Source organism: Amycolatopsis sp. NPDC059235 (assembly GCF_042754125.1).
In the GTDB taxonomy this organism is placed as follows: Bacteria; Actinomycetota; Actinomycetes; order Mycobacteriales; family Pseudonocardiaceae; genus Amycolatopsis; species Amycolatopsis albidoflava.
In genome coordinates, this window is record NZ_JBHZAG010000031.1 from 1 (window position 1) to 91,939 (window position 91,939).

General features: G+C 69.2%; 64 protein-coding genes and 1 pseudogene. 38 read left to right on the plus strand and 27 right to left on the minus strand.

The window, feature by feature from the left end; translation table 11 throughout:
• Window positions 1-117: 117 nt before the first annotated feature.
• Entirely contained in the window at window positions 118-828 is a 711-nt protein-coding gene (locus tag ACFXI3_RS21215; RefSeq protein WP_378401494.1) for a TetR/AcrR family transcriptional regulator, read from the minus strand.
• Window positions 829-898: 70 nt separating this feature from the next.
• Between ACFXI3_RS21215 and ACFXI3_RS21220 the strand changes: the two genes are divergently transcribed.
• From ACFXI3_RS21220 to ACFXI3_RS21275, 12 genes and pseudogenes are all read left to right on the plus strand, one after another.
• Window positions 899-1,318, plus strand: coding sequence for a hypothetical protein (locus ACFXI3_RS21220; protein WP_344272106.1), 420 nt, complete (start codon window positions 899-901; stop codon window positions 1,316-1,318).
• A 99-nt stretch (window positions 1,319-1,417) separates the two neighbouring features.
• The gene (locus tag ACFXI3_RS21225; protein WP_378401496.1) at window positions 1,418-1,648 is read left to right on the plus strand and encodes a hypothetical protein; all 231 of its coding nucleotides are present in this window, start codon (window positions 1,418-1,420) and stop codon (window positions 1,646-1,648) included.
• Complete coding sequence (locus tag ACFXI3_RS21230; RefSeq protein WP_354745006.1) at window positions 1,645-2,412, plus strand: ABC transporter ATP-binding protein; 768 nt, start codon at window positions 1,645-1,647, stop codon at window positions 2,410-2,412. The genes ACFXI3_RS21225 and ACFXI3_RS21230 overlap by 4 nt, the downstream gene beginning before the upstream one ends.
• Window positions 2,409-4,964 (plus strand): ABC transporter permease, encoded by a 2,556-nt coding sequence (locus ACFXI3_RS21235; RefSeq protein ID WP_378401498.1) that lies wholly within the window; start codon window positions 2,409-2,411, stop codon window positions 4,962-4,964. The genes ACFXI3_RS21230 and ACFXI3_RS21235 overlap by 4 nt, the downstream gene beginning before the upstream one ends.
• A gap of 99 nt (window positions 4,965-5,063) precedes the next feature.
• Window positions 5,064-5,936 carry a nucleotide disphospho-sugar-binding domain-containing protein gene (locus tag ACFXI3_RS21240; protein ID WP_378401500.1) on the plus strand — a complete coding sequence of 291 codons (873 nt, stop codon included), beginning with the start codon at window positions 5,064-5,066 and terminating at the stop codon, window positions 5,934-5,936.
• 125 nt (window positions 5,937-6,061) lie between these two features.
• Window positions 6,062-11,167 (plus strand): annotated as a pseudogene (locus ACFXI3_RS21245) (SDR family NAD(P)-dependent oxidoreductase); the annotation flags it as partial.
• 41 nt (window positions 11,168-11,208) lie between these two features.
• Window positions 11,209-15,897, plus strand: coding sequence for a type I polyketide synthase (locus ACFXI3_RS21250; RefSeq protein ID WP_378401574.1), 4,689 nt, complete (start codon window positions 11,209-11,211; stop codon window positions 15,895-15,897).
• A gap of 138 nt (window positions 15,898-16,035) precedes the next feature.
• On the plus strand, window positions 16,036-26,367 hold the full coding sequence (locus ACFXI3_RS21255) for an SDR family NAD(P)-dependent oxidoreductase (RefSeq protein WP_378401576.1): 10,332 nt from the start codon (window positions 16,036-16,038) through the stop codon (window positions 26,365-26,367).
• Between the two features lie 104 nt (window positions 26,368-26,471).
• Window positions 26,472-27,395 (plus strand): ATP-binding cassette domain-containing protein, encoded by a 924-nt coding sequence (locus ACFXI3_RS21260; RefSeq protein WP_378401502.1) that lies wholly within the window; start codon window positions 26,472-26,474, stop codon window positions 27,393-27,395.
• A complete protein-coding gene (locus tag ACFXI3_RS21265) occupies window positions 27,395-28,222 on the plus strand; it encodes an ABC transporter permease (protein WP_378401504.1) in 828 nt (275 codons plus the stop codon). The genes ACFXI3_RS21260 and ACFXI3_RS21265 overlap by 1 nt, the downstream gene beginning before the upstream one ends.
• Before the next feature lie 149 nt (window positions 28,223-28,371).
• On the plus strand, window positions 28,372-28,944 hold the full coding sequence (locus tag ACFXI3_RS21270) for a hypothetical protein (RefSeq protein WP_344272136.1): 573 nt from the start codon (window positions 28,372-28,374) through the stop codon (window positions 28,942-28,944).
• Window positions 28,945-29,045: 101 nt separating this feature from the next.
• Window positions 29,046-29,663 (plus strand): hypothetical protein, encoded by a 618-nt coding sequence (locus ACFXI3_RS21275; protein ID WP_378401506.1) that lies wholly within the window; start codon window positions 29,046-29,048, stop codon window positions 29,661-29,663.
• 113 nt (window positions 29,664-29,776) lie between these two features.
• Here the strand turns inward: ACFXI3_RS21275 and ACFXI3_RS21280 are convergent, their stop codons facing one another.
• Window positions 29,777-30,544, minus strand: coding sequence for an AfsR/SARP family transcriptional regulator (locus ACFXI3_RS21280; protein WP_344272141.1), 768 nt, complete (start codon window positions 30,542-30,544; stop codon window positions 29,777-29,779).
• A gap of 274 nt (window positions 30,545-30,818) precedes the next feature.
• Between ACFXI3_RS21280 and ACFXI3_RS21285 the strand changes: the two genes are divergently transcribed.
• A complete protein-coding gene (locus tag ACFXI3_RS21285) occupies window positions 30,819-31,433 on the plus strand; it encodes a ScbR family autoregulator-binding transcription factor (protein WP_344272143.1) in 615 nt (204 codons plus the stop codon).
• 494 nt (window positions 31,434-31,927) lie between these two features.
• Here the strand turns inward: ACFXI3_RS21285 and ACFXI3_RS21290 are convergent, their stop codons facing one another.
• Complete coding sequence (locus tag ACFXI3_RS21290) at window positions 31,928-32,551, minus strand: ScbR family autoregulator-binding transcription factor (protein WP_344272145.1); 624 nt, start codon at window positions 32,549-32,551, stop codon at window positions 31,928-31,930.
• A 180-nt stretch (window positions 32,552-32,731) separates the two neighbouring features.
• Here ACFXI3_RS21290 and ACFXI3_RS21295 point away from each other — a divergent pair, with 180 nt between their 5' ends.
• The 4 genes from ACFXI3_RS21295 to ACFXI3_RS21310 all read left to right on the plus strand — a co-directional run bounded on the left by ACFXI3_RS21295 (window position 32,732) and on the right by ACFXI3_RS21310 (window position 36,645).
• Window positions 32,732-33,700, plus strand: a complete 969-nt coding sequence (locus ACFXI3_RS21295; protein WP_378401509.1) for a ScbA/BarX family gamma-butyrolactone biosynthesis protein — start codon at window positions 32,732-32,734, stop codon at window positions 33,698-33,700.
• Window positions 33,697-34,662, plus strand: a complete 966-nt coding sequence (locus tag ACFXI3_RS21300; RefSeq protein WP_378401511.1) for an NAD-dependent epimerase/dehydratase family protein — start codon at window positions 33,697-33,699, stop codon at window positions 34,660-34,662. Before ACFXI3_RS21295 ends, ACFXI3_RS21300 begins: the two co-directional genes overlap by 4 nt.
• 154 nt (window positions 34,663-34,816) lie before the next feature.
• Complete coding sequence (locus ACFXI3_RS21305) at window positions 34,817-35,725, plus strand: ribonuclease Z (protein ID WP_378401512.1); 909 nt, start codon at window positions 34,817-34,819, stop codon at window positions 35,723-35,725.
• Between the two features lie 80 nt (window positions 35,726-35,805).
• Window positions 35,806-36,645: a phosphotransferase family protein gene (locus ACFXI3_RS21310; RefSeq protein WP_378401513.1), complete on the plus strand. Its 840-nt coding sequence runs from the start codon at window positions 35,806-35,808 to the stop codon at window positions 36,643-36,645.
• Window positions 36,646-36,826: 181 nt separating this feature from the next.
• Here the strand turns inward: ACFXI3_RS21310 and ACFXI3_RS21315 are convergent, their stop codons facing one another.
• The gene (locus ACFXI3_RS21315) at window positions 36,827-37,366 is read right to left on the minus strand and encodes a GNAT family N-acetyltransferase (RefSeq protein ID WP_378401515.1); all 540 of its coding nucleotides are present in this window, start codon (window positions 37,364-37,366) and stop codon (window positions 36,827-36,829) included.
• A 309-nt stretch (window positions 37,367-37,675) separates the two neighbouring features.
• Here ACFXI3_RS21315 and ACFXI3_RS21320 point away from each other — a divergent pair, with 309 nt between their 5' ends.
• The 5 genes from ACFXI3_RS21320 (at window position 37,676) to ACFXI3_RS21340 (ending at window position 46,446) form a co-directional block, all read left to right on the plus strand.
• On the plus strand, window positions 37,676-38,635 hold the full coding sequence (locus ACFXI3_RS21320; protein WP_378401578.1) for an alpha/beta hydrolase: 960 nt from the start codon (window positions 37,676-37,678) through the stop codon (window positions 38,633-38,635).
• Between the two features lie 484 nt (window positions 38,636-39,119).
• Window positions 39,120-42,470: a TM0106 family RecB-like putative nuclease gene (locus tag ACFXI3_RS21325; protein ID WP_378401517.1), complete on the plus strand. Its 3,351-nt coding sequence runs from the start codon at window positions 39,120-39,122 to the stop codon at window positions 42,468-42,470.
• A gap of 1,671 nt (window positions 42,471-44,141) precedes the next feature.
• Window positions 44,142-45,257, plus strand: coding sequence for an FAD-dependent oxidoreductase (locus tag ACFXI3_RS21330; protein ID WP_378401519.1), 1,116 nt, complete (start codon window positions 44,142-44,144; stop codon window positions 45,255-45,257).
• Between the two features lie 121 nt (window positions 45,258-45,378).
• Window positions 45,379-45,621, plus strand: a complete 243-nt coding sequence (locus ACFXI3_RS21335; protein WP_378401521.1) for a PLD nuclease N-terminal domain-containing protein — start codon at window positions 45,379-45,381, stop codon at window positions 45,619-45,621.
• A 36-nt stretch (window positions 45,622-45,657) separates the two neighbouring features.
• Window positions 45,658-46,446, plus strand: coding sequence for a nuclear transport factor 2 family protein (locus ACFXI3_RS21340; RefSeq protein WP_378401523.1), 789 nt, complete (start codon window positions 45,658-45,660; stop codon window positions 46,444-46,446).
• A gap of 54 nt (window positions 46,447-46,500) precedes the next feature.
• Here ACFXI3_RS21340 and ACFXI3_RS21345 read toward each other — a convergent pair whose 3' ends face one another.
• Complete coding sequence (locus tag ACFXI3_RS21345) at window positions 46,501-47,016, minus strand: lytic polysaccharide monooxygenase auxiliary activity family 9 protein (protein WP_344272179.1); 516 nt, start codon at window positions 47,014-47,016, stop codon at window positions 46,501-46,503.
• Window positions 47,017-47,253: 237 nt separating this feature from the next.
• On the opposite strand from ACFXI3_RS21345, the gene ACFXI3_RS21350 reads away from it, so the two are divergent.
• Window positions 47,254-48,609, plus strand: coding sequence for an NAD-dependent succinate-semialdehyde dehydrogenase (locus tag ACFXI3_RS21350; protein ID WP_378401525.1), 1,356 nt, complete (start codon window positions 47,254-47,256; stop codon window positions 48,607-48,609).
• A 39-nt stretch (window positions 48,610-48,648) separates the two neighbouring features.
• On the opposite strand, the gene ACFXI3_RS21355 is transcribed toward ACFXI3_RS21350, so the two are convergent.
• Window positions 48,649-48,840: an AMED_5909 family protein gene (locus ACFXI3_RS21355; RefSeq protein WP_378401580.1), complete on the minus strand. Its 192-nt coding sequence runs from the start codon at window positions 48,838-48,840 to the stop codon at window positions 48,649-48,651.
• 94 nt (window positions 48,841-48,934) lie between these two features.
• On the opposite strand from ACFXI3_RS21355, the gene ACFXI3_RS21360 reads away from it, so the two are divergent.
• Window positions 48,935-49,600 carry a YdcF family protein gene (locus ACFXI3_RS21360; RefSeq protein ID WP_378401527.1) on the plus strand — a complete coding sequence of 222 codons (666 nt, stop codon included), beginning with the start codon at window positions 48,935-48,937 and terminating at the stop codon, window positions 49,598-49,600.
• Here ACFXI3_RS21360 and ACFXI3_RS21365 read toward each other — a convergent pair.
• The 3 genes from ACFXI3_RS21365 to ACFXI3_RS21375 all read right to left on the minus strand — a co-directional run bounded on the left by ACFXI3_RS21365 (window position 49,593) and on the right by ACFXI3_RS21375 (window position 51,497).
• Window positions 49,593-50,186, minus strand: a complete 594-nt coding sequence (locus ACFXI3_RS21365) for a TetR/AcrR family transcriptional regulator (RefSeq protein WP_344272188.1) — start codon at window positions 50,184-50,186, stop codon at window positions 49,593-49,595. The genes ACFXI3_RS21360 and ACFXI3_RS21365 overlap by 8 nt on opposite strands.
• Window positions 50,187-50,190: 4 nt before the next feature.
• On the minus strand, window positions 50,191-51,057 hold the full coding sequence (locus ACFXI3_RS21370; protein ID WP_378401529.1) for an alpha/beta fold hydrolase: 867 nt from the start codon (window positions 51,055-51,057) through the stop codon (window positions 50,191-50,193).
• A 77-nt stretch (window positions 51,058-51,134) separates the two neighbouring features.
• Window positions 51,135-51,497 carry a helix-turn-helix domain-containing protein gene (locus ACFXI3_RS21375; protein ID WP_344272194.1) on the minus strand — a complete coding sequence of 121 codons (363 nt, stop codon included), beginning with the start codon at window positions 51,495-51,497 and terminating at the stop codon, window positions 51,135-51,137.
• Window positions 51,498-51,579: 82 nt separating this feature from the next.
• Here ACFXI3_RS21375 and ACFXI3_RS21380 point away from each other — a divergent pair, with 82 nt between their 5' ends.
• Window positions 51,580-52,419 (plus strand): NAD(P)H-binding protein, encoded by an 840-nt coding sequence (locus ACFXI3_RS21380; protein WP_378401531.1) that lies wholly within the window; start codon window positions 51,580-51,582, stop codon window positions 52,417-52,419.
• A 3-nt stretch (window positions 52,420-52,422) separates the two neighbouring features.
• Here ACFXI3_RS21380 and ACFXI3_RS21385 read toward each other — a convergent pair whose 3' ends face one another.
• Complete coding sequence (locus tag ACFXI3_RS21385; RefSeq protein ID WP_378401533.1) at window positions 52,423-52,821, minus strand: Fur family transcriptional regulator; 399 nt, start codon at window positions 52,819-52,821, stop codon at window positions 52,423-52,425.
• 118 nt (window positions 52,822-52,939) lie between these two features.
• On the opposite strand from ACFXI3_RS21385, the gene ACFXI3_RS21390 reads away from it, so the two are divergent.
• Window positions 52,940-53,362, plus strand: a complete 423-nt coding sequence (locus tag ACFXI3_RS21390; RefSeq protein WP_344272203.1) for a Fur family transcriptional regulator — start codon at window positions 52,940-52,942, stop codon at window positions 53,360-53,362.
• A 49-nt stretch (window positions 53,363-53,411) separates the two neighbouring features.
• Here ACFXI3_RS21390 and ACFXI3_RS21395 read toward each other — a convergent pair whose 3' ends face one another.
• The 3 genes from ACFXI3_RS21395 to ACFXI3_RS21405 all read right to left on the minus strand — a co-directional run bounded on the left by ACFXI3_RS21395 (window position 53,412) and on the right by ACFXI3_RS21405 (window position 57,774).
• On the minus strand, window positions 53,412-55,013 hold the full coding sequence (locus tag ACFXI3_RS21395; protein WP_378401535.1) for a DUF885 domain-containing protein: 1,602 nt from the start codon (window positions 55,011-55,013) through the stop codon (window positions 53,412-53,414).
• A 115-nt stretch (window positions 55,014-55,128) separates the two neighbouring features.
• On the minus strand, window positions 55,129-56,577 hold the full coding sequence (gene argG, locus ACFXI3_RS21400) for an argininosuccinate synthase (RefSeq protein ID WP_344272209.1): 1,449 nt from the start codon (window positions 56,575-56,577) through the stop codon (window positions 55,129-55,131).
• Window positions 56,578-56,685: 108 nt separating this feature from the next.
• Entirely contained in the window at window positions 56,686-57,774 is a 1,089-nt protein-coding gene (locus tag ACFXI3_RS21405; RefSeq protein WP_378401537.1) for a glycosyltransferase, read from the minus strand.
• Between the two features lie 104 nt (window positions 57,775-57,878).
• On the opposite strand from ACFXI3_RS21405, the gene ACFXI3_RS21410 reads away from it, so the two are divergent.
• From ACFXI3_RS21410 to ACFXI3_RS21430, 5 genes are read left to right on the plus strand one after another with little or no spacing between them, the layout of a single operon-like run.
• Window positions 57,879-58,157 carry a hypothetical protein gene (locus tag ACFXI3_RS21410; protein ID WP_378401539.1) on the plus strand — a complete coding sequence of 93 codons (279 nt, stop codon included), beginning with the start codon at window positions 57,879-57,881 and terminating at the stop codon, window positions 58,155-58,157.
• Complete coding sequence (locus tag ACFXI3_RS21415) at window positions 58,154-59,080, plus strand: FAD:protein FMN transferase (RefSeq protein WP_378401541.1); 927 nt, start codon at window positions 58,154-58,156, stop codon at window positions 59,078-59,080. The genes ACFXI3_RS21410 and ACFXI3_RS21415 overlap by 4 nt, the downstream gene beginning before the upstream one ends.
• A complete protein-coding gene (locus ACFXI3_RS21420) occupies window positions 59,077-59,640 on the plus strand; it encodes a ferric reductase-like transmembrane domain-containing protein (protein ID WP_378401543.1) in 564 nt (187 codons plus the stop codon). The genes ACFXI3_RS21415 and ACFXI3_RS21420 overlap by 4 nt, the downstream gene beginning before the upstream one ends.
• A complete protein-coding gene (locus ACFXI3_RS21425) occupies window positions 59,637-60,755 on the plus strand; it encodes an NADH-ubiquinone oxidoreductase-F iron-sulfur binding region domain-containing protein (protein ID WP_378401545.1) in 1,119 nt (372 codons plus the stop codon). The genes ACFXI3_RS21420 and ACFXI3_RS21425 overlap by 4 nt, the downstream gene beginning before the upstream one ends.
• The gene (locus ACFXI3_RS21430) at window positions 60,752-60,949 is read left to right on the plus strand and encodes a ferredoxin (protein ID WP_378401547.1); all 198 of its coding nucleotides are present in this window, start codon (window positions 60,752-60,754) and stop codon (window positions 60,947-60,949) included. Before ACFXI3_RS21425 ends, ACFXI3_RS21430 begins: the two co-directional genes overlap by 4 nt.
• Before the next feature lie 314 nt (window positions 60,950-61,263).
• Here the strand turns inward: ACFXI3_RS21430 and ACFXI3_RS21435 are convergent, their stop codons facing one another.
• Entirely contained in the window at window positions 61,264-64,236 is a 2,973-nt protein-coding gene (locus ACFXI3_RS21435; RefSeq protein ID WP_378401549.1) for a tetratricopeptide repeat protein, read from the minus strand.
• Between the two features lie 193 nt (window positions 64,237-64,429).
• Here ACFXI3_RS21435 and ACFXI3_RS21440 point away from each other — a divergent pair, with 193 nt between their 5' ends.
• Window positions 64,430-65,644, plus strand: coding sequence for a hypothetical protein (locus ACFXI3_RS21440; protein ID WP_378401551.1), 1,215 nt, complete (start codon window positions 64,430-64,432; stop codon window positions 65,642-65,644).
• A gap of 221 nt (window positions 65,645-65,865) precedes the next feature.
• Here ACFXI3_RS21440 and ACFXI3_RS21445 read toward each other — a convergent pair whose 3' ends face one another.
• The 12 genes from ACFXI3_RS21445 to ACFXI3_RS21500 form a co-directional block, all read right to left on the minus strand.
• Window positions 65,866-67,809, minus strand: a complete 1,944-nt coding sequence (locus ACFXI3_RS21445) for an NB-ARC domain-containing protein (protein ID WP_378401553.1) — start codon at window positions 67,807-67,809, stop codon at window positions 65,866-65,868.
• A gap of 111 nt (window positions 67,810-67,920) precedes the next feature.
• Window positions 67,921-68,295, minus strand: a complete 375-nt coding sequence (locus ACFXI3_RS21450; RefSeq protein WP_378401555.1) for a helix-turn-helix domain-containing protein — start codon at window positions 68,293-68,295, stop codon at window positions 67,921-67,923.
• Window positions 68,296-68,533: 238 nt separating this feature from the next.
• Entirely contained in the window at window positions 68,534-69,802 is a 1,269-nt protein-coding gene (locus ACFXI3_RS21455) for an ATP-binding protein (protein ID WP_344272237.1), read from the minus strand.
• A 63-nt stretch (window positions 69,803-69,865) separates the two neighbouring features.
• Window positions 69,866-70,768, minus strand: a complete 903-nt coding sequence (locus tag ACFXI3_RS21460; protein ID WP_378401582.1) for a methyltransferase — start codon at window positions 70,766-70,768, stop codon at window positions 69,866-69,868.
• Between the two features lie 371 nt (window positions 70,769-71,139).
• Window positions 71,140-72,273: a hypothetical protein gene (locus ACFXI3_RS21465; protein WP_378401557.1), complete on the minus strand. Its 1,134-nt coding sequence runs from the start codon at window positions 72,271-72,273 to the stop codon at window positions 71,140-71,142.
• 25 nt (window positions 72,274-72,298) lie between these two features.
• Window positions 72,299-73,465 (minus strand): SPFH domain-containing protein, encoded by a 1,167-nt coding sequence (locus ACFXI3_RS21470; RefSeq protein ID WP_344272244.1) that lies wholly within the window; start codon window positions 73,463-73,465, stop codon window positions 72,299-72,301.
• A gap of 63 nt (window positions 73,466-73,528) precedes the next feature.
• Window positions 73,529-74,656, minus strand: coding sequence for a serine hydrolase domain-containing protein (locus tag ACFXI3_RS21475; protein ID WP_378401559.1), 1,128 nt, complete (start codon window positions 74,654-74,656; stop codon window positions 73,529-73,531).
• Window positions 74,657-74,731: 75 nt separating this feature from the next.
• Complete coding sequence (locus ACFXI3_RS21480; RefSeq protein WP_378401561.1) at window positions 74,732-76,348, minus strand: ABC-F family ATP-binding cassette domain-containing protein; 1,617 nt, start codon at window positions 76,346-76,348, stop codon at window positions 74,732-74,734.
• Window positions 76,345-77,967: a ribosomal protection-like ABC-F family protein gene (abc-f, locus tag ACFXI3_RS21485; protein ID WP_378401563.1), complete on the minus strand. Its 1,623-nt coding sequence runs from the start codon at window positions 77,965-77,967 to the stop codon at window positions 76,345-76,347. Before abc-f ends, ACFXI3_RS21480 begins: the two co-directional genes overlap by 4 nt.
• A gap of 382 nt (window positions 77,968-78,349) precedes the next feature.
• On the minus strand, window positions 78,350-81,409 hold the full coding sequence (locus tag ACFXI3_RS21490; RefSeq protein ID WP_378401584.1) for an NACHT domain-containing protein: 3,060 nt from the start codon (window positions 81,407-81,409) through the stop codon (window positions 78,350-78,352).
• 111 nt (window positions 81,410-81,520) lie between these two features.
• Complete coding sequence (locus ACFXI3_RS21495) at window positions 81,521-81,949, minus strand: MarR family transcriptional regulator (protein ID WP_344272256.1); 429 nt, start codon at window positions 81,947-81,949, stop codon at window positions 81,521-81,523.
• A gap of 9 nt (window positions 81,950-81,958) precedes the next feature.
• Window positions 81,959-83,410 carry an FAD-dependent oxidoreductase gene (locus ACFXI3_RS21500; RefSeq protein WP_378401565.1) on the minus strand — a complete coding sequence of 484 codons (1,452 nt, stop codon included), beginning with the start codon at window positions 83,408-83,410 and terminating at the stop codon, window positions 81,959-81,961.
• A gap of 85 nt (window positions 83,411-83,495) precedes the next feature.
• On the opposite strand from ACFXI3_RS21500, the gene ACFXI3_RS21505 reads away from it, so the two are divergent.
• Window positions 83,496-84,539 carry a TetR/AcrR family transcriptional regulator C-terminal ligand-binding domain-containing protein gene (locus ACFXI3_RS21505; RefSeq protein ID WP_378401567.1) on the plus strand — a complete coding sequence of 348 codons (1,044 nt, stop codon included), beginning with the start codon at window positions 83,496-83,498 and terminating at the stop codon, window positions 84,537-84,539.
• 417 nt (window positions 84,540-84,956) lie between these two features.
• On the opposite strand, the gene ACFXI3_RS21510 is transcribed toward ACFXI3_RS21505, so the two are convergent.
• Window positions 84,957-85,550, minus strand: coding sequence for a YdcF family protein (locus tag ACFXI3_RS21510; RefSeq protein WP_378401569.1), 594 nt, complete (start codon window positions 85,548-85,550; stop codon window positions 84,957-84,959).
• 128 nt (window positions 85,551-85,678) lie between these two features.
• On the opposite strand from ACFXI3_RS21510, the gene ACFXI3_RS21515 reads away from it, so the two are divergent.
• The 5 genes from ACFXI3_RS21515 to ACFXI3_RS21535 all read left to right on the plus strand — a co-directional run bounded on the left by ACFXI3_RS21515 (window position 85,679) and on the right by ACFXI3_RS21535 (window position 91,905).
• Entirely contained in the window at window positions 85,679-87,325 is a 1,647-nt protein-coding gene (locus tag ACFXI3_RS21515; protein WP_344272270.1) for a helix-turn-helix domain-containing protein, read from the plus strand.
• Between the two features lie 63 nt (window positions 87,326-87,388).
• On the plus strand, window positions 87,389-88,888 hold the full coding sequence (locus tag ACFXI3_RS21520; protein WP_378401570.1) for an aldehyde dehydrogenase family protein: 1,500 nt from the start codon (window positions 87,389-87,391) through the stop codon (window positions 88,886-88,888).
• A gap of 28 nt (window positions 88,889-88,916) precedes the next feature.
• Entirely contained in the window at window positions 88,917-90,038 is a 1,122-nt protein-coding gene (locus ACFXI3_RS21525; RefSeq protein WP_037810481.1) for an NDMA-dependent alcohol dehydrogenase, read from the plus strand.
• Window positions 90,035-90,973: an AAA family ATPase gene (locus ACFXI3_RS21530; protein ID WP_378401572.1), complete on the plus strand. Its 939-nt coding sequence runs from the start codon at window positions 90,035-90,037 to the stop codon at window positions 90,971-90,973. The genes ACFXI3_RS21525 and ACFXI3_RS21530 overlap by 4 nt, the downstream gene beginning before the upstream one ends.
• Window positions 90,974-91,227: 254 nt before the next feature.
• A complete protein-coding gene (locus ACFXI3_RS21535; RefSeq protein WP_378401586.1) occupies window positions 91,228-91,905 on the plus strand; it encodes a VWA domain-containing protein in 678 nt (225 codons plus the stop codon).
• Window positions 91,906-91,939: the final 34 nt, after the last annotated feature.

The following is a 91,939-nucleotide window of genomic DNA, read 5'->3' on the forward strand; positions in this document are numbered from 1 at the left end:
TTAGTTGGTCTCGTGGTCTGGGTTTTGTGTATAAGAGACAGCCTTCGCGGACCGGCGATGGTCGTGAGGGGAACCCTGAGGGACTCTGAGTCCCTCAGGGTTCCCCTCACGGACTCGTTATGGGAGCAGGGCGGCGATTCCATCCAAGATTCGTTCCAGGGCGAAGTCTTCGGGGGCGGCGGCTGGGAATTCTTGGGACTCCGTTAGTTCGGCCAGGTGCGGGTAATCGCCTTCGGTCAGGCGGGGGTGCAGGAAGGCCCGCACTTCGGCTGCGTACTCGGTGGATTCCGGGGAGTCCGGGTCGGCGATCGTGCGGCGGCGGTCTGCGGTGGCTCGGACTACCGCCGAGACTAGTTCTGCGCAGGACAGTGCGTCCACTGTGGACAGGCCGGCTTCAACAAAGATCGCCAGAAGTTGCTCGGTCCAGCGCAGGCGGTGTGGAGTCAGGCCCTCGCGGACGTCCAGCAGCCACGGGCGCGTCGCGTATCGCTTGGTTGCGGCGTCGGCCCAGGTGCGGACGGCGGAGCGCCAGTCCAGGCCGACGGGGGCGGGCGGAGGTGGGCCGAAGCCGGCTTCGGCCAGGAGGATCAGCAGCTCGTCTTTCGAGCTCACGTAACGGTACAGCGCGTTGGTCGTCAGGCCCAGTGCGGACGCGATGTTCGGCAGCGACGCGGCTGCCAGGCCTTCGGTGTCGGCCAGTTCTACCGCCGCGGCTACCACCGCCGCTACGGTGTGCGACGGCTTCGGTCCTCGGCGGGGACGGGGGGCGCCCAGCCAGGCTGGGGTCAGGCCCGGCGGCAGGGCTCGGGGATCGGGCTCGATCGGCATCTTTCGCTCCGGTACGTCTTTCAGTAAACTGTGCAAGTCTTACACTGATCTGGTCTGGGGGCGAGCCAACGTGAGCGAGACCAACCGGTTCGGATTCGGGAAGGTCACCGAACTGGATCGGAAGCTGGCGGCTACCGAGGTCGAGCACGCCCGTTCGGAGGGCGTCTGCGACGGGCAGGAAGCGGCTCGCAGGCTGGCCCGGATCCGGCTCGCGGAGTCGCACGCGGCGTTGCGGGCCGCGGTCGAAGGGCGGGCGTCCGGGTCGCCGCCGCCGCTGCTGGAGGCCGCGCCGAAGCTCGCGTTCGGGCTGTGGGTGGTGGTCGTGGCGGTCAACACGCTGATCTGGTTCGGCATCGGGGTGATCGGCGGGCAGTGGGATCCGCTGTGGCTGCTCTGGGTCTATCTGGGCGGCGGAGTGCTGGTCGCGGGCGTGTGGAGCGTCCGGGACTTCGACCGGCGGGCGCGGGCCACGGCGGGCCGGGCGTCCTGAGCGAAACCCCTGGGGTTCCCCCGTCCGCGGGAGTCCGCTAAACTGTTCAAGCCTTACACAATTAATCCCGACTCCGTCGAAGCCGTATTGGGGGGCCTCATGTCGGAGAGCACCGAGAAGACCCGCTCCGGGAGCGGACTCGCTCGCCGAATCGTCACGATCGCCTGGGCCGCCATCACGGGGGTCCAGTTCGTGATCTGGCTGCTGATGAGCCTCATCAGCATGTCCTTCAAGTCGCCCTTCTGGCTCTGGACGCTGGGCGGGGGCGCGCTCGTGCTCGCGGTCTGGTGGTCGCTCGAGCGCCGCGGTTCCGGGAACGGATCGGAGTGAACGACGTGCCCACCACTACTTCCGTGGCGACACCCGTCCAGCTGGACGCGGTGCACAAGACCTACGGCCGCGGCGAGAGCGCCGTCGAAGCGCTCGCCGGCGTGTCCGTCGCCTTCCCGGCAGGCACCTTCACCGCGGTGATGGGCCCGTCCGGGTCCGGCAAGAGCACCCTGCTGCACTGCGCGGCGGGGCTGGACACGCCGACCTCGGGGCAGGTCACCCTCGTGGGGACCGACCTCAAGGGCAAGAACGAAACCCAGCTCACCGAGCTGCGCCGCGAGCACGTGGCGTTCATTTTCCAGTCGTTCAACCTGATGCCGGCGCTGAACGTGGAGCAGAACGTCACGCTGCCCACGCTCCTGGCCGGCCGCACGCCGGACAAGGCGTGGGTGGACCAGGTGATCGCGCGCGTCGGGCTGTCCCAGCGCGTGAAGCACCGGCCCGGCGAGCTGTCCGGCGGACAGCAGCAGCGCGTCGCGATCGCTCGCGCGCTCGCCGCCCGCCCGGCCGTGGTGTTCGCCGACGAGCCGACCGGCGCGCTCGACACCACCACCGCGCTCGAGGTGCTCGGCCTGATGCGCGAGCTGGTCAGCGCGGGCCAGACCATCGTGATGGTCACCCACGACCCGGTCGCGGCGTCCCACGCGGACAACGTGCTGTTCCTGGTCGACGGCCGGATCGTCACGCAGATGACCACGCCCAGCGTCGACGCGGTCGCGAGCACCCTGGCGCACCTCGGCGAGCAAGCGAGGAGGCAGCGGTGAGTTCGCGGCGAGTGGTGCTCGCGCTCGCGCTGTCGAGCCTCCGGTACCGCGCGGCGGCGTCGCTCGCGTCGTTCGTCGCCATCCTCATCGGCTGCGGTCTGCTGATCGCGTGCGCCGGGCTGTTCGAGACGGCGATCGTGCTTAAGGCCGCGCCGGAACGGCTGTCCGCGGCACCGCTCGTGGTCGGCGGGTCCGCCGGGTTCAAGCTGCCGGACGAGGAATCCCAGGTCGTCCCGTACGCCGAGCGTGCGGTGCTGCCGGAGGACCAGGTCGCGAAGATCTCCGCGGTGCAGGGCGTCAGGCAGGCGGTGCCGGACGTGTCGTTCGCGACCGTGCTGCTGCACGACGGCGCGCCCGCCGAATCGGGTGAGTCTGTCCTTTCCGGACACGGCTGGGATTCGGCTTCGCTGGGCGGATACAAGCTCACCGAAGGCGCGGCGCCGAACACTCCGGGGCAAGTGGTCATTGACGCGACCACCGCGTCCGCGGCTGGGCTGCACGCGGGTTCGGCCGTTGATCTGGCGGTGAACGGGCAGCGGCAGTCGTTCCAGATTTCCGGTGTCGCACAGCCTTCGCAGACCGTGAAGGCGCCCGCGTTCTTCTTCTCGGTCACCGACGCCCAGCGGTTCAACCCGCATCCCGGAACGGTCGGCCTCGTCGGCGTTTTCCCGGCAGACGGTGTCGACGCGGCGGACCTGGCGGGCAAGATTTCCGCGCAGGTTCCCTCGCTCACCGTGCTGACCGGCGACGACCGCGGTTCGGCCGAATTCCTCGGCGTAAGCGGAAGCCAGCTGCCGCTGATCCTGCTCGCGGCGGTGTTCGGCGGAATGGTGCTGGTCGTGATGGCACTGGTCGTCTCGGCGACGATCAGCCTCACCGTCCGGCAGCGGCAGCAGGAGCTAGCGCTGCTGCGGGCGACCGGGGCGACGCCGAAACAGGTGCACCGCATGGTCGTCATGGAGACGATGGCGGTCGGCGCGATCGCCGCGGTGTGCGGGGCGTTCCTGGGCAGCCTGCTCGGAAACTGGATCTTCAGCACCAGCGGCTCGCTCGGCATCGTGCCGGACGAACTCGCCTTCACCCAGGACATCATCGCGTTCGCGGCCGGGGTCATCGCCACGCTCGCGATCACCTTCGGGGCCGCGTGGTTCGCCGCGCTCGCCGCCGCGCGGGCCCGGCCCATCCAGGCGCTGGCCGAAGCGGCGATTCCGGGCGTCAAGGTGAACGCGATGCGCCGCATGGGCGCGCTGATCTGCGGTGCGGCGACGGTTTTGCTCGCCGCGACCACGATCTTCATGCCCGCCGACACCGCGGCGGCGATCGGCGGACCGGCGGTGCTCACCGGCGCGATCGGCGTCGCGCTGCTCGGTCCGGAGATCATCGCCTGGGTGGTGGACCGGTTCGGTCCGTTCGTGCGCCGGGTCGCCGGCCGCGACGCCACGCTCGCGGTCATCAACACCCGGGCACGGGCGGTCGCGTTCGCTGCGGTGCTCACGCCGATCACGCTCGCCAGCGCGGTCGCGCTCGGCAACGTGTATTCCGAGACCACCGCCCAAAAAGCGCAGATCGCCGCGTACGCCGGTCAGTTGAAGGCAGACGCGGTGGTTACCTCGACCGCGGGCGGGTTCTCGCCGGACGAGCTCGCGCAGATCCGCAGTACGCCAGGGGTTGCGACCTCATCGCCGCTCGTCACCAGCTCCGGCTGGGTCGAGGAGCCCTACGACGGCAACGGAAGCGACCCGCTGCGGCTGCTCGGCGTCGCCGCGCAGGACCAGGGCGGCACGGTGCTCGCCACCGAGGTCACCGAAGGCTCGCTGACGCAGCTGCGCGGGAATTCCGTGGCGCTGCCCGCGTCGGTCGCTGAAAAGCTGGAAGTCAAGGTCGGCTCGAACATCAAGATGCGGCTCGGCGACGGGGCGCAGGTCCCGGTGACCGTGGTCGCGCTGCTGGACAGCCCGTCCAGCTACGCGAGCATGATTCTGCCCGCGGACCTCCTGGCCGCGCACACGACCAGCGGCCTGGCGTCGCAGGTGCTCGTGCGGGGCGGGGACGCCAGTGCGATCGTGTCGGCGCTGTCCGATCGGGCGAAGGACTGGCCCGGGGTCACGGTCGGCGACGACAGCGCGCTCGCCGCGAGCTTCCAGGCGAGTGCCGACGTCGAGGCGCTGATCAACTATCTGCTGGCCGTGCTGGCCATCGCGTACGCCGCGATCGCCGCGGTGAACACGCTCGCGGTGGCCGTGCTGGCCCGACGGCGGGAGTTCGGCGCGCAGCGGCTCGCCGGCGCGGATCGCGGGCAGATCCGGCGGATGCTGTTCGTGGAAGGCGGGATCGTGGCGGTGACCGGGCTCGTGCTCGGCATCGTGATCTCGCTCTTCACCGTGGTGCCGATGGCGCTCACCACCGGCGAGATCATCCCGTCCGGGCCGATCTGGGTGTTCCTCGGCGTGGTCCTCGCGATCTTCCTGATCGTGTGGCCGGCGACCGCGCTCTCGGCGCGGCTGGCGATGCGCCGCAACGCCATCGAAGCGGTGAAAATGCCTGGCCAGTAACGGCTTCTAGGGGTACGCCGGGCCGGTCCGGGGTGGATAGTCTCGTCACGACTGTCCGCACCGGGCCGGCCCGGTTTTGTCGTATCTGGAGTGATCCCCATGCGTGTACTCCTGGCCGCGCCGTCGTCAACGGCCCGTCTGCACACCCTGGTTCCGCTGGCCTGGGCGCTGCGAACTGCCGGGCACGACGTGAAAATCGCCGGGCGGCCCGCGTTCGTCGAGGACATCCTGCGCACCGGCTGCGTCGCGGTCGAGCTCGAGGACGGCGACGCGGAGCTCGCCGAATCCGCTGCGCTGACCAAGTTCGCGCAATTGTGGCGGCCCGCGGCGGTCGTGTCGAACGCTCCTGCCGGAATCGCCGCCGCGCGCGCGGCTGACGCTAAGGCGGTTCGCGTGCTGGGTCCGGACGATGAACCTGACGCAGCTGCGGACCTCACGCTCGACGTCGTCCCGCCTTCATTGCGGGACTCTCCCGGACAACCGCTGCGGCACGTGCCGTACTTCGGCCCCGTCGAGGTGCCGACTTGGTTGCGCCGCAAGGCACGCCGGGCACGCATTCTCCTGTCGCTGAACGATCCGTCGTGGTACGAGCCGGTCTTCCGGGCAATGTCCGATGTGGACGCTGAAATTGTCTGTGCGGCAGAGCTGCCCGCTGGTCTCGAATTGCCGCAGAAACTGAAGCTCGTCGACGCCGCGCCGCCGGCTGCCGTATTGCCGACCTGTGCGGCGGTGGTGCACGACGGTGACGAGACCTTGGCGCTTGCCGCGGTGGCGTACGGACTGCCGCAGCTGTCGTTGACCGAATCCGCTTTCGGCGCTCGCGTGACAGCTGCGGGGGCGGGTATTTCCGGTGCGGCAGAAGGGATTTCCCGGCTGACGGGAGAAACGCTTCGTGCCGGTGCGAGCGCTTTGCGTGCGGAGGTGGCGGCGCTGCCGGCCCCTCGCGTGGTCGCCGCCGCGCTGGCCAGCTGAATGTGGGGCCGCTAGGGGTGGGGGCCCGCCAGCGCCGTCGGTAGCGTTCCCGACGTGGCACTTTCCACCCTTTTTCGCGGTTAGGCGGGGCGATTGGCGTGAGTAGCGACTTCCAGTCCGGCGGCGAGAACGAGCGCAAACTGCTCGCCTACCTCAAACGCGCGACGACTGATCTTCGCGAAGCGAAGCGGGCACTGCAGGAAACGCGCGAGCGCGACGGCGAGCCGATCGCGATCGTCGGCATGGCCTGCCGGTACCCGGGCGGCGTCACGTCGCCCGAGGACCTGTGGAACCTCGTCGCCACCGGAACCGACGCGATCGGTGGCTTCCCGGAGGACCGCGGCTGGCCGCTGGACACGCTGTACGACCCCAGCGGCGAGCGGCCCGGAACCACGAACACTCGTGAGGCCGGATTCCTTTACGACGCGGCGGAATTCGACCCGGAGTTCTTCGGCATCTCGCCGCGCGAGGCGCTCGCGATGGACGCACAGCAGCGGATCCTGCTGGAGACCTCGTGGACCGCGCTGGAACGGGCCGGGATCGTGCCGGAGACGTTGCGCGGCAGCGAAACCGGCGTGTTCACCGGCGTCATGTACCACGATTACGCCGGGCACGCGGCCGCTGGCAGCGTCGTGTCCGGCCGGGTCGCTTACGCGCTCGGGCTCGAAGGGCCGGCGGTGAGCGTGGACACCGCGTGCTCGTCGTCGCTCGTCGCGCTTCACTGGGCCGCGCAGGCACTCCGCCGCGGTGACTGTTCGCTGGCGCTGGTCGGCGGCGTCACGGTGATGGCCACGCCCGAAACTTTCGTGTATTTCTCCGAGCAGCGCGGGCTTTCCGACGACGGCCGGTGCAAGGCGTTCGCCGCCGCGGCCGACGGAACCGGCTGGGGCGAGGGCGCGGGTGTCCTCGTCGTCGAGCGGCTTTCCGAAGCTCGTCGCAACGGTCACCCGGTGCTCGCCGTGATCCGCGGCTCCGCGGTGAACTCCGATGGCGCGTCGAGCGGTCTGACTGTCCCTAATGGACCCGCGCAGCAGCGAGTCATCCGCCAGGCGCTGGAATCGGCCGGGCTGAGCACGGCGGACGTCGACCTCGTCGAGGGCCACGGCACCGGCACGAAGCTCGGCGACCCGATCGAGGCGCAGGCGCTGCTCGCGACTTATGGCCAGGACCGCACTGAACCGCTGTGGCTGGGCTCGCTCAAGTCGAACATCGGACACACCCAGGCTGCGGCCGGCGTCGGCGGCGTGATCAAGGTCGTGGAGGCGATCCGGCACGGCGTGCTGCCGAAGACTCTGCACGTCGACGCGCCCTCGCCGCACGTGGACTGGTCGGCCGGCGAGGTCGAGCTGCTCACCGAGGCCCGCCCGTGGCCGGAGACCGGACGTGCCCGTCGTGCCGCGGTGTCGTCGTTCGGGATCAGCGGCACCAACGCGCATGTGATTGTCGAACAAGCCGAGCCGGTCGAGGACGCCGCTGCGCCAGCCGAGGTGCCGGTGCTGGCTTGGCCGGTGTCCGCGGACACGGCGGACACGCTCGATGCTCAGGTCAACCAGCTCACCGGCCTTGAAGGATCGCCGACCGATGTCGGTTTCTCCCTGGCCACCACCCGGTCCATGCTCGACCACCGCGCCGTGCTTGTCGGTGCGACGCGAGACGGCCTGAGCGAAGTACGGGACCGCCGCACCAACGGCCGTACGGCGTTCCTCTTCACCGGCCAGGGCGCACAGCGGGCCGGGATGGGCAAGGAACTCGCCGCGAAGTACCCGGCCTTCGCCGAAGCCTTCGACGCCGTGTGCGCCGAACTCGACCCGCACCTGGACCGTCCACTGAAGACAGTCCTTGACGATGCCGCCGAGCTGGAGCGCACCGGGTTCACTCAACCCGCGTTGTTCGCGGTCGAGGTGGCGCTGTTCCGGTTGCTGGCGTCGTGGGGGATCAAGCCGGACTTCCTGCTTGGCCACTCGATCGGGGAACTGGCCGCCGCGCACGTCGCCGGGATTCTCTCGCTCCCGGACGCGGCGGCCTTGGTCGGCGCGCGGGCGCGGCTGATGCAGGCTTTGCCGTCCGGCGGGTCGATGGTGGCTCTGCAGGCGACCGAGGACGAGGTCACGCCGCATCTGACCGACCAGGTGAGTATTGCCGCGATCAACGGCCCGGACTCAGTCGTGCTTTCTGGCACCGAAGACGCCGTCGCCGCCGTGGTGGCCGCGTTTGACGGGCGGAAGTCCTCGAAACTCAAGGTGTCGCACGCGTTCCACTCGCCACTGATGGAACCGATGCTCGCCGAATTCGCCGTCGCGGCCGAGAAGCTCACCTACGCGAAGCCGCAGATCCCGATCGTCTCCACTGTCGGTGCCGGCGAGGATCTGTCCACTCCGGACTACTGGGTACGTCAGGTCCGCGCCGCGGTCCGGTTCCACGCCGGGGTCGAGAAGCTGGCGGACGAAGGCGTCCGGACGTTTGTCGAGATTGGACCGTCCGCAGTCCTCACCGCCGCTGCCCAGAACGCGTTTGACGACGACACCCTCGCCTTCATTCCGGCCCAGCGCAAGGACCGCGGCGAAGCGATCACCGCCGTCACCGCGCTCGCGACCCTGCACGCGCGCGGCGTCCCGGTGGACTGGACTGCGTTCTACCCGGGCGCGCGCCGCGTCGAGCTGCCGACCTACGCCTTCCGCCGCACCCGCTACTGGCTCCCCGCCGACACGGCCAGCGGCGACGCGACCGAGCACGGCCAGCGGCCCGCCGAACACCCGATGCTGAGCTCCGTCGTCCACCTGCCGGAGACCGATTCGGTGGTGCTGACCGGCCGGCTGTCCACCACCAGCGTCGGCTGGGTCGCCGACCACGTCGTGCTCGGCACGGTTCTGGTTCCCGGGACGGCGTTTGTCGAGCTAGTGCACCGCGCCGCTGCCGAGGTCGGCTGCGCGCACATCGAGGAACTCACCCTCGAAGCGCCGCTCACCCTCACCGAAAGCGCGGCGATCCAGGTCTCCGTCGAGGCACCGGATGACAACGGCCGCCGCACGGTAACCGTCCACTCGCGACAGGACAGCGCCGAATCCTGGGCCCGGCACGCCAGCGGTTTCGTTGCCCCGACTGCGGAAGCACCCTCCTTCGACTTCGCCGAGTGGCCGCCCGCCGGTGCGACGAAGGTCGAGCTGGACGACCCGTACACGACTCTCGCTGCCTTGGGCTACGACTACGGCCCGGCTTTCCAGGGCCTGCAAGCGATGTGGCAAGACGGCGACGTCATTTACGCGGAGGTCACGCTTCCCGACGGTGCCGAGGCTCGCGACTACGGCGTCCACCCCGCCCTGCTCGACGCCGCCATGCACGCGCAGCTCCTCGGCCCGGCCCCCGAGGGCGGTGCCGAGCCGATGCTGCCGTTCTCCTTCAGCGGCACGACCGTGCACTCGCCGGGCGCGTCGACGCTGCGGGTCCGAGTCGCCCCGGCGGGCACCGACGCGATCACTCTGCAGATCGCCGACGCCACCGGCGGCCCGGTCCTGACCGTCGAGGCACTCGCCGCGCGGGCGCTCAAGCTGGCTCCGGCGAAAGACTCGCTGTACCGGGTTAATTGGGAGCCCGTCGAGAATATCGGCGAACAGCACGACTTCCGGATTCTCGAAGTGTCCACTTCGGAGCGTCGAGTGCCGGAAGCAGCACGCGCGGTCGCGGCGAAGGTGCTCGCCGCCATCCAGGAAACTCTCGACGGCGATGGTCGCCTCGCGGTCGTCACGCGCGGAGCGGTGTCCGTCAACGGTGAGGATGTTGATCCGGCGCTCGCCCCGGCCTGGGGACTGGTCCGCGCGGCTGCGGCGGAGAACCCCGGCCGGTTCGCGCTGGTCGATGGCGACCCGGAGACCGCGTTGGCTACCGGCGAGCCGGAGACCGCGGTCCGCGACGGCCAGGTCTTCGCCCCGCGATTCACCACCGTCACTGCGGAACCGACCGAACTGAACTGGGACAAAGTACTGGTCACCGGCGGTACCGGCGGTCTCGGCGCAGTCGTCGCCCGGCACCTTGTGACCAAGCACGGCGTGCGGAACCTCGTCCTGACCAGCCGTCGGGGAGCGAACGCCCCCGGTGCGGCCGAGCTACGCGACGAGCTGACTTCCCGAGGTGCGACAGTCGCGGTCGAAGCGTGCGACGTCACCGACGCGGAGTCCGTGCGGAACCTCCTCGAAACCGTCGGCCCGCTGTCCGCCGTCATCCACGCGGCAGGCGTGCCGTCGGCCGGACGCGTCGAGACCCTCACCGAGGAAGAAACCGCCCGCGTCTTCGCGCCGAAGGTCGACGGCGCCTGGAACCTGCACGAGCTGACGAGCAACTTGGACGCGTTCGTCCTGTTCTCCTCCGCCGCAAGCACGGTCCTCGCGGCCGGGCAGGCGGGATACGCCGCGGCCAACGCCTTCCTCGACGAACTGGCCGAACACCGTCGCGCCCAAGGACTTCCGGCGACGTCGCTGTGCTGGGGCGCGTGGTCCGAGGACGGCGGCATGGCGGGCGAACTGTCCGAAGCGGACTTCCGCCGTCTCCGCCGTCTGGGCACACCGCCGATGGCGACCGCTGAAGCACTCGCCCTGCTGGACGCCAGCCTCGCGTCGGCCGAACCCGTGCTCGCGCCGGTCCGCCTGGACCAGGCGGCGCTGCGCGCCCGGACCGACGACCTGCCGCCGGTCCTCCGGAGCATGGTTCGCCGGCCAGCCAAAAAGGCTCCGGCAGCGACAAGGTTGGCGACCGTGCCCGAGGCCGAGCGCGAGGAGTACCTGCTGAGCCTGGTGTCCGGGCAGGTCGCGGCGATCCTCGGCTTCGCGAACGCCGCCGCGGTCGAGCCGGACCGTGCGTTCCAGGAGATGGGCTTCGACTCGCTCACCTCCGTCGAACTGCGCAACCAGCTCGGCGCGCGGACCGGGCTGAAGCTGACCGCGACCATCGTGTTCGACCACCCGACCCCGGCCGCGCTGGCCCGGCGGCTGCACGAGCTGCTCGGCGTGGGCCGCGGCCCGGCCGAACCGCTGCTGACCGAGATCGACCGGCTGGAAACGCTCCTCGGGGGCGCGGCCGGAACGCTGAACGGGTCGACCGCGAAGGTCGCCGCGCGGCTGGACGCCTTGGTGCGCAAGTGGGCCGACGCGCACGCGGGAGCCGAAACCGAAGCCGATCTGGACGAGGCCACCGACGACGAGCTGTTTGCCGTCCTGGACGACGAATTGGGCATCTCATGAACGGGCAGACCATGAGCAACGAGGACAAGCTCCGCGACTACCTGAAGCGTGCGACGGCCGATCTCAAGCAGGCCCGCCGCCGGCTGCACGAGCTGGAGGCGCGCGACACCGAGCCGATCGCCATCATCGGCATGAGCTGCCGCTACCCCGGGGGTGTGCGGACGCCGGACGACCTGTGGGACCTCGTCGACGAGGGCCGCGACGCGATCGGGGAGTTCCCGGCCGACCGCGGCTGGGACATCGAGGGCGTCTACGACCCGACGCCCGAGCGGCCCGGCAAGACCTACACCCGGCACGGCGGTTTCCTTTATAACGCAGCGGATTTCGACGCCGAGTTCTTCGGCATCAGCCCGCGCGACGCCCGCCGCGCCGACCCGCAGCAGCGGATCCTGCTCGAAGCGTCCTGGGAGGCGTTCGAGCGCGCGGGGCTCGACCCGCACGGGCTCAAGGGCAGCTCGACCGGCGTCTACGCCGGCGTGATGTACCACGACTACAGCGGCGGCAGCCCGGACGGCAGCCTGGTGTCCGGCCAGGTTTCCTACACACTCGGCCTCGAAGGACCGTCGGTGTCGGTGGACACCGCGTGCTCGTCTTCGCTGGTCGCGCTGCACATGGCCGCGCAAGGGCTGCGTCGCGGAGACTGCTCGCTCGCGCTGGCGAGCGGCGTCGCGGTGATGGGGACGCCGGAGATGTTCGTGGACTTCTGCAGCCGTCGCGGTCTCGCGGCGGACGGCCGGAGCAAGTCGTTCTCCGACGACGCCGATGGCACTTCGTGGGCGGAAGGCGTCGGGGTGCTGGTCCTGGAGCGGCTTTCCGACGCACAGCGCAACGGGCACCGCGTGCTCGCGCTGCTGCGCGGTTCGGCGGTGAACCAGGACGGGGCCAGCAACGGTTTCTCCGCGCCAAACGGTCCTTCGCAGGTCCGGGTGATCGAGGCCGCGCTCGTCGACGCTGGGCTCTCGGTGTCCGATGTGGACGCTGTCGAGGCGCACGGCACCGGAACCGCTTTGGGCGACCCGATCGAAGCTCAGTCGCTGCTGGAAACCTACGGTCAGCGCAGCAGCGGTGCGCCGTTGCTGCTCGGCTCGATCAAGTCGAACATGGGCCACCCGCAGGCCGCCGCTGGCGTCGCGGGCGTGATCAAGATGGTGCAGGCGCTGCAACACGCTCGGCTGCCGAAGACGCTGCACGTCGGGACGCCGTCGAAGCACGTGGATTGGACGTCCGGCGCAGTCGAGCTGCTCACCGAACCGCAGGCGTGGCCCGAGGTGAACCGGCCGCGGCGGGCGGCGGTGTCGTCGTTCGGCGTGAGTGGGACGAATGCGCACGTGATCCTCGAGCAGGCTCCGGTCGCCGAGGAAGCGACTGCTGTTTCGTCTCCCGTCTACCCGCTGGCCTTGTCGGCGAAGACTCCGGCCGCGCTGGCGGAGTCCGCCGGGCAGCTGGCTCAAGTGGACAGTGGCCTCGCCGACGTCGTGCGCACGCTCGTCGCTGGTCGTGCACCGCTGGACCACCGTGCGGTGGTCGTCGCGCAGGACCGCAAGCAGGCTGAGGAAGCGTTGCGCGCCTTGGCGTCTGGCGCTTCGAGGCCGGACGTGATCACTGGTGCCGCGGATGTGCGTGGGCGCACTGTCTTCGTGTTTCCTGGCCAGGGTTCACAGTGGACGGGCATGGCTCTCGACCTCATCGAGCAGTCCCCGGCCTTCGCCGCGCGAATGTCCGAATGCGACACCGCGCTGCGGAAGTTCACCGAATGGTCGGTCATCTCTGTTCTCAAGAGCGAACCGGGCACCCCGCCGGCCGACCGGGTCGACGTCGTGCAGCCGATGCTCTGGGCGGTCATGGTTTCGCTGGCTGCGCTGTGGCGTGCGCACGGCGTCGAGCCGGACATGGTCATCGGCCACTCGCAGGGCGAAATCGCCGCCGCGACTGTCTCAGGTGCACTGTCGCTTGAGGATGGTGCGCTGGTGGTCGCGCTGCGGAGCAAAGCGATCGGCGACATTCTCGGCGGACGCGGAGGCGGCATGCTCGCGGCGGGCCTCCCGGCGACCGAACTGGAAGAGCGGCTTGGCGCGTGGGACGGCCGGATCTCGGTCGCCGCCGACAACGGCGCGACCTCCGCGGTGCTGTCCGGCGATACCGAAGCGCTCGAAGAGTTGCGCGATCAACTGGTGGCTGAAGGCTTCCGCGCGAAGCTGGTCCCGGTGGACTACGCGTCGCATTCGGCGCACGTCGAACACCTCTCGGACCGGCTGCTCGCGGACCTCGGCCCGATCCAGCCGAGGCGCGGCGACGTCGCGATGACCTCCACGGTCACTCTCGACGCGGTCGAAGAGTCTACTGTGGACGCCCCGTACTGGTTCGCCAACCTGCGCCGCACGGTCCGGTTCGCCCCGGTCGTCGCGCAGCTCGCCGAGGCGGGCTACACGCGGTTCATCGAGATCAGCCCGCACCCGGTGCTGGCCATGAGCATCCAGGAGACGCTGGACGAAACCGGCCACACCGGTTCGGTCGTCGGCACCCTGCGCCGCGACGAGGGCGACCTGACCCGGTTCGCGACCTCGATGGCGGAGTACTCGGTCCGCGGCGGTTCGGTCGACTGGCTCTCGCTGGTCCCCGGCGGGCAGATCGTCGACCTGCCGACCTATCCGTTCCAGCACAAGCGTTTCTGGCACGAAGAAGAAGCCGTCGCAGCGGAAACGGCGACCCCGGTGGCCGACCAGGAGTTCTGGCAGGACGTGACCGGCGGCGACGTCGACGCGCTTGCCACGAGGCTCGGCGTCGGGACCGGCCCGCTCGCCGAGGTCGTCCCGGCACTGGCCGCCTGGCACAGCCGCCGCACCGAACTGTCCACGGTGGACTCCTGGCGGTACCGCGTCTCCTGGGCCCCGCTGTCCGGCGTGACCAGCGGGCTCACCGGCAGCTGGCTGATCGTCGTCCCGGCCGGGGACAAGCAGGCAACCGACCTGGCGGACGCGCTGGCCGAACAGGGCGACGTCGTCCGCTTGGTCGCCGCCGACTACACCCGCACCGCGTTGGCCGAACTGCTCGGCGAGGCCACCGCGGTCCGCCCGTTCGACGGCGTCCTCTCGCTGCTCGCCTTCGCCGAGAACCCGACGCTCACCACCATCTCGCTCCTGCAAGCCCTGCGGGACAACGAGATCGACGCTCCGGCCTGGGTCGTCACCCGAGGTGCAGTCGCAGTCGACGCATTCTCCGACGCCGACCCCGAAGCCGCCTCGGTCTGGGGCCTCGGCACCGTGGTCGCCCTGGACCAGCCGGGCAGCTGGGGCGGTCTGGTCGACGTCACGGACGCATCTGACGCTGCGAAGCTCGCCGCTGTCGTCTCCGGCATCAACGACGAGGACCAGGTCGCGATCCGGCCGTCCGGAGTGTTCGCCAAGCGGATGGTGCACGCGCCGCTCGGCCCGGACGTCGCCGAGCCGTGGCAGCCGCGCGGCACCGTGCTCATCACCGGCGGCACCGGTGCGGTCGGCGGCCACGTCGCGCGCTGGCTCGCCGGACGAGGCGCGGAGCACCTGGTGCTGACCAGCCGTCGCGGCCTCGAAGCCGAGGGCGCGCGTGAGCTGGTGGAAGAGCTGTCCGGCACCCGCGTCACCGTCGTGGCCTGCGACGTTGCCGACGAGACAGCGCTGTCCAAGCTGCTCGCCGAGCACCCGCCGACCGCCGTGGTGCACGCCGCCGGAGTGCTCACCCGCGAGCCCGCGCTGGCCGACGTCACGCTGGAGGAGTTCACCGCCGCGATCCGTGCGAAGGTCACCGGGGCCGAGCTGCTCGACCGGCTGCTCGGCGACACCGAACTCGACGCGTTCGTCCTGATGTCCTCCGGCGCCGCGGTGTGGGGCACCTCCGGCCAGCCCGCCTACGGCGCCAGCAACGCCTACCTCGACGCGCTGGCCCGGCGCCGTCGTGCGGCCGGTCGTACCGCGACCGCGGTGGCCTGGGGGTCCTGGGGCGGTGGCGGCATGGTCGACGCGGACGCGAGCGATCTGTTGCGCCGCATGGGATTGGCCGAGATGGACCCGCGGCTGGCCGTCGAAGCCCTCGGCCAAGCGCTCGACCATGACGAGTCCCAGCTGGTCGTCGCGGATATCGATTGGGCCGCGTTCGCGCCGGTCTACCAGCTCGCCCGGTCCCGCCCGCTGCTGCGCGGCATCCCCGAGGCGGCAGCCGACCAGACCGACGCCGAACCGGTGGGCGCGGGCGACCTCGCCACCCGGCTGGCGGCGCTGAGCCCGGCTGAACAGCGCCGGACCGTGCTGGACCTGGTGCGCGGCGAGGTCGCCGCTGTCGCCGGGTACGACGACGGGGGTGCGGTCGAACCCGCGCGGGCCTTCAAGGAACTCGGCTTCGACTCGGTGACCGCGGTCGACCTGCGTAACCGGCTCGGCGCCGGCACCGGCCTGAAGCTGCCCGCCACGGTCGCGTTCGACCACGTCAACCCGCAGGCGCTGGCCGAGCACCTGTGGAGCCAGCTGTGCGCGGGCGAGACGGAGGTCCCGCTCGAGGCCGGGCTCGACCGGCTCGAAGCGGCGGCCGCCGCGCTCGACGCCGCGGAGATCGACCGGTCCCGCATCCTGCCCCGGCTGCAGGCGGTCGTCGCCGCGCTGCACCAGACGCTGTCCGGCGGCCAATCCGGCTCCGAAGCGCTCGAAGCGGCCACCACCGACGAACTGTTCGCCCTCATCGACGACGAGCTCGGCGCCTGACCCCCGTTGTCCGTGAAGGGCTCCTTCCGGGAATCAGATTCCCTCAAGGAGCCCTTCACGGACAGCCCGAAACCGCGACAAGAGGTTCTCCAGATGTCTGACGAAGCCAGGACCGACGAAACCAAGCTGGTCGACTACCTGAAGCGGGTCACCGCCAACCTGCAGGAGACGCGGGCGCGGCTGCGCGCGGTCGAGGCCGCCGAATCCGAGCCGATCGCGATCGTCGCGATGGGCTGCCGCTACCCGGGCGGAGTCCGGTCCGCCGACGACCTGTGGGAGCTGGTCGCCAACGGCCGAGACGCGATCGGGGAGTTCCCGTCCGACCGCGGCTGGGCGCTGGACCGGTTGTTCGACGCCGACCCGGACAGCCCCGGCACGAGCTACGTCTCCGAAGGCGGGTTCGTCCACGACGCGGGCCAGTTCGACGCGCCGTTCTTCGGCATCTCGCCGCGCGAGGCGCTGGCGATGGATCCGCAGCAGCGGATCGTGCTGGAGCTGGCGTGGGAAACCTTCGAGCGGGCCGGCATCGCCCCGCACTCGCTGGCAAAACAGCAGGTCGGCGTGTTCGTCGGCAGCGGCGGGCAGGACTACTACGACGAGCTGCCGCCGTCCGTGCTCGCGGGCGAGGTCGAGGACTACCTGAGCACCGGCAACGCCGGTTCGGTCATCTCCGGCCGGATCGCCTACGCGCTCGGGCTGGAAGGCCCGGCCGTCACGATCGACTCCGCTTGCTCGTCTTCGCTGGTCGCGCTGCACTTGGCGGTCCAGTCGCTGCGCCAGCGGGACTGCTCGCTCGCGCTGGCGGGCGGCGTGATGATCATGTCGCGCCCCGGACCGTTCCTCGCGTTCAGCCGTCAGCGCGGCCTTGCGGCGGACGGTCGGTGCAAGGCGTTCTCCGACAGCGCGGACGGCACCGGTTGGGCCGAGGGCGCGGGAACCCTGTTGCTGGAACGGCTTTCCGACGCCCAGCGCAACGGACACCCGGTGCTCGCGGTCGTCCGAGGTTCGGCGGTGAACTCCGACGGCGCGTCCAACGGCCTCACCGCGCCGAACGGTCCTTCGCAGCAGCGGGTGATCCGGCAGGCGCTCGCCAACGCCCGGCTGTCGGCGTCCGATGTGGACGCTGTCGAGGGCCACGGCACCGGCACCACGCTGGGCGATCCCATTGAGGCGCAAGCCTTGCTGGCTACTTACGGCCAGGACCGTACCGAGCCGCTGTGGCTCGGGTCGATCAAGTCGAACATCGGTCACGCACAGGCGGCGGCGGGTGTCAGCGGCGTGATCAAGATGGTGCAGGCGATGCGGCACGGTCTGCTGCCTCGCACGCTGCACGTCACTGAACCGTCCACAGAGGTCGATTGGACCTCCGGCGCGGTCGAGCTGCTGCGCACCGAGCGTCCGTGGGCGACTGGGGAACGCCCACGTCGCGCGGGTGTTTCGTCGTTCGGCGTGAGCGGTACGAACGCGCACATCATCCTGGAGGAAGCGCCTGCGGTGGAGGCCGCCGCGCCGGTTGCGCCGAGCTGGCCGGAGGGCGTCGCGGTTCCGCTGCCGCTGGCTGGCCACGGGAGTGCGGCGCTGCGGGCTCAGGCCGCGCAGTTGGCGTCGTTCGAGGTGACCCCGCTTGACCTGGGCTTTTCGCTCGCCACGTCGCGGTCGCCGCTGTCGCACCGCGCGGTCGTGCTGGCCGAGAATCCGAAGCAGGCCATCGCCGCGCTCGCGGACGGCGTCACCACTCCGGAGGTCGTCACCGGCACGCAGGTGGAAGGACTGACCGCGTTCCTGTTCTCCGGCCAAGGTGCGCAGCGGACCGGGATGGGGGCCGCGCTGGCCGCTGCGTTCCCGGTCTTCAGCGCGGCGCTGGACGAGGTCTGCGCCGAACTGGACCAGCACCTCGACCGTCCACTCAAGACAGTCCTGTTCGAGAAACCGCGACTGATCAATCAAACCGGCTACACCCAGCCCGCGCTGTTCGCGATCGAGGTGGCGCTGTTCCGGTTGCTCGCGTCGTGGGGGATCAAGCCGGACTTCCTGCTCGGCCACTCGATCGGCGAACTCGCCGCCGCGCACGTCGCCGGAGTCTTCTCGCTGGCCGACGCCGCCACTCTGGTCGCCGCGCGGGCTCGGTTGATGCAGGCCCTCCCGTCCGGCGGTTCGATGGTGGCTCTGCAGGCGACCGAGGACGAGGTCACGCCGCATCTGACTGACGAGGTCAGCATCGCCGCGATCAACGGCCCGGACTCCGTCGTGCTTTCCGGCACCGAGGACGCCGTCGCAGCCGTGGTGGCTATGTTCGACGGGCGGAAGTCTTCGAAGCTCAAGGTGTCGCACGCGTTCCACTCGCCGCTGATGGAACCGATGCTCGCGGAGTTCGCCACCGTGGCCCGTGGCCTGACCTATCACCAGCCGGAAATCCCGCTGGTCTCCACGGTCGGCCCCGATGTCGACATGTCCACTCCGGACTACTGGGTGCGTCAGGTCCGCGCCGCGGTCCGGTTCCACGACGGCGTCGGAACCCTTGCCGCACAAGGTGTCGGACGCTTCGTCGAGGTCGGTCCGGACGGCGTGCTGTCCGCGCTGGTCCGCCAGACGTCCGACGCGCTCGTGGTCCCGGTGCTCCGCAAGGACCGCGAAGAACCGGCCGCCGCGCTCACCGCGTTGGCTGAGCTGTTCGTCAGCGGTTTGACCCCGGATTGGGCCGCGGTCTTCGCCGACCGTGGTGCTCAGCGCATCGACCTGCCGCCGTATGCGTTCCAGCGCAAGCGGTATTGGCTCGACGCCCGCGCGAACCGTGACGAGGTCACTGCCGCCGGGCTGACGTCCGCCGGGCACCCGTTGCTCGGCGCGGCCGTCGCGCTCGCGGACACCGACGGCGTCGTCCTCACCGGCCGGCTGTCCGTCGAAACGCACCCGTGGCTGGCCGAACACCAGCTCGGCGACGCGGTCACCGTGCCTGGAACCGCGTTCCTGGAGCTGGTCGTCCGCGCCGGAGACCAGGTCGGCTCCGGCCGGATCGAGGAACTGACCCTGGGCAGCCCGCTTGTCCTGCCGGCGCGCGGCGGCATCCAGGTACAGGTCACCGTCGGAGCGGCGGGGGAGCGCGACGTCCGTTCGGTGACTGTCCACTCGCGAACCGAGGACGACGACGCCGATTGGACCCTGCACGCGAGCGGCAGCGTCGCTCCGCAGTCGGCCAGCGGCGGCACTGCGCTGACCGAGTGGCCGCCCGCCGGCGCAGAGTCGGTCGCCATCGACGGTCTGTACGACGACTTCGCCGACACCGGCTTGACGTATGGCCCGCTTTTCCGTTCCCTGCAAGCAGTCTGGCAACGCGACGGTGAGATCTTCGCCGAAGTCGCGTTGCCGGAGGACAGTGACGCTGACCGCTTCGGCCTCCACCCGGCCGCGCTCGACGCGTGCACCCACGCGCTGCGTGTCGCCGGTGGCGGTGACGGCGGTGTCGGCCGGGTTCCGTTCTGCTGGACCGGAGTTGAGCTGCACGCCACCGGTGCGTCCGCGCTGCGCGTGCGGTTCACCCCGACCACAGAGGACGGTTTCACCATCGCCCTCGCCGACCCGACTGGAGCTCCGGTCGCGACGGTCGCCGAGACGGTGTTCCGCGCGTTCGCCGCGCCGGTCGCCGAGCAGGCCGCGCCGCTGTACCGGATCGAATGGCAGCGTTCGGTGGACGTCGAGACCACTGTGGACACTGCCGACGTCCAGATTCTCGAGTGCGTCGGCGAATCCGGCACTGCCGCGGAGACCCACGAACTCACGCACCGTGTGCTGGCCGCGCTTCAGGCTTGGCTGGCCGAGGAACACCCCTCGCAGGCCCGGCTCGTGGTGGTCACGCGCGGTGCGGTCCCGGCCGCCGGAGACGTCACCGACCTCGCCGCCTCTGCGGTCTGGGGCCTGGTCCGCTCCGCGCAGGAGGAGAACCCGGACGCGTTCGTCCTGCTCGACCTCGACGCCGAAACCACGCCGGAATCGGTGTTGCCGCAGGTCCTGGCCTCGGGCGAGGCACAGGCAGCGGTCCGGCTCGGCACCGTCCTCGTGCCCCGGCTGGTCCGCACGACGCCGGAGCTGGAGCGGCCGTACTTCTGCCCGCACGGCACGGTGCTGGTCACCGGCGCGTCCGGCGCGCTGGGCGGAAAGCTCGCCCGGCACCTGGTCGCCGAGCACGGCGTCCGCCGGTTGCTGCTGCTCAGCCGCCGGATCACGCCCGCTCTCGACCAGCTGGCCGCCGAGTTGCGCGAGAGCGAGGTCGACGTCCGGCTGGAGCGCTGCGACGTCGCCGACCGCGCGGCGCTGGCAGGCGTGCTGGCGTCGCTGCCGGAGGAGAACCCGCTCACCGCGGTCGTGCACGCCGCTGGTGTTCTCGACGACGGCGTGGTCACCGCGTTGACCCCAGATCGGGTCGACGCTGTGCTCGCCCCGAAGGTCGACGGCGCGCTGAACCTGCACGAACTCACCCGCGAGATCGCGCTGTCCGCGTTCGTGCTGTTCTCGTCGGTCTCCGGCGTTCTCGGCGCGCCCGGTCAGGGCAGCTACGCCGCGGCCAACGCCTATCTGGACGCCCTCGCGTCGCACCGCGTCGCGCATGGTCTGCCGGGTCTGTCACTGGACTGGGGCCTGTGGGGCGAGGTCGGCGGCATGGGCGGCACGCTCACCGAGGAGGAGGTGCAGCGGCTCGCGGCCAGCGGCATCGTGCCACTGTCCACTGCGGAGGGTCTGGCGATGTTCGACCGCGCCATCGCCGTCCGCAAGCCGACCGCCGTCCCGGCCAAGCTCGACCTGCCGGTGCTGCGCAAACTCGACCGGCTCCCGCGCACGCTGGAGCAGCTGGTCGGCCGCACCACGCGCCGGGTCGCCGCCGCTGCCGAGTCCTCAGTGGACTCGTTTGGCGCACGGCTGTTGGGCCTTCCGGAAGAAGACCGCCGTGACGCGGTGCTGGAACTGGTGCGCAGTCACGCCGCCACGGTGCTCGGTTACCGTGCGGCACACGAGATCGAGCCGTCGGCACAGTTCCAGTCGCTCGGTTTCGACTCGCTGACCGCGATCGAACTCCGCAACGGCCTTACTGCGGCCACCGGCCAGCGGCTGCCCGCGACGCTGATCTTCGACCATCCCACGCCGACCGCCCTCGCCGCGCACCTGCTCGACGAACTGGCGGGAACAGCGGTCGAAATCAAGACTGTGTCCACTAAGGACAACTCGGACGAGCCCATCGCGATCGTCGGCATGGCCTGCCGTCTGCCCGGCGGCGTCACCTCGCCGGAGCAGCTGTGGGAACTCGTCGCCGAGGGCCGCGACGCGATCGGGGTCTTCCCGGCCGACCGCGGCTGGGACATCGACGGCCTGCTCGACCCGACCGGCCGCCGTCCCGGCACCACGTACGTCGCGCGCGGCGGATTCGTCTACGACGCGGGCGATTTCGATCCGACGTTCTTCGGTGTCTCGCCGAAGGAAGCGCCGATGATCGACCCGCAGCAGCGGTTGCTGCTGGAAGCGTCTTGGGAAGCGTTAGAGCGGTCCGGCATCGACCCGGTCTCGCTCAAGTGCAGCCCGACCGGCGTCTACGCGGGTGTCCAGTACCACGACTACGTCGGTGCGAACAGCGCTGGCTCGATCGTCACCGGCCGCGTTTCCTACACCCTCGGCCTCGAAGGCCCGGCCGTGTCCGTCGACACCGCTTGCTCGTCTTCGCTGGTCGCGATGCACATGGCGGCGCAGGCATTGCGCGGCGGCGACTGCTCTCTCGCGCTGGCTGGCGGCGTCACTGTGATGGCCACGCCGGAGACCTTTGTGGAATTTAGCCGTCAGCAGGGCCTCGCCGCCGACGGCCGCTGCAAGGTGTTCTCTGACGACGCCGACGGCACCACCTGGTCCGAAGGTGTTGGCGTGCTGGTGCTGGAGCGCCTTTCCGACGCTCGCGCCAACGGCCACCCGGTGCTGGCGGTCCTCAAGGGCAGCGCGGTGAACCAGGACGGCACGTCCAACGGCCTGACCGCGCCGAACGGTCCTGCGCAGCAGCGGGTGATCCGCGCCGCGCTGGCCGACGCCGGACTGGAACCGTCCGATGTGGACGCCGTCGAAGCACACGGCACTGGCACGAAGCTCGGCGACCCGATCGAAGTCCAGGCGCTGCTGGCCACTTACGGCACCCAGACGTCGGCGGACCGTCCGTTGTGGATCGGTTCGGTGAAGTCGAACATCGGGCACACGCAGGCCGCAGCCGGTGCGGCAGGCGTGATCAAGATGATCGAAGCGATGCGTCACGGAGAACTCCCCGCGACGCTGCACGTGGGCAAGCCGTCCAGCGAGATCGACTGGTCCACGGGCGCGGTGCGAGTGCTCGCCGAGCCGGTGAAGTGGCTGCCGAACGGCCACACCCGCCGCGTCGGCGTCTCGTCCTTCGGCGTGAGCGGCACGAACGCGCACGTGATCCTGGAGGAAGGCGACCGCCGCGAGGTCACCGCCTCGACGGGTCCGGATTACGACGGTCCGGTCGCGTGGCCGGTCTCGGGTCGCGGTGCGGCAGCGTTGCGGGCCAAGGCCGAGCAGCTGATGTCCTATGTGGACGAGGACCCGGAAGGCAGCCTCGCCGACATCGGTCTCTCACTGGCGACCGCACGCAGTGCGTTCGACCGCCGCGCGGTGCTGATCGGCAGCCGTTCGCCGCAGTTCGTGCGCGGTCTGGCGGCCTTGGTGGACGAGGAGGACGCACGCGGCGTCGTCCGCGGCACCGCCACCGGTAGCGGCCGTACCGCGTTCCTGTTCGCCGGCCAGGGTTCGCAGCGGGCGCAGATGGGCTCGCAGCTGGCCGCGCGGTACCCGGCCTTCGCCGAGTCCTACGACGAGGTGTGCGCCGAGCTCGACAAGCACCTCGACCGTCCGCTCCGCGAAGTGATCGAAAGCGGCGACGGCCTCGACGAGACCCGCTGGACCCAACCGGCGCTGTTCGCGCTGGAAGTCGCACTGTTCCGCACGGTCCGATCCTGGGGCGTTAAGCCGGACCTGCTGGCCGGACATTCCATCGGCGAACTTGCCGCCGCACACTGCGCTGGCGTCTTCTCGCTGGCCGATGCCGCGAAGCTCGTGGTTGCCCGTGGCAAGCTGATGCAGGCCCTGCCGACCGGCGGCGCGATGGTCGCGATCGACGGGACTCCCGAAGCGGTTCGCGAAGCTGCTGGGGACACTGTGGACATTGCTGCGGTAAACGGCCCGACAGCAGTCGTCATCTCCGGTGCCGCGGAAGCGGTCGCCGAAGTGGCGGCGAAGTTCGAGCGAACCAAGCAACTCCGCGTCTCGCACGCATTCCACTCGCGACTGATGGACCCGATGCTCGCCGAGTTCCGCACTGTCGCGGAAGGACTGTCCTATTCGGAGCCGAAGACCCCGATCATCTCCACGGTCACCGGCGAGCCTGCCGATGACCTGACCTCGGCGGAGTACTGGGTGAACCAGGTCCGCGAAGGCGTGCAGTTCCGCGACGCCGTCACCCGAGCCGCCGCAGACGGCGTGACCCGGTTCCTGGAACTGGGCCCAGACACGACGCTCACCGCGATGGCCGATGCCTGCCTCGACGAGCGCCCAGACGGTCTCGTGCTCGCTTCACTGCTGCACAAGGAGCAGGACGAAGCCGTCGCCGCGCTGACCGGTGTCGCGCAGCTGCACGTCAGCGGCGTCGACGTCGACTGGTCGGCGATCTACGCCCCGACCGGCGCGCACCCGGTGCCGGTGCCGACGTATCCGTTCCAGCGCCAGCGTTACTGGCTGGAGAGCACGGCCGCCGCACCGGGTCAGGAGGACCACCCGCTGCTCGGCACCGCGACGGAGCTGGCTGGCGCAGAAGGCCTGCTGTTCACCGGACGGCTGTCCGTCGGCACGCACCCGTGGCTGGCTGACCACGTCGTCGGCGGCTCGATCCTGTTCCCCGGCACCGGTTTTGTCGAGATGGCGATCCGCGCCGGTGACGAGGCCGGATGCCCGCGCCTGGACGAGCTGACGCTGGAGTATCCGCTGGTGGTGCCGGAGCGGACCGGCGTGCGCGTCCAGTTCGCGCTCGACGCGGCCGAGAACGGCATTCGCACCTTCACTGTCCACTCGCGACCGGAAGGCGCGGCGGACGGCGTCCCGTGGACCCGTCATGCCACCGGACGCCTCGCGAAGGCAGGGAAGTCGGAGAAGTTCGACCTCTCCGCTTGGCCGCCCGCCGCCGAGCAGGTGCAACTCGAGGGCACCTATGAGGAACTGGCCGCCGACGGTCTCGCGTACGGTCCGGCGTTCCGCGGTCTCGTCGCTGCCTGGAAGGGCGATGGCGAAGCTTTCGCGGAGATCCAGTTGCCCGCCACGGTGTCTGATGTGGACCGTTACGGCATCCATCCGACCGTTCTCGACGCCGCCCTGCACACCATCGGCGTCTCCAGCGCGGTCGGCGACGAACCGGCGCTGCCGTTCGCGTGGGAAGGCGTTCGGCTGCACGCAGTCGGCGCGACGACGCTGCGAGTGCACGTGAAGCAGATCGGCTCGGGCACGGCGGAGCTGAAGATCGCCGATGCCACCGGTGCGCCGGTCGCTTCAGTAGATTCGCTGCTGCTGCGTCCGATGTCGGCACAGCCGCAAGCCGCCGAAACCGGGGGCACGGAGTCGCTGTTCCGCCTCGCGTGGGAGCAGACCGACCTCGACGCGGTCGCCGAGGTCACCGACTGGACCGTGGTCGGCGAGGACCCGTTCGGCCTCACCGATGCCCTCAGCGCCACCGCCACGACCAGCATCGACGACGCTTCCGGCCTGGTCGTGCTGCCCGCCGCCGGCGACGACGTGCACACGGAACTGCACCGGGTCCTCGGCGAGTTGCAGACGTTCCTCGCCCACCCGGAGGGCTCGCTGCTGGTGGTCACCCGCGGCGCGGTCGCGGCCGACGCCGAGGAAAGCCCCGACCCAGTCGGAGCCGCGGTGGCCGGGCTGGTCCGTTCGGCGCAAGCCGAGCACCCGGACCGGATCACCCTGATCGACCTCGGTACCGGAACCCCTAGCGGCCGCACCCTTGCCGCAGTGTCGGCATCGGACGAACCGCAGGTCGCTTTCCGCGCCGGTGCGGTGCTGGTGCCGCGACTGCAACGCGCGGCCGACGCCGCTGCCGCGCCGGTCTGGGACTCCGAAGGCACGGTGCTGATCACCGGCGCGACCGGTGCGCTCGGCGGTTCCGTCGCCCGGCACCTGGTGACCGAACACGGCGTGCAGAACCTCCTGCTGGTCAGCCGTCGCGGTGCGGACGCACCCGGCGCGACCGAACTGCGGGACGAACTCACCGGTCTCGGTGCCGAAGTCACGCTCGCCGCCTGCGACGTGGCAGACCGCGCCGCGGTTTCCGCCCTGCTGGACGGAATCGACCTGCGCGGAGTCGTGCACGCGGCCGGTGTCCTGGACGACGGTGTCCTGACTTCCCTTACCCCGGAACGTCTCGACCACGTCCTGCGCCCGAAGGTCGACGCCGCGGCGACGCTCGACGAGCTGACCCGCGACCGCAACCTGACCGCGTTCGTCCTGTTCTCCTCGGCCGCCGGCGTGCTCGGCGCACCGGGTCAGGGCAGCTACGCCGCGGCCAATGCCTACCTCGACGCCTTGGCGGTCCGCCGCCGACGCGAGGGTCTCGCGGGCTCCTCGCTCGCCTGGGGCCTGTGGGGCGGAGGCATGGGCGCGGCACTGGAGGACGCGGACGCCCACCGCATCGGCGAAACCGGCATCACCGCGCTGTCCACAGAGGACGGTCTGCGACTGCTGGACGCGGCAGCGGGTTCACCCGAACCACTGCTCGTGCCGATCGCGCTGGACACCCGCGTACTGGCGTCCTCCGGCGACGACGACCTCCCGGCCGTCCTGCGCGAACTCGCCGGCACTCGCGGCAGGCGCGCGGCTCAGGACGCCGTGGAGGACACCGAATCGCTGGCGCAGAAACTCGGCGCGCTCCCGCCGGGCAAGCGCGTGCCCACCGTGCTCACCTTGGTGCGCACGCACGCGGCGACGCTGCTCGGGCACGCCGGTCCGGAGGCGGTGGAGGCGGACCGCTCGTTCAACGAGGTCGGCTTCGATTCCTTGTCCGCCACCGGGTTCCGCAACAAGCTCAGCCTCGTCACCGGCCTGAAGCTGCCGGTCAGCCTGATCTTCGACTACCCGACGCCGCGGATCCTCGCCGAGCACCTGGTCACCGAGCTGGCCCCGGCCGAGACCGAGCCGGAACCGTTGTCGGACCAGGGAATCCGGGACGCGCTGTCGGCGATCCCGCTGGAACGGCTCCGTTCGGCGGGCCTGCTCGACGGACTGCTCGAACTGGCGGGCATCCAGATCCCGGAACAGTCCGTCGCCGACGAGGAGCTGGAATCGTCCGCAGTGGACGAGGACACGATCGACGAGCTGGACACCGACGCGTTGATCAGCATGGCGATCGGGGGTGGGGACGACGATTAGCCCACCCCTATCGGGCCCGGCCGGTATTGCCGCTCTCGCGGCCGCTGTGGCCCACTTGATCCCGACAGTTTCCCCGCTTGACCGAACCGAGGAGAGGTAACCCGATGGTCACCGGCTACGCAATCGAAGCACGGGGGCTGCGCAAGTCCTACGGCGATGTCGACGTCCTGGAGAGCGTCGACCTCAGCGTCGAGCGGGGCACGATGTTCGCGCTGCTGGGCCCCAACGGCGCCGGCAAGACCACGACGGTGCGGATCCTCAGCACCCTCCTGGAGGCCGACGGCGGCACCGTGACCGTCAACGGGCACGACGTCGCCAAGCGCACCCGCAAGGTCCGCGAGCAGATCGGCCTCACCGGACAGAACACCGCGGTCGACGAACTGCTCACCGGCCGCGAAAACCTGGAAATGATGGGGCGGCTGTTCCACCTGCCGATCGCGCGGGCGAAGGAGCGGGCCACCGAGCTGCTCGCGCAGTTCGACCTCGAAGAAGCGGCCGGCCGTCCGGTGAAGACCTACTCCGGCGGCATGCGGCGCCGCCTCGACCTCGCGATCAGCCTGATCACGTCGCCGCCGGTCCTGTTCCTCGACGAGCCCACCACGGGCCTCGACCCGCGCAGCCGCTCGGCGATGTGGGACGCGATCCGCAAGCTGCTCGACGGCGGCACCACGGTCCTGCTCACCACGCAGTACCTCGACGAGGCCGACCAGCTCGCCGACCGGATCGCGGTCATCGACAAGGGCCGCGTCGTCGCCGAGGGCACCGCCACCGAGTTGAAGCGCCGCGTCGGCACCGAACGGCTCAAGCTGACCTTCGCGTCGGTCGCCGAGGCGGGCCGCGCGCAGCAGGTCACCGGCGGCGTGCTGCTGGACGAGACGGTCAGCGTCCCGATCGACCACCCCGGCCAGGTGCGCGCGACGCTCAACCGGGTCGCCGACGCCGGGCTCGAGCCCGCCGGGATCGAGCTGTCGGAGCCGACGCTCGACGACGTGTTCCACACCCTCACCTCAACCGCGGGAGCGAAGTGATGACCCAGACCTTGTCCAGGGAAACCGAGGGGGCGCAGATCCCCGCGGCGCCCGAGAGCGCCGGGCTGGCCTCGGTGCTGTCCGACTTCCGCGTGCTGATCGGGCGCAACGTCAAGCACATCACGCGGAACCCGGAGATGCTGCTGCAGGCGGTGTCGCTGCCGATCGTGCTGCTGCTGCTGTTCCGTTTCATGTTCGGGCCCGCGATCAACGTGCCCGGCATGGCCTACGTCGACTACCTGGTGCCCGGTCTGCTGGCCATCAGCATCGGCTTCAACTCGACGACCACGGTCGTCGGCGTCGCCGCGGACCTCACCCAGGGCCTCGTGGAACGCTTCCGCTCGATGCCGATGTTCGGCCCGGCCGTGTTGGTGGGCCACGTCGCCGCCGGGATGCTGCGCAGCCTGGTGTCGTTCGTGATCATGGTGGCGATCGGCTTCGCGATCGGCTTCCGCCCCGGCGGCAGCGCACTGGGCTGGCTCGCCGCGATCGGCCTGCTGATTTTGTTCGCGGCAGGCGTCTTCTGGCTGGCCGTGCTGCTCGGCTCGATCTCGAAGACCGTTGAGGGCGCCGGCGGTCTCGGCATGATCCTCGTGTTCGTGCCGTACGCCTCCAGCGCCCTCGTGCCGACCCAGGCGATGCCCGGCGTGCTGCGGGTGATCGTGGACAACCAGCCGTTCACGGTCCTGATGGACGCTGTCCGCGCGCTGATGAACGGCACCCCCGCCGGCGGTACGGCGTGGCTCGCCCTCGCTTGGTGGGGCGTGATCACCGCCGCGGCCTCGTTCCTCGCGGTGCGCAAGTTCAACCGGCGCACCAAGGGCTGAACCACTTTTCACCGCCGAAGGGCGACCCGCATGCCGCGGGTCGCCCTTCAGGCTTGCCTAGGGGACCCCGATTCCGCTAGATCCGCTTTAGATCGGTCCGGCACTCTCTGTGGAGTAGAGAGGACCACTGCGTGAAGTGAGGTGGCGACATGCCGACCCGGGTGATGGAAAAGCCGGTCGATCCCGTGGCCGCGTGGCTGGCCCCGCTGGCGGACGACCCCGCCGGCGCGGTCGCGTTCCTCTCCGAAGTAACCGACCGCGTATCGAGGTCTCACGGCCCGGGCCGAATCCTGGTCCCCGGCGGCGGCCCAGTAGCCGACGCACTGGCTGGCGAAGGCTACGAAGTCCACCTGGAACCCGGCCCCCGCTTCGACGCGGGATACCTGGGCGCGGACGTGCTTTCCCGCCTGCCAGACCAACGAGACCAGCTCCGCGCCATCGGCCGCTACAGCCGCCTCCTACGCCCTGGCGGCGCCCTGGTGGTGCAGGGCCGCCACCCAGATCCGGCGTGCTGGACCGCAGACTCCCGCGTACGCGCGGTCGACGATGTGCGCCAAATCGTGCACCTGACCGACGCGTCGCTGCCCCTGCGTTATGTCTGGCCCGCGGAACTGGACCTGATGGCCGAGCTGGCAGGCCTGGCCTTGGACAGCCGCTGGGGCGGCTGGTACGGAGAACCAGTCACGTGCGGCGGTTTCGTAGTCTCGGTCTACCGCAGCTGAGGGGTGTCGTGAAGGGCTTCTTGCGGGACACTCGCAAGGAGCCCTTCAAGGCTTTTGCTCCTTGGGGAAACAACCAGCGGCCAGCCGACGACTGAGAATCCATGCAACTCGGACAACGCGGCATGTTTGCCGGCTTCATCGCAGCGATAGCTTTGCTCGTACTGCTCGACGTCGGTCTCGCCACGCATCGCGATGCGAACTGGTGGGCAGCGTGGGGGAGTTGGATCGGCGGCGTCGGCTCGTTCGCCGCCGCGGCAGCGGCGCTCTGGATCGCATATCGAGGCTGGAACAGATCCGACTCAGAGGCTCGAGAGCACGAGGCGGCCAAGTTCGCGATGTGGGTCTTTTCAGACGGAAGCGAGACCCCCGTAGTTGCTTTCGTCAACACGACTGCGTTGCCGGTCTATGACGTCGTGGTCAGGACTCGGATTTTGAACTTCAATATGACGTTCCACCTCGGAACGTGTTCCCCGACGTCCCGGACTGGCCAACTGACGCAACTCGGAGGCGCGATGAAGAACCAGGTGCGGATCGCTGTGCGTAGTCGGATGGGACAGCACAACCTCGCTACGACGAACGAAGAGGAGCTTCAAGAACTGATCCGCGAGGAGAAGGCGACGACACTTGAGGTGATTCGAGAGATCAAGCTGAGCGTCACCTTCCGCCAGCGTCAGCATCTTTGGCGGGCTGAGCACGACGGGACTCTGACGCAGCTCTGACCATCAGCAGTCGTGTGTGCCAATTATCTTTTTTCGCCAGGCAGACCGGCGCTAGCACGAAAACGACCCGGCCCCCGCCGAAGCGGAAGACCGGGCCACCCCCACGACCAAGCTCAAACTGCGTCCGACATCTCCCCGACAAGAATGCTGTGATGCAGCTTCCGCAACGAGCTCCCCGGCTCGATCCCCAACTGCTGCACCAGGTTCTGCCGCGCGGACGCGAACGTCTCCAACGCCTCAGCCCGCCGATTGGACCGAGCCAGCGCGGTCATCAGGTACTCGGTAAACGTCTCCCGAAGCGTGTGCTCCTTCGCAAGCGCCGACAGTTGCCCGACAACCTCACGATGCCGCCCGATGAGCAGCTCGGTCTCCATCAACAGCTCGAGGCACCCAAGCCGGCTCTCCTCAAGCAACGTGGCATACGCCTGCACATCAGGAGAGTCGATGAACCCCCCGAACGCCGCCCCGCGCCACAGCTGAGAAGCCTCCCGCAACACCTTCGCAGCCTGACCGTAGCCACGATCCCAGTGCAACGCGCGCCCCTGCTCGTAAAGCCGGGTGAACCGATCAGCATCAAGCTCATCGATCCCAACGTGCAGCGAATACCCCCGCGGACTGGTCACAACAGGGCTGTCTTCCGCACTCTCACCATTGCCGCGCAACAGTTTCCGCAGCTGCGACACATACACATACAACGCCGCACTCGCCCTCGCGGGCGGATGTTCGCCCCAGATCTCGCCGATCAGATGCTCAGCCGTCACGACCTGGTTGTTCTTGGCCAGCAGCACGGACAGCAAGGTCTCGATCTTGCGGGCCCGCGGGGCGCAGACGCCGGGCCGGCCGCTCACTCTGATCTGTCCGAGAATTTCGTAGTTCAGCATGACTGCCCTCCGGTGTCTCTCGCGCCGGACCCGTCCGGCGGCGCCCCCAGCGCCGCTGCCTGCCGGTCCGAGCCGGGTCCACTACTGGACCATAGCAAACCGGGAGGTCGGTTTTCAAGACAAAACCGGGAGGTTGGTCTGTTTTGATCTTGGATTCGCCGCGGCGGCCAGGTAATCGGCCAGAATCTCTGGTAAACCGGGCGGTCGGTATGTCATGATTGGGCGGTCGGGACACACGCCGTGCCGTTCCCGGCGCGAGACGATGGGGAAGACGGTGACTAAACAGGCTCGTGCGGAGCTCACCCGGCTCCTGCTGCTGGACGCCGCCGCGGCGCTGCTGCACCGCGACGGCTACGCGGCCACGAGCATGGTGGACATCGCGCGCGAAGCGGGCGTGACCAAAGGCGGCCTGTACTTCCACTTCTCGTCGAAGGACGAAATCTGCGACGAGGTGCAATCGGCGGCCGTGGCGGTCCTGCACCAGCACGTCGCGCGGGCGCGCGGACGCCGTCCGCATCTGCGCAGGCTGGCCGACCTGAGCCGGGCGCTGATGGGCTGGCTCGCCGAAGACGCGAAGGTGGGCGCGAGCTTCCGACTCGCCCGCGAAATGGGCTCGAACGACCCGCGGTTCGTCGCCTTCGTCCGCGCGTGGCTCGGCCAGGTGCGCGCGCACATCGCCGCCGCGCACGGAGCGGGGGAGCTGAGCCCGCACGTCCGCCCGGACATGGCGGCACTCCTGGTCGTGGTGACCTGCGTCGGCCTGGAATCGGCCGCGGCAAGTGGGACGATCCCGGCCGGCACGGACCTGGCCAGCACGCTTTCCGAGCTGTGGCGGGTGATCGAGGCGGCGCAACCAGCGGATTCGACCGCCGAGGCGACTGGCACTTGAGCTGTGTCGGGTTGATGTCCGGGACGCGTCGCCGAGGCGGGCGGCGCCTGAGCTGGGCCGGGTTGATTCCGGGGACGCATCGCCCAGATGACCGGTGCCTGGGCTGTGCCGGGTTGCTTTCCGGGACGTGTCGCCGAGTTGACCGGTACCTGGGTTGTGCCGGGTTGATTCCAGGGGCGCGTTGCCGAGGTGGCCGGTGCCTGAGTTGTGTCGGGTTGATGTCAGGGGCGCGTTGCCGAGGTGGCCGGTGCCTGAGTTGTGCCAGGTTGATGCCAGGGACGCATCGCCCAGGCGACCGACGCCCGAGTTGTGCCGGGTTGCATTCCGGGACACGTCGCCGAGCTGACCGGCGCCTGAACTGCACGCCCGGCTGATCCCCGAGCCGCACCGCGACTGCGCCGGTTTGATTCCGGATCCCCGCCGCGACTGCGCCGCCGAAGAACTCAGCCTCGCAAACCGACCGTCCGGTTTCGCCCCTTACCCCCTGGATCCCGCTAGTCGTCGGCGGGAAAAGTCCCGGCCGGATCGAACTTGTGCAGCCGCCGGGGCGGGACGACCGCGTTCAGGATCGTCTGCCACATGAACGTGGCCCGCTCGTGCAGGTCCGTCCGCCCGGTCAGCACCTGCGAGCTGAGCTGGGTCCCGGTGAACGACGCGACCACGTACTGCGCGAGATCGTGCGCGTTGACGTCCTTGCGCACGTCGCCCGCGGCCTTCGCGGCGAGCAGGCAGCCGTGGATGGTGTCGGTCCACTGCTTGTACGCGCCCGCGGCGGGCGTGACGAACGAGCCCTGCTCGATGACGAGCCGGATGCTGGCGCGCACGCGCACGTCTTTGCGCAGGCTGTGCCCCATGTTCTGGGTGAGGTCGATGACCGTCTGCAGCCCGGGGCTCTCGATGTCGGCCAGCGGGTCCCACACGGTGAACTGCTCGTTGATCAGCGCGTCCGCGAGTTCTTCCTTGGACTTGAAGTGGAAGTACAGCGCGCCTTTGGTGACCCCGGCCTCGGCGAGGATGTCCGACAGGCTCGCGCCTAGGAAGCCGACCGCGTCGAACCTGGACGCGGCAGCGTCGAGGATGGCATTTCGGGTCTGCTCCGCGCGTTCCTGGCGAGCCACTGTGACTCCTCTCGGGGGATCGCGGGCCCGCTCCGGGCCACGCTGACACACCAGTCTACCTCCGCGCGGCCCGCGGAGCCAGAGAAAAAAACCGGTAGGTAGGTATGGTTTTGTCCGCCCTTTTCCGCTAAAAATGTTGTGGGGGTACTGGGGAAGTACTTTTTTTCTGGGAGGACCGACATGGTCGGTACGCTGTTAGAGGAGTCTGTCGGAAGAACCTTCATCATCGACGGCGAAAGTTCGCCGGGCGGAAGCCCGGTCGACTTCCAGCAGACGATCCCGCGCAATCTCGTGCACCGCGCGGCCGTCTCGGAAGTTTTCGTCACTGATCTGAACATCGTGGGGCAGGACCGGTTCGAGGTCGGTGCGCAGTGGCCGCGCCGGCACGGGTTCTTCGGCCCGCGCACTCCGGGATCGCACGATCCCATGCTGTACCTGGAAACGTTCCGCCAAGCGATCATGCTGGTCGCGCATCGCGCGTATGGCGTCTCGCTCGGCACCGTGTTCGTCGGCGGCCGCAAGACCAGCTCTATCACCCCCGAAGGGCTGGTCACCGCGGGCAGGCCGATCGACGTGGTGCTGCGGGTGAGCGTGCAGGACGTGATCCGCCGGGGCAACAACGTCGGCGGCATGCGGTTCGAGTTCGGCTGCTTCCGCGACGGGGAGCTGATCGGCACCGCTTCGGAGACGATTCGCTGCGTGTCCCCGGCGGTCTACCGCCGGCTGCGCGGCGACCACTTCGCGGCGACGCCGTTCCAGGCCATCGCATTGCCCACGGTGGAACCGGTGCTCGTCGGCCGGGAACGCAAGGAAGACGTGCTGGTCGCCGAGACCGCGACGCCCGGCACCTGGTCCCTGCAGTTCGACCCGGACCACGCGGTCCTGTTCGACCACTCGGTGGACCACGTCCCGGGCATGGTGCTGCTGGAAGGCGCGCGCCAGGCGGCGTTGCTGACGCTCGGAGACCCGTACGCGCTGCCGTTGCGCACGGACTTCGACTTCTCCGTCTACGTCGAGTTCGACTCGGAATGCCTGCTGACGGCGGAAGAGATCGGCGTCGACGCGGACGGGTCCCGCCTGGTGCGAGTGGTGGCGGAGCAGAAGGGCCGCCCCGTGGCGAGCGGCACCCTGGCGATGCGCAGGTCATGACTGCCGGCCTGGGGGCGGACAGTACGACCGGGGAAATCCTCCTCACCGGAGCGACCGGGTTCATCGGTTCGGCGGTGCTGCGGACGTTGCTCGCCCGCGGCGCCGCGGTGCGGGTGCTGGCGCGCGGCGAGGTGCCGGAGTGGATCACGCGATCCGGCGCGCGGATCCACCGAGGCGACCTCGCCGGCGCGGCCGGGCTGGCCGGGGCGTGCACGGGCGTCGCGACGCTCGTGCACGCCGCGTCCCGGATCGGCGGCACCGAAGAGGAATGCGCGCAGGTCAACGATCTCGGCACGGCCCGGCTCCTCGCGGAAGCGCGGCGGGCGGGCACGCGCCGGATCGTGTACCTGAGCACTTGCGCGGTCTACCGCGACGGCGAGCATCGAGGCGCGCCCGAGGACACGCTCGACCTCGGGCCCGCCTCGGCCACCAGCCGCACCAGGCTGGCCGGGGAACAGCGGGTCCGCGCCGCGGGCGGGATCGTTCTGCGGCCGCACCTGGTGTACGGCGACGGCGACCGGCACGTGGTCCCGACGCTGGTGAAGTGGCTGCGGGCGGTGCCGGCGTGGGCTGAGGGCGGCAGGTCCCGGACCTCGGTGGTCTCGTCGTGGGATCTCGCTGCCGTGCTCAGCGCGTTCGCGCTGGACCCGGCACTGGGCCGCCCCGGCGAGGTGTTCCACGTGGCCGACCCGGAACCGGTGCGGATGCGCGAGCTGCTCGAAGCCGTCTGCACCCTGCTTGAACTGCCCGTTCCCGACCACGACCGGCCGCTCGCCGAGCATCGGGCGCGCACGCCGTGGCTCAGCGGGCACCAGTGGTCGCTGCTTACGAGGGACCATTGGTACGCCAGCGAAAAGGTCTGGGAGCTCACCGGAGTCTCCCCGGGACCGGGGCTCGGCGTCCGAATGGCTCAGTCCCGGAAGTGGTATCGGGAAACACTGGCAATTCCCGAAGCCGGGTGAAGATCGAATTCGCGGAAAGTGATCGAACGAATTCAAACGGCAATTATTCGCGGCGCGCGGCCGTCCGGGGAATTTCATCCCGGACGGCCGCCGCTGTTTCCGCGGAGTTCATTTCGGTGGCGTCCGGCCCCGGCGTGGCGCGAAGATGATCGTCATGTCCCGACGCGAGCTAGTGGTGCTCGGCTCGGCGAGCCAGACGCCGACCCGGCACCGCAACCACAACGGCTACCTGCTGCGCTTCGACACCGACGGCATCCTCTTCGATCCGGGCGAAGGCACCCAGCGGCAGATGATGTACGCCGGCGCGACGGCGAGCGAACTCACCCACCTCTGCGTCACCCACTTCCACGGCGACCACAGCCTCGGCCTGGCCGGCATCATCCAACGGCTCTCGCTGGACGGCGTCGCGCATCCCGTCCGCTGCCACTACCCAGCGTCCGGCCAGGAGTACTTCGACCGGCTGCGGCACTCGACGTCGTTCCACGAACGCGCCGAGCTGGTCCCGCTGCCGATCTCCGCCCCTGGCCCGCTCGGCGGTGCCCTGTCGGCGTACCCGCTGGAACACCGCATCGACTGCTTCGGCTACCGCTACACCGAACCGGACGGCATCCGGATGCTGCCGGACGCGCTCGCCGCGGCAGGCGTCCAAGGCCCCGCGGTACGAAAACTCCAGGCCGACGGGGTGTATGCGACTGCGGACGGCGTGGTCCGGCTGGAAGACGTGAGCGTGCCGCGCCGGGGTCAGGTGGTCGCGTTCGTGATGGACACGCGCCTGTGCGCGGGCGCGTTCGCCTGCGCGCGAGAGGCGGACCTGCTGATCGCCGAATCGACCTTCCGCGCCGACGACGCCGAGCTGGCCTACCGCTACGGCCACCTGACCAGCACCGACGCCGGTCGGCTGGCTGCGGAGTCGGGTGCCCGGGAGTTGCTGCTGACGCACTTCTCGCAGCGCTACCCGTACGAGGAGGCGGACCGGTTCCGCGACGAGGCAGCGAAGGTGTTCGACGGGGAGATCCACGTGGCCCGGGATTTGGACGTGGTGCCGTTGCCTCCGCGGCGGTGAGGCACCTTCGCAAAGGTGCCTTCGCGGCCGAGAGCACCTCCGCGACGCCGAAGCGCGACCACGTCCGGCAAACTCGCGGGATGCGTCAACCGGTCCCCACTGACCTGCTCGAAATCGCCGAAGCACTCGTCCCCGGTCCCGCAGTCGGCTCCGCCCGGCTAGCCGCTCAGGGAAACATGCACCACGTCGTGCTGCTGCCCGGCGTCGCGGCCGTGCGGATCAGCAAACGCCCCGACGCCGCAGCCGAGCTACCGCGCCGCGCCGAGATCCTCCGCGCCGTCGCGGCAGCCGGACTGCCTTTCGCCGTGCCAGAGCCGCTGACCCCAGTGACCACGTTCGGCGACCGCGCGGCTGTCGCGGTCTCCTGGATCGACGGCGAGGGCCTGCCAGAAGGCGTCGGCGACCCAGCAGCGTTCGGCCCGCTGTTGACGGCACTGCGCGAGGTTGAGATCTCACCGCGGCTCGCGGACGTCCTCCACCGCCCGCGCCGATCTGCCAACGGCCTGGGCTGGGCGGAAATCCTGCACGACGTGATCTCGCGCCTGCCGGAAAAGTGGCAACCCGGAGTACAGCAACGTTTGGACACGCTGCTGGCTCTTGAAGAGACCCCCGCCAGACTCGTCCACGGCGACCTCGGCGGCAGCAACGTCCACTTCGACCCGGACGGCAAACTGACCGGCGTCCTCGACTGGGACCTGGCGACCTTGGCCGACCCGGCCATCGACGCGGCACTAGTCGCGACCTGGCACGGCTGGGACGTCCTCCGCGCGGCCACCGACGAGGAGACCTGCCGACGCGCCCAGGCCTGGAACGATCCGATCGGCGTCGAGCACCTGCACGCGGTCTTCGCAGGCAAACCCTTGTCGAGCGTCGACGGCTTCGTCCGAGCCATTGTCGCCTGGCTGGAAGCCCGCGGCTAGCAGCCTGCCGGAATTTCGGCGTTCGGGGCAGGGACCGAGCCTTCAACGAGGGACGGCGCGTCGGGTTCCTGCGCGGGGGATGGGCGGCCACGAGCCCCCTGAAACCCCTGCCACCTACCAGCGAGTCCGTTTTGCTTGTTCGGCCGACGGAAGTGCGATCGGCTCGCCGCCCCGCTGGCAATCAGCCTCCCGAGATGCGCACGTGCCGGTGCCCGCTGACCGGAAAGTCCGGCGGTGCCGGCGGCAACAGTCCGTCGAGGACGTAGCCGCACTTCTCCGCGACCCGGCAGGAGGCCAGGTTGTCCTCGGCATGAAGCAAGTCCAGCCGACTCAACGGGACAATCCGCTGCGCGCCGAGCGCCCACCGCGACGTGGTTTCCAACGCCCGGGCAGCCACGCCACGACCCCGAGCCTGGGCGGCAGTCCAGTAGCCGACCTCTGCCGTCCCCGCGTCCCGAACCTTCACGACGACGTGCCCGAGCGGCGCGTCGTCGTCGGCCACCACCGCGAAGCTGAACTGCGTTGCGGACTCCCAGCCGGACGCCTGTGCGTCCAGCCACCGCCGGGCATCGCCGTCGCCGGTGAGAGGGGAGGTCAACCGGCGGCGTAACAGCGGATCGCGATGCGCGACGACCAGCGCCCGCCGATCCTCCGACCGCCATGGCCGCAGCTGTAGGGCTCTCGCGGACTCGGTTCGGGGTATGGAGAGGACGACCGTCACGACCGCCCATTCTGCACCCGCCGAGACTTGCCCCGGGTCGGAGTCCGCTCAAAGTCCTTGCCCGGCACCGGCTTCGACCGCGCCCCGCAGGAAATTCGGCACAGGATGCCCCGCAGTCGGGTAAACTCGCGGCATGCTCATCGAGGTGGACAGAGACTAGCCGCCGGGTTCTCGGCGGCGTACTGGCCGACGCGTGCCCTGGCAGTAGCTCTTTCCCACCAACCTCCTCCTCTCGCGCTGCGCCGCGCTCAGCCGTGCGCCGTCGGGGCGAGGGATCGATGACGTCCAGGAGCACTCATGACGCAGGAAATGCCGCGTCCCGCCTTCGATCCAGAACTGGCCTCCGTCCTGCCGACCCTCGACGGCTGCGTGCCAGTCGGCATGACACCGGACCAGTTGCGGTACTACCGGAGCCTCCCTTTCCCCACCATCGAAGAACAAATCGGCGACCGCCCGGTCCGCTGCACGCACCACACGATCCCCGGTTACGGCGGCGCGGAGATCGAAGTCTCCGTCCTTTCGCAGGTGGACCACGAGACCCCGGGCGTCGGCATCTACCACCTCCACGGCGGCGGAATGGTGATGGGAGACCGCTTCGCCGCAGCAGGCCCGCTGATCGACTGGGTGCTGAAGTACGACGCAGTCGCCGTCACCGCCGAATACCGGCTGGCCCCGGAACATCCCGACCCGACACCCGTCGAGGACTGCTACGCGGGCTTGCGATGGATGGCCGCCAACGCGGACGCCCTACGCTTCGCCCCCGACCGCCTGGTCATGTTCGGCGGCAGCGGCGGAGGAGGACTAGCCGCCGGAACCGCGCTGCTGGCCCGCGACCGCAACGGCCCGACGCTGCTCGGCCTGCTGCTGCAATGCCCGATGATCGACGATCGCAATGAGACAGTGTCGGCTCGCCAGTACGACGGCATCGGCGTCTGGGACCGGACCAGCAACCTGACCGCGTGGACCGCGGTCCTAGGCGACCGCCGAGGTACCGCCGACGTCTCACCCTACGCAGCCGCCGCACGCGCAACCGACCTGAGCGGCCTCCCGCCAACCTTCATCGACGTCGGCGCAGCGGAGGTCTTCCGAGACGAAGACGTAGCCTTCGCAACCTCAATCTGGACCTCCGGAGGCGACGCCGAACTCCACGTCTGGGGCGGCGCATTCCACGGCTTCCATGACCTAGCACCGCAATCCGCCCCGGCCGAAGCATGCATCGCGGCGCGCGAGTCGTGGCTCGAGCGATTGCTCAACCGCCCAACTCCGTAGCGGGACGGCGCCACCCTGCCGAGGCCGTCGGGGTGGCGCGCACGTCTCGGAACGGCATGATCGACAGCGCCGCGACTCTGCGGGTGCCGCGAACTCGCACCGAGTCCCGTGTGGGCCGGAACGTCTCGACCTTGCGGGTGCGGCGACCTGGCACCGAGAACGGTGCTGGCCGGATGGCCGCGATCCTGCGGGTGCCGCGAGCTCGCACCGAGCCCCATGTTGGCCGTGAGGCCGCAGTCCTGCGCATGCCACGACCTGCACCACCTCAGGCCGACCACTCCACCTCAGCGCAAACCGCACCACCAACTCGCCACCAGCCCTCTCACCTCCGCACAACCTTTGCCCCAGCACTCACCTCCACTCTCCTCAACTCCCGCTCCCTGACCACCCCAAGATCATCCCACCCACCACCGACAATTCCGGGCGGCGTGTCGCCACCCCGCCTCGCAAGAGGCCACCACCGCCCGTGACAGACTGCCGGGCGATGTACACGCCGTCTGATCTCGCTGACCTGCTCGAATGCGAGCACCGGAGCATCCTCAAGCAGGCGCTGGCGGCGGGGATACCCGGCGCGCCGCAGCCCAGTTCCGCACCCGATCGGCTGGCGGTGAAGCACGGGCGCGCGCACGAAGCGGCCACGCTCAGCCGGTTGCGCGGCGAGCGGGCGCAGGTCGTCGAGATCGAGGAGCACGATCCGGTCGTCGCGGCGAAGGCCACCGAGGAGGCGCTGCGCGCGGGCGCGCCGGTCGTCTACCAGGCGGTGTTCCACGACGGCGAGTTTTCCGGGCGCGCCGATTTCCTCCTGCGCGACGACCAGGGCCGCTACGAGGTGTACGACACGAAGCTCGCCCGGCACGCCAAGCCGTCCGCGGTCGTGCAGCTCACCGCGTACGCCGACGCTCTGCGCCGCGGCGGCTGGCCCACCGGGCCGGAGATGCACCTGCTGCTGGGCGACGGCAGCACGCGCAGCCTCCGCGTCGACGACTTCCTCCCGCTCGTGGACCGGCTCCGCGACCGGTTGCAGGACCGTCCGCCGCAGTTGCCGGACCGGGTCTGGGCCGACGAGCGCCCGGCGTGCACTGGGTGCGCCTTCGCCGACCACTGTTCGTCCGCGCGCGAGGCCGACCGGGATCTGTCGCTCGTCGCCGGGATGCGCAGCGAGCAGCGGCGCAAGCTGGTGACCGCCGGGCTCGGCACCATCGACGCGCTCGCCGGCTCCGAACCCGCCGACCGTCCGCGCGACATGTCCGAGGGCACGTTCGCCTCACTGCGCGCGCAGGCCGCGATCCAGGTACGCCAGGACGAAACCGGCGAGCTGGCCTACGAAATCATCGCCCCGGACGCGCTCGCCGAACTGCCCGAAGCCAGCCCCGGCGACGTCTTCTTCGACATGGAAGGCGACCCGTACGCACTGGCCGGCACCGGCCTGGAGTACCTCTTCGGCGCGGTCACCCCGGACGAGCGCTTCACCCCGTTCTGGGCACATTCGCGCGCGCAGGAGAAACGAGCGTTCGAGGAGTTCATCGACTTCACCACCGCACGGCTCGCGGAACACCCCGACGCGCACGTCTACCACTACGCGCCGTACGAGGTCACGGCGATCAAGCGGCTCGCCGCCGTCCACGGCACGCGGGAGGAAGCCGTGGACGAGCTGCTGCGCAGCGGCGCGATGATCGACCTGTATGCCGTGGTACGCAAGGCTTTGCGGGTAGGACAGCGGTCGTATTCGATCAAGTATTTAGAACCACTGTACATGCCGGAAGCCCGCGACGGCGAGGTAAAAACGGCGGCGTCGAGCATCGAGGCGTACGAGGACTACCTGACGCTCTCCTCCGCGGGAAACACCGAGCAGGCCGACGAAATCCTGCGCGGCATCGCGGACTACAACGAGTACGACTGCGTCTCCACCTTGCGCCTGCACGAATTCCTCCACCGCGTGCGCGCCGACGCCGGAATCGACCTGGCCGAGCCGGACCCCGAGTCCGAAGTGGACGCTCTGCTCCGCCGCACCGAAGAAGAGGAAGCCGCCCAGCGCCGAGCCGAACGTGCCGCCGCGATGGCCGCGTTGGTCGACCCGCTCCTGGACGGCCTCCCCGAGGACCCCGCGGATTTCACCCCCGACGACCACGCCCGCGCGCTGCTGGCGGCCTCCGTCGGCTACCACCGGCGCGAGACGAACCCGGCGTGGTGGGAGTTCTTCCGGCAGCTGGCCGCCCCGATCAGCGACCTCGAAGTGGACACGACCTGCGCGGTCCCGGTGTCGGTGACCGCGGGCGAGTGGGTGCCGCCGTCCGGCCGGTTGCGCACCGCGAAACGCACGCTGGCCGTGCGGTGCGACCCGGACCGCCCGCATCCGTTCGCGCCCGGCGACGACGTGCGATTGCGTTACGGCCCCGATGCTCGCGACGCGAAAGTCGTGTCCGCGACGGCCGTCGAAGTGACTCTGGAGGAGAGCAGCGCCCCGGACCGGACGTCGAACGATCTTCCCGCAGCCGTCCTGCCGGGCAGCCCCGTCCGTCCGTCGCCGAAGGACGAGGCCGTCGCCGATCTTGCCCGGCTGGTCGGGGAAACCCTGCCTGGGTTGCCGTCACACCCCGGCGTCGACCTGCTGCGCCGCATCCCCCGGTTGCGTGGCGGTTTGCCCGAACCGGGGGAAGATCTGGTCGCCACCGTGATCACCGCGGTCGACCAGCTCGACGGTTCCGTGCTCGCCGTCCAAGGCCCGCCCGGGGCCGGAAAGACTTATCTGGCCGGGAAACTCATCGCGCATCTGGTGCGCTCGGGCCGGACTGTCGGCGTCACGTCGAACAGTCACAAGGCAGTCGAGAACGTGCTCTCGGCGGCCATGGAGAACGCGCCGGAGATGGCCTGCGCCAAGCGTGCGAAGCGAACGCCGGACCCGTCATTGCCTTGGGAACAACCGAAAAACAACAACGCGCTGGTACGGTGGCGTGAAGAACACGACACCGGTCACCTGGTCGGCGGCACGGCGTGGACCTTCGCCAACGCCGCCGTGCGCGAAGAACCCTTCGACGTCCTGGTGATCGACGAAGCCGGCCAGTTCGCCCTCGCGGACGCGCTGGCGGTGTCGATGTGCGCGAAAAACGTGGTGCTGCTGGGGGATCCGCAGCAGCTGCCGCAGGTGGTGCAGGGCACGCACCCGGCAGGTGCGGAGGCGTCCGCGCTGGGGCACCTGATCGGCGACGCGGACATCATCCCGCCGGAACTGGGATATTTCCTCGACCTGACCCGCCGCATGCATCCCGCGGTGTGCGCGCCGGTTTCGAATCTGTCGTATGCCGGTTTGCTGCACTCGCATCCCACCGCGGAACGCTCGATCGACGGCTTCGCGTCGGGTCTCTATCTGGCGACGGTCGAGCACAGCGGGAATACGACGCGCTCGGTGGAGGAAGCCGCGGAAGTGGTCTCGGTGATCAAGTCGCTGCACGGCCGTTCGTGGGAGGGCCGGCCGCTTGCTGACGCCGATTTCCTTGTCGTGGCCCCGTATAACTTGCAGGCGCGAGTCGTGACGCGGGCCTTGTCCGACGCTGGTTTCGGCGACGTCCGAGTCGGCACGGTGGACCGGTTCCAGGGGCAAGAAGCACCCGTTGTGGTGACCACCATGACGTCCTCGTCGGCGGTAGACTTGCCACGAGGCCTTGATTTCTTGTTGTCCCGCAACCGGTTGAACGTCGCTCTCTCCCGCGCGCAGTCCGTCGCGGTTCTGGTGTGCTCCCCGAAGCTGCTCGAGGCGGACATCAGAACGGTGGACCAGATGCGGCTGGTCTCCGGGATGCTCGGGTTGCTGCGGGATGCCCGCGAGTGGATCGACTGACCCGCATCGGCTGACCCGCCTCGGCTGGGCTGCTGGGTTGCATCGACGAGACCGGCATTGACTGGCCTGCAACGACTGGCTGCACCGGCTGTTGCACCGGTGTGCCTGGCGTCGACGGATCCACATCGACTTGCATGCGTCGACGGGACCTGCGTCGAGGTGCTTGCGTCGATGGGGTTGCTGACCTGCACGACTGGCTTGCGTCCACGGGCCTGCGTCGACCAGCCTGTGTCGGCGGACCTGCGTCGACTGGCTTGCGTCGGCGGATCGGAATCGACGGACCGGCATCGACTGAGCCGCTGAGCTGTGTCGCCTGGCCAGTATGGACTCAGCTGCTGGCTTGTGTCGACTGGGTTGCGGCGATGGCCCCGGCGTTGACGGGGGCTTGCGTCGACGAGGCCAGCATCGACGGGCTTGTGTCGACTGGGCTTGCATCGGCGAACCTGGCCTCGACGAACGCGGCCGCGACCGGCTTGCGCGGACTGACCCGGTGTTCGACTGCCCTGGCATCGACGGGCCTACGTCGGCGGGGTTCGCTTCGACGGACCTGCACCGACTGGCTTGCATCGGCGGATCGGGAACGACGGATCGGCATCGACTGGCATGCGTCGACGGGACCTGCATCGACATGCCTGCGTCGACTGGGTTGCTGACCTGCACGGCTGGCGTGCGTCCACGGGTCCGCGTCGACTGAGCTGCTGAGCTGCGTCCGCCGGCCAGCATGGACCCAGCTGCAGTCCCGTGCCGACTGGGTTGCATCGACGGCCCCGGCGTCCAAGGGGCTGGCCTGCTGGGGGTGCCCGCCCCGGCCGGGGCGGTCGGGATCCGGCGGCCGGGCGGGCACATGTCCCCGCTCGCGCGACCGTGGGGGAGGGGTGGCGCGGCGAGCGAGGTGGTCTGAGCGCCCCGCGCGTCCGGCTTGCGGGAGCCGGAGCGGGGGCGCGGGATCCCCGTCCGCGCGGGGCACTGGGGGGAGATGCCGCAACGGACGGGGTGGCTGGGAGAAACCGGTGTGTTCGGCGCGAACAGTCCCATCTGGACCGCTCCGCGCGCCGGCGGGCTTGTCTAGGTTGTCAATGCTGCCGCTACTCAATACAACTCGTTGCGGGCCAAGAACATTCCCGCGTCCGGGGGTGTGCTCCCGCTCGCCGACCGGACCGGCTGGGGGTTACCGGCCGGCGGGAGCAGGAGCACCGGGTCCCGTTCCGCGCCTGGGGGGAGCAGTCGCGCGGAGCGGGTGGTTTGTGCGCCGGTACGGGGGCCGCCTCGCGGCGAGTGGCACGACCAGGCTCCGGCCGAACCGGTATTCCTGGAAGGCAGAAGGTGAGGCCCGGGGGCACCTCCGTACCGACACCCTGTACAACGCTCGAACCGCGCGAATGTTCCGGCCCCATAAGGTGATCTGGATCGCCACCAATCGAGTGACCGCTTGGTCGGCTCGAGTAGCCGGCGACGGCTGAACCTCGATCAGGTTGCGCTGTCTGGTGAATCGTTGTGCATTCGCCGCCGGGTCGGGCACGCCGCCTTCCATGACTTAACCATCCCGGCTCGACAAGCGCGCCCGGGTGCCCAACCAAAGGTTGACCGGCATCACTCGGCAACGAACTTGTTCGTAACGAACATGTTCGTTATGCTCGCATCAAGCCACCCACGAAAGAAACGGAGCACCTCATGACCATCACCATCGTCGGCGCCGGCCTCGGCGGTCTCAGCCTCGCCCGCGTCCTGCACGTCCACGGCATCGAAACGACCGTTCTCGACCTCGACGCCTCCCCGTCCGCCCGCGCGCAGGGCGGCATGCTCGACATCCACGACGACTCCGGCCAGGTCGCCCTCCACGCCGCCGGCCTGCACGCCGAATTCCGCGCCCTGGTCCACTCCGGCGGCCAGGAAACCCGCGTCTACGACCGCGCCGCCGCCCTCCTGTTCTCCGAGGCGGACGACGGCAGCGGCGGGCGTCCGGAGATCGACCGCGGAGCCCTGCGCGACCTCCTCCTCAACTCGCTGCCGGAAGGCACCGTCCGCTGGGGCACGAAAGTCACCGCCGCGGAGCCGCTGCCTGACGGAGGGCATCGCCTCACCCTCGCCGACGGCACGTCGCTGACCACGGACGTGCTCATCGGAGCCGACGGCGCCTGGTCGCGGATCCGTCCGCTGGTCTCGCCGGAAAAACCGGCCTACACCGGCATCTCCTTCGTCGAGATCGACCTCCTCGATGCCGACACCAAACACCCGGAGGCGGCAGCTCTCCTCGGCGGCGGTATGAGCTTCGCGCTCGGCGAGGACAAAGGCTTTCTCGCGCACCGCGAACCGGACGGCAGCCTCCACGTCTACGCCGCCGTGCGCGTCCCGGAAACCTGGACCGCCTCCATTGACTTCACCGATCACGACGCCGCCAAGGCCGCTGTGCTGAGCCACTTCGACGGCTGGTCCGACCAGCTCCGCGCCCTGGTCACGGACGCGGACGGCGACCTGATCCCGCGGCTGATCCACGCGCTCCCCGTCGAGCATTCGTGGGCGCGGGTGCCTGGCGTCACGCTGGTCGGCGACGCCGCGCACCTGATGTCGCCGTTCGCCGGAGAGGGAGCGAACCTCGCCATGCTCGATGGTGCCGAGTTGGGGCTCGCACTTGCCCGGCACCCGGACGACGTCGAACGCGCGCTCGCCGAGTACGAGGCCGCATTGTTCCCGCGCAGCAGGAAATCGGCGACGGAGTCGGCGGCAAGTCTCGAAAGCTGCTTCCGCGCTGACGCACCGGCGGCCCTGCTCGAACTGTTCGGAGCCTGACGTCCACAGTGGACGCGAGTACGACTTAAGCGGTACCCGGATCGAGCCGTCAAGCCGATCCGGGCCTGGCGGTTCGGCTCGCACAATGGGCTTCAGCCCGCTGTGAGAGAGGAAACCTCTGATGACCGCCGTCCTGGCCGACACTGTCCATCAAGGCCTGCACTTCGCCGCCGTCGCCGGGATGATGGCGCTGGTGGCGTTTCCGGTCCTGTTGTTCCTCGGCGCGCTGGTGAGCGTGCTCGGCAGTCCGCTCGGCGGCGGGATGAAGTTCGTGTGGGTGATCTTCGCGTTCTGCGCGCCGTTCATCGGGCCGGTGCTGTGGTTCCTGGTCGGCAAGAAGAGCGCGGAGACCTCGTTTCGCTGACACAGGATGTCAGTGGAGCGCGGTTAGCGTCCGGGCATGGATCACGAGATTGACGCCGGCGCGTTCGCCGACCGGTATGTCGCAGTGTGGAACGAACCCGACCCGGCCACCCGGCGCGCGGCGATCGCGTCGTTGTGGGCCGAGGATGGGGTGCAGTTCATCGAGTCCGCGGAGTATCGGGGCCATCAGGCACTCGAGCGCCGGGTCGGCGAGGCTTTCGAAGAATTCGTTGGCGGGGCGGGATTTGTGTTCCGGTCCGCCGGAGACGCGGTGGGCCATCACGGCATGGTCCGGTTCAGCACCTACATGGTCCCCGCCGCAGGCGGCGAGGTCGCTTGGACCGGTTTCGTCGTGGCAGAACTCGGCGAGGACGGCCGTATCCTGCGTGACTGCCAGTTCGCCGAACCGCCGCGTCCCGCGTTCCCGGACGCTCGGGCGACGGCGGACGAATTCGCGCGCCGGGTCGCGCAAGGAGACCCGGACCGGATTGCAGAGCTTTTCGCGGAACCGGTCGACTGGTGGGTGAGCTGGCCGGAACCGGAGCATCCGGCGGTGCCGTGGATCCGCCCGCGCTCCTCGCGATCGGACGTCGCGGACCACTTCCGGGCGCTCGGAAGTGCTTGTGCCCCCGAAGAAGTTCGGGTCGACCGAATCATGATCGACGGCCCGGACGCGGTGCTCGTCGGGACCAGCGCGCAAACGGTCAAGCTGACTGGCAAGCGTTTCGCGACGAGCTTCGCGGTGTGGTTGACCGTCGCCGGCGGATTGATCACGCGGTATCACGTTTACGAAGACAGCCTCGCGGTCGCCGAGGCGTTCGCTTGAGGGCCGGGCAGCCGGAGCGGAGACTCTCCCCCGGCTGCCCCGCCATTCGCGCGGTCAGGAAACGTTCAAGTCGATGCAGGCGTAGAACGCGTTGCCGGTGTCGGCGATGTTCCACACCGCGAGCACCTTCTGCTGTCCGGTGTAGCCGCTCAGGTCGACCTGGTGCGACACGGTTTCCGGCGGGGCCTGGTCGTTGCCGCTGAAGCTCGCGACCTGGGTGCCGCCGATGAAGTACTCGTAGTCGCTGGTGCGGTGCCGCGCGGTGAACACCCAGGTGAAGGTGACCTGGGTGCCGACCTGGGTGACCTTCCAGCCCTTGCTGTCGTCGTCGAGGTCGGAGAACCGGTCGTTGCCGCCGCTGCAGCTCTGCAGGCCCTTGGGCCCTTCGACGCTCTGCGGTTCCCACTTGATGTCGCCGCAGGACACTGTTCCGTCCGCGCATTGGGCCTGCCTGCTCGGCGGGGAGTTGACGTAGCCGTGCGCGCTGGCGATGCCGGGGCCGATCAGCATCAGCACCGGAGCGAGGACCGCGCCGCCGAGTGCGGCGAGCATCGTGCGTTTGCGGGGCATGGTGGCTCCTTCGAAGCCGGGCCCGCTCCCGCGCCGGAGGGCGGCCGGACGAGCCACGGCACGACCGACGAGCCCGCGGTGGGGTGGAGCGCGGGCGGAGGGGGTGGGGAGAATTGTGGTCTAGACCATACCTGGCCGCCCGCGCTCGGTCAAGAATCAGCTACCCTGCGTTATCTATACACGGGATACTGTATGCAATAGGATGTCGCCGAGGATGCCGACCGCAGGGAGACCGCGATGTACACGGTGACCGACCCGGCAACGGGCCAGCTGATCGAGGAAATCGACAACGCGAGTGACGCGGAGGTTCGCGCGGCGATCGAGCGCGTAGGCCGCGGATATCGCAGCTGGCGAGACCGTCCGGTGGCGGAACGAGCAGCGATCGTCGCCCGCGCCGCGGACCTGTTCTCGCAGCGCGCGGACGAGCTGGCCGCCATCATGACGTTGGAGATGGGCAAGCGTGTCAACGAGGGCCGCGGCGAGGTCGGGATCGTCGTGGACATCTTCCGCTACTACGCGGAGCGCGGCCCGGACCTGATCGCCGACGAGCCGCTCCCGATCCGCGGCGGGTCCGCGGTCATCCGCAAGGAACCGATCGGCGCGCTGCTCGGTGTGATGCCGTGGAACTTCCCGTGCTACCAGGTGGCCCGGTTTGTCGCGCCGAATCTGGTGCTGGGGAACACAATCCTGCTCAAGCACGCGTCGATCTGCCCGCGTTCCGCGCTGGCGATCGAGGCGATTCTGCACGAAGCAGGCGTTCCGGACGATGCGTACGTGAACGTCTTCGCCTCGAGTCGTCAGGTTCCGGCGATTCTTGCTGACCCGCGCATTCAAGGCGTTTCCCTGACTGGCAGTGAGCAGGCGGGTATTTCGGTGGCAGCCGAAGCGGGCCGAAATCTGAAGCGATGCGTCCTGGAGCTGGGCGGCGCGGATCCGTTGCTGGTGCTCGACACCGCGGATTTGGACGAAACGGTTCAAGCTGTGGCGACCGCGCGGATGCGGAACTGTGGGCAGTCCTGTAATGCGCCAAAGCGGATTATTGTCCAGTCTGACCTTTATGCGGAATTCGTGGACCGCTTCACCAAACGGGTCGCGGACTATTACGTCCCGGGGGATCCGGCTGACCCTTCGGTGAAGTTGCCTCCGCTGGCTTCCGTCGCTGCCGCGGACGAGGTCGCCGGCCAGGTGGCTCGCGCGGTTGAGCAGGGCGCGACGCTACGGACCGGTGGGCGTCGTGGCGAGGGCGCGTATCTGGAGGCGACTGTCCTGACTGATGTCACGCCGGAGATGGACGCTTACCGGGAGGAGATCTTCGGGCCGGTCGCGATCTTGTTCCGGGCTGATTCGGATGATCATGCTATTGAGATCGCCAATGACTCGCCGTTCGGCCTGGGCGCGGCGGTATTCGGCACGGATCCGGCGCGGTTGCGCCGAGTGGCGGACCGGCTTGAGGCGGGGATGGTGTATTTCAACAAATCCGGCGGGTCGCAGGCGGATTTGCCGTTCGGCGGGATCAAGCGCTCGGGGATGGGGCGGGAGCTGGGGCCGTCGGGGATTGAGGAGTTCATGAACCAGAAGTCGATCCGGCTTTGAGTCGCCGCCGCAGCACAGGGGCATCGGTGTCTAATTGGACTAACTCGGTTCGCTCTTGACCTCTTTGGGTGGCGGGGCGAACCGTACGGCCTGACGCTCTTCGTAATCAGCCCAGTACAGGGCTTCGTGATGATGCCAGCGGTCATAGTCCGCGACGGCTCGGTACATCCGCGCGTTCGCGAGGTGGAACGCCGCCCAGGCCGAACGGGTCGCGTCCGACGCAGGTCGCAGGGTTGTCGCGGAGTTCGCGCGCGGTGTCCACGCGGCGAGCCGGTTCTCCTGGTCCTATACGTTCAAGATCCCCGACTGACCACGGAGTCCTCGCATGCCCGAGCGCGCGACCACCCTCCCAGAGCATCTCCGCGCTGAGGTCCAAACGCTATGGGACTACCACGACCTGCACCACGAACTCCGCCCCACGGACGTCGGGATCGGGCTGGGGAGCCACGATCTCGGCGTCGCTACCCGCACCGCGAAGCTGTACCAGCAGGGCTACTTCCCGAAGATCGTCTTCACCGGAGCCAACGCACCGACAACCGTGGAGCGATTCCCGCGTGGCGAAGCGGTGCACTACCGAGAACACGCATTGGAGCTAGGCGTTCCCGATGGCGCGATCCTGGTCGAGCCAACGGCCCGAAACACCGGCGACAACATCGAGCGAAGCCGAGAGTTGTTGAAAGCACAGGGGATCAAGGCCAAATCGGTAACGCTGATCTCACGCCCCTACCAACAACGCCGCGCCTACGCGACGTGCAAGAAGCTCTGGCCCGAGGTCGAAGTCCTGTGCGCCTCCCAGCCGCTGCCGCTGGACGAGTACATCCAAGGCATCGGCGACGTAGACCGGGTCATCTCCATGCTCGTCGGCGACACTCAGCGGATCAGCGTCTACGCCCAGCAAGGATTCGCGATACCCCAAGACGTTCCGAAAAAGGTTGAGCGAGCGTTCGAGAGCCTGATAGCGCACGGCTACACAGCCAGGCTCCTCACCTAGGCAGCAACAACCCGCTCAACCACCCCGAAAACACCTGTTGCACATCCCCCCGCACCCGCCCCGGGTCGTCGGCGTGCGCGATCATCCGCGCCGCCTCCATCACCGCGGCCAGTACCAACTGCGCCAAAGCATCCACCGGCGTGTCCACAATCAACCCGGCCTCCCGTGCGGCCGCCAGGTTTTCCGCGACCAGGCCAAGGCCGTACTCGGCCTCCAGATCACGCCAGGCATCCCAGCCCAGCACGGCCGGGGCATCAGTCAGGGAGATTCGCCGGACGTCGGGGCGCAGGCAGGCGTCCAGGAACACTCCCAGCGCGGAAGAAAGCCCGGAAAGAGGGTCCGCCGCGGAATCGAGGACTTCCGAGACCTCGGCGGTCAGCTCCCGTTCCAGCACTTCGACGACGGCCCGGAACAGGCCCTGTTTGTCGCCGAAGTGGTGGTAGAGCGCGCCTCGCGTGACGCCGGCTGTGCGAGTGATTTCTTCGGCGGGCACGTCGTGGTAGCCGCGCGCGCCGAAGAGGTCGCGGGCGGCCTTGATCAGTGCGGCTCGCGTCGCGTCGGAGCGTTCTTGCTGGGTACGTCGCACGCACCTAATCTGCCATGGCGGCGGCGAAGCGCGTGATGTGCCCGGCCAGAGCGTCCGGCTGATCCTCCGAGACGAAGGTGTACGAGTCCGGCACCTCGACGATTTCCGCGTCCGGCAAGACCTCCGCCAGGCGGTGGGCGAGGCTGATCGGGAACAGCTTCTCCTCCGGTGGCCACACGAGCAGTACCGGACGCTTGAACTGGCGCAGTTTTTCAGCCGCGGCCAGGGTGTGGCTTGAGTCGACGGTGCGCAGGAACTTGCGCAGATCCCTTCGCAGGCCAGGGGATTTCCGCAGCTTTCCCAGGTACTCCTGCGCGATGTCCGGCGGCAGCGGGCGCTTCGTGACCCAGCCGAACAGCAGCGGCAGCCGGTACAGCGCCTTGATTCGCAGGAGTTGGCCCAGCAGTGCCATCGAGCCGGGGACGCGGGCGATGGTCGGCAGCGGCTGGAAGATCGGCGGGAAGAAGTATTCGAAGCTGTCCGACGGCGTCAGCACGACCCGCCCGACTCGTTCCGGGTACCGCGCGAGCAGCAGTTGCGTGATGGCGCCGCCGGTGTCGTTGGCGACCAGAATGACGTCTTCCAGGTCGAGCGCGGTCAGGAAGTCGCCGAGGAGGGTGGCGAGTCCGGGGGCGCTGAGGTCGGCGTCCGAGCGCATCGGGACCGAGTGGGCGCCCAGCGGAAGATCTGGTGCCAGGCAACGGAAACCGGCGTCCGCGACGGCGGGGGTGACCTTCCGCCAGAGGAGGGCATTGGTGAGTACGCCGTGGACGAAAACGACTGGGCGGCCGCGGCCGCGTTCGAAGTAGCGGAGTTCGCCTTGGGGGAGGTTGACGTGCCGGGCGGTGCCGAGTTCCTCGTGTGCGTTCATGCTGGCGAAGATACATACATGCAGTCTGTATGTAAATTACCTCTGCGGTAATGCGCGGTCTGACCAGGGAGTTTGGGCTAGCGCGGGTCCATCCGCTGGGTGATCCGGTCGAAAAGATCGTCCAGCGGTTCGCGGACCTCCTGGCCGAACTCGGTGAGCCCGTAGGTGACCTGAGGCGGCGTGGTCGGCTCGACGTGGCGCCAGACGAGGCCGTCCTCGACCAGGGCGCGCAGGGACTGCGCGAGCATCTTTTCGCTGATGCCCCGGATGCTCTCGCGCAGTTCGTAGAACCGGAGTTCCTTGTCCCGCAACGAGATGAGGATCCAGATGCCCCACCGGCTGGTCACGTGGTCGATCACGGCCCGCGCGGGGCAGTCGGTGTGAAACACCTCATAGCGCGGCTGCGAGACGGCCGGGGTGAACTGCGCGCTTCCTGTCACGTATCGAGCTTACCCAAAGGTATGTCCTTACGAAGAGTAAGCAGCTCGGCCTAGCGTCGGTCGCCTACCGAAGGAGCGATTCATGATTGTGGTGACCGGGGCGACCGGAAACATCGGCAGGCCGTTGGTACGAGCGCTGATCGACGCGGGCGAGCAGGTGACGGCGGTGTCGCGGCGGGCCGCGCAAGTGCCGGACGGCGCCCGCCATGTCGTGGCGGATCTGGCTGGTCCGGCCAGTCTCGAACCCGCGCTGACCGGCGCGAAAGCGTTGTTCCTCTTGCTGTCCGGCGATTTGCACGCCGTCGGCGCCAACCCGGCCGACCTCATCACGAAGGCTGCGGACGCCGGGGTTCGCCGAGTGGTTCTGCTGTCGTCGCTGGGAGTGGCGACCAGGCCGTTCGGTACGACGCGGATCGCGATGCGCGAGCTGGAGGACGTGCTGCGGGAGTCCGGACTCGACTGGGTCATTCTGCGGCCCGGCGGGTTCGACTCCAACGCGATGGGGTGGGCGGAATCCGTTCGCACGCGGGGAATTGTCGCCGCGCCGTTCGGTGACACCGGGGTGCCGATCGTCGACCCGGCGGACATCGGCGAGGTCGCGGCCGCGTGCCTGGTGGACGACCGGCACGTCGGCGGCGTGTACGAGCTGACCGGGCCGGAGGTGATCACGCCGCGGCAGCAAGCCGAGGTGCTGGCCGCCGCGCTCGGCAAGCCGGTGCGGTTCCAGGAGCTGACCCGCGCCGAGGCCAAAGCGGCCATGATCCAGAGCGTGCCGGGCGAACTCGCCGACGACACGCTGGACATCCTCAGCTCCCCGAACGCGGCCGAACTGCGGATCAGCCCGGACGTGGAGCGGGTGCTCGGCCGCGCACCGCGTTCGTTCGCCGATTGGGCGGCTCGCAACCTCGCCGCGTTCCGCTGAGCTTTACTCGGCCGGGGCGCACCGCGAGCACAGGCCGGACTCCGCTTCCTCGGCGGATTCCGTTGGCGCGCCGTCGATTGCCTCCAGCCGGCCGCATTGGCGGCACAGCAGATGCCGGTGGTCGAAGCCGGACAGCTCGTAGCGTTGCGCGACGCCGACGTGGTCGAAGCGGTGGACGAGACCGGCGGCGACCCCGGTGGTCAGCACGTCGTGAACGCCTCTCGTGGACGCCATCGACAGCCGTTCGCGGACCAGCGGCAGCAGCTCCGCGACGGTCACGTGCGGGTTTTCGGCCAGCACTTCCAGCACGACCTGCCGGGCGGTCGTCACGCGCAGGCCGGCGCGCCGGAGCCGGGTGCCGGCGTCGGCGCTGGACGGGAGGGGTGCGGAGGTCGTGAGCACGCTTCCTTTGTAGTCCGCAAAGTTGATCCAGTCAAATGTAAGATCGGGTCAACTCTGGGACTGTGAGCCACTGCACGCCAGAATTGATTCGGTCAAGTCTGGGGGTACCATCCGGGCCATGGACGAGTTCGGGGCGCGCCTGCGCGACAAAGGCCTGCGCAACACGCCGCAGCGGCGTGCGGTGCTGGCCGCGGTCGCGCGGACCCCGCACGTCACGGCCGCGGAGATCGCGACGGTGCTCGACGCCGACGGGGCCGTCGGCGCGTTGTCCAGGCAGGGCCTTTACAACGTGCTCGACGACCTCGTCGGCGCCCGGCTGCTGCGTCCGCTCGAACCGGCGGGCTCGCCGGCGCGGTTCGAACTCGAAACCCACGACAACCACCACCACCTGGTCTGCCGCGGCTGCGGCCGGATCCAGGACGTGCCGTGCGCGATCGGAGCCGCGCCGTGCCTCGAACCCGGTCCGGTGCCCGGTTTCCGGGTGGACCAGGCTGAGGTCACGTGGTGGGGGATGTGCGCGGAGTGCGAAGCCAAGGGCTAGCTCGTGAGTGTTCGCGCCGGTTCTAACCGGCGCAGGCATTTACGACGGTCTAACGCAGCGAGTCCTGCAGCGCCGCGAGCCCGACCGGTCCGACGGCCAGCACGTCGTGGTGCCACTGGCGCAACGTGAACCCGGGTTTGGCGGCGGCTTCAGCGCGCGCCCGCAGCCACGCGCGTTCGCCGATCTTGTACGAGATCGCCTGGCCCGGCCAGCCGAGGTAGCGCACGATTTCGGCGTGTACCCGGTGTTCCGCGGCCAGTCCGCGTTCGTGCAGGAACCGGCAGGCGGTGTCGAAGTCCCAGCGGGAACCGTCCGGCAGCGGCAGATCGAGGTGCGAGCCGAGGTCGATCACGACGCGCGCGGCCCGGAGCGCGGAGCCGGCGAGCATGCCGAGCCGGGTGCCGCGCTCGGAGAACCAGCCCAGTTCGTCGGCGAGGCGTTCAGCGTACAGTGCCCAGCCTTCCGCGTGGCCGCTCACTGAGTGGACGCGCGCGTAACGGCTCACCGAGTCCCCGGCCAGGCCCGCGACGCCGATCTGCAGGTGGTGTCCGGGCACGCCTTCGTGGAACACCGTCGTCAGCTCGGACCAGGTCGCGAAGCGTTTCCGTCCGCCCAGCGGCCACCACGTGCGGCCGGGCCGGGTGCCGTCTTCGGCGGGGCCGGTGTAGTACGGCGAACCCGACGCGGAGCCGTACGCGAGCACGACGTCCAAGGCGCGCAACGGTTCCGGGATGTCGAAGTGCTGGCCTGCCGCGTCCAGCGCGCGGTCGTGTGCCTGCCGCAGCCAGTCCAAATAGGACTCTTCGCCGTCGACCGCGCACTCTTCGTCCAGCAGCGCGAGGACTTCCGCCACGCTCACGCCGGGCTGGATTTTCGCGACCTCGGCGGCGATTTCCGTTTCGATGCGCTGAAGTTCCGCCCAGCCCCATTCATAGGCCTCGGCGAGATCGAGGTCCGCGCCAAGGGAAAGCCGAGCCGCGACGGCGTAGCGTTCCGCGCCGACGCCGTCGGTTTCGGTGGCGTGCGGGGCGTAATCCTCGCGCAGGAACCGGGCGAGCGCCGCGTAACCGCGATGGGCGGCGTCGGCTCCGGCACGCAGTTCGCCGGCCTGCGGCCCGTCGCCGTACTCCTCGACGAGTACATTGTGGACACCGGCGTACCGCTCGGCCTGAGCCGCCGTTTCCAGCGCCTGCCGGCGGGCCGCGCGCAGGCCGCGGTCGAGACCGGCCTGCAGCGTTTTCTGCCAGCCGGACAGCATTGTTTCGACGCCGGACATCCGGACCGCGAGGACGTGCCAGTCGTCCGCGTCGCGGCGCGGTAGCAGCCGGACCGAATCGGCGATCGAACTCAGCGTGCCGAAATGCGCCTGTACCTGGCGGAACGGCTCGTCCAGCTCGTGCCAGGCCAGTTCGGCCTCGAGGCTGTCGCGCAGATGCGCGGACGCGATCCGGTCCGCGCGGGACTCGGGACTCAGCGTCGCGAGCGAGGCGAGCGTGCGCCGGGCCAGGTCGGCTCGGGCCGCGAAACCGTCCGGGGTGAGGTCGGTGAGCGCGGTCGCGTCGGTGGTCACGCCGTCCAGGGTCGCGGCGATCGGGTCGAGCGCTGCCTCGGCCGTGACGTGGTCGGCGGACAGCTGAAAAATCGGGGTCACGCCGCCACGTTAGCCGGGAGGCTCCGCCGGAATATAGAGACGTTAGCGGGGTCTGGCTGCTGGTATAGAGAATGCCCGCGCCGGTGTTCCGGCGCGGGCATTCGGGGGAAAAAGCTCAGTCGGTGCCGGATTCCATCGCGGCGCGGTCGAGCAGTTCGACGTCGTCGGCCCGGCCGCGGGACGCGATCGTCTCGGCCCCGCCCTCGGGCATCGCGCCGATCAGGCCGGTCGCGGCCGCCTGCGCGGCCCCGATCAGCTTCGGGTGCGAGGTGCCGCCGACCATGCCGAGGCTCGCGTACTGCTCCAGCTTCGCGCGCGAGTCGGCGATGTCGAGGTTTCGCATGGTCAGCTGGCCGATCCGGTCGACCGGGCCGAACGCGGAGTCCTCGGTGCGCTCCATCGACAGCTTGTCCGGGTGGTAGCTGAACGCCGGGCCGGACGTGTCGAGGATCGAGTAGTCCTCGCCGCGCCGCAGCCGCAGCGTGACCTCGCCGGTGATCGCGGTGCCGACCCAGCGCTGCAGCGATTCGCGCAGCATCATCGCCTGCGGGTCCAGCCAGCGGCCCTCGTACATCAGCCTGCCGAGGCGGCGGCCCTCGTTGTGGTAGCTGGCGATGGTGTCCTCGTTGTGCACCGCGTTGACCAGCCGCTCGTACGCCGCGTGCAGCAGCGCCATGCCCGGGGCCTCGTAGATGCCGCGGCTCTTGGCCTCGATGATCCGGTTCTCGATCTGGTCGGACATGCCGAGCCCGTGCCGCCCGCCGATCGCGTTGGCCTCCAGGACCAGCTCGACCGCGGTGCCGAACTCCTTGCCGTTGATGCTCACCGGACGGCCCTGCTCGAAGCCGATGGTGACGTCCTCGGGCGCGATCTCGACCGCCGGGTCCCAGAACCGCACGCCCATGATCGGCTCGACGATTTCGATGCCGGTGTCGAGGTGCTCGAGGGATTTCGCCTCGTGCGTGGCGCCCCAGATGTTGGCGTCGGTGGAGTAGGCCTTCTCGGTGCTGTCGCGGTAGGGCAGGTCGTGCGCCTGCAGCCACTCGGACATCTCCTTGCGGCCGCCGAGCTCGCCGACGAACGCCGCGTCGAGCCACGGCTTGTAGATCCGCAGGCCCGGGTTGGCCAGCAGGCCGTAGCGGTAGAACCGCTCGATGTCGTTGCCCTTGTAGGTGGAGCCGTCGCCCCAGATCTGGACGTCGTCCTCCAGCATCGCGCGCACCAGCAGGGTGCCGGTGACCGCGCGGCCGAGCGGAGTGGTGTTGAAGTAGGCCCGGCCGCCGGTGCGGATGTGGAAGGCCCCGCAGGTCAGCGCGGCGAGCCCCTCCTCGACGAGGGCTTCCTTGCAGTCGACCAGCCGCGCGAGCTCCGCCCCGTAGGCGTGCGCGCGGCCGGGGACGGACGCGATGTCGGGTTCGTCGTACTGGCCGATGTCGGCGGTGTAGGTGCACGGAACCGCACCCTTGTCGCGCATCCACGCCACCGCCACGGACGTGTCGAGGCCGCCGGAGAACGCGATGCCGACCCGCTCGCCGACGGGAAGGGAAGTGAGCACCTTGGACATAGGAATGATTATGCACGATGATGTATGAACGTGCATCCCCGGGTGGTGTGAACTCGCTCTCGCGCGTCCAGCTCGCCAGCGGACAGCCTGCTGCTGAGCTTCGTTATCTCAGTACGTGCGGCCCTTCCACCCAGTCCGGCGACGCGCCGAGTCCAGTGTCATCAGCGTGTACAGCCCGGCGGTGAACGGCAGCAACAGCCCCGCGACCAAGGGCTGCCGGTAGTACCGGGCGACCGGGACGAACGTCGTTGCCATCAGGAGCCACGCCGCGGCGGCCTGCCACGAGCCGGTCAGGGCGAGCACTGGCGGGGCGAGGAAAACGGCGATCATGCCGACGACGGTCCCGGCCAGCAGCAGCGGCGAATGCCGGAGCTGGGTGTAGGCGCTGCGGGCCACCATCTGCCACAGGTCCGCGAGTCGCGGATACGGCCGGATGCTTCGGATCTGCGACGCGTAACCCAGCCAAATCCGGCCGCCTGCGGACGCGACCGCGCGGGCGAGTGCGACGTCGTCGATCACTGCGCCGCGGATGGTGCCGATTCCGCCGGCGCGTTCGAGTGCTGAACGGCTGACCAGGACGCACCCGCCGGCGGCGGCAGCGGTGCGCCAGCGGGCGGAGTTCACGCGGCGGAAGGGGTAGAGCATCGCGAAGAAGTAGACGAAAGCGGGCACGATCAGCCGTTCCCAGAACGTCGCGGTGCGCAGGACGGCCATTTGGGATACCAGGTCCCGGCCGCTGGCGGATGCGGCGACGAGAGTCTCGAGCGAGCCCGGGTCGTGGGAGATGTCAGCGTCCGTCAGCAGAAGGAAGTCGACGTCTCCTGCTTCGCGGACACCGTGCGCGACGGCCCAGAGTTTCCCGGTCCAGCCCTCCGGTGGATCGCCGGGGCTCGTGACGGTGAGCGGGAGTCCATAGGGGACAGCCAAGGCGCGGGCGACGTCGGAGGTGCCGTCGCTGCTGCCGTCGTCTACGAGGATGACGCGGGCGTCTCCGGGATAGGTCTGGCGGAGCAGCGTGGGCAGGGTTTCCGGGAGCAGCCCGGCTTCGTCGCGGGCGGGGATCACGATGGCTACTGACGGCCAGATCTCCGGCCGGACCAGCGGGGGAAGCCGTTGGTCGGTGCGCCAGAACCAGCTGTGGCACAACGCGAGTCCGGTCCACACCGCCAGCGTCGCCCACGCGAGGACCGTGCCCATGCACGGAGTGTAGTGACTGGAAGCAAACTGACAGGTCGCTCCCAGCGGACTCATAGATTCGCGGCTGAGACTGGGTGTTCCCACCACCGGAGAGGACACCCGGCATGGACCCGGACATCAGGAGACGGCAAGAGGAACGGGCACGCGTCCGGCACCGGACCGCGTTCGTCACGGCGATCGCGGCCGTGCTCGGAGTCGCGGCGGCCGGCGGCATCGGATACGGGCTGACGGCGGCTGGCTCTCCGTCCACCAGCGGGACTGGATCATCCTCGAGCGACAGCGGCACCGGATCGAGTACTTCCGGCCAAGATCAGTTGCAGGCGCCCGCGCAGGAGCCGGGATCCGGTTCCGGTCACGCGCACACCGGATCGGGTGCGTCGTGACCGGGCCGTATTCGGCCGCGTTTCCCGCGCTCGGCACGACCGCGCGGGTGCTCGTCACCGAGGAGGCCGCGCTCGGGCCGGCGACCGCGTTGCTGCGGACGCGGCTCGCCGAGCTGGATCGGGCATGCAGCCGATTCCGTACGGATTCGGAGATTTCGGCACTCCACCGTGCCGCGGGCCGGGAAGTGGAGGTGAGCCCGTTGCTGGCCGACGCGCTGTCGGCGGCCTTGCGGGCTTCGTGGCTGAGCGGCGGACTGGTCGATCCGACGGTCGGCGGGTCGATGGCCGCGCTCGGCTACGACCGGGATTTCGCTGAGATCACCGACGGACCCGCCGCTGCCCCGGTTCCCGCGCCGGGTTCGCATTGGGTGCTGTTCGAACCGGCCCGGCGGACTGTCGTAGTGCCGCGCGGCGTAATGCTGGACCTCGGCGCGACCGCGAAAGCGCTGGCCGCGGACCAGGCTGCCGCCGAGATCGCCGAGCGCACCGGCTGCGGCGTGCTGGTGAACCTCGGCGGCGACCTCGCTGTCGCCGGTCCGGCTCCGGCGGGCGGCTGGCAAGTGGCGATCGGCGACGACCACCGCGACGCGGTCGCCCACGCCGACACGACGATCACGCTCACCAGCGGCGGCCTGGCGACGTCCGGGGTAGCCCGGCGAACGTGGCGCCGCGGCGGCCGCGCGGTGCACCACATCGTCGACCCGCGCACGGGCGAATCGGCGGATCCGTGCTGGCGGACGGTGTCGGTGGCGGCGAAGTCCTGTGTGGACGCCAACACGGCGAGCACCGCTTCGGTCGTGCTGGGCGTGGCCGCGCTGGACTGGCTCGGGTCGCGTGGCTTGCCCGCGCGGCTGGTGAGTTCGCGCGGCGCGATCCGCACGACGGCGGGGTGGCCGGGGGACCGCCGGGAGCGTGCGTCGTGAGTTCCGCGCTCTGGTATTTCAGCCGTGCCACCGGAATTGTCTCGCTGGTGTTCTCGACGGCTGTCGTGGTTCTCGGCCTCCTTAATTCGGGGAGGTTCGCGACGCGGCGGTGGCCCCGCTTCGCGCTCGCGGACCTGCACCGGAACCTCGCCCTGGCCAGCCTCGTGTTTTTGGCCGCACACATCGTCTTCGCGGTTGTCGACGGCTACGTGGACCTCAGCTGGCTCGCCGTCGTCGTTCCGTTCGTCTCGGGTTATGCACCGATCGGGGTCGGGTTCGGTGCGGTAGCGGTGGACTTGCTGCTCGCCATCGTCGTCACGAGTCTACTGAGGACCCGCATCCCGCCGCGGTTGTGGCGTGCGGTGCACTGGCTGGCTTACCTGTGCTGGCCGGTCGCGCTCGTGCACAGCATCGGTCTCGTGGCGTCCGACAGCGCACGTCCACTGCTCATTGCCCTTGATATCGCGTGCCTGCTCGCCGTACTGGCCGCCGCAAGCGTGCGGTTCGGCAGTACCAGTCCCGACACCGAGGCTCGTCGCCTCTCTCCACTTCGGAGGTGAACGTGCTTCCCTTGCACCGGAACAACCTTGCCGCACATGTGTCTGTCCACGGTGGACTCCCAGCCCTGGATCGCGACGCACTGATCTACGAAATCGACGCCGCAGGCATCCGCGGCCGAGGCGGTGCGGGCTTCCCCGCCGCGGCGAAACTGCGCTCCGTCGCACCAGGACGGTCCATTGTGGTCGCCAACGGCTGCGAGAGCGATCCGTTCAGCAGCAAGGACCGTGCCCTGCTTGAACTCGCGCCACACCTAGTGCTGGACGGCATTCAGGTCGCGGCTCGCGCAGTCGGCGCGACCGAGGCTTTTCTCTGTCTGCACGAAGGGAACCGGAGCGTCCTGGCCGCTTTGGCCGAACGTCGCGATGCCGTGCCGGTGAAGCTGGTCGCAGTACCGCCTCGATACGTTGCCAGCGAAGAAACCGCGCTGGTGCATTTCCTGGGCACCGGCGACGCTCGCCCGACCGGCAAATTCCCGCGCCCGACCGAACGCGGCCTGCGTGGCCGCCCGACGCTCGTGCAGAATGTCGAAACCTTGGCCCGCTTCGCGATGGTCGCCAGAATCGGCGCGGACCGTTATCGTTCTGTCCACACTGACCTGGTCACCGTCACCGGAGCCGTCGCCCGTCCCGGTGTCCTGGAGGTCCCGGCAGACACACCCGTTTCCGCGATCCTCGCCCGCGCCGGCGGATCCGTTACCGCACAAGCAGTTCTGATCGGCGGCTACGGCGGCACCTGGATGCCGCGCTCCCTCGCCGACCCGGTGCCGCTCGGCCGCGAACCGGGCCTGTCCTCCCTGCACCTGCTCCCGGAACCAAGCTGCGGCCTGGAGTTGACGAGGAATATTCTCCTGAGATTGGCCGCCGAATCAGCCCGCCAATGCGGCCCGTGCATGTTCGGACTCCCTGCTGTCGCCGCGGATTTCACCGACCTGCTGGCCGGCCGGGACGCGACCGGCCGCCTGGCCCGCCGTCTCCCGCTGCTCAGCGGACGAGGCGCGTGCGCCCATCCGGACGGAGCGGTCCGCCTTGCCGCGAGCGCTCTGCGCGTCTTCGCCTCCGACGCCCAAGCCCACCTGGCAGCGGGCTCGTGTCGAATCACGGCAGGTGCGGCATGAACCGCCTGACGGTCGACCCGATCGCCTGCCGCGCACACGGTTTGTGCGCGGACGTCCTGCCGGAACTGATCACTGTGGACGAATGGGGCTACCCGATCATTCGCGGGGGAACGGTGCCCGCGCCGCTGCTGGCCGAGGCCCGACGGGCTGCTGCGGCTTGTCCGGCGCTGGCGTTGCGACTACGGAAAGCGTAGTAATCGCAACGCCAGCGCCGGATTCAGCGGCGAATCAACAACGCCACCACGCCGAAATTGCTGCCGCGGCAGCTGCGATCCACGGGGCATAGTCGGGGAATGATGCGACCACAAAGGACAAGTCGAGCTCCTAGTGCACGTGCGATTCTTACCTGCCGCGTAACATGTATGACGCGACAGTCGAGCCGACCTGAGTTCCCGAGCTTCACCGTCGGGGGCGGTTTGCTCTGAGTGGTTGTCTGCAGATGGTTACGGTCTCGACGGGGGGATCCTGCCGTAAAAATGGGTGAGCTGGCTAGCCGCTCCCCGGCGTGTCACCCATTAGAGATCACGGATCTCCTCGGCGCGGGCATGGCGACAGTGCGTTCTCCGTCCCTGGCCTGCGGAATCGTGTGCGGATCCCGGGCCTCGGCCAGCCGCTCCTCGACGCGGTCGGCCTTGGCGTCCCGGCCCCGGCCCCGGTAGAAGGCGGCGGCGCGAGTCCAGGCGTCGACAGCGTCCTCGCGATTTCCCCGTGCGTAGAGAATCTCGGCGAACGCCTCAAGCGCCCGCGCCTGGCCGGTCGCGTTGTGCGCCCGCCCGGCCAGTTCGACCGCTTCCTGCGACAACCGCAGCGCGGCTCGGTCGTTCCGTTCTGCCGCGGCGAGCCGCGCCTGCACGGTGCGCAACCGCATCCCGGCGGTGAGGTCGCCGGCGATCTGGGCTTGGGCCAGCTGGCAATGCCGGTGGGCGACCGCGAATTCCTCCTGGCCGAGATGGAGTTCGGCCAGCGTGATGTAGGTGGCCGCCTGCCCGGAGGCGTCGCCGGTGAGACCTCGCAGGTGCAGGGCGCGGTGGTAGTGCGGGAGTGCCTTTTCGTACTGGTCGAGTTCGGCGAGGGTTTCGCCGAGGTACTGCTCCGCCTTCGCCTCGCGGACCGGATCGCCGTTGCGTTGCGCGTGCGTGATGCAGCTGCGGAAGAGGGCGATCGCTTCCCGGTGACGGCCGGTCAGCCGGAGCAGCCGGGCGAGATTGACGTTGATGGTCAGTTTCGCCACGGGCGATTCGTCGTCGATGGCCAGTTCCAGCGCCCGGGAGAGCGCGTCCTCGGCCGCTTTGTGGTTGCTGAGCGTGAGGTGCAGTTCCCCCAGATCGTTGAGCGTCGACCCTTCCGCGTGAGAGTCCTTGTTCGCTCGCGCGGCCCGGGCCGCGATGGCCAGCCCGGCGGTCACGTCGTCGTAGAAGCCGTAGATGACGAAGGTGTCGTGCATGAGATGCGGAAGCGTGCACGCATAGTCGAAGAGCTGGTGTTGCTCGGCGAGCGCGGCTAGCGCGGTGAGGTTGGTGCGCTCGCGCAGGAACCAGCGGTGGGCGGCGGCCGACGTCTCGAACTGTGTCGGGCGGATGTCCGGTGCCGGGTCGAGCCGCGGCGGGCGGTCGCGGTGCGGGTGCGCCACTCGGTGCGCGTTGTCCGCCGTGCTGCAGTAGTGGGACAGCAAGCGCCGCAACGGTTGCGGGTCGTAGTGCTGAGTGCTCAGCGTCTGCGCGTAGCGGTGGAAGATAGAGAGGATCCGGTAGCGATCCGTGTCGCCGGGCTGGTCGATCAAGTGCAGCGCGACCAGGGTTTCCAGGGCCCGCCGAGTCTCCGCGGCGGGGCGTCCGGCCGCCGACAGCAGGGTGTCGACGTGGATTTCCGCGCCGGGGTGGTGGCCGAACAGCCGGAAAACGGCCTGGCTTGGCGGTTCGAGCATGTGGTACGACGAGGAAAAGGCGGCGCGGAGGCTTTGGTCGTCCCCGTCGTCGCCGATGCTCAGGAGCATTTCGGGGTCTCGCAGTTGCTCGAGCATGGTGCTGAGACTCAGGCCCGGACGGCGCGCGGCGCTCTCGGCGATCAGGGTCAAGGCGAGGGGCAGGCCGTCGCAGAGGTGGGCGATCCGGCGGGCCGCGTCGGGTTCTCGTTCGCCGCGGCCGCGCAGACGCTGGGCGAACAGCTCCAGCGAATCGTGGTCGTCGAGGCGGTCGAGGCCGAGGGCGGCGAGTTCGTGCCGCCGGGTCAGCGCGCCGAGCCGGCGGCGCGAGGTGACGATCACCGCGCATTCGGACAGCACGTTCAGCAGCCGGTCGACGTGTTCGGAGTTCTCCGCGTCGTCGAGGATCACCAATACGGACCGGTCGGCCAATTGCTGGCGCAGGACCGCGGCGCGGGCTGTCGCGTCCACGACGTGGTCGACGGGATAGCCGAGTTCCTGGAGAAGCTGGTCGACGATGTCGGACGGTTCGAGCCGCGGGGCGGGGCCGAAGCCGTGCAGGTCGAGGTAGATCGCGCCGTCCGGGAACCAGTCCGCGGCCCGGTGCGCCCAGTGCACCGCGAGGCTCGTCTTCCCGATGCCGGGCGGACCGCTGAGCACGACCGCGGGCGAGCGCGTCGGCGAGCCGGGCCGGAGCCATTGGTCCAGCGTTTCCAGCGCGCCGGCGCGGCTGATGAACCCGCGGAGATCGCGGGGAAACGGATGGGATGGCGGCGCGGCTCGGCGCACCGGGGCGGCGGCGGGCGGGTTCTCGTAACGGTCCCGGAGTTCGTCGTGGAAGGCGCGCAACACGGCCTTGGCGGTGTCGTCGGCGGCGTCGTGGAACCGGCGGTTGGCGTCGAGGAAGTGGGCCTGGGCCTGCTCGGACTGCCCGAGCGCGTAGTAGATCTGGATCTGGAGCTTGACGAAAGCCAGCCGGCAGGCGTGTTCGGGGGCCAGTTCCTGCATCCAGCCCGCGGCTTCGTCGGGACGGCCGAGCGCGAGCAATTGGCTCGTCAGGATTTCTCGTGCGGGAAGCAACATGGATTTGACTTTGTCCTCGCGCCAATTGCCCGCGCGTTCGGTGCGGAGACCCGCCAGCGGTTCGTCGCGCCACAACGAAAGCGCGGACTCCGCTGATTCGTACGCCGCTTCATGATCGCCGGAACGGGCCGCGTCATGCGCTTTCCGAATTCTCTTCCGAAAAGCGGCGACGTCCACGAGTTTCTCGTCGAGATCAACCAGATAGCCGTCGCCGGACCGGGGGATCGAGACGGGCGAGTCCGCCTCGGCGAGGGCTTCACGCAGCCGGTAGACCGCCTTGTGCAGGGCGTGCTGCGGGTTTCCGGGCAGGTCGTCGTCCCAGAGCCAGGAGATGAGCGCGTCCTGGGAAAAGCGCTGGCCCGGCCGGGTGAGCAGGACGCCGAGAATATTCCGAGTCTGCCGCTGGCCCCACTGCTCATTCATCTTCCCGTGCATCCGCACCGCAGTCTGCCCGAGAATTCCGTAGGCGAAGTCCATTCGACGTCCTCCCTCGTCGATTGTCCAGTTTCGCATTGATCCGGTGCGTCGGCGACCGGTTCGGGATAACGATCATCCCGGGAATTGTCTTGTCCGGAATCGGTCCCCTTTGTGTCCAGCGGCGGGAAGCGTCCGGTCAGAACCGCGCCGCAGCCTCGGCTCGTCGGCTTGGTTCTGGACGGAGGGGATGAAGATGGCGCACGACGTGTGGGTTCGCGGTCCGATCGGTCTCGACGCCGCGTCGCGGGTGACGCGGCCGGATTGCCGCGCGGTGCTGGCGGTCGTTCCGACCGTGACGGCGGGGACGCGGCTGGTCGAACTGATCTCGCTGCTCGAACGGGATCTGCGGGTGCAGGTGATGTTCACGGTGCCGCACAGCACCGACCGGTGGGCCGGGGTCGAGGAGTACGTGCGGGCGCAGCACGGGCTGGTGCTGCCTTGGGAGCAGGCGGTGGCGCACCGGTTCGATCTGGTGCTGGCGGCCAGCCACCGGCATCTCGACCAGGTGCGCGGGCCGCTGCTGCTGATCGGGCACGGCGTCGGGCAGGTCCCCGGGCGTCGGTTCAGCCGGAAGGCAGGCGGGGCGACGATCGAGACGACTGCGTTGGACCGAGATCTGCTCACGTTTCGCGGGCGAGTGCTTCCGTCGGTGCTGGCGCTCGGAACGGAGGCGGAGGTCGAAGTGCTGCGCGAGCGGTGCCCGGAGGCGGTACCCGCGGCCGTCGTGGCCGGCGATATCTGTCTTGACGGGATGCGGGCGGCGACCGGGCAGCGGGAGCGATACCGGCGGGCGCTGAAGGTCGGCTCGCGGCGGCTGGTGGTGCTGAGTTCGACCTGGTTCACTGACTCGGCGTTCGGCCGTGTCCCGAAGATGTACGAAGCGATCGTGAACGCGCTGCCGGACGACCGCTACGCGGTGGCGGCGGTGCTGCATCCGAACGTCTGGGCAGTGCACGGGCGCCGTCAGGTCACTGCCTGGCTCGACGGATGCCGGGGTCTGCGGGTGATCCCGCCTGAGCAGGGATGGCAGGCCACGATGATCGCGGCTGACTGGGTGATCGGGGATCACGGTTCGACCACGGGCTACGCGGCGGCGACCGGACGGCCGGTGACCCTCGCGTCGCTGCCGGACGGGCGGCCACAGGCCGGGAGCGTCGCGGACGTCGTGCGGGCGCACGCGAAACCGCTGGATCTGGACCAGCCGCTCGAGCCCCAGGAGGAAGCCGCGATCGCCGCCGCACCGAGGCTCACGGCGGGGGTGCTGCCGGTCGCCAGCACGAGGATCGACTGCTCGGCGGGGATTTTGCGGTCGGCGATGTACCGGTTGCTGGAGTTGTCCGAACCGGACACGCTGGCGTATCCGCCGTTGCCCGCGGTGCCCCAGCCGCTGCCGGGGTGGGACGCGTGACCCCCGGCGTCGCGCGCGTCCGGATCGCGTTGCCCGGACGCCGCGCGATGCCGGTGCTGGTCGTCGACGTGGATCGGGCCGGACCTCGACAGGCGGCCGGCGCGGACGTCGTGGTCCGGGTCCGGGCTGGCACCGCGACGAGGTGCGAGGCCGACGAGCTGAGAGCGGAATGGCCGGGTGCGATCGCCGCGGCGGTCTGCTGGCCGGGCGGGGCCGCGTGGTCAGTGCGGCGGCTCGAAGGAGTCCCCGCCGAGGCGTCGGGCCTCGTCGAGATGGCGTTGGGCGCTTGTCTCGTCGCCCTCGCCGCGTTCGAGACCGGCGAGCGCGGTGAGGACCTCGGCCTGGAAATGCGGTGACTGGAGGCGTTCTACGCCTTCGAGTGCCTGGAGGAGTTCGGTGCGCGCCCGGCGGTAGTCGCCCCGCCGGGCGTGGATCGCGGCGAGCGGGACGAGCGCACGCGCGAACTGGGCGGCGTCGCCTTCTTCGTCGAGGATGGCGGTAGCTTCGGTCAGTTCGCTGAGTGCTTCGTCGTCGCGTCCCAGCATGATCAGCACTTCGCCGCGGCGGTAACGAGCCATGCCGACCCCGCGTGGAAGTCCGATCTCGGCGTGCTTCCGGGCGCTGCGCTCGTACAGTTCAAGCGCTGCTTCCCACTCTTGCTGTCTTCGGGCGTTCCTGGCGAGCCGGGCCAGCGCGGAGGCCTGGGTCGGGCCGTGCTGCTCTCGTTCGCCGATTTCAAGGCTCACGGCGTTGTGTGCGGCGGCTGCGGCGTAACGGCCGAGCTGGTCGCAGACGAATCCAGCTTGATTGTGCAACCGGGCTTCGGCCAACGGCTGCGCGCACCGCCGGGCCGCCTCGATCCCGGCTGTGCACAGCTCGAGGAACGCTTCGTAATCCCGGTGGTGCAAGAAGAATCCCCACGACGCTTCGGCGAGCTGCCACAGCTCCTCGTCCCAGCCGTGGGCCGAGGCGGCGTTCGCGACCGCGTTGATGACCGAACGGTCTCGCCGCCACCAGCTCACCGCGTGGTCCCGGTCGGTGAAAGACCCGGTCGCCGCAACGGTTTCGGACGCGAACGTCGGGCGGAACGGGTGGATGAGCGCGCTCGCGGTGACAGTCTGGTCGCGGTACCAGCGGATGTAGCGGTGCACGAGATAATCCCGGTCGTCCTCGGCGTCCTGGTGTTCCGCGCGCACGCGGGCGTCGTGGCGGACGACGTCGTGCTGTGCCACGGTTTCGTCCTCCAGTTCGTGGAGGAGGTTGGCTTCGATCAGTTCGTCGACGGCGTCGTCCAGATGGGCGGGCGAACTCTGGAGCGTGTCGGCGAGCGCGTCGACGGCGTGATGCGGGCCGGGCAGGATGCCGCAGGTTCGGTAGAGCCGGGCCGCCGAGTCGTCGAGGGCGGCGTACGAGTCGTCGAAAACCGTTGCGATATCGGTGAAATCACCGAATCGCCGGGTGCGCCCGCGGCGGGCTTCCTGGTGCGGCTGGCGTCTTGGGCGGGCGCGCAGCCTCGCTCCGGTGATGGCGAGCGCCAGCGGGAGGCCGGCGCAAGCGGTCAGCAGGTCTTGTGCGTCCTCGTGGCTGAGGTGCCGTTGCCCGGCGCGAGCCAGCACCTCCCGGGCAGGCTGGTCCGGAAGCGGGCTGAGCGGAAGGATTTCCGCGCCGTCCAGCGCGAGGCTGGTCAGCTGGGACCGGCTGGTGACGAGCACGACCGCGTTCGCGCTGGATGGCAGCACGGCGCGGGCGTCGGCGCTGTGCACGACGTCGTCGAGCAGCACGGCGAAGCGTCGATCTGCGGTCACCGCGCGGAATTCGGCGGCCCGCTGGGCGAGCGAGGCGGGGATGTCGTCGGCCGGAACTCCCAGTGCGGTCAGGAAACCGTGCAAGGCGCCGCTGGTGGATTCCGCGGTTTCGGTTCCCCCGGCGGAAAATCTCGTGCACAGGATGCCGTCGGGGAACCGGGTGCGATGGGTGTGCAGCCAGTGCAGGGCGAGGGCTGTTTTGCCGATTCCGCCGACGCCGGTGAGCACGACGACTGACGGGGCGGGGTCGGACCGGAGCCGGATTTCGTCCAGCCGGGCCAGTTCGGCGGTGCGGCCGAGGAGCACGGGCGGCGCGGGCGGAAGCTGGACCGGCGCCCGTGCTGGTCTGCCGGATGCCACTGCCGCTCCTGGCCGCGCTTCAGTCATTCCACACCCCCGATTATTCCTCCCTACCTGTTCCGGGCGGCAAAAGGAACGAAAAGAGGTCCGAGTCACCCACCACATTCGGGCTCAGTGACGCTGGGTGTCACCAGGCATGCGCCGAACGAGAGCATTCTGACCGCCGTGTGGGCGTATGGTGACTTTTTCCCGGATCAGCAAGCGACGGATAGTTCCGTAGGACGCCTGATGCGTGTCCGCGATGCTCTGAATAGTAGAGCCCGCTTGGTACTCGTGGACTATTCGCGGCACGTCGAGTTCCCGGCGCACGCCCTGGCGGATTTCCGGCAGGACGGCGCCTTCCTGGCGCAGCAGGCGTCCGGTCCAGCTCAGCGACAGGCCGTGTTCCCTGGCGATCTCGGTGATCGACGCGCCTGCCCGCCAGGATTCGAGCATCCGGCGATTCCGCTCGGTCCGATTCGTGCGTGCCTCGTCCGGCGTGTCCATGCAAGCGCTCCCGCTGCTGGGCCTGAAGGTGCAAGACCCTCCATTATCGGCCTCGGGGAGACGGAATGTGAACCTACGAACGGGGTGCATGGAATCGAGGTTGTTTGTTATCAAATGGTTACGCAAGTGCGCGAAAGAGGGATTGAATAATGCGCGTCCCGATCCGGTTTTTCCCCAAAGCGTCGTGGCCGGGCAGCACGGAACCGATCTCGTCCCGGTCATCGGGAAAGGCTTCCGGTCAGTGCGGCACCCACAGCGTGACCCGGGTTCCGTGCCCCGGCGTCGATTCCACCTGTCCGGTGCCTCCGACCTCCGCCAGGCGTGCTTCGATGGACTGCCGGATGCCGAATCCCGGGCCGCGTTCGCGGACGTCGAAGCCGCGGCCCTGGTCTCGGGCGACCACCGCGGTCCCGCCGTCGCGTTCTTCCACCCGGAGCACGACGCGACTGGTTCCGGCGTGCTTGACCGTGTTTCGCAACGCTTCTCGTACTGCTTCGCACATCGCGGTGCGGCGATCGGCGGAAAGACGGTCGTCGTCAGCGAAATCGGCGGCCACGAGCTGAGTGCGCAGACCCTCGCGGGCCATGTCGGCGGCGACGTCGGCCAGTTCGACCACGAAGCCGCGTCTCGTGCGCGGTTCGATCGGTTCGGTGATGCTCCGGCGGAGTTCGGCCGCCTCGGCATGCGCGACCGAGCGCAGCTGGGCGAGCCGTTCGGCGGCGTGGTCGGCGTCGTCGGACGGCGCGATCGCGAGCGCTTCCAGCGTCTGGAGCACGCTGTCGTGCAGCAGCCGCTGCGTGCGCTTGCGTTCGGCTTCCTGACCGCGACGCAGGCCGATGTCGAGCGCGAACCGGGTGCCGACGCCTAGCAGCACCAGGATCCCGCACGCCACCACGATCGACACGGCCAGCGCGACGAGACAGCCGATCGACCGGTTGATCGCGAGATGGTCGTCCAGCCGCAGCCCGCCCGCCAGGGTCAGCAGGACGCGCACCGGGACGGCCGCGGCGAGCAGCAGCAACGCGGCGGGCAGCCCGGAGGTCCCGGCCCACATCGCCACCGAGCCGACCAGCCACGTCCAGGTGACGTCGATCGCGAACGGCTGCACCGAGTCCGGCGCGAGCACCGCGATCAGCAGGTTCAGCAGGAGCCCGGCGCCGAGGTCCATGGTGAGCACCCGCCGCGTCCGCCGCGCGGGCAGCCCGCCGGAGCGCAGCAGCCACCACAGGAACGCGGCGTTCGCGGCGACGCCCAGCGCGGCCGCGGGCAGCACCGGAACCAGCCCGGTGCTGCCGTTGGCCGCGGCGAACCCGATGAACACCTTCACGAACGCGGCGATCCGGTAGGCGACCGGAACGACGACCCAGTACCGCGCGGCGCGGGCCAGCGTCGCGTCACCGACCGCGGCGAGGTCCTCGCCGGCGTCCGGCCGCTCCGGCGGGCTGCCGCGATGCAGCAGTGTCCGCACGAAGTCCCGGCGTGGTACGGCAAAACCCGGTCCGGGCATCGTCCCTCCCCGTGTCTTCGGCGAGGATATTCGATTGGTGTAGTCCAGTGTGGAAACGCCGGGTCACGCTCTGGACATGGTTAGCCGCCACAGCATTGTCCGCTCCCGGGAACGCTGCGCGTGCAAGGGATCGGCACTGTCCGTGGCGCTTCGGTGCCGTGGCGTGGTTTCTCGCCGTCCCGCGACTGTGAGACCGGCCGCGGAGATCCGGTCGAGCAATTCGGCCCGGGTCCGCAGGCCGAGGTGTTCGGCGAGGTCCGACAGGATCAGCCAGCCTTCGCCGTGCGGTGTCAGATGATCCGGGAGTCGGTCGAGGAAGCGGTTCAGCATGGCGGACGAGGCGTCGTAGATTCCGAGTTCCAATGCCGAAGTCGGGTTTCCGGGCAGCCAGGGCGGATTGCAGACGACCAGGTCGGCACGCTGCGGCGAGGGCCAGAGATCGGCTTCGACGACGCGGACCCGCTCGGACAGGCCGAGTCGTCGCAGGTTGTCGCGGGCGCAACGCACGGCGCGTGGATTGAGGTCGGTCGCCACCACTTCGGCGGCGCCGCGCCGGGCGAGAATGGCGGCGAGCACTCCGGTGCCAGTGCCGAGATCGAAGACGATCGGGGAACCCTTGCCCGGCAACGGTTCCCGCGCGACGAGATCGAGGTACTCGCTGCGTGTCGGAGCGAACACGCTGTACGCGGGATACAGTCGAGCGTTCAACGCCTTGATATGTATGCCTTTCTGATGCCATTGATAAGCGCTCAGGGCGCCGAGCAGCTCACGCAACGAGATCAATGTGCCGGGTAAACCGCCGAATGCGTGCTCGCAGGCGGCTCGGATGTCGGGAGCTCGGCGCAGCTGCAGCGAATGGTCATTCTCCACGGAGACCAGGACTTTTCCGAGCAGCGCGGCGCGTTCCGAGCGCGCTGAACGCACCTCGGCGAAAGAACCCGAGCGCTGCGGAAGCCGGCGGTCCATGGCGCGCACCAGCTGTCGTGCGTGGGGAAAGTCGCCGCGCCACAGCATTCCGGTGCCAGCGCGGGCATAACGCAATGCCGCGGCAGCGGTCAGCCGGTCATCGACGACGACAATGCGGCCCGGCGGCGGAGTTCCGTTTCCGGAATGCCAGCGGGCAGTGTGGATTGTTCCGTTTTCGGTCCACTGGACGGTGGACATGAATGCTCCCGGGAAGGGTCGAAGGGCCAGTAAGCCGTCGACGCTTCGCGGAGAGCAGGCGAGGATTCCCGCCGGTCAAGACAGCGGCGTACCCGCGTGCTCCCGCGAAACGCGGGAGAAGCGGTCGCCGAGAACCATGCCCATCAGCACGGCACATCACTTCCTTCGAAAACTCAGTGGTGCGTAACGGAATGGTGCGTCGTGCCGGTGCTGTGGCCCTTCGTCGCGACGAGGTAGACGATCGCCGCGATCACGATCAGCGCGATGACCACCGCGATGGCGATCTTGACCTTGCTCCACGGACGCTGGCCGTGGATCTCGCCGGTGCGGCCGTTGACGAGGATCTGCCAGTTCTTCCCGGCGTACACATAGGTCGCGACCCACACCGGGAGCAGCATCAGCTTGAAGGTCACGTTGTTGTGCCGCGTGTCGACCGAATTCAGCTGCTGGGTGTCGCCGCCGATGTCGTATTTGCAGTCGTCGGCGATGATCGGGGCCATCCGGTTTTTCGCCTCTTCGAAGCCGTTCTCCGGTTCCACGTCGTACCGCAGCGCGAAGTGCCCGGAGAGGAACTGCGGCTGGTACGGCGCGGAGTCGAGCAGCGGCCACGGCGCGAGCTTGTCCAGCTCCGGCAGCGGCAGCTGGGTGCTCGCCGGGACCAGGACGTCGTCGAAGTTCCGCGCGACCTGCCCGCGCGCCGGGTACCAGCGGGTATGGCGCACTTGGCGCGTCTTGCGCTCGCCGTTCTCGTAGTAGCTCTCGGTGACGTAGTAGTACTCGCCGCGCGCGCCGGTGTAGACCGACACGGTCTGCGAGTCGTACGTCCAATGCGGGATGTAGGTGCTCTTCGTGGACTCGGCGGTGGTGACCTTCTTCAACGCGGTCGGTGCGAACCAGCGCGAAGACGTCCACTTCTTCAGGTGCGTGCTGACCGCGGGACGGTCGAACGCGAACGGCAGCACACCCTCCGGGACCAGCTGGCCGGACGCTCCTGGCTCGATGACCAGCGGCGCGCCGCAGAACTGGCACATGCTGGCGGTCTCGTTCGTTTCCGTCCTGGCCGCGCACCGCTGGCACACGAAGACGTACTTGCCGATCGACCCCACCGGCTTGCGCGCCAGGTTCGCCAATTCGGCGAACGGGATCTCGCGGATCTCCCGCTCGCCGGCGGCGATCTCCTGCCGGAATCCGCAGTACGGGCACTGCATGGCCGTCGTGCCCGGCGCGAACTCCAGCCGCGCGCCGCAGCCTCCGCACGGATAGGTCGTGTTGGCCACGCCTTCCTGCGGGAAGCGCGGTTCAGTCATGGGTCCCCCAGAAGGTTGATGCGGCTCAGGACGGCGGCAGCGGCGGCGGGGTCGCGCCGAACAGCGCAGACACCTCCGGCACCTGCGCGGCCGCGGTCCACTGGGCCATGCCCGCCTTCCACACCAGGGTGTCCTTGGCGAGCGTGCCCGCCGAGATCTGCTGGCCGAGGCCCGCGCGGTCGAACGGGCCGAGCTGCTGGCCGTTCGCGCCGATGAACCACTGCTCGCTCTGCGGCAGCGGCGGCGGCATCTGCGGCGGAGCCTGCTGCTGGTACTGCGGCTGCTGCGGGGCCTGCTGGTATTGCTGGGGAGCCTGCTGCTGGTACTGCTGCGGGGCGGGCTGCTGCTGCGGTCCGGCCGCGCGCTGGCCGAGCGCCATGCCGAGCCCGATGCCCAGGCCCTCGCCCGCGCCGCCCTGGTTGTTCGCCGCCGCCTCGATCGCGTTCGCGGACTGGAACTTCGTGTACTGGTCGAGGTCGCCGACCACGCCCATCTGGGTCCGCTTGTCCATCGCGGCCTCGACCTCGGGCGGCACCGAGATGTTCTCGATCATGAACTTCGAGATCTCGATGCCGACCTCGCGCAGTTCGAGGTTCAGCGCGACCGCGATCTTGCCCGCGATCTGGTCCTGCTGGGTGACCAGGTCGAGCATCGGCACCTGGGCGGCCGCGATCGCGGGCCCGAGCTTGCTGATCACCATGCTGCGCAGGTAGTCCGACACCTCTTCGGTGCGGAACTGCGGGTCGGTGCCGGCCAGTTCCTTCAGCAGCGCGACCGGCTCGACGACCCGGATCGCGTACCCGCCGAACGCGCGCAGCCGGACCATGCCGAACTCGGGGTCGCGCAGGATGACCGGGTTCTGCGTGCCCCATTTGAGGTCGGTGAACTGCCGGGTGTTGACGAAGTACACCTCGGCCTTGAACGGCGAGTTGAAGCCGTACTTCCAGCCCTTGAGGGTGGACATGATCGGCATGTTCTGCGTCTGCAGCGTGTACATGCCCGGCGGGTAGGCGTCGGCGACCTGGCCCTCGTTCACGAACACCGCGGCCTGCGATTCGCGGACGGTGAGCTTGGCGCCCATCTTGATCTCGTTGTCGTAGCGCGGGAAGCGCCACACGATGGTGTCCCGGCTGTCGTCGGTCCACTCGATGATGTCGATGAACTCGCCGCGGATCTTGTCGAAGATGCCCACGTCTGACCCCTCGTCGTTGCCTCGTGCCCGCGGGCCACAGTACAGTGCGCGACCCGCGGCGGATCACCGCGGCGCGACCGCCTCGCGCCAAAAGTCCTGCATGTGCGGTATGCCACCGGGTCCGTCCACTGCGCGCTGGGTGAGAAGAATCGCCACCGAACCGGTCGAAGGCGTCAGGTACGCGCTGGTGCCGGTGCCGCCGACCCAGCCGTAGCGTCCCGGGAACTGCCACGGCTGCGTCGGCTCGACGTCGACCGCTCCGCCGAACCCCCAGCCCTGGCCTTCGAGGAAGACCGGGTTGGCCGCGATCTGCTCCGCGGTGAGGTGGTTGGCGGTCATCTGCGCGACGGATTCCTTCGACAGCAATCCTCCCCCGCCGGAAAGGAGCATTCGGGCAAAGCGGTGCCAATCGTCGACGGTGCCCGCGAGCCCGCCGGATCCGGCGGGGAACGGCGGCACCTCGCGCCACTGGCCGTCCGGGGCGTCGGCCAGCTCCAGGCCGTTCTCGCCTTCGCGGTAGTAGCTGGCAAACCGGTGTCGTTTGGCCTCGGGGACTTCGAACGCGGTGTCGGCCATGCCGAGCGGCTCGAACACCCGCTCGGCGAGGAAGTCCGGCAGCGACTGGCCGGACGCGCGGGCGATCAGGATGCCTTGCAGGTCAGAGCAGGTGTCGTACAGCCAGGCCTCGCCGGGCTGATGCAGCAGCGGGATGCGCGCCAGCCGGGCGAGCCACTCGTCGGGCTCCGGGCGCAGCCGGACCTCGCGGCCGTCGGTCTGCACCGTGAACAGCTCCTGGACCTGCGGCAGGGAGAAGTCCGACGGGAAGCCGTAGCCGGCGCGGGAGGTCAGCAGGTCGCGGACGGTGATCGGCCTCTCGGCGGGCACGACGTCGTCGACCGGGCTTTGCGGCGTCCGCACGACCAGCGGATCGGCCAGTTCGGGCAGCCATTCCGCGACGGGGGTGTCGAGGTCGAACCGGCCGTCCTCGACCAGCATCAGTACCGCTGCCGCGATGATCGGCTTGGTGATGGAGGCGATCCGGAAGATGGAGTCGCGGGTCATCGGTGCGGTGCCCTCGACGTCGAGAGATCCCAGCGCGGTCACCTGGACGTCGTCGCCGCGGGCGACGAGGGCTACCGCGCCCGGGATGAATCCGGAGTCGACGTGGCGGCGCAAGGTTTCGTGCATCATTCGTTCCCTTCGCGGCGGATGTTCCGCGGAGTGGTCGTCGCCCGGGCCTTCCACTGGACATCCGCCCGGCGCGGATCACTCTAACGGCCTAGCGCGGTGGTCGGGTCCGATATGGAGGACTTGCCCGCTCCAGTTTTCGCGCAGCCGCCGGTCGTGGGTGGCGGCGACGATCGCGCCCGGGCTGGTGCCGAGGGCGTCCTCCAGTTCGTCGCACAGCGTGGGGGAGAGGTGGTTGGTCGGTTCGTCGAGCAGCAGCAGGTGCGGCGGGTCGGCGATGAGGAGCGCGAGCGCGAGACGGCGGCGCTGCCCGACGGACAACTCGCCGACCGGACGGGAAGCTTCGCGATTTGCCAGCAGCCCCAATGAGTTCAGCGGGACGGCGGCGACGCGTTCCGGACCCAGTGCGGCGAGGTAGGTGGCGCGGGCGGTGCGTTGCGGACGGGCGAAAGTGGTGTCCTGACTGAGGAATCCGGTGCTGAGGTCGGGCTGCCGGGTTACGCCTTCCGCGGTGAGATCTCCTGAGAGGAGCAGTAGCAGCGTTGACTTTCCCGCCCCATTCGGGCCTGTGACCAGCAGCCGGGTGTCGGCCTGGATCTCCAGCCGCTCTACGGACAGCCGGTCTGGCAGGTGCACATTATCCAGCGTCGCAAGGGTTTCTCGCGGATTCTCGGCCGCCAGCGCGTGCGGACGGAACCGGAGCGGCGGCGGTGGTGCGGGAAGCTGGGCGCGTTCCCGCTCGTCCAGCCGTCGCGTGGTGGCCCGGGTTCGCCGGGAGATCTGGTTCTGCACGCGGCCGGACCGGCGGCCGAGACCCATTTTCTCGTTGTCCGGCGCGAGGCGGCCCGGCGCGACCCGATGCGCGGTGACGCCGAGCGCGTCGCGCAGTTCTTCAAGTTCTTCCTGCTCCTCGACGTACTGCCGTTCCCAACGCTCGCGTTCGGCCCGTTTCCAGCCGAGGTATTCGGTGTAGGTGCCGCCGTGGCGCACCGGGCCGTCCGGGGCCGGGTCGAGGTCGAGGATGTCGGTGCACGCCGCGTCGAGAAACGCCCGGTCGTGGCTCGCGAACACGACCGTGCCGGGCAATTCGCGCAGTTGGGCCTCGAGAAACGCGGCGGCTTCGGCGTCGAGGTGGTTGGTCGGTTCGTCGAGCAGGACCGCGGCCGGACGGCGCACCAGCAGCCCGGTCAGGGCGAGTCGTCCGCGCTGGCCGCCGGAAAGGGAGCCGAGCGTGCGCTCTCGGTCGATCCCTTCGAGCCCCAGCCCGGTGAGCACGATCTCCGCGCGCCGGTCCGCGTCCCACGCCTCGTGTTGCTGGGCCTGGTCGAGCAATTCGGCGTACTCGGTCAGCAGCGCGGCATCTTCCGGCGCTTCGGCGAGCAGCGCCGCGACCCGGTCAAGCTCGGCCAGCACTTCGCGGGCCGCGGCGAGGGCTTGATCGAGGACGTCGGCGACCGTCTCGGCTGGATCGAACGGCATTTCCTGGTGCAGGAAGCCAAGATCCGGCGGCCTTTCGACCTCGCCCCGATCCGGCTGGTCCACCCCCGCGAGCACCCGCAGCAGCGTCGATTTCCCGGTGCCGTTCTCGCCGATCACCCCGATCCGACGGCCGGGGGCGGCGGTGACCGACACTCCGTCGAGCACGCGCCGTTCCCCGAGCACCCGCACGATCTCGTGCGCGCGCAGGGCGGTCATTCCGTGATCCCGGCCGTTTCCCGCAGCTGCCCGTTTTCCAGCCGCAGCCAGCGGTCGACGCCGATCTCGGCCAGGAACCGCTCGTCGTGGCTGACCACCACGAACCCGCCCTGGTACGCGTTGAGCGCGCTTTCCAGCTGGCCGGCGCTGACCAGGTCGAGGTTGTTCGTCGGCTCGTCGAGCAGCAGCAGTTGCGGGGCAGGCTCGGCGAAGAGAACGCACGCGAGCGTCGCGCGCAACCGTTCGCCGCCGGACAGCACCCCGACCGGCAAGTGCGCCCGCGCGCCGCGGAACAGGAAGCGCGCCAGCAGATTCATCCGGTCCGCGGGCAGCATTTCCGGTGCCGCGTCGGCGAGATTCTCCGCGACCGTGCGTTCCGGATCCAGCAAATCGAGCCGCTGCGACAAATACGCGATCCGCCCGTCCGCCCGGCTGATCTCGCCCGCGTCCGGCGTCAGCGTGCCGTGCATCAGCCGCAGCAACGTCGACTTGCCCACGCCGTTCGGCCCGGTGAGCGCGATGCGTTCGGGACCCCGGATCGACAGATCCGCACCCTCGCCCGCGAACAGCCCGCGCACCCGAAGATGCTTGCCGTCGAACAAGGTCCGCCCGGCCGGTACCGCCGTTTTGGGCAGCTCCAGGCTGATCTTCTGATCCTCTCGCAACGACCGTTCCGCCTGGTCCAGCTTGGCCTTCGCCGCGCTGACCCGCGCCGCGTGCGTGCCGTCCGCCTTCGCCGCGGACTCCTGCGCGTTGCGCTTCATCGTCCCCGCGAAGATCTTCGGCAGACCAGCGCTGGACAGATTGCGCTTCGCGTTGCTCGCCCGTTTGTCCGCGCGTTCCCTGGCTTGCTGCATTTCGCGCTTCTCGCGTTTGACCTCTTGTTCGGCGTTGCGGATATTCTTTTCCGCGACCTCGCGTTCGGCCTGCACGGTCTGCTCGTATTCGGTGAAATTGCCGCCGTAGAACCGGATTTCGTCCGCGCCGAGCTCCGCGATCCGGTCCATCCGGTCGAGCAGCGCGCGGTCGTGGCTGACCACGAGCAAGCAGCCGGACCAGTCGGAAAGCACGTCGTAAAGCTGCTGGCGCGCGGTGTGGTCGAGGTTGTTGGTGGGCTCGTCGAGCAGCAGGACGTCCGGGTCGCGCAACAGCTGGGCGGCGAGCCCGAGGGAGACGACCTGGCCGCCGCTGAGCGTGCCGAGCAGCCGGTCGAGCGTGAGGTCGCCCAACCCGAGCCGGTCGAGCTGAGCGCGGGTGCGGTCCTCGATGTCCCAGTCCGCGCCGATGGCGGTGAAGTGCTCCTCGGCCGCGTCGCCCTCCTCGACGGCCGTGATGGCCTTGAGGATCGCGTCGATGCCGAGCACCTCGGCGACCGTGCGGTCCGCGGTGAGCGGCAGGTCCTGGGGGAGATACCCGAGCACCCCGTCGACGGTGACACTGCCCGCCGCGGGCTTGAGCTGCCCGGCGACGAGCTTCAGCAGAGTGGACTTCCCGGCCCCGTTGGGCGCGACGAGCCCGGTGCGGCCCGCCGGGAAGGTGGCGGAGAGCTGGTCGAAGACGAGAGTGTCGTCGGGCCAGGAGAAGGAGATCCCGGACAGGACGATACGAAGATCGGACATGGTGCGGCCTCGCGGTGGATCGGCAGGGCGTGTTTGTCCTGCTGGTGGTGGTGTGGACGACTGGGAAGGGCCGTTCGCGACCTGCCGCCCGGCTGGTGCCTGGGCTTCATCCGATCGGCGCGTTCGCCGGTGATCGGATTCCTCGCAGCCCGTGGGTCTTGTGACGTAGATCGCCTGACCTGCACGGGGAATCTCCACGCGCGGTCTTGTGCCGCGCAGGGATCAGCGAGGGGCCGGTGCCGTGATGGCCCGTGCCCCGGGCTCACCCGGAGATGTCGTCTTCACCTGCCACGATAGAAATCCTCTTGATCGAGTCTGCTGTCCGTCGGCCAGGATACCAGGAAGCGGACGAAGCGCATCCGGGTTCCACAGTGGACGGGAGTCAGATGTACTCCAGCTTCACGCCGGGGCCGAGCTGGTCGACTCCGATCAACTCGGATTCCTTGCTTGTTCGCAGTTTCAGCTTGCATCCCCTCAAGGGGGTCAGATCTATCGGTCCTCTGCTGGCGCGGACCGTCAGCTCACTCAACGTGGGGTGCGTGGCGACCGCATGTAGGCCTCCTGCCGTCCACATCTCGAGTTTCCGCAGCGGCAAGGCGTGCAAGGGAACCAGATCAGGCGTGCACTCTCCGAGCAGGCTCAGGCAGGTGAGCCCGGGAAATGTGCCAGCGAAGGTGCTTAAGTCGGAGACTGACTCCCCGTGGTACTCCAACGTTCGCACCGAAGCAAGAGGCGGGGTGGCTGCGATCGCACTGACTCGGCAGTTGTGGAGGGTCAGCACAGTGAGATTCTCCATCCTCGCCAAGACGTCGAAGCTGTCGATGGCGTACAAGTTGTCGAGTGCCAGTCTGGTGAGGTGCGAGAGCCCTCCGAACGCTCGGATACTCCGCCATGCCGTAAAGCGGAATAGAGCGAGGTCTTGCAGCCGGGGAAGCCGCTTCAGGACGTTCAGGTCGGTGTAGCCGCAGGCGTCGTAGAGCCGCAAGGATTCCAACAGACCGTGTTCAGCTAGGGGCTTCAGGCTGATTGTTCTCCGGTCAGAGAAGCTCAGGGCCAATCGGTTCAATGCTGGTGCTTTTGGGATATCGGCCAGATCGAAGTCGAACAAGCTGAGCGACCATCCTTCGAGGTTCTTCAGCCTCGGTGCGTGCGGCAATAATCGGCTGTTGCTCAACCAGATGTGCCCGTGGAGGAGCGGGGAATCGGCGAGCACTTCCTCGCCGTAGCGAGCTGGATCGAAGTATTCCCAGGCTTCTGCGAGCTTGAGCTGCACCATCAGCCGTTCGTCCTGTGCGTAATTCCGCAGGAGCGGCAGCACATCGTTCCCGGCGCACATCGTAGCCGCCGCGGTCGTCGCGTAGGCGACAGCATCGCTCAGCCCGTCCAGGGTTTCTGGCAGGTAGCGCAATAGCTGGCTTCCGACTGAGGCCAGCGATTCGGCTTCCACGATGCTCCGCGGCGGAACCAGATGTTCCCGGATTGCCAGCCGGACCCGCTCGATCACGTCCGGATCCACATCCCCGACCGTTTCCAGGCACGCCGCAGCCAGAATCCGCAGCCGACGAGCGCGCCTGGGCTCGCTGTCAGCCCGGTTCATGATCTCTCTGAGCAGCTTCGTCGCCTGGTGGTGCTTCGCGTGTCCGCAGGCCATCACGACAGTCTCGCGCCATGTATCGAGGTGAGCATGGGCGATCAGTGCGTCGATGTATCCGGCCTCGGTAGCTTCACTGGCGGCTAGGTATTCCTGGAAAGTCCGGTGCACGAAGTCGATACGGCCGACGGTCGGGGCCCGCAGCACGCCGCTGCGCTCCACCAGATGCTTCACGACCTCGTCCGCGCGGTGCTCGACGTGCGGCAGCGATTTCAGCCGGTACGCGATGTGTTCCTCGACCTCGGCGACCGGCAGCTCGACTTTGTTCCCCGCCGTTAGCCTCCATGCCAGATGCCCTAGCAGGATGTGCTTCTGCTGCTCCGTAAGCAAAACCCGGATGTCGCGCTCGGCATCGCGCATGTGGACGAGCATGGACAAAGCGTTGCGGTACAAAGTCATCCGGTCCCGGGGCAACTCTGACCGATGCGCCAGATTCAACGCGCAGAGCATCGCGCACAACAACGGATTCGCCGCGAGCGCACGCAGATGCGGCCGGTTGTCGAGTTGACTCAACAGCCTGCGCTGAGCACCGGCGAGGTCTGCCTTCGGACGCACATGCGCGGCGGCCTGGTGCCAGCGTTCCACCAGTGCGTGGATGTCGGGAGCGGTCATCGCCTCAAGGACGACCGAATCGAAGCGTTCCGAGTCGAGCCAGTGCGGGTCGGCGGCTGCGGTGCGGGAAGTGACCACGATCCGGGCGGCCGGGTAGCTCGAGCCGAGTTCACGTAGCCAGGTCTTAACCTTCCTGCGCTGAGCTGGCTCCACCTCGTCCACGCCATCGACGAGGACGATCGCCTTGCCGCTGCGCAACATCTCGTCAGCCCAGCTTGGCGGGACACGATCGCGCAGCGTCGGCACGGCGAGTGCGACGAAGTCGTCCGACGTCGGCAGCGGCCCGTCGGGCAGGCTGCGCAGGCGGATCGGGAACGGGACGAAACCGTTCCACTCGGCCAGCCGTCCGGCGAACGCGCTGCGGGCGGCGGTGACGGCCAGCCAGTCCAGCAGGGTCGTCTTTCCCGAGCCTGCCTCGCCGCGGACGAGAGTGCGGCCTGAGCGGTGGATCGCGTTCTCCGCGCGGACGGTGCCGCCGGGTTGCTGGTCGAACCAGTCCCGTTTCCGGGCTTGTCGCCGGTGCTGGGTTTCGCCGGTCACGCTCAAGCTGAGATACGCGACCGTCAACGGCAGCGTCGGCTGGTCCTCCATCGTCAGCCCGAGCAACTCCAGATGGTCCAGCTTGTCCGCCAGCACCCGGAGGTACTCATTCCGGAACTGGACATGGTCCGTCCCCGCCTCGGTCAAGCTCGTCTTCGGCAGCCGGGCCAGCAGTTCCTCCAGTTGGTTGGACTGCTGATTCAGTCGTTTCAGCACCTCGACCAACGCAGTCGGCTGGAACGACGGCAGATGTCGCACGATCAGCACCAACTGGCGGCACGACTGGTCCAGCGCCACGTCATACAACGCCGCCCCCGCCGCCGAGAGGAACTCGTTGGCCGGGCACTGACCGCGCACCTGCCGAGCCAGCTGCTCCTCGTCCGCGTCAGCAGCCAGAAGGGCGTCGTCGGAGAGATCGACCTCGGCCAGCGCATCTTCGACAGCGGCGAACACCGCAGCGGCCTCGGCCTCCGGCAAAGCGGCGTATTCATTCCGCAGCACCGGTTCCAGCTCAGTCGCTACCTGGGTGCCGATGGTCTGCAGCAGCCGCTCCAGGTTCGCCTGTCCGAGCGGTCCGGCGCCAGCGGCGAGTTCGACCAGGCTCAGGCCGCGGGTCTTGCGGTCCTTCCATCGCTGCAGCTACGACCTCGCCGCGTGTGTCGCGATTTTCCCGCCGATCCTGACCGCACCTGCTTCCAGCCCGCTCATGACGCATCACCGTAGCGAGTCAAGGGCGCGCAGTGGAGCGGTTCAGAACGTCTGGCCCAACCGTTCCAGCAACGGGGCCGCTTCCTTCAGCACCGCCAGCTCCTGCGGCGAAAAGCTCGTGCTGAGCGAAGCCGCGAACTGGCGCATCCGGGCATCGCGGCGGGCGCGCAGTACCTCAACGCCCTCGGGGGTCAGCGAGACGATCATCTGGCGTCCGTCGGCGGGGTCTGGGGCCCGGGTTACGAAGCCTCGCGTGGACAGGCCGCTGATGGTCGCGCTCATGGCTTGCGGGGTGATTTGCTCGGCGCGGGCCAGTGCGGCGGTGGTGGCGGGGCCGTCGCGGTTCAGGCGGGCCAGTGCGGAGCGTTCCGGCAGGGACAGTTCGGCCGTGACCTGGCTCTGGCGCAGCCTGCGGGCGATCAGGCTGACCGCGCCGTACAGCGTCGCGGCCAGTTCGTCGGGGGCGGACATGGGAAGAGGCTAGAGCAGGTACTCCGTGACAGCGGCGAAGTCGCCCGCGTCCGAGATCAGGCCGACGTAGCCGTCGGGGCGGAGCAGGACGAGGGTGCGGCCGGTCGGGGAGTACGCGCGGGCCAGGTGGCCGGCGGAATCGACGATCTCGTCCTCGGCGGCGGCTTCGGGAACGACATGGAAGGTGCGGACGGCGGACTCGAAGCGCGGGCCGAAGTTCAGCAGGGTGAATTGGCCGCCGCGGGTGAGGTCGAACAGGCGGCATTTGCCGGTCGTGGTGGTGAGGCCGGGGGCGTCGGGGGCGCGATCGCCTGCGCGGAGCTGGGCGGACTCGGCACGATCGTCGCGGGCCAGGGCGGAACCGCGGTAGTTGACGTTGAGCTGGGTCGTGTCCCGGTCGCTGCGGATGGGGATGCTCTTCTGTTTGGCGGCTTCGGCCAGCCGCGCGGTCGACAGCTGAAGAACGCCGATGGCGATCGGGCGGCGTTCGGACTCGTAGGTGTCCAGCAGCGCCGGTACCCCGGCGGCGAGTTTCCAGCCCAGGTTGTGCGCGTCTTGGATGCCGGTGTTCATGCCCTGGCCGCCGGCGGGGGAGTGCACGTGCGCGGCGTCGCCGGCGAGGAAGACGCGACCCTCGCGGTATCGGTCGGCCAAGCGGGTGTTGGAGCGCCAGACGGACGTCCATTCCGGTTTGTGCAGGCGGAGGTCGGTGCGGCCGCTTCGCCGGTCGAAGATCGTTTGCAGGGTGGCGAGGTCGAGGTCGGATTCGCCGAGGATGGGCGCTTGATACTGGAACAGCTCGGTGGACGGCAGCGGGCAGAGGCTGACGAAACCCTCGTCGCAGCGCCACATGTGCCAGGCGTCGCGGTCGAGGCCGTCGACGGCCAGGTCGGCGACGATCATCCGGATCCGCTCGTCGGTCTCGCCTTCGAACGCGATCCCGGCTTGTTTGCGGACGACGCCGCGGCCGCCGTCGCAGCCGATCAACCACTCCGCGCGGACAGTTTCGGTCTCGTCGCCGGTGCGCAGCACTGCCGTCACGGCGTCGGCGGATTGGTCAAAACTTTCGAGTGCGGTGCCGAATTCGACTGTGCCGCCGAGTTCGGCCAGCCGCAGGCCGAGGGTTTCTTCGACCCGCCATTGCGGCGTGATAACCGTTGCGGGGTAAGGAACATCGGGCCGCTGCTCGTAGGTCGGGCCGCCGCTCGTCTGGCCGTCCGGGCTCGTCAGGCGGATCGGCATCGCTGCCTTGCCGTTGGCGAGAATGCGGTCGACGACGCCGAGGTCGTCGAACACCTCGAGGCTGCGCGGCTGCAGACCCTTGCCGCGCGAGCCCGGGCGAAGGCCAGGCGACGCTTCGATCAGCCGGAACGCGACGCCGCGCCGGGCGAGTTCGCAGGCCAGCGTGAGCCCGGTCGGGCCCGCTCCGACGATCAGGACTGGAAATTCTGGCGTGGACAATTTCTACCCCCTGGCTCCGAAGAACTCCTGTCCGCCAGAGTAGGGAAACTTGCTAAGAAAGACAAACCTTTCTACTGTGGGTCAGGTGGTCGCCGAAACCGTCCGCCGCCGCCGCGGCGAGGAGCTGGAATCCGCGTTGCTGGCCGCCGGATGGGACGAACTGGTCGAAGCCGGATACGCGCGGCTGACCATGGAATCGGTGGCCGTGCGCGCCCGCACGAGCGAGGCCGTGCTCTATCGGCGGTGGGCCAACAAGGACGAGCTCGTGCTGGCCGCGATGCGGCGGCACCGCGACGTCAACCCGATCGCCGCCCCGGACACCGGAAGCTTGCGCGGCGATCTGCTCGCGTACCTGACCGCGACCAGCGAAGCGCTGGCCGGATTCCTCGCCATCGCGGCCGCCGCGGCTTTCTCAGGGCTGTCTTTCGGCGCCGGCACCACCCCGGGCGAAGTCCGCGACCAGATCATCGGCGACCGGCTGCTCCCGCAAGGGGCGATCTACCAGCGTGCGCACGACCGGGGCGAGATCGACCTGGCGCACCTCTCCGCCGCGGTGCTCGAACTGCCGTTCCAGCTGGTGCGCCACGACTTGCTGCTGGATCTCGCGCCGCCCCGGCCCGCGCGGATCCGGTCGATCGTCGACGAGGTCTTCCTTCCGCTCGTCCAGCCAAAAGTTAAAGACTTAACTTCTAGCCGGAAAAGGCAGCCGGAGACGCTGCCGGGCGACCTTTTCCGGTCGATTCGCTGGGTGCAGCGCAAGCGGATCGAGGAATGGAGCCGTACGCGCGACCTCACCTTCGAACAGGCCATGGTGCTCGGTTACCTGGAGCGGCAGCCTGGCGTCATCCAACGAGACGTCGCGGAGATGAGTTACACGACGCCCGCGAATGTCTCCCTGCTGCTGAAGGGGCTCGAGCGCCGCGGTCTGGTCGAGCGCCGTACGGAGGGCGGGCGCAAGCGGGTCTTCGCCACTCCGGCCGGGCTCGGCCTGGTCGCGGGGCTGGATGCGGTGCTGGCCGAGGCGGACGAGATGGTCTTCGCGTCGCTCGAACCGGACGAGCGGGCCGGGCTGGAAGCGTTGGTGGCCAAGATCAACGCACATCTGCCGGGAGTCGCTGCGGGCTCGTGAGTGGCGATCCCGGGTTCTAACCGGCATTGCCGCTCACGAGACCGGAGCGCCCGTCGTCCGCGGCAGGGTGCCGAGCTGTGGAGAGGCAGCCGCGGCGAGGGGCCCGGCTAGCGCTGGGTTCGGGCGCGCTGCGGCGGGATGGCCGCGGCTCACCACCACTGCCGCAGTTCGCCGCTGCAGCCGCGGCTCACCGTGGCGGGATGGCCGCAGTTCACCGCCGCAGCCGCAGTTCACCGGTGCAGTCGCGGCTCATCGCTGCAGCCGCAGTTCACCGGTGCAGTCGCGGCTCATCGCTGCAGCCGCAGTTCACCGGTGCAGTCGCGGCTCATCGCTGCAGCCGCAGTTCGCCGCTGCCGCGGCTCACCGCCGCTGCCGCGGCTCACCGCCGCTGCCGCGGCTCACCGCCGCTGCCGCGGCTCACCGTGGCGGGATGGCCGCGCCTCGCCGCCGCAGCCGCAGCAACCGCTGTTTCCCCAGCACCGCCAGCACCGGCTTCACCGCCAGCAGTTCCCCGAACCGGTAATCCGCCGCGGGTACCAGCCGCTCCGCCAGGTCCGGCCGCTGCTTCCGCAGGTAGTGTCGCGCTTTCTCCGCGTGCAAGGAATTCGAGACGATCTTGATCCGGTCCGCGTCCTCGATCAGCGGCACCGCGCCGAGCACGTTCTCCCACGTCGACCGGCTCTCCGCCTCCAGCACCAGTTCGCCGCGGTAGCCGTACGCCCGCGCATACCGCGCCATCAGCACGGCCTCCGCCTCCGCGCCGCCGACAGCGCCGCCGCACAGCACCAGCCGCGACAGGCCTGGTGCCTGGGAACGTACTGCCGCCCGGACTCGCCAGCGGTTCACGAAATTGGCCCGCGACCCGCCGTTTCGGTATCCCAGCACGACGACCGCCTCGCCGGTGCCCGCCGTCCCGGGACGGTCGCCCATTCCGCGACGCGAGGATCGCCAGTGTTCCCATTCGGCCCAGCCGGACACCAGGACGAGGAGCATCAGAAAACGCCGCAGCACCCACCCGATCGTACCAGTGTCCACAAAGGACAGACCGGCCCGGGAAAGACGCACGTCTGGAACTTGTCGATCCGCGAAGGTACTGTCACACGAACCGCTACGTCGCCGTCCGGTAGTCGGGAGGAGCAGTGTCGCTCGGAGGGATACCGTCGCAGGGCTCCGCCGTCCTGCGGCCGCCGATCGCCGATTCGTGGCGCCGGTCCCGGCTGTTCGGCGTGGAGCCGGAGCTGGACCGGGCCGCGATTTCGATCGCCGAGGTCGATCCGCGCAGTCGGCTGATGACCGCCGCCCGCCCGGTGCTGGACCAGCTCGTCGAGCAGCTCACCGGCACCCGGTTCTCCATCCTGCTCGCCGACCGCGACTGCCGGCTCGTCTTCCGCTGGTTCGGCGACCGCGGCCTGCAGCGCCAGCTGGAGGACCTCGGCGTGCTGCACGGTTCGCAGCTCAGCGAGGGCCGCGTCGGTACGAACGCGCTCGGCACGCCGCACGAATCGCGCCAGGCGGTGGAAATCCACGGCCAGGAGCACTACGCCGACGCGTTGAAGCGGTTCAGCTGCTACGGCCATCCGATCCGCCATCCGCTCACCGGGCGCATCGAAGGCGTCCTCGACATCACCGGCGAGAGCGACAGCGGCAACCCGCTTTTCGGGCCGCTGGTGAAACGCGTCGTCGGCGACATCGAACAGCTCGTGCTGGAAAGCGCCCGCGCCTGCGAAAGGCGACTCTTCCTGGCGTTCCAGCAGGCCACGCACCACCGCAGCGTCCCGGTCGCGGTGCTCGGCGGGGATTTGGTGTTCGCCAACGAGACCTGCATCGAACAGCTTCGTCCCGCTGATCCGACACTGCTGCGCACGCTGTTGCCGCAAGTCCCGGAACGCGGAGTGTTCGACACTCGCCTCGATGTGGGTGACGGAATCAGTCTTTCGGTCGTAGCCGAACGCGTCGAAGGTTCGACGGACGGTGCCGTCTTCCGGATCGCGAAGGCACCGAGCAGCAGCCGAAAACCGGCCCCTGCCGCGACAAAACCAGCACGCTCGGTCCTCGTCACAGGCGAACCGGGCACCGGCCGCACCACCGCGGCCCGCGCGCGAGCCGGTGTGGACGATCCGGTCGTCCTGCACGCCGCCGCCGCGCTCCGCGAGGAACCCCGAGCCTGGGCAGCAAGATTCACTGACCTCGTCGCGCAGCCGCACACCGCCGTTGTCCTGGACGACGTGCACCTGCTTCCGGAGAGCCTGCTCCCGTTGGTCGGCGAAGCGCTCGACAACCCCGAATCGGCCCGGTTGCTGCTCACTTCCGTCCCGTCAGACGCGATGTCCCCAGCCGTCGCGGCGATCGCGGCGAGGTGCGCGGAAACCGTCGCTCTCGTCCCGCTGCGCGAGCGCCTCGACGACCTGCCCGCGATCGCCGTGACGATGCTCCGCGACGAATATCCGGACCGGAAACCGCACTTCACCGGCACCGCGCTGGCCGCGCTGCGCACACATCCGTGGCCGGGCAACCTGCACGAGCTGCGCGCGGTGATGCGCGAAGTGTCCCGCCTTCCGTACACGGGGGTGATCGACCTCGCTCAGCTGCCGCCCGCGTGCCGCGGCAGTTCCCGCACGAGGCAGCTCGGCGGGCGCGAACTCGCCGAACGGAACGCGATCGTCACGGCGTTGCGCGCCAGCGAAGGCAACAAGCTGCGCGCGGCCCGCGAACTCGGCATCAGCCGCACCACGCTCTATCGCCGGATGCAGGCGCTGGGCGTGACCGACGACTGTCCACTTCTGTAACACTTCGCCCCCGGTCCGCCGGGTGACGATGACCTCCATCACAACGAAGTGAGGAGGCGCCAGGTGACCGCAACGGTGGAATTCCCCCTGCACACCCAGGTCCGGGAGTTCGTGTCCGGCCCGCTGGAGCTCTTGATCGGCGGGCGCTGGGTCCCGGCCGCGTCGGGCCGCACGTTCCCGACCTACGACCCGGCCACCGGGGAGAAGATCGCCGAGGTCGCGCACGGCGAGGCCGAGGACGTCAACCGCGCCGTCGCCGCCGCGCGCAAGGCGTTCGACGCGGGTCCGTGGGCCGCGATGAAGCCCAACGAACGCGAACGGCTGATCTGGCGCATCGGCGATCTGCTGTCCGAGCGGGCGGAGATCTTCGGCCAGCTGGAAGCGCTCGACAACGGCAAGTCCGCGGCCATCGCGACGGCGGTGGACACGAACTGGGCCGCCGACGTCTTCCGCTACTACGCGGGCTGGGCGACCAAGATCGAAGGCAGCACGGTGAATGTGTCGATGCCGTTCGCGCCGGACGCGCAGTTCCACGCCTACACGCTGCGCGAGCCGGTCGGCGTGTGCGGGCAGATCATCCCGTGGAACTTCCCGCTGCTGATGGCCGCGTGGAAGATCGCGCCGGCGCTCGCCGCGGGCAACACCGTGGTGCTCAAGCCCGCCGAACAGACGCCGCTGACCGCGCTGCTGCTGGGCAAGCTGTTCGAGGAAGCCGGATTCCCGCCCGGCGTGGTCAACATCGTCACCGGCTTCGGCGACGCCGGGGCCGCGCTGGCCGCGCACGAAGGCGTGGACAAGGTCGCGTTCACCGGTTCGACCGAGGTGGGCAAGAAGATCGTCCAGGCGGCGAGCGGAAATCTGAAGAAGGTTTCGCTGGAGCTGGGCGGAAAGAGCCCGAACGTGGTGTTCGCCGACGCCGATCTCGACCTCGCGGTGCCCGGCTCGGTCAACGCGTGGATGTTCAACCACGGCCAGTGCTGCGTCGCCGGAACGCGGTTATACGTCGAGGACACGATCTTCGAGGAGTTCACCCAGGCGGTCGCGCAGGCGGCGAGCCAGGTGAAAATCGGGCCGGGCCTCGACCCGGAAACCCAGCTGGGCCCGATGGTTTCCCAGGAGCAGTTCGACCGCGTTTCGCGCTATCTCGGCGAAGGCCTCGCCGACGGCGCCCGCGCGCTCACCGGCGGAAAACGCTGGGGCGACACCGGATACTTCATCGAGCCGACCGTTTTCGTTGACGTGAAACCGGAATTCAGCATCGTCCGGGAAGAAATCTTCGGCCCGGTCGTGGCGGCCATGCCGTTCAACGCCGAACAGGGCGTGGCCGCCGCGGCCAACAACAGCGAGTACGGACTGGCTGCCGGGGTCTGGACACGCGACGTCGCGAAGGCGCACCGTACTGCGAAGGAACTGAAGGCAGGCTCGGTGTGGGTCAACCAGTACAACGGCTTCGACACGGCGATGCCGTTCGGCGGCTACAAGCAGTCCGGCTGGGGCCGGGAGCTGGGCGCGGCCGCGCTCGACCTCTACACCCAGACCAAGTCCGTGAACATCGCGCTGTGATCCGCCCGCTCGAACAAAGGAGTTCCCGATGAAGACGAAAGCCGCAGTCGTCTACGAGGTGGGCAAGCCGATCGAGGTGGTCGAACTCGACCTCGAAGGCCCCGGCGAGGGCGAGGTGCTGATCCGGTACACGCACGCCGGCCTGTGCCACTCGGATGTGCACATCGCGCACGGCGACCTGGAGGCCCGGCTGCCGATGGTGCTCGGGCACGAGGGCGCGGGCATCATCGAGGACGTCGGCCCCGGCGTCACCCGGGTCAAACCGGGCGATCACGTGGTGTGCTCGTTCATTCCGAACTGCGGCGTGTGCCGCTGGTGTTCCACCGGGCAGCAGGCGATCTGCGACATGGGCGCCACGATCCTCGAGGGCTACCTGCCCGGCGAGCGGTTCCCGTTCAGCGGCCCCGGCCCGGTCAAGCAGTACGGCGCGATGTGCATGCTCGGCACGTTCAGCCAGTACTCGACCATCCACCAGAACTCGGTCGTGAAGGTCGACGACGACCTGCCGCTCGACAAGGCGGTGCTGGTCGGCTGCGGCGTCCCGACCGGATGGGGTTCGGCGGTCAACGCGGCCAACGTACGCCCGGGCGAGACGGTGATCGTGTCCGGCGTCGGCGGCATCGGCATCAACGCGGTGCAGGGCGCGCGCTACGCCGGCGCGAAGAACGTGATCGCGCTGGACCCGCTGGAGAACAAGCGCGAAAAGGCCATGGAACTCGGCGCGACGCACGCGGTCGCGACGCCGGAGGAAGCGGCCGAGCTGGCGCAGTCGTTCACCAACGGCAACGGCGCGGACAAGACGATCGTGACCGCGGGCATCGTCACCGAGGAGATCGTGACCGGCGCGTTCAACGCCACCGGCAAGGGCGGCACGATCGTGCTGACCGGGCTGAACAAACTGTCGGTCAACAACGTCAACCTCCCCGGCTCGATCCTGACGCTGTTCAAGAAGACCGTGAAGGGCAGCCTGTTCGGCGACTGCAACCCGACCGTGGACATCCCGAAGATCCTCGGGCTGTACCAGAGCGGAGACCTGAAGCTGGACGAGATCATCACCCGGACGTACACCCTGGAAGAGGTCAACCAGGGTTACGACGACTTGCTGGAGGGCCGGAACGTGCGCGGCGTGCTGGTCCACGACGCACCGTGACGGCTTTGTCGGCGGACTGCGGGCCGGTTTCCGGTCCGCAGTCCGCGGTTCCCCTGTTGACCGCGGACGTCGTCGGCCGCCGCCGCGAAATCGAACTGCTGCTGGCCGGTCTCGACTGCGGCGCACACGTCGTGCTGGAAGGCCCGCCAGGCACCGGAAAAACCACACTCCTGCGCGCAGTCGCGGAAGCAGGCGGCTCACCGTTCGTTTTCGTCGAAGGCAACGCCGAACTGACCCCTGCCCGCCTCGTCGGACAATTCGACCCTTCGCGAGTACTCGCCGAAGGCTACGTACCAGAGACCTTTGTGGACGGTCCGCTGATCGAAGCCCTGCGCACCGGCGGCCTGCTGTACGTCGAGGAAGTCAACCGAATCCCGGAGGAGACCCTCAACGTCCTGATCACGGTAATGTCGGAAGCCGAACTCCACGTGCCGCGCCTGGGCCGAGTGCGCGCAGCGGACGGTTTCCGTTTGGTAGCCGCGATGAACCCCTTCGACGCAGTCGGCACCGCCCGAATCTCGTCGGCGATTTACGATCGCGTCTGCCGAATCGTCATGGGCTACCAAAGCGAAGACGAGGAAGCCGACATCGTCGCCCGCCGCAGCCCGCCGGTTCCCGCAGAATGGCGAGACCAGGTAGTAGATCTGGTCCGCCGCACCCGCGACCACCGCGATGTCCGAGTCGGCTCCTCCGTACGCGGCGCCATCGACGTCGTACGCCTGGCAGTTTCCCTGGCCCGAATCCGCAGCGCGTCCGCCACGGACTGGCGAATCGGCCACGACGCCGCACTGGCCGCCCTGTCCGGCCGGATCGCCTTGCACGAATCCAGCGGCCGCACCGCGGAATCGGTCATCGACGAGTTATACGTCGCAGTCTTCGGCACAGAAACCCCTCCGCCGGATTCAGAGGCTGGTGACCCGCCGGGGGAAGCCTGAGCCCGCCACCGGCGGGCCAACAGCAGCGGTCACCCCGGCCAGGCTCCGCGCGGAGCAGCACCACCCCGCGCTCCGAACTCTCCCGCAACGGCCGCTTCGCAGAAATCTCGCCCGAAGTCGGCGTACTGGACGAAGAAGCCTTCAGCGCGGCGTTCCGTGAGGACGCGGACGAGGCAATGGCCTTGCTGGTCGAGATGAGCAAAGCCACCGACGAGTCCTTGCGCGCAGCCGCCAGAGGCCTAGCCAGCCGCCTGATGATCGACGTCGCACGCCGCGGCGTCGCCCGAGCCCGAGGAGTAGGAAAACTACGCCGAGACCGAGCCGACCGAGGCGGCGAACTAGACCTGGACCGCTCTCTGCCCGCATTGGTAGACGCGGCCGCAGTAGGCGGAGTCCCAGCCCTGGACGACCTGATAGCCCGCCGGTGGGCACGCCCCGAATTGGCCCTGTGCTTGGTAATCGACACCAGCGGCTCCATGACCGGAGCCCGCCTGGCCGCCGCTGCCCTCACCGCGGCGGCATGTTCCTGGCGAGCACCAGCGGAACATGCAGTGGTTTCCTTCGCCCGAACCGCAGAAGTAATCCGCCCGCTACGCTCTTCCCGCTCGAAAGCGTCGGTAGTGGATTCGGTCCTGTCGCTGCGAGGCCACGGAGTAACAGCCCTGGCGGCGGCTTTGCGGAAAGCGAATGAACAACTAACTTCCTCACGAGCAGCCAGAAAAACGATTCTCTTGCTCTCGGATTGCCGAGCAACAGATGACGAGGACCCGTTGCTCGCCGCCCGCGCCTGCGAAGAACTATTGATCCTGGCCCCAGCCGAAGACTGCGAGGAAGCCGAACGCTTCGCCCGAGAATCAGGCGCCCGCTGGCATCCGCTCAGCGGTGCCGCAGCCGCCCCCGCCGCACTAGCCACGCTGCTAGACCGTCCGTGAGGGGAACCCTGAGGGACTCTGATTCCCTCAGGGT

What these genes read in the sequence shown, in the direction of transcription:
- ACFXI3_RS21340 (WP_378401523.1), top strand. Translation starts at nt 45,658, where the DNA reads ATGGATCACGAGATTGACGCCGGCGCGTTCGCCGACCGGTATGTCGCA.
- ACFXI3_RS21455 (WP_344272237.1), bottom strand. Translation starts at nt 69,802, where the DNA reads ATGCCCGGACCGGGTTTTGCCGTACCACGCCGGGACTTCGTGCGGACA.
- ACFXI3_RS21430 (WP_378401547.1), top strand. Translation starts at nt 60,752, where the DNA reads ATGAACCGCCTGACGGTCGACCCGATCGCCTGCCGCGCACACGGTTTG.
- ACFXI3_RS21380 (WP_378401531.1), top strand. Translation starts at nt 51,580, where the DNA reads ATGATTGTGGTGACCGGGGCGACCGGAAACATCGGCAGGCCGTTGGTA.
- ACFXI3_RS21460 (WP_378401582.1), bottom strand. Translation starts at nt 70,768, where the DNA reads ATGGACCGCCGGCTTCCGCAGCGCTCGGGTTCTTTCGCCGAGGTGCGT.
- ACFXI3_RS21435 (WP_378401549.1), bottom strand. Translation starts at nt 64,236, where the DNA reads ATGGACTTCGCCTACGGAATTCTCGGGCAGACTGCGGTGCGGATGCAC.
- ACFXI3_RS21320 (WP_378401578.1), top strand. Translation starts at nt 37,676, where the DNA reads ATGCCGCGTCCCGCCTTCGATCCAGAACTGGCCTCCGTCCTGCCGACC.
- ACFXI3_RS21280 (WP_344272141.1), bottom strand. Translation starts at nt 30,544, where the DNA reads ATGCTGAACTACGAAATTCTCGGACAGATCAGAGTGAGCGGCCGGCCC.
- ACFXI3_RS21390 (WP_344272203.1), top strand. Translation starts at nt 52,940, where the DNA reads ATGGACGAGTTCGGGGCGCGCCTGCGCGACAAAGGCCTGCGCAACACG.
- ACFXI3_RS21275 (WP_378401506.1), top strand. Translation starts at nt 29,046, where the DNA reads ATGCAACTCGGACAACGCGGCATGTTTGCCGGCTTCATCGCAGCGATA.
- ACFXI3_RS21305 (WP_378401512.1), top strand. Translation starts at nt 34,817, where the DNA reads ATGTCCCGACGCGAGCTAGTGGTGCTCGGCTCGGCGAGCCAGACGCCG.
- ACFXI3_RS21270 (WP_344272136.1), top strand. Translation starts at nt 28,372, where the DNA reads ATGCCGACCCGGGTGATGGAAAAGCCGGTCGATCCCGTGGCCGCGTGG.
- abc-f (WP_378401563.1), bottom strand. Translation starts at nt 77,967, where the DNA reads ATGTCCGATCTTCGTATCGTCCTGTCCGGGATCTCCTTCTCCTGGCCC.
- ACFXI3_RS21225 (WP_378401496.1), top strand. Translation starts at nt 1,418, where the DNA reads ATGTCGGAGAGCACCGAGAAGACCCGCTCCGGGAGCGGACTCGCTCGC.
- ACFXI3_RS21495 (WP_344272256.1), bottom strand. Translation starts at nt 81,949, where the DNA reads ATGTCCGCCCCCGACGAACTGGCCGCGACGCTGTACGGCGCGGTCAGC.
- ACFXI3_RS21410 (WP_378401539.1), top strand. Translation starts at nt 57,879, where the DNA reads ATGGACCCGGACATCAGGAGACGGCAAGAGGAACGGGCACGCGTCCGG.
- ACFXI3_RS21525 (WP_037810481.1), top strand. Translation starts at nt 88,917, where the DNA reads ATGAAGACGAAAGCCGCAGTCGTCTACGAGGTGGGCAAGCCGATCGAG.
- ACFXI3_RS21260 (WP_378401502.1), top strand. Translation starts at nt 26,472, where the DNA reads ATGGTCACCGGCTACGCAATCGAAGCACGGGGGCTGCGCAAGTCCTAC.
- ACFXI3_RS21215 (WP_378401494.1), bottom strand. Translation starts at nt 828, where the DNA reads ATGCCGATCGAGCCCGATCCCCGAGCCCTGCCGCCGGGCCTGACCCCA.
- ACFXI3_RS21450 (WP_378401555.1), bottom strand. Translation starts at nt 68,295, where the DNA reads ATGGACACGCCGGACGAGGCACGCACGAATCGGACCGAGCGGAATCGC.
- ACFXI3_RS21535 (WP_378401586.1), top strand. Translation starts at nt 91,228, where the DNA reads ATGATCGACGTCGCACGCCGCGGCGTCGCCCGAGCCCGAGGAGTAGGA.
- ACFXI3_RS21325 (WP_378401517.1), top strand. Translation starts at nt 39,120, where the DNA reads ATGTACACGCCGTCTGATCTCGCTGACCTGCTCGAATGCGAGCACCGG.
- ACFXI3_RS21265 (WP_378401504.1), top strand. Translation starts at nt 27,395, where the DNA reads ATGACCCAGACCTTGTCCAGGGAAACCGAGGGGGCGCAGATCCCCGCG.
- ACFXI3_RS21330 (WP_378401519.1), top strand. Translation starts at nt 44,142, where the DNA reads ATGACCATCACCATCGTCGGCGCCGGCCTCGGCGGTCTCAGCCTCGCC.
- ACFXI3_RS21480 (WP_378401561.1), bottom strand. Translation starts at nt 76,348, where the DNA reads ATGACCGCCCTGCGCGCGCACGAGATCGTGCGGGTGCTCGGGGAACGG.
- ACFXI3_RS21475 (WP_378401559.1), bottom strand. Translation starts at nt 74,656, where the DNA reads ATGATGCACGAAACCTTGCGCCGCCACGTCGACTCCGGATTCATCCCG.
- argG (WP_344272209.1), bottom strand. Translation starts at nt 56,577, where the DNA reads ATGTCCAAGGTGCTCACTTCCCTTCCCGTCGGCGAGCGGGTCGGCATC.
- ACFXI3_RS21440 (WP_378401551.1), top strand. Translation starts at nt 64,430, where the DNA reads ATGGCGCACGACGTGTGGGTTCGCGGTCCGATCGGTCTCGACGCCGCG.
- ACFXI3_RS21405 (WP_378401537.1), bottom strand. Translation starts at nt 57,774, where the DNA reads ATGGGCACGGTCCTCGCGTGGGCGACGCTGGCGGTGTGGACCGGACTC.
- ACFXI3_RS21240 (WP_378401500.1), top strand. Translation starts at nt 5,064, where the DNA reads ATGCGTGTACTCCTGGCCGCGCCGTCGTCAACGGCCCGTCTGCACACC.
- ACFXI3_RS21345 (WP_344272179.1), bottom strand. Translation starts at nt 47,016, where the DNA reads ATGCCCCGCAAACGCACGATGCTCGCCGCACTCGGCGGCGCGGTCCTC.
- ACFXI3_RS21370 (WP_378401529.1), bottom strand. Translation starts at nt 51,057, where the DNA reads ATGAACGCACACGAGGAACTCGGCACCGCCCGGCACGTCAACCTCCCC.
- ACFXI3_RS21465 (WP_378401557.1), bottom strand. Translation starts at nt 72,273, where the DNA reads ATGACTGAACCGCGCTTCCCGCAGGAAGGCGTGGCCAACACGACCTAT.
- ACFXI3_RS21350 (WP_378401525.1), top strand. Translation starts at nt 47,254, where the DNA reads ATGTACACGGTGACCGACCCGGCAACGGGCCAGCTGATCGAGGAAATC.
- ACFXI3_RS21295 (WP_378401509.1), top strand. Translation starts at nt 32,732, where the DNA reads ATGGTCGGTACGCTGTTAGAGGAGTCTGTCGGAAGAACCTTCATCATC.
- ACFXI3_RS21310 (WP_378401513.1), top strand. Translation starts at nt 35,806, where the DNA reads ATGCGTCAACCGGTCCCCACTGACCTGCTCGAAATCGCCGAAGCACTC.
- ACFXI3_RS21300 (WP_378401511.1), top strand. Translation starts at nt 33,697, where the DNA reads ATGACTGCCGGCCTGGGGGCGGACAGTACGACCGGGGAAATCCTCCTC.
- ACFXI3_RS21335 (WP_378401521.1), top strand. Translation starts at nt 45,379, where the DNA reads ATGACCGCCGTCCTGGCCGACACTGTCCATCAAGGCCTGCACTTCGCC.
- ACFXI3_RS21360 (WP_378401527.1), top strand. Translation starts at nt 48,935, where the DNA reads ATGCCCGAGCGCGCGACCACCCTCCCAGAGCATCTCCGCGCTGAGGTC.